The following is a 115,343-nucleotide window of genomic DNA, read 5'->3' on the forward strand; positions in this document are numbered from 1 at the left end:
GTGCCCGCTCAGCTTGGATCATAGGCATCGTATCCAGCGGCGGTGAGATAGTTGCGGCACTCGTTCGGCCGGAAGGCAGAGAAAGCCTCTCGAATGGCGATGGTCAGGTCGTCGGCGGTTCGCGCTGCGGCGGTCCGAAGGAGGGCTTTGACCTTGGCAAAGACTTGCTCGATGGGATTGAACTCGGGACTGTAGGGCGGGAGGTAGAGAACTCGTGCGCCGACCGCCTCGATGGCCTCGCGCACCCCAGCGACCTTGTGGGCGTTCAGGTTGTCGAGGATGACGGTATCGCCGGGCTTGAGCACCGGAGCCAGGGTGTCGGTGACGTAGGCCCGGAAGCGCATACCATTCGTGGCTCCATCGAAGACGGTTCTGGCGATCAGTCCCGTGGCGCGCAGGGCGGCGGTGATGGTAGTGGTCTTGTAGTGCCCGTGAGGCACGGCGATCCGGCAGCGTTCGCCGCGCGGAGCACGACCATAGCGGCGGGCCATCTTGGTCGTGGCGGCCGTCTCGTCGAGGAAGACCAAGCGATCCGGATCGAGATCGGGTTGGCGCTCGAACCAGTCCTCGCGTGCGGCCTTCACATCCGGCCGCTCCTGCTCGGCCGCGTGGACAGCCCCTTTTTACGGGTGATCCCATGCCGGGCGAAGAAGCGTGACAGGCTGCTCGTGCTTGCCCGGACGCCCCGTTCCGAGAGCCTGTCGCGCAGTTCCCGCAGGAAAGAGAGCGGGTGCTCTTCGTAGATCCGAAGGATCAGGGTCGCCTGCGCTTCCAGGCGCTGCGAGTTGCGGTCGCCGCCCATGGGCCTGGGCGCGATCCGCCCGTCCTGCCGAAAGCGCTCGTGCCAACGGATCGCGCTGGCTGCCCCGACCCCGAAGCGTTTGGCAGCCTGACGCCGCGATGCACCTGCGTCAATCGCGGCGACCACACGCTCGCGCAGATCGACCGACAGGGCTGACGGCATGGCAATCCTCCCTCATAAGCCCGTCCAGTGAATCACACGCCAGCCAGATCGCCTACCCCAAGCGATTCAACCCGCCAGGGCACGGCTCTAGGGACGGCATGGCAATCCTCCCTCATAAGCCCGTCCAGTGAATCACACGCCAGCCAGATCGCCTACCCCAAGCGATTCAACCCGCCAGGGCACGGCTCTAGTCGCGCGCGGTGGTCTCGCACGGTGCACACGGAGCCGGAAATGAAATGGGCCGCATCCAGTTAGGATGCGGCCCATTTTGGTTCGCTCGGCGTCGTCGGAGGTTGGATTATTCGCCTGTGAGCGCAGCCTTGGTCCGCGACCACCATCCGGCGCGCTTCGGACGATCGGGATCGATCGGCGTCAGCACCACCGCTACCGGCTCGGGAGCAGGAATTGGCGCCGGAGCCGGCTCAGGGGACAAGTCCGATGTAGACGTGTCGTGAAGGTTGTCCGGGGCCTCGCGAGTCGCCGCCTCGATGGGCTTGAGCGAGGGTTCGTCAGCAATAGGCAAGTCCACCGAAACAGGTGCGAGTGCCGCTTCCGATGCATCTGGCGGAAGATCGACCGAAACCGGAGCCCCCTCTTGGACGGGGTCTGAAACGTTCTGCTCCTCATCGGCATCGTCGCGCGGGCGGCTCTCGTTACGATCCCGACCGCGTCCACCCCTGCGTCCGCGGCGACGCCGGCGGCCAGCGCCTTCGTCTTCTGACAGTTCGGAGCGGGGCGTCGTCTCGCTGTCCGGAGCATCCCCAACGACGATCTCGTCGGCCGCATTCTCGCGAGCCGTATTGTCCTGGGCGTCGCCGGCCTGATCGCCTAGATCTTGACTCTCTCCATCGACGTCCTCGTCACCGGAATGATCATCGCCGCTAGCGGAGTGCTCACCCGTCGATTCGCCGGTCTCGTGACGACCACCCCGACGGCGCCGACGGCGGCGGCGGCCACCGGAGCGCCCCTCGCCATTGCCGTCACTCGAATTCTCACGCGAACCGTCAACCTCGGACGCCTCAGCCTCGGCGTCGACGACGGCCTCTTCTTCCTCGTCGCCGTCGAAATCGTCGTCGGTATCCACCTGGGGCGAAATCGCCACGGCGCGGATACCAGTTGCGGTCCCCTCGCTTCGGATCGCCGGCTCACCTCGATCGAGCTGGAACGCGGATGTCGCGGCCAAGCGCTCGTCTGCAGCAATGGTAACGCTGACGCCGAAGCGGATCTCCAGCTCGCGCAGATGCGCGCGCTTCTGGTTGAGGATGTAGAGCGCCACCTCGGTACGGGTACGCAGGATAAGGTTGTGCGTCGTGCTCTTGAGGAGCGATTCCTCAATGGCGCGCAGGATTTGCAGGGCAACCGATGCCGTAGCCCGGACGTAGCCCGAACCGCCGCAATGGACACATGGGAGCGACGAACTCTCGAGCATGCCGGTGCGAATGCGCTGGCGGCTCATTTCAAGCAGACCGAACGGCGAGATCCGACCGACTTGGATACGGGCGCGATCGTTTTTCAGACAATCGTTCAGCTTCTTCTCGACAGCGCGGTTGTTGCGCTTCTCCTCCATGTCGATGAAGTCGATGACGACGAGGCCAGCGAGGTCGCGCAGACGGAGTTGGCGGGCGACTTCCTCGGCCGCCTCCAGATTGGTGCGGAGCGCCGTATCCTCAATGTCGTGCTCGCGGGTCGAACGGCCCGAATTCACGTCGATGGAGACGAGCGCCTCCGTCGGATTGATGACGAGGTAGCCGCCGGATTTGAGTGTCACATGGGTCGAGAACATCGCGTCGAGCTGTTGCTCGACACCGTGGCGCGCAAAGATCGGCGTCGCGTCCCGGTAGGGCTGCACCACCTTGGACTGGCCCGGCATCAGCATGCGCATGAAGTCGCGTGCTTCGCGGTAGGCCTCGTCGCCAGCCACAAGGATATCGTCGATATCCTTGTTATAGAGGTCGCGGATCGCGCGTTTGATCAGTGAGCCTTCCTCATAGACCAGAGCCGGCGCGGATGAGGACAGCGTCAATTCGCGAACGCTCTCCCAAAGGCGCATCAGATACTCGAAATCGCGCTTGATCTCGGGCTTGGTCCGAGACGCACCGGCGGTGCGAAGGATTACGCCCATGCCCTCCGGCACTTCGAGATCCTGAGCGACTTCCTTGAGGCGCTTACGGTCCGCTGCCGAAGTGATCTTGCGGGATATGCCGCCACCACGACCGGTATTGGGCATCAGCACCGAGTACCGACCCGCCAGCGACAAGTACGTGGTGAGCGCCGCGCCTTTGGTGCCGCGCTCTTCCTTGACGACCTGAACCAGGATGATCTGGCGACGCTTGATGACCTCCTGGATCTTATAATGACGGCGATAGGTGCGCGGCCGCTCGGGGATCTCGGCCAACGCGTCGCCGTTGCCACCTACCTGGGCGATCTTGTGCTCGCCATCCTCGCCTTCATGCTCGTCGTCCGAATCTTCGTCATCGGAGTCGTCCTCGTCGTCCGAATCATCGTCTTCATCGGAATCGTCGTCCTCATCGGTCTCGTCTTCGGCAACCGAGGCATCCGGATGGGCTTCAGGCGACGGCTCTTCAACAGCATCCTCTGAGGGAGCCGTCCTCTCCAAGTTGAGGGCAGGGGCCTCGACGGGAGCAGCAGCCTCGCCTTCGAGGGATGCGGGTGGCAGGTCCGACGACGCGTCCGAACCGGGCTCGATGAAAGTGGCGTCAGGCGCGAAGGGATCGGCTGAAGTGGCCTCGTCCTTCACAGACTCGTCGACGGCATTCTCCGAGGACACGACAGAATCAGGCGTCCCGACAGCCTCGGGCACAATGGGATGTTCACCCGATTCGTTGTTCTGCGGTGTGTGATCCTGCTGCGTCGCGTCGTCGGAAGAACGCGCCGCGACGGCCTCGGACACGTCCTCGACGCTCACCGTATCGCTGGTCTTGGCGGATGCGGCTTCAGCGCGGCGACCGCGCGAGCGCCGGCGTGGCTTACGCTCCTCGCGCTCGCGATGCTCCTCGGCGTCCCGCGCCTCGTCTTCCAACAGTGCCTGACGATCCGCGAGGGGGATCTGGTAATAGTCGGGATGAATCTCACTGAAGGCGAGGAAGCCGTGGCGGTTACCGCCATATTCGATGAACGCAGCCTGGAGCGATGGCTCCACTCGGGTCACCTTCGCGAGGTAGATATTGCCCCGAAGCTGCCGGCGGTTCGCCGCCTCGAAGTCGAACTCCTCAACCCGGGAACCATGCACCGTGACGACCCGGGTCTCTTCCGGGTGCATCGCATCGATGAGCATCTTGTTGTTGTTGGCCATGACGAACTTTCATGGCGGTCGACGTCGTCCTTCTGCAGCCGAATTGTCCCGGCGAAGCGCTGCCCGATCCCGGCCCATCGGCCGTCGAGGGGAGAGCACGCTTAGGCCCACAGAAGCGGGCCAAGGGGGCTTTAGGGAAGGGATTGCCGTCAACCGCCGCTAGGCGCCGGTGATCGGCGCGACTGGGGTTGAACCTGGCCAAGGCCGACGGGGAACCGGCGCCACGCGAATCGCGTACGCTTTGAACACGAGCAACGGCAACCGATGCTGTGCGTCCGCCCATCCGCTCCCTGACCTCACGAATAATTTGAAGCCGAGCAATCGCCGGCCGCTGATTTCAAGAACGGCGCTTCGGCGAAACAATCGCCGCATGCACCGATACCCACCCGGATTGAAGTTACCGGCGAACTTGACGCGGAGAGCCGACTGCGAGGCGACGCGGCGAAAGGCCATGACGCACCCGCGGGCCACGGTGACGACCGCACGGCACCCGGGAAGGGACATTACCATTACAGATCGTCGCGGGCGCTTGGCAAGCAGCAACGCAGCCGCCGCCTCAACTTTGCCGCCGTGGTCGGGTGCGCGGCATCCGACTCGCACCTGTCGCCCCACGGCAGCATACTAGCCACTTTGCGAATCAGGGACGATAGGAACGGTTAACCATCCTGATCGTATCCCTTAACGAACGCTCGCGCTTCCGAAGGACCTTATGGTTCCAGGACAACGACTGCCGGACCGATGCCGCCTCTCGCTCGCCTGCTCCGTTCCGCATTTATTCTGTGTGTTGTCGCGACGACTGCTCCGGTCGTGGCCCAGGACGGTCTGCGAACCAATCCAGCGGCATCCAGCCAACAATCGGCGGTCGCCATTGCCGCTGACCTTTCCGTCGGTTCGAGCGGCTCGACGAAGCTGACACTGACATTGTCAAAACCCATCGAGGCACGCGTCTTCGTTATGGAGCGGCCGGACCGGGCGGTCATCGACCTCGCGGAAGTGAACTTTCAGCTTGGGCCAGAAACCGGCCGCCGCCGCGAAGGCTTGGTTTCCTCGTTCCGCTACGGCCTGTTTGCGCCCGGACGCTCCCGCATCGTCGTCGATCTCGCGCAACCAGCTACAGTCGGACGAATCGAGACGACGACACGTACGCGTGACGGCGCCATTCTGCTGACGGTCGATTTCCAGAAAGCAGACCGCGACGCCTTCCGCCGAGCCGCCGTTTCCAACGACCCATCTCCGCCAAGCCGGAAGGAAGCCGTGGCGGAGCCGACCGATTCCCGACCACTCATCATGATCGATGCTGGCCATGGCGGAATCGATCCGGGCGCTATCGCCGCCAGCGGTGTTTTTGAAAAGGACATCGTCTTCGGCTTCGCCCAGGCTCTGGTTGGGAAGCTCGAAGCCTCCGGCCGTTACCGCGTCCGGATGACCAGAGATCGTGACGTGTTCGTGCCGCTGTCAGAGCGCGTGCGGATCGCCCGCGAGGCGAGCGCCGACCTCTTCGTCTCGATTCACGCCGATTCCATTTCCTCCGCGCCGCAGGTGCGTGGCGCCACCATTTATACGGGCTCCGAGAAGGCCACTGACGCCGAATCGGCCAAGCTCGCTGAGCGTGAGAACAAAGCGGATTCGACCGCCGGCACGGATTCCAGCGAAGGCCCCGGCCACATCGCCGACATCCTCCAGGAACTGACCCTGCGGGAGACGCGGACCTTCTCGTCGGGCTTTGCCAAAGGGCTGATGTCCTATCTCAGCCCCGTGATGGAGCTGAGCAACAAGCCTCATCGTGAGGCCGGCTTCGTGGTCCTACGCTCGCCCGACGTGCCTTCGGTGCTGGTTGAGCTCGGCTACCTATCGAGCAAGCGCGACCTTGAGATGCTTCAATCCGAAGCTTGGCGCGCTGACGTCACCGGAGGCATGGCGAAGGCGATCGACGCGTTCTTCGCCAACCGCACTTCGCTGACCCGGCCTGTGCCGCCGCGCCGCTCTGCGGCAATCGCCCCAGTTTCACCATAGATACGGTGTGAAACCGGGGCTCACGGCGCCCCGGCCTCGGAACAGGCGTTCCACCGCCTCCGGTCGATCACGGGTCGTCGCGTCACTCTTGCCTTTCCGGGATAATCGAGGTCTCGGTCATCCTCGCCTCTCGGCCGGACCGGCAGCGGCAGATCATCGACGGACGGGACCCGGATGCGCTTCATCCTTCGTTTCTTCGGCTTCCTGTTCAGCATCGGTGCGATGCTGTTCGTACTGCTATCCGCAGCCGGGGCGTATTTTTACTACACCTACAGCCAGGACCTGCCCGACCACGCCGCGCTCGCCAATTACGAGCCGCCGGTGATGAGCCGCGTCCACGCGGCGGATGGCAGCCTGCTCGCCGAATATGCCAACGAGCGCCGTCTCTACCTACCGATCCAGGCGATGCCGAAGGTCGTGGTGGCGGCCTTCCTCTCGGCCGAGGACAAGAATTTCTATAAGCATGGCGGCATCGACCCCGAAGGTGTCGTTCGCGCAATTCTGACCAATGCCAAGAGCGGCAAAAAGCAGGGCGCCTCGACCATCACACAGCAGGTGGCGAAGAACTTCCTGCTCACCAACGAGCAGACCTTCGACCGCAAGATCAAGGAGGCGCTGATCGCGCTTCGGATCGAATCGACCTATTCGAAGGACAAGATCCTCGAACTCTATCTGAACGAAATCTTCCTCGGCACCATCGTGCCCGGTCGCAACCTACACGGGGTTGCCGCCGCGGCGCTCGATTATTTCGGCAAGTCCGTCCACGAGCTGACCATCAACGAGGCCGCTTATCTCGCCGCTTTGCCGAAGGGCCCGAACAACTACCACCCCTACCGTCAGACCCAGAAGGCCCTCGACCGCCGCAATGAGATCATCGGCCTGATGGCCCAGAACGGGTACATCACCAAGGAAGAAGGTGAGGCTGCCCGCAAGATGCCGCTGGGCGTGAACCCGCGCGTCGCCTTTGCCAACGCGGCGAACGCCAACTACTTCACCGAAGAGGTCCGGCGAGAGATCACCGAGCGCTACGGCGAGAAGAAGCTGTATGAGGGTGGCCTCTCCGTACGCGCGACCCTCGATCCAAAGATGCAGGCCTGGGCGCGCAAGGCACTGGTGGACGGCCTTATCCGATACGACCAGTCGCATGGCTGGCGCGGTGCGCAGGCCAAGGTCGATCTCGTCGGTCGTGATTGGGGCCTCGCCGTAGCGGAAGTTCCGGGCCTTGGCGACGTGCAGCCATGGCGGCTTGCCGTCGTCCTGAGCACCACGGGCGGCGTCGCCCAGATCGGTCTTCAGCCCCGCCGCGAAGCCTCTGGCCAAGTCTCGAAGGAGCGCGAGACCGGAACAATCGCCGCTGACGGTACTCGTTGGACCGGTCGCTCACCCTCGGCCGCGCTGAACGCCGGTGATGTCATTTATGTCGAAGCGATAGACGGCGGTCGCGGACAATATCGCCTCCGTCAGCGCCCCGAAATCTCTGGTGCCATCGTCGCGATGGACCCGTTCACCGGGCGCGTCCACGCCATGGTCGGCGGCTTCTCCTATGACGAGAGCCAGTTCAACCGAGCGACACAGGCCCAGCGCCAGCCGGGCTCTTCGTTCAAGCCGATCGTCTACTCGGCGGCCCTGGACAATGGTTACACCCCGTCCTCGATCGTGCAGGATTCACCGATCACCATCGAGGCTGGACCAGGCCAGGAAGCGTGGTCGCCCTCGAACTATGACGGCAAGTCGGGTGGTCCACACACGCTGCGCTACGGCATTGAGCATTCGAAGAACCTGATGACCGTTCGGCTGGCCAAGGATGTCGGCATGCCGCTCATCGCCGAATATGCCCGCCGCTTCGGCGTCTATGACGACATGCTCCCTGTCCTGCCAATGTCCCTTGGGGCCGGCGAGACCACGGTCATGCGTATGGTCACGGCCTATTCCATGCTGGCCAATGGTGGCCGCCGCATCCGTCCGACCTTGATCGACCGGATTCAGGACCGCGTCGGCGAGACCATCTATAAGCACGACAACCGTAAGTGCCTTGGCTGCGATGCCGAGAAGTGGTCCGGCCAGGATGAGCCCAAGCTCGTGGACGATTCAGAGCAGGTCCTCGATCCGCTGACGGCTTACCAGATGGTCTCGATCATGGAGGGTGTGGTCCAGCGCGGCACGGCGACGATCCTGAAACAGGTTGGGAAGCCCCTGGCCGGTAAGACCGGAACGACGAACGACGCCAAGGATGCGTGGTTCGTGGGCTTCTCGCCGGATCTCGCGGTCGGTGTCTATCTCGGCTTCGACAAGCCTCGCTCACTCGGCGACCGGGCCACCGGCGGCGGGTTGTCGGCGCCCATCGCGCTCGACTTCCTCAAGCAGGCTCTCAAGGACAAGCCACCGACCCCCTTCCGCGTGCCTCCGGGGATCAAGCTGATCCGCGTCAATGTCGCCTCCGGCATGCGCGCCGGCTCGGGCGAGGGTTCAGGTACGATCCTCGAAGCCTTCAAGCCGGGCACTGCCCCGCCGGACGCTTATGTGGCGGCACCTTCCGCGCCCGCTGCCGTACCTGCGGATGCAGACCGTGCGGCGCAGGCGGGCGGATTGTATTAGGCTGCCTCTCTCCCTTCCCGGACACCCGACGCTCGGGCGAGCGGTGGTCCGGGAAGTGTCGCCATAACGGCGCCGGTCGATCGAAGAAAAGTGCCGATATCAAACGCCCTTCTGCTGGCGTGAATAGGCGGCTTCATTCGACCTGCCGTCAAAACGAGGCGCGGATCCCCCCGAATACGCTGCGGCCGGTGCCGGGATAGAACGCGATCGGATTGCCGCCCATCGCGGCCGCGTCGTTCAACACCGAAATGTCAGAGACATATCGGATATCCCCCAGGTTTCTCGCATCCAGGAACAGCGAAACTCCGTTGGCAAAGTCAAAACCGGCCTGGACGTTGACGAGGGTGTAGCCGGGCACCTGAAGGGTGTTGGCATGATCCGCGAAAGCTCCGCGCGGTACCCAATCGACTGATGGGCTCAGGTGAAAACCGCTCGGATGGGTGTAGGTCACGACGCTCCGCAACACGTCCTGCGGGATTCCGGCGATGCGGTTGTCTCCGAATTGTGGGTCGCTTACGAAGCGAAAGTCGTTATGCGTCCAGATCTGCGAAGCCGAGATACGGTCGCCACTGCCGGTGACGTCGCGAACGAGGTCGAGGGTCATTGCCGCCTCGACACCCTGGTGGATCGTACGCGGTGAATTGAACGTAGCTGCCGGAATGTTCAGTCCCGGATTGACGCTGAAATTGACTAGCTCATCCCGAACTTCCGACCGATAGAGCGTCACGTCCCAGGCAATCCCATCGAGCCGGCCGCGCGTGCCTGCTTCGTAAGTCCAGGCGCGTTGAGCCTGAAGCGGCACGAACTGCGTCGTTACCCCGATGGTCTGGGTCAGATCAGTGAAGTCGGGCACATCGCGTGAACGTGTGATGTCGGCGAAGACCTGGACATCCGGCACAGGCTGCCAGATCACACCAAGTTTCGGGTTGACGCCCTGATAGGTCTGGTTGTCAAATTTGGCGCCGGAGTTCGAGCTGAAGCCGCCCTTGTCGCTATAAGTCCGGTTCGACGAGAAGGCCTTCGCGCCCGTCATCAGCGCGACATCAGGCAGGAACCAGAAGCGGTTCTCACCGTAAGCCTCGTAATTCGATGAACTTTGCAGCGCATTCAGAGTCAGCGCGCCCCGCTGACCGGCAAGATTGGTGAAGCGAAGCGACGAGTTCTGCCCGGCAAACGCGCGCAGACCCAGTATCGTGTCGTTGCGGTAGCCGGCGATGTCGAAGGTGCCGGCCCAGTGAGGTGAGATACCGTATGTCCAGCCATCCTCGTCGATGACCTGAAAGATCGGATGGTAGAGCGACTTGTGGATCGCCCAGGTATCGATATCGAGCTTGCCGACGTCGAGGGCAAACGAGGTTCGGTTGGCGACGCGCTCAGTCTCCACCTTCCGGGACTGATTGCCCGCGATGGCGCCAGGATTCGCGATGGTCGGATTTTTCAGACTGTTGAACAGGCTCAGGGTGCCGGGGAGCTTCTGGTCTGTAAGGTAAACTCCAACATAGAATCTCGTTTCGACACCGGGGGCTAGCTGATAGCCGAGATTGGCGTTGAAGTTCTGCGTCCGCTGGGCCTCGTGATCCCGAAACCCATCAGCATTGGTGATCGTACCACTGATGAGGAAATCGGCTGGTCCTGATAAACGCGAGAACTGGAAATGCTCGCGGATCGTACCAAAGCTGCCGCCATCGACGCGCACGACGTTTGGCGCAAGGGCGGTCTGCGCCGTCGGTGTCACGAAGTTGATCGCCCCGCCGAGCGTCGTGGCGCCGTAGGTCAAGGCGTTGCCGCCTTTGTAGACCTCGACGGCGCGCAGGGCGAGGGGATCGATCTGGTAGAAATCACCGCTTCCATCGGCGGCATTCACCGGAAATCCGTCCTGAAGCAGCTCGATGCCGCGGAGGTGAAAACCGCGCGAGATGCCCGATCCGCGCAGGGAAAGGCGCATTTCCTGACCATAACGCTGCTGCACAAAGACACCGGGCGTATCCTTGAGAACATCGCGTAGCGTATTGGCGTAGCGGTTCTGAAAGTCCTTGGCATCGACGAAGGCGACGGACCCGACGGTGGCATTCACCGTAGCGCGTTGCGCCGCGACGCTCGGCACCGTGAGGGACCCGGCCGAAGCGCCCTGAACGCTGAGTTCTGGCAGTTCGGCATTGGCCACTTCTTGGGCGAGGGCCGATGTCGAGGAAAAAAGTAGGAAGGCGAGCGCACTTCCGAAATAGGAGTTCTGCATGGAAGTAGGCTCCGGACCCCGCGCCCTGAATCACTCCGTGCAGTCGGCGCGGAGGAGCAGCGGATCCTGAAAGAGAAAGAGATGGGATCGGCCTTAGCCCAGGCGATCACGCGGCAGCGGAAAGCCTGGGATCAAATCCAGTATCGACGCTTCAGCACGTTTCCCCAGGGGAAACCCATTCGTCGACGTGATTGGTCAGTGCTGATGATGTCCGGCCGCGGGTTCGGTCGCAGCAGGCGCATTAGGGGCCTTGGCGCCGATGGGAGCGACGGCGAAGGTGACTCGCACCTCACCCGTGCGCTGAAAGCCCAGTGTTCCGGAAACCGGTTCACCGACCTTCGGCGACGCACTCAGCCCTTCGAACATCAAGTGGAAGCCGCCGGGCTTGAGCTCCACGGTTTCGCCGGGCTTGATGACGAGGCCGCCATCCACCGCGGCCATCTTCATCACCCCGCCATCCATGGTCATGGAATGGATTGAACCGGTGCTAGCCAACGGAATGGAGGCGGAAATCAGCGTGTCCGGGCGCGTTCCGGTATTCGTGATCCGGACGTAGCCGCCAGCAACCCTAGCGCCACCGGGAGTGGCACGCATCCACGGTGTATCGATGACGAGATCACCGGCCTGGATGGTGTTCGCAGGGGAGGACGCAGCGCTCGACGACGATTTAGTGCGCGCGGCAACGATGGTCACGCCGGGAGCGGGAGACTGCAACGAGTGAGCGTTCTGGCCCGGTGCGGGAATCTCGCTCCAGCGATACGCGCCCTTCACGCAATCCTGCTCCACAGGAAAATACACGGTCGCACCGGGGGCGAATGTATCCGTGACACGGGCGAGGAACGTAAACTCGTCGACTTGATCGTCGGGCAGTTCTCCTCCGCTCCAGGTTATGGTTTTCACGCCTTCTGAAATATCGCCGTGGTAATATGGATAGGCCTTGGCATAGGGAGCTTTTTCCAAGGACAGGGTCCAGCCGGGCTTCGGCATCGGTTTGGCACCGATGACGCCCTCTGGAATGGTCACGCTCACGCGTTTCGTCGGCGTGCCTTCGCAGCCATGGGTGATCTGAATGACGCCCCGATAAGTGGCGTTCGGGCTGGCCTCCTTCCGCTCGAGCGTGGCGTGAGAGAAAGCGACATTGGTCGAGACGGTGAGGAGAAGGGTCGCGGCAAGTTCTGCCCGCACTATCCGTTTCATGATGGCTGTCCGTGTCTGAAGGGATCGAGATTTCGGATCACTTCAGACGATAGGAGGACCACGCGGTTGAGGAATGGTGCCAGGGGGACCGCGCCCACCGGGTCGGGCCTCAGTAAGCCATGTCAGGCGGATGCCCGCCGGGAGCGGCCAGACCGTCGGGCTCGAGACGAGCCCAATCACTGTCGCCACTGCAACGGCGGACGCGGACGTACAGCAGAAGTCGTGTTTGCCGTGCCCGGACTTCGCCGGGCTCTGATCGGTATCCGTCCCATCGGTCAGACTCGAGCAGAGCGGACCGACATGGCCGAGGGAGGGCAACGGCATTAGGGTGCCAAGGAAGACCTGAAGAACCAACGCGTAGAGCGCGATCACAGCAGTGATCGCGCGCAAGCCGCCAGCCCCTGAATCCCGCGACATCATCCTTCAGCGCTTAGCGCAACGGACATAATCCCGCCATCTCTTTCACAATCGGACGAGCCGTCATGTTGCATGTGCGCTGCAGTACAGCACAGCCTGTGATTTATCGCGGCCGCGCCACAATCTAGCCCGGACGGCATGACTTCTTAACCGTGCCCCGACACGTTCGCGGCACAGGACTTTCGGTGGTCGGTATCCACCCCAACCATGCCCCGACGGCCTCGTGCCGCTTCACAGGTCAGATTAGAGTTTCCGTCCGATGCTGAAACAGGCTCCCATCGCCCGCTCGCTGGGCTTCGCGCTTCTCGCCAGCGCCGCCGCCTTCGCCCAAACGGCCACTGCGCGCGAAGCGGCCGGCTTCGCTCAGGCGGAGTGGGCCCAGGATTATGCCTCGCCTGCAACGATGCAGGTGCAGCGTTCCTCGACACCGATTCTTTCTCCGCAGACGATGGCGGCGACAGAGCAGATGGTCGAACGCTACAAGGACATCGTCGCACGCGGCGGTTGGCGCCCGGTCTCCGGCGCGGATCGCCTGCGCGTCGGCGCCAAGGGTCCAGCTGTGGCGGCTCTGCGCGCTCGTCTCGCCGTGACCGGCGACATCGACTCGGCCTCGGGCAGCTCGGGTGTCTACGATTCCTACGTCGCCGCCGCGGTGAAGCGCTTCCAGGCCCGTCACGGTCTGAGCCAGACCGGCTCCATGAGCATGGCCACCCAGCAGGCCATGAACGTCTCGGCCGATATCCGCCTGAAGCAGCTCGAGGTGAACGCCGTCCGCCTCCGCTCCTACGCGGGCAATCTCGGCAATCGCTTCGTCATCACCAACATTCCCGCCGCCCTGGTCCAGACGGTAGAGAATGGCCAAGTCGTGACCTTGCACGCCGCCGGCGTCGGCAAGATCGACCGTCAGTCGCCGATCATGAATACCAAGGCGACGCAGATCAATTTCAATCCCTTCTGGACGGTTCCGGCTTCCATCGTGAAGAAGGACCTCATCCCCAAGATGCAGAAGGATCCGAATTACCTCACCGAGAATAAGATCCGCATCTTCACTGGGGACACTGAGATTTCACCGGCCTCGGTAAACTGGAACTCGGATGAAGGTACGCGCTATCGCTACCGTCAGGACTCGGGCGCCGATTTCAACTCGATGGGAATCGTCCGCATCAATATCCCGAACCCGCACGGCGTGTTCATGCACGACACGAATTCGAAGGGTGTGTACGGAGACGATTTCCGATTCATCTCCTCCGGATGTGTTCGCGTGCAGAATGTGCGCGAGTACATCACCTGGCTTCTTAAGGACACGCCCGGTTGGGGCCGCGACCAAGTGGAACAGGCGATCGAGAGCGGCAAGCGCGTCGACGCGACTCTGAGCAGCCCGGTTCCGGTCTACTGGACCTACATCACGGCCTGGGCGACCCCAGACGGTCTCGTCCAGTTCCGCGACGACATCTACAAGCGCGACGGTGTCAATGTGCCTTCAACCTTGTCTGGGCCGACTCCGGTCGCCAGCGCTGAGCAAGTTCAGACCTTCGAACCGGGTGACGAAGAGAACTGATCACTTCACTTATGTGCGCGAAAGCCGGTGGCGGGATTCGAGAGCGAATCCCGCCTCTTTGGTTTTGATTTACGATCGCAGGTCTTGAAAAACAGATCGCCTCGAGAAAGCTTGGTTCGCCGCCATGGTATGACGCGGCTCCTGCTCACCCCTTAGTCGCGAGACGCCGACAGCTTTCGAGCGCGACACATGCATGCAAGCGTCGCGACATAGGGTCGCCAAACTCTCGATCGGCGCGGCCAGTATCCCGCGGATGTCATTGGCGCACCGACAAATACAGGATGCACCGAATTTTTTTTGCCCGGGGCTACAAATTAGCTGTGCTTGGCCTCGCCCCGCGGCACGTGTAGTAAATCACGCTTCGAGCGACCGCCCGCCCTACGCCAGCGGATAACGGACGCCCTCGCCCGTTCAACAATCGAGGCTTTCCATGAGCGCCGGTACTGCAAGCGACAAGCATTTTTCGAATTCCTTCTTCAGCGCATCCTTGGCCGACGCGGATCCGGAAGTCGCGAAGGCGGTGGGCCAGGAACTCGGTCGGCAGCAGCACGAGATCGAACTGATCGCGTCGGAGAACATCGTCTCCCGTGCGGTCCTGGAAGCCCAGGGCTCGGTCCTCACCAACAAGTATGCGGAAGGCTATCCCGGCCGTCGCTATTATGGTGGTTGCGAGTTCGTCGACATCGCTGAGAACCTTGCAATCGAGCGCGCTAAGCGCTTGTTCGATTGCGGATTCGCAAACGTTCAGCCGAATTCCGGGAGTCAGGCGAACCAAGGCGTGTTCATGGCTCTTATGCAGCCGGGTGACACCTTCCTGGGCCTCGACCTCGCTGCTGGCGGCCACTTGACCCACGGCGCCCCGCCGAATGTGTCCGGCAAATGGTTCAAGCCCGTCTCCTACACCGTGCGTCGCGACGACCAGCGCATCGACATGGAACAGGTTGAGCGTCTGGCCCATGAACATAAGCCCAAGGTCATCATCGCTGGCGGCTCGGGCTACCCGCGTCATTGGGACTTTGCCAAGTTCCGCGAGATCGCCGATGCGGTCGGAGCCTATTTCTTCGTGGACATGGCCCATTTCGCGGGTCTCGTCGCGGCCGGTGTCCACCCGTCGCCGTTCCCACACGCCCATGTCGCCACTACGACGACCCACAAGACACTCCGCGGCCCGCGCGGCGGAATGATCCTGACGAACGACGAGGCGCTCGCCAAGAAGTTCAATTCGGCGATCTTCCCCGGCCTGCAGGGCGGACCGCTCATGCACGTCATCGCCGGCAAGGCCGTGGCCTTCGGTGAGGCGCTAAAGCCCGAGTTCAAGATCTACGCCAAGCAGGTGATCGAGAACGCCAAGGCGCTCGCCGATACCCTCATTTCCGGCGGCTACGACATCACGTCCGGTGGGACCGACAACCACCTCATGCTGGTGGACCTTCAGAAGAAGGGCCTGACCGGCAAGGCGGCGGAAGCCGCACTCAGCCGCGCCCACATCACCTGCAACAAGAACGGCGTGCCCTTCGATCCGGCCAAGCCGACGATCACGTCGGGCATCCGCCTCGGCACACCTGCCGGCACCTCGCGCGGCTTCGGCGTCGCGGAGTTCAAGCAGATCGGTGCCCTCATCATTGAGGTACTCGACGGTCTGGTGGCCAAAGGTGAAGGCGGAGATCCGGCGATCGAGGCCGCGGTGAAGGACAAGGTCCACGCCCTCACGCACCGCTTCCCGATCTACGGCTGAAGCCTCCGTCTGCGGGTGCCCCCGCAGATGACGTCATGATAGAGACGGCCGCGGATCGCCATATCCGCGGCCGTTCTCATTTTTTCACCAACCATGCAGGTATCCGCCCGATGCGGTGTCCCTATTGCGGCGGTCCCGACACCCAGGTGAAGGATTCGCGTCCCAGCGATGATTCAGCGGCAATCCGCCGGCGGCGGGTCTGCCCGGACTGCGGCGGCCGCTTCACCACTTTCGAGCGGGTGCAGCTGCGGGAACTGACGGTGCTCAAGCGCTCGGGTAAGCGCGTACCGTTTGATCGCGATAAGCTTCAACGTTCTATCGACGTGGCCGTCCGCAAACGGCCGGTGGATCCGGAACGGATCGAACGTCTGGTCAGTGGCATCACCCGCCAACTCGAAAGCGGCGGCGAGGCTGAGATTGCCAGCGAGGCCATCGGTGAATTGGTGATGGAGGGGCTGAAGGGCCTAGACGACGTAGCCTATGTCCGCTTCGCCTCGGTTTACAAGAACTTCCGTGAGGCGAGCGACTTCAAGGCGCTGCTCGGAACCCTCGGTGATACTCCCGATATCGCAAGGCTACGAGACGATGGAATGAGCGACCAACACGCTCTCCATGAAGTCATGTCAAGTGGTAGCCCGCCGGCCAAACCACCTGCGAAGCGCCAGACGCGGGGGCGGTCATGAACGACTATCAGACAGCCAGCACGGATGATCGCCGCTTCATGCGCCTGGCTCTGGCGATCGGCAGGCGCAATCTCGGGCGGACCTGGCCTAATCCGTCCGTCGGCGCGGTGGTGGTCGCGGGTGAGAGGGGCAAGGAGCGCATCGTCGGGCAGGGCGTAACGGCACCGGGAGGACGTCCCCATGCAGAGCCTCTTGCTCTCGCAATGGCCGGAGAGCGCGCGCGCGGCGCGACTCTCTACGTCACACTCGAGCCCTGCTCTCACCACGGGGCCACCCCCCCTTGTGTCGACGCTATCATCGCTTCGGGAATCACTCGAGTCGTCACTGCGATCGCAGACCCGGATCCGCGCGTGGCGGGGAGGGGCCATGCCCGCCTCGCCCAGGCCGGTATCGCCGTGACACAGGATGTACTCTGCGACGAGGCCGCGAGGGATCATCGCGGACACGTCACGCGCGTGACGAAGAAACGTCCCAGCCTACATCTCAAGCTTGCCCGTACCCTTGACGGATTTGCGGCTGGCGCGCCGGATGAGCGCCTTCGCATCACGGGCCCCATTGCCGATGGCGCGGTCCATCTCTGGCGCGCTCATGCCGACGCAATTCTCGTAGGGATTGGAACGGCGCGGGCTGACGACCCGTCGCTGACGGTGCGATTACCTGGTCTCTCACAACGATCGCCGCTGCGCATCATCCTCGATTCGACACTTCGTCTCTCGCCGGCCTCTCACCTCGTGCGAAGCGCACGGGACATCCCGACTCTTGTGGTGACGACACGATCGGCTCCCATTCACGCCAAGCGGATGCTCGTCTCTTTTGGGGTCGAAACGATCCAGGTCGAGGCCTGCTCACATGGTCGGATCGACCTGTGTGCCGCGCTCTCACAACTGGCCGAGCGTGGAGTGACGCGGATCTGCTGCGAAGGTGGTCCCCACCTCGCCGATTCTCTCGCAGCCGCAGATCTGGTGGATGTCTGCACACTCGTGACTGGCCCCCGTGCCATCGGCGGGGGAGGCCTTCCGGCAGTCGGCGATGCGTTGACGGCGCGCCTCCAAGAGCCCGAATTCAGCATTACCGAAACTCGCGCTTTCGGACCGGACCAGTGTGTTACCTACGAACGGAGCATCTAGATGTTCACTGGCTTGGTAAGCGATGTGGGATCGGTCCTCAGTGTCGAGGGTGATGAGCGTCTGCGCCGAATCCGCATCCGGTCCTCCTACAATCCCGCAACTATCGCCCTCGGTGCATCCATCGCGTGTTCCGGTCCCTGCCTCACCGTGGTGGCGATCGAGCGCGAGGCCAAGGGCTGTATCTTTGCCATTGACGCCGCGGCCGAAACTTTAGCGCGGACCACCGTTGGCGGCTGGGCTGAAGGTACGCGCCTCAACCTCGAACGTTCGTTGAAGATCGGGGATGAACTCGGCGGCCATCTTGTGACCGGGCATGTGGACGGCGTCACCGAGATCGTCGCTCGCGAGAGCGTGACGGGTGGGACCGGCGATCCGCAATGGGCACCAAGCGACCGATTCGTGTTGCGTGCGCCATCATCCGTATCGCGCTTCATTGCAGAGAAGGGTTCGATCTGCCTCGACGGAACGTCACTCACGGTCAACTCTGTGGATGGCGACCTCTTCTCGGTCCTGCTCATTCCGCACACCCTGGCGGTTACGACCTGGGGTGACCGGCGAACCGGCCACAAGCTCAATCTAGAGGTCGACCTGATCGCTCGCTATGCTGCCCGCCTATTCGAGAATCGTGCCTCCTGACGCGCTATCTTGTGATACGCCACCCTTCAGTCTATCGCTCGCCCACCGCGAACGACACGTCGCCGGTCCGCGTCTCAGGCGTCATCGGTCGCAAGATTTCGAACCGGGTCGACCCGGTCATACTGGGTGGCGACGCCGACGATCCGCGCTAACGGCTCATTCGTCACATCCGTGCCGATCTTGCCCTTCGCCACTACAGACAAGGCCTACGATGGTTTCGCCCTCACCCGCCGCCCGGCCGGCAACGCCTACGAACGTGAAGGGCGCGCGCGTCCTCGTGGTAGAAGCGCGATATTACGACGACATTTCCGATGAGCTTCTTGCCGGAGCACAGGGTGCCCTCGACGCAGCGGAGGCCGAGGGCATCGTGGTGACGGTGCCAGGTGCCCTCGAGATCCCAGCCGCCATTGCCATTCTGGTGGAGGAGGCCGCCCGTGCAGGTCAGCCCTATGACGCTGCCGTTGCCTTGGGCTGCGTCATCCGTGGCGAGACCGGCCATTACGACATCGTAGCGACTGAGAGCGCGCGGGCTCTCATGGACTTGTCCGTGGTGGGTCGCCTTCCCCTCGGAAACGGCATTCTGACGGTGGAAACGATGGAGCAGGCGCTTGCCCGCGCCCGCGTTTCCGACCTGAACAAGGGTGCGGGTGCCGCGGAGGCAGCCCTGGCCGTCCTGGCGCTCAAACGTGCCGCGGCTGCCGCGCCCGTGGGAGAGGATTGAGAACCCCATGGCCAAGACGATCGAGCGCAGCGGCGCACGCCTCACCGTGGTTCAAGCGCTGTATGAGATGGAAATCTCCGACAAGGGCGTCATCGAAGCGCTTGCCGAGTTCGAGGCGTATTGGATCGGCCGCGACGTCGACGGCGTCGAACAGCCCCCCGCCGAAATCTCATTCTTCCGCGATCTCTTGCGTGGTGTCGTCGAGGAGCAGCGTGCGATCGATCCGCAATTGGACAAGGCATTGTCGAGCGGCTGGCCGCTGAAGCGCATCGAAGCAGTTTTGCGCGCTATCCTGCGCGCTGGGGCCTACGAACTCATGTTCCGCAAGGATGTGCCAGCTCGCGCTGCGATCTCGGAGTATGTCGACGTCGCCCATAGCTTTTATGCCGGCGACGAGCCTGGCATGGTCAACGCGGTCCTCGATAAGGTCGCCCGTGAGGTTCGCGGATCGGAATTCGCCGGGCTCCCCGGCTCCGGGCGCGCTTGACGATCACGCCCCCCACCGTTCGTTCCGATGAGAACGGGCTGATCGCGCGCTACTTTGCGCCCTGGGCTGGCTATGGCGCGGATAGGCTGCGGGATGATGCCGCCACCCTCGTGCCAAGTCCAGGCTGCGATCTGGTGTTGACTGCAGACGCTATCGTGGCGGGCGTCCACTACCTGGCCGGCGACCCTCCCGCATCCATCGGGCGCAAAGCGCTCGGGGTGAACCTGTCCGATATCGCCGCTAAGGGGGCGATGCCGCGTGGGTTCCTCCTGACGCTCGCCCTGCCTGACGACTGGACGGAAGCGTGGCTTGCCGGCTTCGCCGACGGCCTCAGGGAAGCAGCGACTGCTTTCGATTGCCCGCTTCTAGGAGGCGATACCGTCCGCGCGGCGGGTCCCGCCCTCATTGGCGTGACCGCCCTCGGGGAAGTGCCGCGCGGCAGCATGGTTCGGCGGATGAGTGCGGAGATCGGTGACGTCCTCTGCGTCAGCGGCACGATCGGCGACGCGGCCCTCGGCTTACTGGCCCTGAATGGGGTGATGCCGGAATGGGCCGAGCGCTTGGGGAGGGAGGGTCGAGATGTCCTGATCGACCGCTATCGCCATCCGCGCCCGCGTAGCGCGCTCGCACCGCTTCTCCGCCGCCATGCGCGGGCCGCTATGGACGTCTCCGATGGGCTTGCCGGCGATCTGACGAAGATGCTGATGGGTGCCGGCCGGACCGCCGAGATCACGCTTTCCGATGTGCCGCTTTCCAATGCCGCCCGTGCTGCACTTGCTCTCGACCCGGCGCTGATCAGCCCGATTGTAACCGGTGGCGACGATTACGAGATCCTTTGCGCGGTGGCACCGGACCGGGTTGAGGCGTTCATCGCTGAAGCCCTCTCGTTGGGGGTTCCGCTGGCGCGGATAGGATCGGTCGTCGAAGGCGACCGCCCGCCTGCGTTCCGCCGGCCGGACGGCAGTGAGTACGCCTTCGCCACGCGCTCCTTCAGCCACTTCTGAATCACCGGGCAACTTCCCGCAGCGGTGAGAAGCGTGAGTTGCCGACGTTGCACGTCTCCAGCCTGATCGCGGATGCGCCATTCTTGTAGCGGGTCCCGCGGTAGCCGAGACGCGAAATCGTCCTTCGCCGTCGACGAGGGACCGCAAAATGCCTGCGTCGTCGCGCCGACCTTGCCAGCATGCGGGAAAGAACGCCACACTCTCTCCCAATGCCGCCGCCAGGCTGCACCCACGTGCCACCGCGATCCTGACCATCGGCCGCGCGGCAAACCGGGATCGAACGCATGACTTCAGGCTCCACGCCGGCGACGGCCACCTCTCTCGACGACGGCATCGTTGCCACCGCGGAGGCGTGTCTCGGCCAGGTGGGACAGGCCCGCGACGCGATCCACAAGGTCATCTTCGGCCAGGAAAAAGTGGTCGACCTCGCCCTCATCACCATTCTGGCGGGTGGCCACGGCCTGCTCGTCGGACTGCCCGGTCTGGCAAAGACCAAGCTCGTCGAGACGCTCGGCACCGTGCTCGGGCTCGATGCCCGGCGCGTTCAATTCACCCCCGACCTGATGCCTTCCGACATCCTCGGCACCGAGATCCTCGACGAGGACCAAGACCGCCGCCGCTCGTTCCGTTTCGTGCGCGGCCCTGTCTTCACGCAATTGCTGATGGCGGACGAGATCAACCGGGCCAGCCCGCGCACCCAATCCGCTCTGCTGCAGGCGATGCAGGAGAATTTCGTCTCGGTGGCCGGTGAGCGGCACGACCTTCCGCGCCCGTTCCATGTGCTGGCGACGCAGAACCCGATCGAGCAGGAGGGTACTTACCCGCTCCCCGAGGCGCAGCTCGACCGTTTCCTGCTCGAGATCGATGTCGGCTATCCTGACCGCGCGGCTGAGCGTCGGATCCTCATCGAGACGACGGGAATCGGGGACCATAGCCCGCAGGCGGTGATGTCCACGGAGGCGCTTCTCACGGCGCAGCGCCTCGTGCGTCGCCTGCCAGTCGGCGACGCCGTGGTGGACGCGATCCTCGACCTTGTCCGCTCCGCAAGACCGGAAGGGGGCGATCCTTCTCTGAAGGGAAAGCTCCTATGGGGGCCTGGTCCCCGCGCCAGTCAGGCATTGACGCTGGCGGTGCGCGCTCGCGCCTTGATCGAAGGCCGCGTCGCACCCTCGGTCGCCGATGTGAAGGCGCTCGCGGAGCCCGTGCTCAAGCACCGCATGGCGCTGAGCTTTGCGGCGCGCGCCGACGGTGAGACCGTGCCGGGGATCATCGCCCAGCTGGCTGCGAAGCTTTAGCCGGATGATCGCGACCCGGGTTCTCGACGCGGCCCAGCGCGCTCCTGGGCGACACGAGACCGAAGGCGCGCTCTCTCTCGCCGAGCGGATGCCGCGTTTGATCCTTGAATCGCGCCGTGTCTCCTCGACGCTCGCGCATGGCCTGCATGGCAGACGCCGGGCGGGGCAGGGGGAAAGCTTCTGGCAGTTCAGACCCTTCGTGGCTGGCGAAGCGGCGGCGCGGGTGGATTGGCGCCGCTCCGCCCGCGACGACCGGCTCTACGTGCGCGAGCGCGAATGGGAGGCGACCCACAATATCTGGTTCTGGATCGACCGTTCCGCCTCCATGGGGTTCTCGTCGAGCCTCGGACAGGGGCCGAAGGTCGAGCGCGCCCTCGTGCTCGGCCTTGCCGTCGCCGATGCCTTGGTCGAGGGGGGTGAGCGGGCGGGGCTTCTCGGTCTCACCAGAGCCACGGCCTCACGCCGCATTGTCGAGACGATGGCGCACGCCCTGGTGGCCGACAAAGCAGGTCTTACGCAGGACATGCCGCCGCGCGCCACACCGGGCCGCTTCGACGAGGCGATCCTAATCAGCGATTTTCTCTCGCCTCTGGAACAGGTTAGAGAGTCTGTGGGCTCGCTGGCGGGCTCCGGCACGAGAGGCCATCTCGTCATGGTGGTCGACCCGGTGGAGGAGACCTTTCCCTTCGCGGGGCAAGCCGTGCTGCACGATCCTGAGACCAAGATGAGCCTCGATATCGGTGACGCGGTGTCGTGGGGGGCGGCCTATCGCACCCGCATCGCCGCGCATCGGGAGGGTCTCGCCGAGATCGCCCGAGCCCAGGGCTGGACCCTGACGATCCATCGTACCGACCGGCCGGCTAGCGAGGCGGCCCTGCGTCTCCTCACGCTGGTCGCCGCCGCGCGCGGGACGGGGTGAGGAGCAGCGCATGTTCGGATTGCCCCTGACCTTCGCCGCGCCGCTGGCGCTCGCGGCGCTTATCGTATTGCCGGCATTGTGGTATTTGCTCCGGGTGACCCCGCCGCGGCCGCAGCGGATCGAGTTTCCGCCCTTGCGGATCATGGCCGACCTCCTGGCCAAGCGCGAGACTCCGGCGCGGACCCCGCCCTGGCTGCTGATCCTCCGGATGATCGCCGCCGCCTGCCTGATCCTCGCCGTGTCGGGGCCGGTCTGGAACCCGTCGGGCACCGGCGCGACTTCGGGGCGGACGCCTCTTATCGTCATGATCGATAACGGGTTTTCAGCCGCACATGATTGGCGCGAGCGCATGCGGGCCGCCACCGACGAAATCGAGGCGGCCTCGCGGGACGGTCGCCCTGTGGCCGTGATCGCGCTTGCCGACGCCCCGGCGGCTATAGAGGCGAAGACGCCCGCCGCCGCCCTGGACCGTCTCCGGGCCGTCGCGCCGCGCTCGCATCTACCGCAACGCGACGTCCATTTGACCGCCATCGGAGCCTTCCTCGACCGCCATCCGGCGGTCGCTGTGGTCTGGATCACCGATGGCGTAGCGGGTGCCGCATCCGACGCGTTCGGCAAGGGTTTGTCCGACGCGTTGAACAAAGCCGGCGCCCGTCTCACCATCCTGCGCGCGGAAAATCCACCGGCTCTGGCCCTCGCCGCGGCCGAGAGCGGCGGCAAGCTGACCGCCCATGTGCTGCGCGCTTCGGCCAATGGCCGCGATGCCGGCGCGGTCCGTGCCCTGGATCAGAAGGGCCTGCCCCTGGCCGAGCACGATTTCCGCTTCGCCGACGGGGCCACCGAAACCGAGGTTCAGTTCGAGCTTCCGGTGGAGCTCCGCAACGGCATCAGCCGGCTCGAGATCGCCGCCGAGCGCTCGGCCGGCGCGGTGACGCTGATGGATGAGCGTGGCAAGCGCCGCCGCGTCGGGTTGGTCTTCGGCGGCACCAACGATCAGGCCCAGCCACTCCTGGCCCCGACCTACTATCTCTCCCGTGCACTGACCCCGTTCGCGGATGTGCAGGAAGCACGCGGGGCCAAGGGCGTGGCCGAATCAGTCGGGCAGCTCCTCGACAATCAGGTCTCGGTGCTGGTGCTAGCCGATGTGGGCGCCCTCGACGAGGCGACCATGCGCCGGGTGGCGAGTTTCGTGGACGACGGTGGCCTGCTGCTGCGCTTCGCCGGGCCGCGCTTGGCGGCCGGCAACGACACCTTGGTGCCCGTGCGCCTGCGCCGGGGAGGCAGGACCTTGGGCGGCACCCTGTCCTGGGACAGCCCCAAGACGCTCGCGACCTTTGCCCCGGAAAGTCCGTTTGCCGGGCTGGTCCCCCCGGCGGATATCGGGGTGCGCCGCCAGATCCTGGCCGAACCGGATGGCGACTTGCCGGGCCGCACCTGGGCCTCGCTGCAGGATGGCACGCCCATCGTCACCGCCGAGAAGCGCGGCAAGGGGCAGATCGTTCTGTTCCACGTCACTGCCGACACGACCTGGTCGAACCTGCCGCTCTCCGGCCTGTTCATCGACATGCTGCGCCGCGTGGTCGCCCTGTCGGGCAGCGCTGCGCCGAACGGAGGGGAGGGGTCGACCCGGCCCGCCGCCGCCGTCCTGGCGCCTCGCCTCACCCTCGACGGTTTCGGGGCACTCGGCAGCCCACCCGCCGGCGCCACGGCGGTGCCGGACGATTACGGCGAGCGGGCCAGCCTCGAACACCCGGCCGGATTCTATGGCCCGGCCGACGGCGGCGTCGCCGTGAACGCGCTCAGGCCCGACGACCGCCTGAAACCCCTCGACCTTTCGGCCTTCACCGACGCACGCACCGGTTCGCTCACCGGCGGAGACACTCTCGACTTGCGCGCCACGCTGTTTACCCTGGCGCTGATGCTCCTCATCCTCGACACCCTCGCCGGCCTCTGGCTTGGCGGCCTCTTCAACCGTTCGCGCGGGGGGCTGTTCGGACGCTTCGCCGGACGGGCGGCGGCTGTGCTCATCGTGGCCGGCATCGGCGTCGCCGGCCTGTCGAGCGGCACCCATGCGCAGGAGGGGGCGCGGCCGAACACGTTCGACTCGGCCCTCGCCACTCGTCTGGCCTACGTCGTCACCGGCGACGAGGCGACGGATACGGCCAGCCGCGCCGGGCTCAACGGCCTGACGCAGATGCTGGCCAGCCGGACCGCCCTGGAGCCGGGCGACCCGATCGGCATCGATCCGGGCAAGGACGAGCTCGCCTTCTATCCGATCATCTACTGGCCCATCGTCGCCAGCCGTCCGCAGCCGAGCGAAGCTGCGATCCGCCGGATCGACGCCTTCATGCGCAATGGCGGGACTGTCCTGTTCGACACCCGCGACGCGCTCACGGCTCGGCCGGGCGGCCCGCCGACACCGGAGGGGGCCTATCTGCGCAAGATGCTCTCCACGCTGGAAGTGCCCGAACTGGAGCCGGTTCCGGCGGACCATGTGCTCACCAAGGCCTTCTACCTCGTGGACGATTTTCCCGGCCGCTACGCCACCGGCCAGACCTGGGTCGAGACCCTGCCGCCCGCCGGAGACGGGGCCGAACGCCGCCCCGCGCGGGCCGGCGACGGCGTCTCCCCCATCGTCATCACGGGCAACGACCTGGCTTCCGCCTGGGCGGTGGGCAAGCGCGGCGAGGCGCTCTACCCCATTGTCGGCGGCGACCAGCGCCAGCGCGAGATGTCGTTTCGCGGCGGCATCAACCTCGTGATCTACACGCTCACCGGCAACTACAAGGCGGATCAGGTCCACGTCCCGGCCCTGCTGGAGCGGTTGGGACAGTGATGAGCCACATGATGCGCGGCGTACTCCCCTTTGTCCCAGGGCAATCGCAAGTGACACGACTCCGTCATTCTGGGGCGCCGCAGGCGAGCCCAGAATCCAGATCCGCTGATGGTGCAAAGTCCACCACCACCTGTGTTTCTGGATCCCGGGCTCCGCTGCGCGGCCCCGGGATGACTGCCTGCTACGATTGGGTTGTCGGCGTTTGCAATCGCTTGGCCTCCGACCTCATCCGGAGACCCGCTTTGCGGGCACCTCAGGATGAGGTGGTCTGGCGGGAAAGTGCGGGAACCCGAACCACAGAGGCCGCTAGCCCATGCTGAGCCTCAGCTTCCCCCCCCTCATCCCGTGGCCAGTCATTGCCGGGTTCGGCGTTCTGGTGGCGATCTTCGTCGTCCTCGCCTTCGTGGCGCGGGGGCGCACGGCGATCCTGCGGGCGCTGGCCCTCGGGCTCGTGCTGCTGGCCATCGCCAACCCGTCGCTGGTGCGCGAGGACCGCGAGCCGGTGAAGGACATCGCGGCCATCGTGGTCGACCGGTCGGGGTCGCAAAGTCTCGGTGACCGTCCGGCCATGACCGATACGGTGCGGGCCGAGTTGCAGAGGCGCTTCGGATCGCTCAGCAACATCGAGCCCCGCTTCATCGATGTGCCCGACGCCAAGGACGGCGATGACGGCACCAAGCTGTTCACGGCCCTGTCCCAGGGGCTTGCCGACGTTCCGCCGGATCGGCTCGCCGGGGTGGTGATGCTGACGGACGGCGTGGTCCACGACATCCCGGCCAATGTCGCGGCGCTCGGCATCAAGGCGCCCCTCCATGTCCTCGTCACCGGCCATCCCGACGAGCGCGACCGGCAGATCAAGCTGATCGAGGCGCCGCGATTCGGCATCGTCGGGCGCGATCTCACCATTCGCGCCGAGGTGATGGAGCGGGGCGGCACCGGCAACGCCACCGTCACCGTGCGCCGCGACGGCGAGGAGATCGGACGCCGCACCTTCCCCACCGGCCAGCCCTTCTCGCTGACGACCAAGATCGAGCATGGCGGCCCCAACGTCGTGGAGATCGAGGTCGAGCCGCTGCCCGGTGAGTTGACCACAATCAACAACCGCGCGGTCCTGCCCATCGAGGGCATCCGCGAGAAGCTGCGCGTGCTCCTCGTCTCGGGCGAGCCGCACCAGGGTGAGCGGACCTGGCGCAACCTGCTGAAATCGGACGCGAACGTCGATCTCGTCCACTTCACCATCCTGCGGCCACCGGAGAAGCAGGATGGCACGCCGATCTCCGAACTGTCGCTCATCGCCTTCCCGACGCGCGAATTGTTCGTCCAGAAGATCAAGGATTTCGACCTCATCATCTTCGACCGCTACGCCAACCAGAGCGTGCTGCCCTCGGCCTATTTCGACAACATCGTCCGCTATGTCCGCGATGGCGGCGCGCTGCTCATCGCGGCAGGGCCGGAATTCGCCTCCTCGTCGAGCCTCGCCCGTACCCGGCTCTCCCAGATCCTGCCGGGCGAGCCCAATGGTCGGGTGGTGGAGCAGCCCTACAAGGCGGCGCTGACGGGCACCGGCACCCGCCACCCCGTCACCCGCGCCCTGCCGGGCTCGGAAGCCTCTCCCCCGGCCTGGGGTGACTGGCTGCGCATCGTCTCGGCCCAGACCAAGCCCGGCATCCAGCCGATCCTGCAGGGGCCGAACGCCTTGCCGCTCCTCGCTCTCTCGCGGGAGGACAAGGGTCGGGTCGCCCTGCTCCTCTCCGACCATGCCTGGCTCTGGGCGCGGGGATACCAGGAGGGCGGCCCCTATCTCGACCTGCTGCGCCGCCTCGGCCATTGGCTGATGAAGGAGCCGGCCCTCGAAGAGGAGGCCCTGCGGGCGCAGACGACGGGGCATGGCCGCGAAGTCCGCGTCGAGCGCCAGACCATGGCCGAGACCACCGACCCCGTCACCGTGAAGGGACCGACCGGACCGGAGCGGACACTGACCCTCACGGCCGGGGAGCCCGGCCTGTTCAGCACGACCTTCGAAGCGACGGAACTCGGGCTCCATACCCTGCGCTCCGGCTCGCTCATCGCCTTCGTCAGCGTCGGGCCGCCGAACCCGCGCGAACTCACCGACGTGTTCAGCGATACCGAGCGTCTGAAGGCCCTGGCCGAAGGGACCGGCGGCTCGATCCGCCGCGTCGCCGATGCGGGCGGGACCACCGTGGTGCCGCGCCTTCAGGCCGTGCGCAGCGGGCGTCTGGCCGGCGCCGACTGGATCGGCTTCCGCCCCAGCGACGGCGCCGTCATTCGCGGCGTCGAGGTCTATCCCCTGGCGCTCGGTCTGTGGGCGCTGGTGGCTTTGGCCGGTGCGGTGCTGGCGATGTGGCTGGTGGAGGGCCGGCGCGGCCGGGTGGCGTAGAGGTTGTCGACCCTCCCCCCTCTGCGGGGGAGGGTGGTCGCGGAGCGACCGGGAGAGGGGGCGACCTCTCCGATGATGGCGCTCCCCTCATCCGACTTGGCTGCGGGCCACCTTCTCCCGCAGAGGGGAGAAGGAGTGGCGTGCGTCTCACCCTCTGGGGAGGGTCAGCCTCGCGTCTCGCCGCCCAAGATTGCGAGCGGACGAACGGGCCTGACGGTCCCCGATACCGTCTCCAAGGCGCCGGGACGGAGTTCGAGCCAGAGGAAGCGCGCGGGGTCGACCGGTCCCGGCGGCAGCAGGCGGCCCGGCGGCACGGGCGCGAAGCCGAAGCGGCGGTAGTAGGGCGCGTCTCCCACCAGAATGACGAGCCCGTGGCCGCCGGCCCGCGCGGCGTCGAGGCTCGCCTGCATCAACGATCCGCCGATGCCGCGCTTACCGAAACTCGGATCCACCGTGAGCGGCCCCAGCACCAAAAGCGGCCCTCCCGCCTCCGCCGGAGCGACACGGACCGAGCCGACGAGATACGTGCCGACGAGCGCGGTGAAGCAGAGATCCGCCATGGGCCGGGCGCCTTCGCGCAGGCGATAGGCGGTGCGGGCGAAACGTCCCGGCCCGAAGGCGCGGGCGTGGAGGCGTTCGATGGAATCGGCGTCGCCCGGCCGCTCGGGCCGGATGACGAGGGGCAGGCTGGTCATGTCGCCCGCGCCGAGAAATCGATGCGCGGATCGATCCAGGTGTAGATCAAGTCGGAGAGCAGGTTCACCGCCAGACCCATCAGCGAGAAGATGTAGAGCGTGGCGAAGACGATCGGGTAATCGCGCCCGACGATGGCGGTAAAGGACAGGAGGCCGAGCCCGTCGAGGGAGAAGATCGTCTCGATGAGCAGGGAGCCGGCGAAAAAGGCCGAGATGAACGCGCCGGGAAAGCCCGCCACCACGATCAGCATGGCGTTGCGGAACACGTGTCCGTAGAGCACACGCCGCTCGGTGAGGCCCTTCATCCGCGCCGTCATCACGTATTGCTTACGGATCTCGTCGAGGAACGAGTTTTTGGTAAGGAGCGTCGAGGTGGCGAAGGCGCCGAGCACCAGGGCGGTGAGGGGCAGCGTCATGTGCCAGGCGTAATCGACGATCTTGCCCCAGAGGGTGAAGTTCTCCCAGCCCTCGCTGGTGAGGCCCCGGATCGGGAAGACCTGCAGGAACGAGCCGCCGGCGAACAGGATGATGAGGGCGATGCCGAACAGGAAGCTCGGGATCGCGTAGCCGACGATGACGATGCTGGAGGTCCACAGGTCGAAGCGCGAGCCGTCCTTCACCGCCTTGCGGATGCCCAGCGGAATCGAGATTGCGTAGGACAGCAGAGTCATCCACAGGCCGAGGGAGATCGAGACCGGCAACCGCTCGCGGATCAGCTGCAGCACCGAGACGTCGCGAAAATAGCTCTTACCGAAATCGAAGGTGGCGTAGTCCCACAGCATCTTGGCGAAGCGCTCGGGTGCCGGCTTGTCGAAGCCGAATTGCTGTTCGAGCTTCTTGATGAAGGCCGGGTCGAGCCCCTGTGCGCCGCGATAGCGCGAGCTCGTCTCCGAGCCGCCGCCGGCCGAGCGCCCGCCGCCGCCGAGATCGCCGGCCCCGCCGGTGACGCGGGACAGGCTGCCCTCGTTCTGGCCCTGAAGCTGCGCCAGCACGCGCTCCACCGGCCCGCCGGGGGCGAACTGGACGATGACGAAGGTGATGAGCATGATCCCGAAGATCGTCGGTACCATGAGGGCGATGCGGCGCAGGATGTAGGCGAGCACGTCTGGTCCTCAATTCCTGCCGATTCGCCGGGCCTTGTCGGCATCGTGCCACCAGATCGCCGGCGCGCCGAGATCGTAGGCCGGTCCGGGGGAGGGGTGGCCGTAGACGTCCCAGAGGGCAAGGCGGTGATCGGCCTTGTACCACATCGGAATCCAGTAGCGGCCCGAGCGCAGCACCCGGTCGAGGGCGCGGGCGGCGACGGTGAGATCGGCGCGGGTGGACGCATCGAGCACCCGGCCGATCAGGGCGTCCACCGTGGCGTTGGAGATCCCGGCGAGGTTGTCCGAGCCCGGCGTGGCGGCGCTGGCCGAGCCGTAGACCTGCCTCAGTTCCGGCCCGGGCGTCGGGCCGTTGCTATAGCGGCGCGAGGTGATGTCGAAGTCGAAATCCTTCAGGCGGGACTGATACTGGGAGGTGTCCACCCGCCGGATGGTGGCCTTGATCCCGATCAGGCCGAGATTACGGATGAAGGATTGGGTGTGCGGCTCGAGGGCCGGATCCGCGTCGAGGAACTCGATCTCCAGGGGCTTGCCTCCCGGCAGCGCGATGGTGCCGCCCTCCCGCGTGCAGCCCGCCTCGCGCAAGAGCGCCACGGCGCGGCTGAGCAGTGCCCGGTCCTGGCCGGAGCCGTCGGACTGCGCCGGCTGCCAGGCTTCGCCGAAGACCTCGTCCGGTAGTCCGGCGCGCATGGGGTCGAGCAGCGCGAGCTCCTCGGCCGAGGGCTTTCCGGTGGCCTTGAGGTCGGAATTCTCGAAGAAGGAGGCCGTGCGGATATAGGCGCCGAACATCAGGTTCTTGTTCGCCCAGGGGAAGTCGAAACACAGGCCGATCGCCTCGCGGACCCGGCGATCCTTGAAGGCTTCGCGCCGCGTATTGATCCACCAGCCCTGCGTGCCGGAAGGGCGCGCATCGGGCACGACCTCCTTGCGCACGCGGCCCTCGCGGAAGGCGGGGAAATCGTAGCCCGTCGCCCAGACGCGGGCGGTGAACTCCTCGCGGAAGGTGAAGATGCCGCTCTTGAACGCCTCGAACGCCACCTGACGATCGCGGAAATACTCGTAGCGGATCTGCTCGAAATTGTTCTGGCCCACCATCACCGGCAGGTCGGCGGCCCAGTAATCGGCCACCCGCTCCAGCTCGATGAAGCGGCCGGCTTCCAGGCGCCCGACCTTGTAGGGGCCGGACCCCATCGGCGGCTCCAGGGTGGAGGCTTCGAAGTCGCGGCCCGCGTAATAGGCCTTCGAGAAGATCGGCAGGGTGGCGACGAAGAGCGGCAGATCGCGGCTGCGGCCCTTCTCGAATCGCACGACCAACATCTCGTCGCTCTCGGCCACGGCATCCGCCATGTCGCGGATCACCTGCGAAATCTCGGGGTGGCCCTTCTCCTTCAGTAGATTCAGGGAGAAGGCGACATCGGCGGCGGTGAGGCGCGTGCCATCGTGGAACCGCGCCTGGGGGCGAAGGGTGAAGCGGTAGGTGAGGCCGTCCTCGCTCGCTTCCACGCTGCGGGCGACGAGGCCATAGAGCGAATCGGGCTCGTCCAGCGCCCGCACCATCAGCGTATCGAAGGTGAGGTTCATGCCGGCGGCGCCGTCGCCGCGCAGGACGTAGATGTTGAGGGTGTTGAACGTGTCGCCGGCCTGGTTGCCGAGGGTCGCCGAGAGCTGCGCCGAGAACCGGCCGCCGCGTGGCGCGGCCGGGTTCACATAGGCGAAATGCGGGAAGTCGGCCGGGTATTTCAGTTCCCCGAAACTCGACATGCCGTGTCTCGCCCCGGTGAGGGCGGCCCCCGCCGGCTTCGTCAGGGCGGTGGCGATGCCGAGGGCGCCGGCCCCGGCGACGAAGTCCCGGCGGGTCGGCGCGAACCTCACCGCGGCGCCCCGGTCTTGGCGGCGAGCGCCTCGTCGTACCACCACGTGGTCGGGAAGCCGGACGAACCGTAGAGCGGGAGGGTCGCCGGGTGCGCGAACCGGTTCCAGCGCAGGGTCCGCCACACGTTCGAGGCCCATTGCGGCACGACGAAGTTGTGGGCGAGGAGCACCCGGTCGAGGGCGTGGGTGGCGGCAAGCACGCCCGGGCGGTCCTTGGCGAAGATCACACGCTCGATCAGCGTATCGATGGCCGGGTCCTTGATGCCGATCAGGTTGCGCGATCCCTGCTTGTCGGCCGCGGCCGAGCCCCAATATTCGCGCTGCTCGTTACCGGGCGAAAGCGACTGGCCCCAGGAACTCGTGGTCACGTCGAAGTCGAAGCCGCGCAGCCGGTTCTGGTATTGCGCCTGGTCGATGACGCGCAGCGAGGTCTGGATGCCGATGAGCTTCAACTGAGCCGAGAAGGGCAGGATCACCCGCTCGAACACGCTCTGGAACTCCAGGAACTCGACCGTGAGCGGTTCACCGGTCTTCACGTTGGTCATGCGCCCGTCGCGAAGCTCGTAGCCGGCCTCCTTGAGGAGGCGCACCGCCTCGCGCAGGTTGGCGCGCACGGCATCGGGCGTGCCGTTGACCGGGTTCGCGTAAGGGGTCGTGAAGACGGAGGCCGGGACTTTGTCCTTCACCGCCTCGAGGATCGCCAGTTCCTCACCCTGGGGGAGCCCCGACGAGGCGAGTTCCGAGCCGAAGTAGTAGGAGTCGATCCGCTTGTAGAGGCCGTAGAACAGCGAGCGGTTCATCTCCTCGAAATTCATGGCGAGGTTGAAGGCGCGCCTCACCCGCTCGTCGGCGAATTTCGCCTTGCGGGTGTTGAAGACGAAGGCCTGCATGGTGCCGTTCCCGCGATCGGGGAACTCCTCCTTGATCAGGCGCCCCTCCTTCACGGCGGGGAAATCGTCATAGGCCGTGGCCCAGTTGCGGGCGACGTTCTCGGCCCGGAAGTCGAACAGGTCGCCCTTCAGCGCCTCGATCAGCACGGTGGAATCGCGAAAATACTCGTTGCGCATCGTGCCGAAATTGTTGCGTCCGGCATTCACCGGCATGTCGGCGCCCCAGTAATCGGCCACGCGCTCATAGGTGGCGCTGCGGCCCGGCTCGAACTTGGCGAGGCGGTAGGGGCCGGAGCCCAGCGGCATCTCGAGGGTGGTCTGGGTAACGTCGCGCTGGCGCCCTTCCGCGTCCTTGCCCGTCCACCAGTGCTTGGGCAGCACGCGGAGCTGGCCGAGCACCTGCGGTAATTCGCGGTTGCCCTTCTCGGCGAAGGTGAAGGTGACCTCGCGCGGGCCGGTGACTTCGCCCTTCGCCACCGTCTGGTAATAGGCGGCGTAGAACGGGCTGTTGGCCTTCAGGGTCTCGTAGGACCAGACCACATCCTCCGGCGTGATCGGCTTGCCGTCGTGCCAGCGGGCGTTCTCGCGCAGGCGGTAGGTCACGGAGGAGAGGTCGTCGGCGAGTTTCGCCCCCTCGGCCAGCAGGCCGTAGGAGGTGAAGGGCTCGTCGAGCGATTCCGTCATGAGGGTATCGTAGATCTGGCCGATCCCGCTCTCGAGATCGCCCTTCAGCCCGGAGACGACGAGATTGAAATTGTCGAACCCGCCCTGGGCCCCGAGGCGGACGAGGCCGCCCTTGGGGGCCTTCGGGTCCGCGTAATCGAAATGCTTGAAATCGGCCGGATATTTCGGCTCGCCCATCAGCGTGAGGGCATGGGCCCACCCGCTTTCCTGCGTGGCGGCGCGCGCACTCTCCGCGAAGCTCGCCACGGCGAGGGAGACTGCCAAGGTAGCGGCGAGTAGGCGTCCGATCAGGGCTGTTCGCTTCACGAGGCGGCTGTCTCCCGAATTCCATGGCCGAAGCCGTAGAGGGCTCAGGCGGCATGTCCTTCTAGGACGCCGGGGCGGGGCACGCCAAGCGGGCAAGTCCCAGGCGCGTCGGTTGAACGCGTGGGAGGACCGTCCTCCGAAGGACGTCGGAGTGCTTGACGCAACTCTAGATCAGGGTCGATTTTCCCGCGACGTACCACACCGTAGCGGGAGCGGGAGCGGGAGTTTCGTGAGAGAGGGGAAGAACCTGTTTAGGCTGTTTTCCCAAGGGCTTACCTCATCCTGAGGTGCCGCGCAGCGGCCTCGAAGGAGGCCTCCAGAACCCATAGAGCAGACTGGAGGGCTCCTTCGAGGCCCTTTGCTCAGGCAAAGGGCACCTCAGGATGAGGTGGTCTGATTGGATAATCGACTGCTACGGATGATCCGCTCACGCCTGATCATCCGTAGGACAAATCCGATCGACCGGACGTCAGACGATCTGAACGCTCTTGGGCGTGATCTCGGCGATCTTGGTGGCGCCGACCTGGCGCATGATCGTCTCGAACTCGCGCTGCATCAGGGTGAGCACCATCTCGACGCCCGGCTGGCCGAAGGCGGCGAGGCCCCAGATGTAGGGACGACCGACGCAGACGGCGGTGGCGCCGAGCGCCAGGGCCTTGAGCACGTCGGTGCCGCGGCGGAACCCGCCATCGATGAGGACCGGCACCTTGCCGTTCACGGCAGCGACCACCTCGGGCAGCGCGCCGATGGTCGATTGCAGGCTCTCCTCGGCGCGGCCGCCGTGGTTGGAGACGATGATCGCGTCGACGCCGTGGGTAAGGGCGATCTTGGCATCTTCCTGGGTCATGATGCCCTTGAGGACGAGCTTGCCCTTCACGATGCCGCGCAGGCGCTTCACGTAATCCCAGGTCATGCCGGTGCCGTAGAGGTTGGTGACCTTCGACACGTCGATCTCGTCGAACATCGGCTTGCGGCTGACTTCGTTCTTGAAGCCGGGCGTGTGGCAATCGGTACAGGTGCGGGTGTCGGCGCGGCGCTCGCGGAACAGCGTCTCGGTGTTGCGGCCGCCCTGGCGATCCACGGTGAGCACGATGGCCGGCGCGCCGGCCGCCTCGGCCCGTTTCACCAGCTTCTCGGTCACAGCCCAATCGTCGGTCGGGTAGAGCATGTACCAGACGGGCGCGCCGCGCTCCTTGATGACATCCTCGATCGAGGTGCTGCCCACCGTGGACAGGATCATCTGATGACCCTTGACCTTGCAGGCGCGGGCGGCGGCGGACTCCGCCTCGGGGTGGAACGCGCCTACGCTGCTGACGGGCGCCAGGGCGATGGGGCTGGCCCAGGTCTCGCCGAAGATCTTCACGGTGGTGTCGATCTTGCGCACGTCGATCAGGCGACGGGCACGGACGTGGATCCTGTCGAAATCGTCACGGTTGGCCTTCAGCGTCTTGTCGGCGTCGACGCCGCTGGCAAGGTAGCCGTAATGCGCCGGCGGCAATTCCTTCTTCGCCACGGGCTCGAAATCGAACACGTTGAGGGCCTGCGCCGGGGAGGCGATGAGGTCGCCGTTCATCACGGGAGCGGCGCGGAGCACGTCGTAGCTCTGGGCCACGGCTTCGGTGGTTCCGAAAGCGGCGATGCCGGCCAGGGCGCGGGCAGCGCTCGGTGCGAAAAGCGGGCTGGTCGAGAAATACGTCAGCAGCTTGCGACGGTGGATCGATGCATGCTCGCTCATAACACTCTGCCCTTCAAATCCGTTCGACCTATGCGCCGTTTCCACGGCCCAGATTACGGGGCTTTCCTGCATCATTTTTATTGTGCAATGCAATAACTGATATAATTCTAACTCAATGTGGTGGTGTCCCACTCCCCCGTCCTACCGGGAAATCCTTCCACAAAGTCGACAGGGAGACTGTTTTTCGACTCACAGCGCAGGATTATCGTGCTTAATTTGCTGTCATCACGATCATGCGATCCGCACCGCCTCAGTCACCGGGTGAGCCGGCTTTCACATTATTTTGCTGCAGTGCGGGATGCTGTCGGCCCGGGTGATTCCCTCGTTGGAAACGCGGCGCATGTCCTGGAACGCAAAAGGCCGGGACAAGCCCGGCCTTTCCGATCGTTCATCGATGCGGGAACTTCCCCCAGTCGCGTAGCCTACTGCGCGGGCTTCTCTTCCGGCGCTTTCTGATCGGCAGGCTTGTCGCCAGCCGGGCTGTCTGCAGCCGCGGCCTTCTCCACGGCGGGGAGCGGAGCCGGCGTATCGGCGAGCGAGCGCAGGTAAGCGATCACATCGGCGCGCTCCTGCGGAGCCTGGATCCCGGCGAAGGCCATCTTGGTGCCGGGCACGTAGGTCTTCGGATTGGCGAGGAAGTGGTCGAGCTCGTTGTAGGTCCAGGTGCCGCCCTTTTCCTTCAGGGCAGCGGAATACTCGAACCCGCCTTCATGCGCGCGCTGACGATCGACCACGCCCCAGAGATGCGGGCCGACCTTGTTGGGGCCGCCCTTCTCGAAACTGTGGCAGGCGGCGCACTTCTTGGCGGCGCCGGTGCCTTTCTCGACGCTAGCGCTGGCGAGGCGAACCGGAAGCGGCTCGACCTTGGCAGCGGCGGCCGCACCACCGCCCGCCGCCTCGGGCTGAGGCTCGGGGAGGGCGTAGCCCGCGCTGCCGGCGGGCTTCGGAGAATAAATCAACTCGGCGACAAACCCGGAGCCCATGGCGAGAAGAAGAGTGCCGAGAACGGCGCCCGCGACCTTGTTCAGCTCGAAAGAGTCCATTCTCGACAACTCCGGGGGCGTCCGCCGGTTGCGGCGGCATGCGAGGCCCGGTGAGCGGATGCCCCGGACTCTGGAAATGTTCGAGGGTGAATAGCGGTACTCGACCGATCTTGACAATGCCGGAGTCACGGGCCGCGTAGTCGCAGAGGCGAAGCTGTCACCCGTGCGCCGCCCCGGCGACGATGACAACCCGCATCGCCCCTGCTAATCCGCCCCCTCACTGGAGAGATCCGCCGGTCGATGTCAGATCCCCTCGTCCTGATCCCCGCCCGCATGGCGGCCACGCGGCTGCCCGACAAGCCCATGGCCGACATCGCCGGCGAGCCGATGATCGTGCATGTCTGGCGCCGGGCCGTGGAGGCCGGCATCGGCCCCGTGGTGGTGGCGACTGATGCCGTCGAGATCGTCGATGCCATCGAGCGGGTCGGAGGCCTCGCGACCCTCACCCGGGCCGATCATCCCTCCGGATCGGACCGGCTGGCCGAGGCCCTCGAGATCATCGATCCGCAGGGCAACCACGACGTCATCGTCAACGTGCAGGGCGACCTGCCGACGATCGACCCGGCGGCCATCGCGGCCGCGATCCTGCCACTCGCGGATCGGGCTGTGGATATCGCCACCCTCTGCGCCCTCATCACCCGCGACGAGGAGCGGCACGATCCCAACGTGGTGAAACTCGTGGGCCATCACGTGACGCCGAACCGCTTGCGCGCCCTCTATTTCACCAGGGCGCAGGCGCCCTGGGGGGAGGGGCCGCTGTTCCACCATATCGGCCTTTACGCCTATCGCCGCCGTGCGCTCACCCGCTTCATGGCCCTGCCGCCCGGGGAGCTCGAGACCCGCGAGAAGCTGGAACAGCTGCGGGCGCTGGAGGCGGGCATGCGCATCGACGCCACCATCGTCGACGACCTGCCGCTGGGCGTCGACACCCCCGCCGACCTCGAGCGCGCGCGGGCCGTGCTCAATGCCCGGCGCCTCAACTGACGAACCGAGTCATCACCTCAATGTCCCAGACGACCGAGCCCCGCACGTCCGAATCCCGCACGTCCGAATCCCGTAAGACGATCTCCTACCAGGGTGAGCCCGGCGCGAACTCGCACATCATCTGCGCCCAGGCCTATCCGGACTGGACCCCGCTGCCCTGCGCCTCGTTCGAAGAAGCCTTCGCGGCGGTGAATGACGGCCGCGCGGCGCTGGCGATGATCCCGATCGAGAACTCCATCGCCGGCCGTGTCGCCGACATCCATCATCTCATCCCCACATCCGGCCTGCACATCGTGGCCGAGCATTTCCTGCCGATCCATTTCCAGTTGATGGCGCTTCCCGGCACGCCGATCGAGGCGATCAGGACGGTGCACAGCCATGTCCACGCCCTCGGCCAGTGCCGCAAGATCATCCGGCGGCTGGGGCTGAAGGCCATCGTGGCCGGCGACACGGCGGGCGCGGCGCGCGAAGTCGCCGAGGCCGGGGATCCCAGTCGCGGCGCGCTGGCGCCGGCCATGGCGGCAGGCGTCTACGGGCTCGATATCCTCGCCCGTGACGTGGAGGACGAGAGCCACAACACCACGCGCTTCGTGGTGTTCTCGCCCGAGGCTGTGGAGGTACCGGCCAATACCGGACCGACGGTGACGAGCTTCATCTTCCGCGTCCGCAACATCCCGGCCGCGCTCTACAAGGCGCTCGGGGGCTTTGCCACCAACGGCGTCAACATGTCGAAGCTCGAAAGCTACATGGTCGAAGGCCAGTTCTCGGCGACGCAGTTCTATGCGGAGGTCGACGGCCATCCGGAGGATCCGGGTCTCGCCCGCGCGCTGGACGAACTCGCGTATTTCTCGCGCGAATTACGCATCATCGGCACCTACCCGGCCCATCCGTTCCGCGAGACGACGCGGCTGGCGGCGGAGTAGGCGCGGGAGGCGGACCTATTCCCGCTTGATCACCCGGTCGACCACGAAGTCGGACCAGAAGCCGGGGCGGAAATCGCGCTTCAAGGCCTCGGGGTCGTAGACCGCCTCGACCCAGGTCAGGAAATCCAGACCCTTCGCCTCGCCGTCGCGCAGGTAGAGGTCGAAGAAGGCGTCGAGAATCCCGGTCTTGGCGAAGCGGAAATGGCCGTACCGGGCCGAGAGCTGCTGCATCGCCTCCGAGACCGGCACGCCTTCGTGCAGGATGAGGAACAGGGCAGCGCCGAGGCCGGCCCGGTCCGCTCCCGACTTGCAATGCATCACGGCGGGATACTGGACGCCGTCGAAAAACGCCTTCGCGGCGAGGATCGTCTCCTTCGAGGGCGCTTCGCGGGAGCGCAGCACGAATTCGACGAGGTTCAGCCCCTGATGGGCGCAGGCCTCGCGCTGGAGCGGCCAGGAGCCGTGCTCGCGGCCGCCACGCAGGGAGATCACCGTGCGCACGCCCTGCCGCCGGAACCAGGCGAGCTGGTGGGGTGTGGGCTGGGCCGAGCGCCAGATCTTGCCGGTCCCGATCTTGTGACGGTTCAGATAGGCGAGACGGAACACGCCGTGGTCGACGAGCAGCATGTTGGCCCAGGCCCGCACGCGTGCGCTCCGACCGGAGATCGGCTGCTCGAAGCGGGCGATCCGCGCCATGCGCCGGGCATAGCGGATCTCGGGCTTGATGAATCTGTTGAACACGGGTGGCTGCTGGAACCGGTCGGGAGGACAGTGCTGCGGCTCTAACAGCCGGTAGAGGATCGGGCAAACGCGTGTCGCGGAAGGGCGCCATCGGGCATCGATATTCCCGGCCACGAGAATTCGGCATCCGGCTTGCCTTCATCATGCCCGTATCGTGGATTTCGATGCGACGTCGTTCCCGTTTCCACCGAGCGTAGGGACAGTCATGAAGACGAGCACCACCAGCATCCGCCGCGCCCGTTCGGGAGACGCCGACCGGCTGAGCGACGTCTTCGACGAAACCTGGCGGGAGGCCTATCGCGGCATCATCCCCGGCATTTCCCTGGAGCGGATGATCTCCCAGCGCTCGTCGCAATGGTGGGTCGGCGCGGCCCAGCGCAACCGCCCCCTGGTCGTGGTCGAGATCGGCGACGAGATCGTCGGATACGCCATCTACGGGCAGGCGAGGGGGAGCGCGCTCAAGGCAGCGGGCGAGATCGACGAGCTCTACATCCTGCCGGCCTATCAGGGCCTGGGGCTCGGCCGCCGCCTGTTCCGCGCGATCCGCAACGACCTGATCGACCACGGCCTGACACGGATCGGGGTCTGGACGCTGACGGGCAACGAGCGCGCCTGCGCGTTCTACGCCGGTCTCGGCGGCAAGAGGGTGGCCGAGGCCGTCGACCGCATGGCCGGCGCCGTCCTCGACAAGGCGGCCTACCGCTTCGAATGACATCCGGCCGCCGGGCCGGTCAGAAGTCCCCGTCACGGAACCCTAAGCACGGCATGGATCGTTGATCCTGCGCTGAAGCCGGACCGCTCCCACATGTCGGGGGCCGGCCCGGACTTCCCTGCGCCGGAACAAGGACCACAATGACCACCAGTCAGCAGGACGTGTCGCGCCGCGATTGCACGGCGCAGGATTGGGACGACCGCGTCACCCGCCTCACCGAGAAGCTGCCGGACACTTTGCGCAAGGCCATCGAGTGGCTTCGCGAACCCCATCGCCGCTGGATCAGGATCGGCGCGGCGCTGCTGTTCATCCTCGGCGGAATCTTCTCCATCCTGCCCGTGCTCGGGCTTTGGATGCTGCCGGTGGGACTGGCTCTCCTCAGCCAGGACATCCCGGCACTCAAGGTCCCGCTCGAACGCTCGGCCCGTTGGATCGAGGGCGTCTGGCAGCGCTGGTTCGGCTCGCGCAAGAACAAGCCCTGATCGACGACGTGGACGTCGTGGCGATCAACCGGAAGCGGGCTCGATGGACGCTTCACCGGGCGAGCATCGCTGCACCCTGAGGTAACGATTCGGGGCAAAAGCCCCGCGCAACGGGCGAAGGCCGATTTCTTTTAACCGGGAAGGGATTTAAGAGACGCGTCAAACAGCGCCCCAGGTTGCTGCAGGTTAGAGAGAGGACCCCATGATCATCGATTCCATCTCGATCGGTAAGAATCCGCCAGACGACGTCAACGTCATTATCGAGGTTCCGATCGGCGGTGATCCGATCAAGTACGAGATGGACAAGGAATCCGGTGCTCTGGTGGTCGACCGGTTTCTTTACACCGCGATGCATTACCCGGGGAATTACGGCTTCATCCCGCACACGCTCTCGGGTGACGGTGATCCGTGCGACGTTCTCGTGGCCAATACGCGCGCCATCGCTCCCGGCGCGGTCATCAGCGTTCGGCCGGTGGGCGTCCTCGTGATGGAGGACAATGCCGGCGAGGACGAGAAGATCATCGCCGTGCCGTCCCGCCACCTGACGATGCGCTACGACCGGATCGAGAACTACACCGACCTGCCGGACATCACGATCCAGCAGATCCAGCACTTCTTCGAGCATTACAAGGATCTGGAACCCGGCAAGTGGGTCAAGATCAAGCGCTGGGGCGACAAGGCCGAGGCCCAGCGCCTCATCAACGAGGGTATCGAGCGCGCCAAGGCCGAGAAGGCCTGAGAGCCTTTTTGGATCGGATCTCTCAGCGGCGGCCGATGCCAAAGGCGATCATCCAAGCCGACCACCTCATCCTGAGGCGCCCTTTGCTTCAGCAAAGGGCCTCGAAGGAGCTTCCAGTCATCGCTCGATCCCTGGAGGTCTCCTTCGAGGCCGCTACGCGGCGCCTCAGGATGAGGTAAAGCCTTGGAAAGAGAACCTAAAGAGGCCGCGTAATCGCCTCACAAAGCCTCACCCCGCATCAGCCGGGGCGAGGCAGCCCGCGAGGCCGAGGCCTCGCCGATGAACAGCGACTTCAGGCCGGGGAGCCTGTCGACGAGGCCGAGCCCGAGATCGCGCACGAGGCGAACCGGCAGGACATCGTTGGAAAACAGCCGGTTCAGTCCATCCGTGGCCGCCGCCATGGCGAAGGTGTCGAAGCGCCGGCTGCGCTCGTAGCGTTGCAGCACATCCTTCGCCCCCGGGTCGAGGCCGAGACGCAGGGCCTCCGTGATCTCCTCCGCCAGCGAAGCGGCATCCGCGAGGCCGAGATTCAATCCCTGCCCGGCGATGGGGTGGATCACGTGGGCCGCGTCGCCGAGCAAGGCAAGTCGCTCGCCCCGGAAGCTCCGCGCCATGCCGAGGGACAGCGGGTGGGCGCTCGGCCCGTCCTCGAGGACGAGACGACCGAGATTGAGCCCGAAGCGCCGTTCGATTTCCGCAAGCGTTTCTTCCCGGCTGCCGCCGATCAGCGCCTCCACATCCGAGGTCCGCTCGGTCCAGACGATGGAGGAGCGATGACCCAGCGCGCCGCCATCCACCAGCGGCAGGATGGCGAAGGGGCCGCTCGGCAGAAAATGTTCGAAGGCGCGGCCACCATGCGGACGCTCATGCCCGATCGTCGCGACGATGCCCATCTGCGGATAGGAGCGTCCGACCCAACCGATCCCCGCGGCCTCGCGCAATCTCGAACGCGATCCATCGGCGGCCACCAGCAGGGAGGCAACGGCCCCGCGCCCGTCGGACAGGGCGACGGCGATGCCGGCACCCCGCGCCTGCGCATGGCGGATGCCGACCCGTTCCAGGACAACGCCGCAGGCTCTCGATGCCGAGAGCAGGGATTCCACCAGGAACTGCGCTTCGACCATGTGTGCGAAGGGCTCGCCGGCCTCCGCTCCGTCATCGGCGCCATGTCCGCCAAAGGTGAGAAAGATGGGCCGGACCGGGTCCGTCAGCCGACTGTCGCTGATCGCCATGTCGAGGATCGGTTCGGCCGCATGGGCGATGTCGTCCCAGACCCCCAGCCTCGTCAGCATGCGCCGGCCGCCGGCGGCTACCGCGAAGGCACGTCCCCGATGGCGTAAAGCCGCACGATCCAGCCCCGGATCGAAGACGGCCACATCCAACGATTCGCCATGGGCCTGGCGCAGAGCCAGCGCGAGGCTGAGGCCGGGAATACCGCCGCCCGCGACGATCACCTTGCGAGGTGCGCGACCGTCCATCGATCCGCCCATGCTCTTCACCTCGTCCCCCTCCGCGCCGGCTGCGATCCGACGGGCCTGCACTGGCACCGCGTTTCATCCGAGGCAACGTTTCTTGCCCGAGGCCATGCGCTTTGCCGGAGCCAACGCGCGAAGGCGAGGCTTGGTGCATTGGCGAGGCTCGATACGTGGGCGAGACGTCCGATGCGTGGCTTTCACCCGCGAGCCTTGCATTCCGTGCCCGGTGTGGCGATGCCAATGCCCAATAATACGCGTTGCACGACACCCTCGGTGTCACTGTCCTGCAAAGGCCCGCATGACCGGATCCGTCGACGAACTCCTCGCCTGCCTCGACCTTGAACCGCTCGCTGACAACCTGTTCCGCGGCCAGAGCATCCAGACCGGCTGGTTCCGCGTCTTCGGCGGCCAGGTGCTCGGGCAGGCCCTGGTGGCCGCGTCGCGCACCGTGGAGGCCAGCCGCCCGGCCCATTCCCTCCACGCCTATTTCATCCTCGGCGGCGATCCCGCCGCCCCGATCGATTACGCGGTGGAGCGGATTCGCGATGGGCGCAGCTTCGCTACGCGGCGGGTCTTGGCCCACCAGCATGGCCGTGCGATCTTCACCCTCTCGGCCTCGTTCCACATCGAGGAGGACGGTGCTCTCCATCAGGCCGGCATGCCGGACGTGCCGCCCCCCGAGGCGCTGCTCGACGCCCCCGCTCTCGCCGCGGCGGCGGGGCCGGCGATCCCCGCGACCATGCGGGCCTATCTCGGACGGGCCACCCCGATCGAGTTGAGGCCGGTGGAGGTCGAACGCTATCTGTCGCGCGATCCGCGCGAGCCTCGGTTCCACGTCTGGATGCGGGCGCGAGAGCGGCTACCGGACGAGCCGGCGCTACACAGGGCCGTACTCGCCTATGCTTCCGACTTGATGCTTCTCGACGCCACCCTGATTCCGCATGGCAAGACGGTGTTCGACGCGTCGATCCAATCCGCCAGCCTAGATCACGCGCTCTGGTTCCACCGATCGTTCCGCGCCGATGATTGGCTGCTCTATGTCCATGACAGCCCGTCCGCCTCCGGCGCGCGCGGTTTCGCCAGAGGATCGCTCTTCACTCGACGTGGCGAGCTGGTGGCGTCGGTCGCTCAGGAAGGCCTGATACGCCCGACCGGCGATGGATCCTGAACCTCTGCAACCTTTGCTTTACTGGCTGCCACTCTGCTCACGATATCGTCTGAATGAGTATTCTTTAGGCGATTGACGCAGAAATTTCGCCCGATCCCGCGTCAGTGATCGGTCACTTTGTGTGCAGATGGCAAAATGGGGAAAAGTTCCCTTTGGCATAATCCTTGAATGATGGGCGCCGATCGCTTGGCCATTCTGGCTGGTGCGAAAATGCCGGATCGCCGGGCCGCGACGTAGATCGCGCCGGTGACCGGGGGCATCCAGAACAAAGGGGGCGCCGCCCATGAAGATCGTGATGGCTATCATCAAGCCGTTCAAGCTCGAGGAGGTCAGGGATGCGCTGACCGGGATCGGCGTGCACGGCCTCACGGTGACCGAGGTCAAGGGTTACGGCCGCCAGAAGGGCCATACCGAGATTTATCGCGGCGCCGAATACGCGGTGAGCTTCCTGCCGAAGCTGAAGATCGAGGTCGCCGTCGCGTCAGACCTCACCAGCAGCGTCATCGACGCCATCGCCGCTGCCGCCCGCACCGGCCAGATCGGCGACGGTAAGATCTTCGTCGTGCCGCTCGAGAAGGCCGTCCGCATCCGCACGGGCGAGACCGACGTCGACGCGCTCTGATCCAAAGGCCCGGCTGGACGACGCTCCGGCCTGCCTTCCCCTGCTTTCCCCACATCACCATCGCACCGCGACCGGGAGTTCCGTTTCCATGAAACTTCGCAATGCCCTTGCGCTCGGGATGGGAGGCGCCGCGCTGGCCCTCCTGTTCGTCGAGCCATCCCTCGCACAGTCGCCGACGCCAGAAGTCGTCTCGGCCCCGGCTGCCGCCGCACCCGTTCCGAACAAGGGCGACACCGCCTGGGTGATGATCTCGGCGGTCCTGGTGCTGCTGATGACGGTGCCCGGCCTGGCGCTGTTCTACGGCGGCCTCGTGCGCACCAAGAACATGCTCTCGATCCTGACGCAGGTCTTCGCCATCGCGGCGGTCGTCAGCCTTCTGTGGGTCGCCTTCGGCTACAGCATGGCCTTCACCAATGGCGGCGGTCTCAACGACTTCGTCGGCGGCTTCTCCAAGGTCTTCCTGAAGGGGGTCGATCCGTCCACCACCGTGGCGACCTTCTCCAACGGCGTCGTGATCCCCGAATACGTCTACATCTGCTTCCAGATGACGTTCGCGATGATCACGCCCGGCCTCATCGTCGGTGCCTTCGCCGAGCGGATGAAGTTCTCGGCCCTGCTCGTGTTCTCCATCCTGTGGGTCACGCTGATCTACTTCCCGATGGCTCACATGGTCTGGTACTGGGGTGGTCCGGACGTCGTCGGCGATGCGGCCAAGGCTCTTGCGGCCGCGACCGACGATGCCTCGAAGGCAACCGCTCAGGCTGCCCTGGACGCCGTCAACGCCGATGCCGGAATGCTCTTCAAGTGGGGCGCCCTCGACTTCGCCGGCGGCACCGTCGTGCACATCAATGCGGGCATCGCCGGCTTCGTCGGCTGCCTGATGCTCGGCAAGCGTATCGGCTACGGCCGTGACCTGCTCGCCCCGCATTCGCTGACCATGACCACGATCGGCGCTTCGCTGCTCTGGGTCGGCTGGTTCGGCTTCAACGTCGGTTCCAACCTCGAAGCCAACGGCTCGGCCGGTCTGGCCATGATCAACACCTTCGTCGCCACCGCCGCCGCCGCCGTCTCCTGGCTGTTCGTCGAGTGGATGCTGAAGGGCAAGCCCTCTCTCCTGGGCATGCTCTCGGGCGCCATTGCCGGCCTCGTCGCCGTCACGCCCGCTGCCGGCTTCGCCGGCCCGATGGGATCGATCGTCCTCGGCTTCGTCGCCGGCGGCGCCTGCTTCATCATGTGCTCCACCGTCAAGAACGCCCTCGGCTACGACGATTCGCTCGACGTCTTCGGCGTCCACTGCATCGGCGGCATCCTCGGCGCCCTGGCCACCGGTATCCTTGTGAGCCCGGACCTCGGCGGCGTCGGCATCCCCGACTACACCAGCAAGCCCGGCGAACTGGTTGTGGGCGCCTACGATATGGCGGCCCAGCTCCTCGCCCAAGGTAAGGCCGTCGGCTTCACCATCCTGTGGTCCGCCATCGGCTCCGCCATCCTGTACAAGCTCGTCGACCTGACCATCGGTCTGCGCGTGACCCAGGACGAAGAGCGCGAAGGCCTCGACATCGCCGATCACGGCGAGCGCGCCTACAACTACTGATCCTGCTCTAGCGCGATCTCACCGCACCGAGAGGCCCCGGTCGCCATGCGACCGGGGCCTTTTTCATGGCCGTGAAGGCCCGCGAAGAGGCATCGACCGCCCCTCGGTATACGGGCAGGGCCGGCTCACCCCGCCGGACTGGGGCGAGAATGTGATGCAAATGCAACATCCCGATGGCAAGTCCCGCCAGAAGCCGTATTTGCCTATTTGCTGGGCAATTGCATCAAAGTTAGTTTTGCGAAGATCGGCGGGATTGGGCAACTTGGCTCTCACAGAATAACTGGGGCTGAACTCTAATGACACTGAAGCTGACTTCACTGGGGACTGCCGCTTCCCTCGCCGCGTTCCTGAGCGTTGGCAGCGTCAACGCCGCCGACCTTGCCGCTCCGAAGGTCATGCCGGTCGAGGCGAAGGTCGCCGACCCGCTGATCGGCTTCTCGTTCGGCTCGCGCTACCAGACGGACTACAACTTCCGCGGTGTGTCGCAGTCGAACCGCCAGGGCAGCTACCAGTCCTTCTTCGAGGCCCAGTATTTCGGCGGCTTCGCCTATACCGGCCTCGCCACCTACCAGACCCGCCTGCCCACGCAGCCGGACATGGAGTTCGATCTCGCCGCCGGTATCCGTCCGACCTTCGACAAGTTCACCCTCGATCTCGGCGTGCTCTACTACTTCTACCCGAACGAGAAGCGCCTGCTCGGCCCCGGCGGCGCGTTCCTGACCACCGCCAACACCGACTTCATGGAATATGCCGCCAAGGGCACCTGGGCAGCGTCGGATGCGCTGACCCTCGGCCTCAACGTGTTCTTCTCGCCGAACTTCCTCGGCCAGCACGCCAACGGCACCTACACCTCGGGTACCGCCGCCTACACCCTGCCGGCGAACTGGTTCTCGTTCCTTCCCGAGGCCTATTCGGGCGGCTTCTCGCTCTCGTCCGAGCTGGGCTACTACTTCCTGACCGCTGCCAAGACCTCGGCCACCGGCCAGACCGCGTTCAACCTGCCGAGCTACCTCTACGGCAACGTCGGCCTGTCCTACACCTACAAGAACATCGTCCTCGACGTTCGCTACCACAACACCAACCTGAGCAAGACCGACTGCTTCAACTTCACCGGCGACTACCGCGGCTTCAACAACGGCGGAACCTCCAAGTGGTGTGGCGATGCCGTCATCGGCTCGATCACCTTCCAGACGTCGACTGCAGCTCCTGGCATCTATGCCGAGCCGGGCGGCCTCCTGAACCTCTTCCGCTAAGCCCCAAGCTCAGCGACGGACAAAGAAGGCCCCGGAGCGATCCGGGGCCTTTCTTCGTTGGCGGCGCGGATGAATTCCGGCAAGGCGCGTCGTGACAGTGCATGAAAGCACGGACATCTGTACGCACCGCGCTAACGATCTCTAAGCCTTAAACAGCCGTTAACTCGGTCGCCATAGCGTTACCGGATCGTTTCTCCCTGCGTCTGGTCCCGTATGCGCTCGCTCCGCCGTTCCGCATCGCCTTACGACACCTTCGTCGACAGCTTTCGGCCATTTTTGGCCAAGCGGATGACGGAGATGGGCGGTCTCATCCTCTTTGCCGGCGCGACCGCGCTCACGGTCGCTCTGGCGACCTGGTCCATCGACGATCCGAGCATCAACCACGCCACCGATCATGCCGCGCACAACGTGCTCGGCACCGGCGGTGCGGTGGTGTCGGACCTCGCGATGCAGCTCCTCGGTCTGGGCTCTCTCGCTTTCGCCCTGCCGCCCGCCTTCTGGGGCGTGCAGCTGATGCGATCGCGCGAATTACCCCGGGGCGGGCTGCGGCTCACCCTCTGGATCATCGGATTCTTTGCCGCGAGCGCGGTGGCGAGCGCTCTACCGCCCACCGCCCGCTGGCCTCTTCCCACCGGTCTCGGCGGGGTGGCGGGCGATGCCCTGATCCATACCGCGCGACTCATCGTCGGCGCCATCGCGTCGCCGGCGGCTGCCCTCGTGGGCTTCGCCTTCGCGGCCGTAGCGATCCTCTGCCTCACGGGTGCCTGCCGCGCCGGAGCGGAGCCGGAGGAGGAGCCCTACGATCAGCCCCTTCCGTCCGCGTCCAACCAGCGTCCGCCATCCTCGGCACGGCATGACGGCCGCTATGAGGAGGACGAGCCGAGCCTCGGCATCGTCTCCCTCGGCACCCTGGCGCATCTCCTCATGGGCGGCCGGACCGCCCTCGCCAGGCGCATCGCCGAATGGCGTGCCGAAAGGGCGGCGGCGGCCACGGACCTCGCCTATGCGGGCGCCTCGCCGGCTCTGGCCGCGCGCCGCGCGTTCTCGGATGGAGACGACGCGCCCTGGTCGACCCACGCACCGCAGGAGATGGGAAACCCGGCGAGAGGCGATGCCGCCTCGGCGCGTCGCGAGCCGGTCTTCGAGCCGCAGCCCGTGGCGGAGCCCCGGCCGGTGACACGCCGGCCCCTCCCGGAGCCGATCCTGCACGACGACGAGCCGGATGATGGCGGCGAGGAGTTCTATGCGTCCGAGGAACCGGCCGCGTCTGTGCCGCCCCCGCGCTCCCGCGTCGCCCCTGTGGCACCGTCTCCCGCTCCGGCGCCGATCCGGCGCGCGCCCGTCGCCCAGAACTATGGCGCGGAGAGCTACGCCCATCCGGCTCTCGAATTGCTCGCCGAAGCACCGAGCCTGTCCCTGGCGAGCCAGGTCTCGACGGAAGCCCTGGAGCAGAACGCGACCCTGCTCGAGGCGACGCTCAGCGATTTCGGCGTGCGCGGCGACATCCTCGCCGTCCGCCCCGGCCCGGTGGTCACGCTCTACGAACTAGAGCCGGCCCCCGGCACCAAGTCGAGCCGCGTGATCTCGCTCTCGGACGACATCGCCCGCTCCATGTCGGCGGTCTCGGCTCGCGTGGCGGTCGTTCCCGGCCGCAACGCCATCGGCATCGAACTGCCCAATGCCAGGCGCGAGACCGTGTATCTGCGCGAGCTTCTCGCTTCGGCGGATTTCGTCGAGACGAAGCAGAGCCTCGCTTTGTGCCTCGGCAAGAATATCGGCGGTGAGCCGATCATCGCCGATCTCGCCAAGATGCCCCACCTGCTCGTCGCCGGCACCACCGGCTCCGGCAAGTCGGTGGCCATCAACACGATGATCCTGTCGCTCCTCTACCGGATGAAGCCGGAAGAGTGCCGCCTGATCATGGTCGACCCGAAGATGCTGGAACTCTCCGTCTATGACGGCATCCCGCACCTGCTCTCCCCCGTCGTCACCGACCCGAAGAAGGCGGTCATCGCCCTCAAATGGGCCGTGCGCGAGATGGAAGAGCGCTANCTATGACGGCATCCCGCACCTGCTCTCCCCCGTCGTCACCGACCCGAAGAAGGCGGTCATCGCCCTCAAATGGGCCGTGCGCGAGATGGAAGAGCGCTACAAAAAGATGTCGAAGGTCGGTGTGCGCAACATCGACGGGTTCAACGCGCGCCTCGCCGAGGCCCGTGGGCGCGGCGAGGTCCTGACCCGTACGGTCCAGACCGGGTTCGACCGCGAGACGGGTGAGGCGGTCTACGAGACCGAGGAGATGGACCTCAATCCGCTCCCCTACATCGTCATCGTGGTCGACGAGATGGCCGACCTGATGATGGTGGCGGGCAAGGACATCGAAGGCGCGATCCAGCGCCTGGCTCAGATGGCGCGCGCAGCCGGCATCCACCTCATCATGGCGACGCAGCGCCCGTCGGTGGACGTCATCACCGGCACGATCAAGGCGAACTTCCCGACCCGGATCTCCTTCCAGGTCACGTCCAAGATCGACAGCCGCACGATCCTCGGCGAGATGGGCGCCGAGCAGCTGCTGGGCCAGGGTGACATGCTGTTCATGGCCGGTGGTGGCCGCACCACCCGTGTCCACGGCCCGTTCTGCTCGGATTCGGAAGTCGAGAGCGTCGTTGCCCACCTGAAACGCCAGGGACGGCCGTCCTATCTCGAAGCTGTCACCGCCGACGATGGCGAGGACGACGACAAGGGGACCAAAGGCGGAAAATCGGCCAAGGGCTCGATCGACGAGATCGAGGTCGACGGCGCGGTCTTCGACCAGGGCAGCTTCGGCGAGAGCGGCGGCGATCTCTACGCCCAGGCGGTGCAGGTGGTGATGCGGGACAAGAAAGCCTCCACCAGCTACATCCAGCGCCGCCTGCAGATCGGCTACAACCGCGCCGCCTCGCTCATGGAGCGGATGGAGGTTGAGGGGATCGTCGGTTCGGCCAACCACGCGGGCAAACGCGAGATCCTGGTCGAGCCCGATCCGCACGAGATGTGATGCGCGCCGTCAGGCGCGCGGCGCGAACAGGATGATCCCGGTGCCGACGAGGCAGATCGCGGCACCGGTCATATCCCACCGGTCCGGCCTCTGGCTCTCGGCGAGCCACAGCCACAGGATGGAGGCGGCGATGTAGACGCCGCCATAGGCGGCATAGGCCCGGCCCGCCGCGTCGCTCTCCACCCTGGTGAGCAGCACGGCGAAGAGGACGAGGGACGCCACGCCCGGCAGGGTCCACCAGGCCGACCGGCCGAGTCGCAGCCAGGCCCAGAAGGCGAAGCACCCGGCGATCTCGGCCAAAGCGGCGCCGGTATAGACGAGGGCGGTAATCAGGGGTTCGCTCCATCACGAAAGGGGGGCCGCGCGCCGCGTTCCCATGCCGGTCATTCTCTCAGCGGGATGACGGCCCGCGAGGGCCGGGCCTCCGCCTCCCGCCCGACACTCCGGCCCAGAATGGATCCGAGTGCCGAATCCAGCCGGGCATGCCGGAAGGCGAACCCGCTGGCGAGCGCTTTCTCGGGCAGCACCCTCTGCCCGCCCAGGAGCATCTCCTCGGCGAAGTCGCCGCCCAGCCAGCGCAGGAGCCGCGCCGGAAGCGGGAAGATTGCCGGGCGGTGGAGCTGCCGCGCCAGGGATGCGGCGAAATCGGCATTGCGGACCGGCTCCGGCGCGGTGGCGTTCACCGGTCCCGCCATGGTCGGCGTCGCGATGGCGTGGCAGATCAGGCGGACGAGGTCGTCGCGGGAAATCCACGACATCCATTGCCGCCCGGAGCCGATCCGTCCCCCGAGGCCGAACTCGAACGGCATGAGAAGTCGCGCGAGGAGGCCGCCCTCGATTCCGAGCACCAGCCCGGTGCGCAGGAGGACGACCCGTGGGCCGAGGGCCGCGATTGCCATCGCCTCCCGCTCCCAGGCCGCGCACACCCTTTGGGTGAAGGCCGAAGCCGCCGGGCTCGATTCGGTGAGGCTGTCATCGCCGCGCAGGCCGTACCATCCGACGGCCGAGCCGCTGACGACGACGGAAGGTGCCCTGTCGAGGCGGGCCACCAGTTTGGCGAGCCTCCGAGTCATCCTCAGGCGCGACGCGAGGATCGCGCGGCGCTTGGCGGGCGTCCACAGCCCGTCGGCGATCGGTTCGCCCGCGAGATTCACGATGGCATCGAGCCGCGCGCCGTCCGGCAGTTGGTCGAGGGAGGTGACGATCCGCAACGGCGCGGGCAGTGCCGCGGCTTTCGCCCCGTCACGGGTCAGGACCGTCACCTCGTGGCCGGCCGCCACGAGGCTCGCCACGAGGCGCTGGCCGACGAAGCCGGTGGCGCCCGTTACCAGGATCGACCGCGCCGGAGCGAGCACGTCCGCGAGCCCGGCCGGCGCGGGCAGGCCCAGGCGCTCGGACCGCCCGGCGGCGAACCAGTCGCGCAGGCCGAAGATCGCGACGGAGAGCGAGGCGGCGAGGGCGAGGGCGCTCCAGGCTCCGTGGCTCACCCAGGCGATGCCCGTGGCCTCCCTGGCCCAGCCGAGCAGCACCGGCAGAATGAGGACGAGGATCGCACCGTAATTCAGCGCCAGGAGGGTGTGGTTCACCCGTTCGGTGGCCGGTAGGCGCCGACTCAGATCCTCCTCGACAAAGTCCATCAGCGTGATGACGACCTCGACGATGAGCACGCCCATGATGGCCCAGGCGAGCAGTCCCTTGGGTTCGGCGAAACCGAGGGTGAGGAAGAGCAGGGCATAGAGCCAGTTGCGCACGGCATGGAGACGCAACTCGCCGCGCTGGGACGGTCGCCAGGCGAGGCGCTCGGTTAGTTCGTGGTGGTAGAGGGTGTCGAAGGCCCCCATGGCGATCTGCACGGCGATCAGCCACCACAGCAAGGTCGAGGTCATGATGTCGGGTCTCCCCCGTGATGGATCAGGCGTCGACGACGTCGCGGAACTCCGCCTCCTGGCGGATCAGCGTGCCGAACCAGGGATGACGAACGATGAGGATGAAGGCGAAGCGGTTCGTCCCGGTCTCGCCGTGGGTCACCGTGAGGGTGCCCGGCGTCAGGAAACCGGGAAGCGGCAGACGCCATCCGCCCAGCCGGAGGAAGTAGCGGCGGCTCGAAAAGACCAGCCTGCCTTCGACGACGGAGACATCGAGGCTCATGCCGAGACCGCCGCCCACATGCTCTTCGAGGCCGGTGGGCCCGGCGAAGCGCTTGGCCGAATTGACGGTCTGGGGAAATCCGTCCGGCCGCGCGTAGAGCCGCGTCCAGACCTGCCCGCCCCCCGACCGGTCCTCCGTCACGGAGACGACGCTGGCGAGGCCCTTGGCCCGTGAGGTAGGGAGCGGGCCGCCGATGAGGCGGGCAGCTTGTGCCACGACCCAGCCGAGACGGCTCATCCGCGTCTCGACCACGGTGCCCACATAGACGGAGCCGGTGCCGGGTTGGAGACGCTTGGTGAAGCGCCGGCGGATCGCAGGCGACAGAGTGGTCCAGTCCTCGTCCGCGATCAGGCTGCGAAAGCGCAGGTCGCGGAGGTCGGCCTCGTGCGCACGGGCCATCACCGGACTATCGCCGAGGGGAGGCGGCGTCCGGCCCATGGAAGGCCCTCTCATCGCCGTCAGGGTCATGATCGCAGTCCCCGGTTCAGCCTTCGGGCTTGGAGGGCAGGAAGCGCACGATCCGGCTGCCGAGGCGGATCAGCTTGGCGAGGGTCGCGTGCGGAACGCCGAGCATCTGGCTGTGCCAGCGATCCATGGTCTCGGTGAATTCGAGCATCGCCTTGAGGCGGCGGGATGCGACGGCGCCGATGGTCGGATCGCCCTCGGCCTGCGCCACGCAGGTGCGCAGGGCCGCGATCGCCGGATCGATCTCGCGCTCCTTGCGGCCGGCGGCGATGCGCGTGACCATCTCCCACAGGTCGGTCTCGGCGACGAAGTGATCGCGGCGCTCGCCCAGCACGGGGACGCGCCGGATCAGGTTCCAGCCCGACAGCTCCTTGAGCGACGTCGAGACGTTGGAGCGCGCGATGCCGAGGGTCGCCGCGATCTCCTCCGCTGCCAGGGGCCTGTCCGACAGGTAGAGCAGGGCGTGAATCTGGGCGACGGAACGGTTGACGCCCCATTGCCCGCCGAGATCGCCCCAGTGGAGGATGAAGCGCTCCACCGCCACGGGGAGCTTTTCTGGGATGTCTGTAATTTCTGTCATGACAGAAATTACAGACACAAAAGAACCCAAGTCAAGCGACCGCCGCTTAGGGCGATGACGGGCGGTGCGTCAGCCCGCGCTGAAACGATAGGTCGTCGTCACGGTGAAGACCTCGCCAGGGCGGAGCGTCGTGGAGGGAAACTCCGCCCGGTTCGGCGCGTCGGGAAACCCCTGCGCCTCGAAACAGACCGCATCGCCGGCTCGGTACAGCCGCCCGCCGGACCCGATCACCGTGCCGTCGAGCATGTTGGCGGTGTAGAGTTGCAGGCCCGGCTGGGTGGTGGCGACGTCGAGCCGTCTCCCGCTCGCAGGATCGACGGCGGACGTCACATGCCGGAGGGAGCCGGGTTCGCGCAACACGAAGGTGTGGTCGTAGCCGTGGGCCAGAGCGAGTTGCGAATCCCCGTCGCGGATGCGCGAGCCCAGGGCTTCGGGCTCGCGGAAATCGAAGGCGGTGCCCGCCACGGGTCTGATCTCGCCCGTGGGGATCTGGTCGGCATCGGTGGGGAGGTAATGGTCCGCCGCGATGGCGACCCGATGCTGCATCACGTCACCGGAGCCCTCGCCGGAGAGGTTGAAATAGCTGTGGTTGGTGAGGTTGAGGATGGTCGGCCGGTCGGTCCAGGCCCTGTAGTCGATCCGCAGGGTCTGGTCGTCGCTGAGGGAGTAAGCGACTTCCACATCGAGATTGCCGGGGAAACCCTCTTCGCCGTCGATTGAGCGATAGCCGAGAACCACGGTCGTCTCGTCCGCCTGGATCACCCGCCAGACGCGACGGTCGAACCCATTCGTCCCGCCATGCATGGTGTTGCCACCGACATTGCGCGGCAATTGGTATTCGTGTCCGTCGAGGCTGAAGCGCCCTCCGGCGATGCGGTTGGCGTAGCGTCCGATGATGGCGCCGAAATGCGCGTCGCTGGCCTCGTAGCCCGCGACGTCACGCGCACCGAGGACGACATTGGTCCAGGCTCCCTCGCTGTCGGGCGTATCGATCCGGCTGACCACGCCGCCATAATCGAGGATGTCGACACGCAGGCGAGACCGGGCGAGCCTGTATCGAGTGACGGGGCTCCCATCCTTCGTTCGTCCGAAGGCCTGTCCTGCCATGCCGGCATCCGTTTCACGCGCGAGGATTCGTGACGCTTCAACGCGCGGAATGCGGATCAGGGGGCGGCGGGCTCTTCCGCATCTCCGGATAATTGCATGCGATGCAGACGGGCATAGCCACCCTGCGAGGCCATCAGGGCGTCATGCGTCCCCGTCTCGATGATGCGGCCGGCCTCCATCACCACGATCATGTCGGCATCGCGCACGGTGGAGAGGCGGTGCGCGATGACGAGGGTGGTCCGCCCCTGCATCAGGTGCAGCAGCGCGCCCTGGACCAGCCGCTCGGATTCGGAATCGAGGGCGCTCGTCGCCTCATCCAGAAGCAGGATCGGCGCGTCCTTGAGGAAGGCGCGGGCCAGGGAGATGCGCTGGCGTTCGCCACCGGACAGCCGCCCGCCGGAGGGGCCGACGCGGAACTCGTAGCCCTCCGTCAGCCGGGTGATGAATCCATGCGCTGCGGCGGCCTCCGCAGCGGCCTCGATCCCGGCGCGGGTCGCACCGGGGCGGCCGAACCCGATATTGGCCGCGATGGTATCGTCGAACAGCACCACGTCCTGGGAGACCACTGCCACGGCCGCGCGCAGGGATGGGATCGTCACGTCGCGCAGATCCGCGCCGTCGATGAGAACGCGGCCCCCCGTCACGTCGTAGAGACGCGGAACGAGGTTCAGCAGAGACGACTTGCCGGAGCCGGAACGGCCGACCAGGGCGACGGTGGCGCCTGCGGGAACGGTGAGGTCGATGCCCTCCAGCGCCGGCGCATCCTCGCGATATCGGAAGCGGACCTCCTCGAAGCGGATCTCGCCGCCGGTGATGACCAGCGGCACGGCATCGGGCTTTTCACGAATGCGCGGTGCTTCGTCCATCAGGGCGAAGTAGCGATGGAGCGCCGCCCCGGCTTCCTGAAGGATGGCGTTGAGGGTGCCCAAAGCGCGGGCGGGCTGCGCGGCCAGGAGCAGGGCCGCCACGTAGCCGGTGAAATCGCCCACCGTGCGGTCACCGGACATGACGCGCTGGCCCACCAGGACCAGCACCGCCGCCACGGCGAAGCCCCCGCCGATCTCCATCAACGGGTCGAGGCGTCCCCGGGCATTGGCCGCCTTCATCTTCAAGCGGCGGACGGTATCGAACGCGCCCGATGCACGGCCCTTCAGGTAGGATTCCAGCGCGTAGGTCTTGGCGATGCGCGCGCCCTGCAGGCTCTCTGTGATGAGGCTGGCGGTGAGGCCCATCTGCTCCTGCGTGGTGGTGGAGACCCGCCTCAGCTTCTTGCCGATGCGGCCGATGGGGCCGGCGACGAAGGGCACGACCACGCCGGCCACGAGGGTGAGCACCGGGTCCATCCAGAGCAGCGCGACGACAAGGGCGATCAGCATGGCGAGATCGCGCAGCAGCACCGTGGAGATGCGGGTCAGCGCCTCTTTGATGAAGGCGAAATCCGTGGTGAAGCGCTGGGTGAACGCCGCCGGGCTCTCGCGGCCGAGCTGGGCGAGGTCGGAATCGATGAGGTGGCCGTAGAGCGCCGCCTGCATGTCGGCTTCGACCCGCGTGACGACCCGATTGGTCAGCACCGTCTGCCCGAACAGGGCGAAGCCCCGGATCGAGGTAATGGCGATGACGATGAGCGGTCCGTAGGTGAGGGCCGACGGGTCCTTGTGGTCGAACGCATCGAACGCCCCCTTGATCAGGGCGGGATACAAGCCTGTCGCCGCTCCGATGATGGCGATGAGCACCAGCACCACGGCGAGGGTGCCCCGATGCGGCCGCAGCCATTCGCGCCAGACCCGGCCGAGGAGGGGGAGGGTCTCACCCCTCAGAAGCGGCCGACGGGCCATGCTCATCCGTTGTCTGTCGCGCGGGGGGGCTCCCGGCTCTCGGTCGGGGGTTTGCCGGTCGGAGACCGGAAGATCAAGCGAGGCCATCGGGCTTGGCAATGTGATAGTGTTACATTACACGGCGCGACGGATCATCTGGTCTGCCCGTTTCCGGGAGCCGATGCGAAGGACGACGGGTATGCGATCGAGACGTCACGCCATGAAGACGGGCCTTACGGCGTGGGTCGGTATCGCCCTCGCTCTCACGGCCTTCGGCGGGAATGCGGATGCCGCCGAGCCGCTGAAGGCGGTGGCGACCTTCTCGATCCTCGGCGACCTGGTGAAGCAGGTGGGTGGCGACCGCGTCGAGGTCTCGACCCTCGTCGGCCCCGATGCCGACGCACATGGCTACAACCCGGCCCCCGGGGACGCGCGCAAACTCACGGCCGCCAATCTCGTCGTGGTCAACGGCCTCGGCCTGGAAGGCTGGCTCGACAGGCTGATCAAGGCCTCCGGGACGAAGGCGCCCGTCATCGTCGCGACCAAGGGTGTGAAGCCCATCGAGGGTGACGACGACCATGGCGGAGGGCATGCGGGGCACGCGCATCATGACGATCCCCATGCCTGGCAGAGCATCGCCAATGTGCGGATCTACATCGGCAACATCAGCGACGGGCTCTCGACCATCGATCCCGAACACGCCGCCGACTACGCAGCCAACGCGAAGGCCTATCTGACGACCCTGGCGGGTTTGGAGACCGACATCCGCGCGGCCATCGCGGCGATTCCCCCCGAACATCGCAAGATCATCACCACGCACGATGCGTTCGGCTATTTCACCGCCGCCTACGGCCTCGACTTCATCGCGCCGCAGGGCGTCTCCACCGACAGCGAGGCGAGCCCGAAGGATGTGGCTCGCATCATCCGGCAGATCCGGCGCGACAAGATCCCGGCCGTCTTCCTCGAGAACGTGGCCGATCCCCGCCTGATGCAGCAGATTTCGCGGGAGAGCGGAGCCATTGTGGGCGGCAAGGTCTATTCCGACGCCCTGTCGGGTCCCGATGGTCCGGCGGCCACCTACGTGGCCATGATGCGCAGCAATATCGCCGCCTTCAGCGCGGCTCTCGGCAAGAAGTGAGTGCCCGGCGGGGTTTTGGGCTGGAGCCACTCACCCCGCCGTCTCGCCGATGACTTTCTGCAGACAGATCGTCCGGGTGTCCCGGTAGCCGAGATGTTCGTAGAAGTGGCGGATCGCTTCGTTCTCTTCGCGCACGAGAAGCTGAACCTTCCAGACGCCACGCGCGGACAGCCACCGCTCGGCTGCTTCCATGATCGCCCTGCCCAGGCCGAGGTCGCGATACCGCGGGTCGACGGCGACGTAATAGAGCCATCCCCGGTGACCGTCCTCGCCCACCATGGCGGTGGCGGCGACGGCCCCCTCGCGCTCGACGACCAGGATGGTCGAGTGCGGATCGCGGCGGGCGAAGGCGATGTCCTTGCCCGCATCGTTCCACGGCCGAGAGATTCCGGCTGCGAGCCATAGGGCCGCGACGCCATCGAAATCGGCGTCCTGGAATTCACGGATCACGGGCGTCATCGCGTGAGGGTCTCCTCGCAGACGATTTGAGGCGGCTCAGCCGCCCGTCATCGGCGGGAAGAACGCGATCTCGGTGGCCCCGGCGATGGGCGCATCCGGCTTGGCATGGACGCGGTCGATGGCCGCCCGCACGATGCCGGCATTCTCGAACGCGTAGGCGTATTCCTCGCCCCTTCCACTCAGCCAGGCCACGAGGTCGGCGACCGTCTCGGTACCGGCCGGCGGGGTCACAACCTCTTCGGCCTTGCCGATGCGTTCGCGCACCCAGGCGAAATAGACGAGCTTCATGGTCTGCCCTTCCGGCTGTGGCATCGGCGGGTCAGCGCGGATCGTCCATCACGTGCCGGATGCCGGCTCTCATATAATCGTAGCCCGTGTAGAGCGTCAGGGCCGCGGCGATCCAGAGCAGGGCCTCTCCGGCGATGACGGTATGGGGGAGGATCGTCTCCCCCGCCTTTCCGGCCACGAGGAAGCCGATCGCCACGAGTTGAAGGGTGGTCTTCCATTTGGCGACGCGGCTGACCGGCACGCTGACCTTCAACTCCGCCAGATATTCGCGCAGGCCCGAGACGAGGATCTCGCGGCACAGGATGACGATGGCCGCCCACAGGCTCCAGTCATGGATCGTCTTGTCGGCCACCAGCATCAGCAGACAGGCGGCGACCAGGAGCTTGTCGGCGATCGGATCGAGCATGCGTCCCAGGGCCGAGCTCTGATCGTAGGTCCGGGCGACGTAGCCGTCGAGATAATCGGTGATGGCGGCCGCGATGAAGACGCCGAGAGCCGCGAACCGTGCCGCATGCTCGTCCGGCCAGTACATCAGCGCCACGACGACGGGGACGGCGACGAGCCGCCCGTAGGTCAGGCAATTCGCCAGCGTCCAGGCCGGTGACCGGCGTCGGAGAGGAAGGACAGTCATCGACGCGGTGAAACCATGGGCGGGGGGGAGGGGTCAACCACGATGATGCAAACGGACAAGCTGCTTCGATAGCACCTAGGCCGTCGCGCTGGGCCCATCGCAACCGAATGTGGCGAGCCGGATTTTGTGCTACCAATGCGCTGAGGGAATAGAGTGCTCACGCATGTCGTCCGCAGACACGATCAGCATCACCATGACGCCCGATCTCCAACAGGCGGTACGTGAAAGCATCGAGGCAGGTGAGTATTCATCGACCAACGAGGTCATGCGTGATGCGCTGCGACTGTGGCAGCGGCAACGGCTCGAAGAAGCGGAGCGCTTGACCGAGATACGGGCTCGTGTTCGCCGCTCACTTGGTGACGCCCGGCAGGATCTGACGGCGATGGAAGCGGACCTTCACCTCGCACGCCTGTTCGCCGGCGAGGGCGCCAAGCCCTCGGGTGCGTAGACTCCCGGTCTCCTTCCGGCCGGATGCGTTGGACGACCTTGGCGACATTTTTCGCTTCGTTCGCGAAGCGAGTGGAAGCGTCTCGGTCGCCGCGTCGTTCGTACGACGCATCAAGTTCCGATGTGATCGGATCGGAGATGCGCCTCCTGCCGGTCGACCACGCGACGACCTCGTATCCGGCCTTCGCACAGTGCCATTCGAGCGTTCCGCCGTGATCGCTTATCTGGTCGAGGACGACAGGGTCCGGATCACCAACATCTTCTATGGCGGGAAGGATTACGAGGCTCTGTATCGCCGGTCAGACGACGACCCCGGCACCGAACCCACCTGACCCAGGCGTTTATGAGCCTCAGCCTCCGGCATGGAAGAAATCATACACTGCACGTGCCGTGGCTGCGTTGACGCCGGGCGTGGTCGCCAGATCCTCCAGGGAGGCCCGCTGGATCGCCTTCACCGTCCCGAAATGGTGAAGCAGGGCGCGCTTGCGGGTCGGGCCGATGCCGGCGATCTCGTCGAGGGGGTTCTTGATCATCTCGCGCTTGCGCTTGGCCCTATGCGTGCCGATGGCGAAGCGATGGGCCTCGTCCCGCAGGCGCTGGACGAAGTAGAGGGTCGGATCGCGCGGCGGTAGCTTGAACGGGGCCTTTCCGGGCACGAAGAAGGTCTCGCGTCCGGCATCGCGATCGCGACCCTTGGCGATGCCCACGAGGGCGACATCGGTGACTCCGAGTTCCTCCAGCGCCGTGCGGGCGGCTTCGAGCTGGCCCTTGCCACCGTCGATGAGGACGAGATCCGGCCAAGCCGGCATGGTCTCGCTGTCCGATTCGGGAACCGGCTCGGCCGCACCGCCTTCGCTCGCTGAGATCGCCGCCTCGTTGGCGGTACGGGGGTTTTCCTTCACGAGACGCTTGAAGCGGCGCTGGAGCACCTCCTTCATCATCCCGAAATCGTCGCCCGGCGTCAGCTCCTCCGACTTGATGTTGAAGGTGCGGTAATGCGTCTTCGCAAAACCCGACGGGCCGGCGACGATCATGCCCCCGACCGCGTTCGTGCCCATGATGTGAGAGTTGTCGTAAACCTCGATGCGGCGGGGTGGGGCGGGCAATCCGAACGATTGCCCGAGCGCCACCAGTAGTTTGCCCTGCGAGGCGGTGTCCGCGAGCCTGCGCGCCAGGGCCTCCTTGGCGTTGCGCTGGGCATATTCCACCAGGGCCTTGCGCTCGCCGCGCTGGGGCTGGTGAACCTCAACCCTGTTCTCGGCGCGGCTCGACAGGGCGGCTGCCATCAGCTCCGCATCCTCGATCGCATGGGAGACGAGGACGATCCGGGGGGCCGGCTTGTCGTCGTAGAACTGGCTGATGAAGGAGGCGAGCACCTCGTCCGGCGTCATGCTGCGATCGGCCTTCGGGAAATAGGCGCGGTTGCCCCAGTTCTGGAAGTTCCGGAAGAAGAACACCTCGATGCAGAACTGGCCGGCCTGTTCGTCGAGGGCGAACACATCCGCCTCCTCGATGCCCTGGGTGTTGACGCCCTGGGTCCCCTGGATCGCCGAGAGCGCGCTGATCCTGTCCCGGAAGCGGGCGGCACGCTCGAATTCGAGCTTCTCGGAGGCGTCCTGCATCTCCTCGCGCATACGGTCCTTCACCGCGTTGGACTTGCCCGCGAGGAAGCTCTTCGCATTCTCGGCGAGCGCCTGATATTCCGGCAGGCCGATCTCCCCGGTGCAGGGTCCCGAGCAGCGCTTGATCTGGTAGAGCAGGCAGGGCCGCGTGCGGTTCTCGTAATAGCTGTCGGTGCAGGTGCGCAGCAGGAAGGCGCGCTGGAGCGCGTTGACCGTGCGGTTCACAGCCCAGACGGTGGCGAACGGGCCGTAATAGCTGCCCTTGCGCCGCCGTGCGCCGCGGTGCTTGACGATCTGCGGCGCCTCGGAATCGGCCGTGACCAGGATGTAGGGAAACGATTTGTCGTCCCGCATCAGCACGTTGAAGCGCGGCTTCAACTGCTTGATGAGGTTGGCCTCGAGCAGCAGCGCCTCGGTCTCGGTGGCCGTGGTGACGAACTCCATCGCCGCCGTCTGTGAGATCATCCGGGCGATGCGATTGGAATGGGCTTGGCCCCTCGCATAGGAGCCGACTCGGGCCTTCAGGTTCTTTGCCTTGCCGACGTAGAGGACATCACCCTTCTCGTCGAACATGCGGTAGACGCCCGGTCCCGACGGCAGCGTCGTCCAGAACCGGCGGATGATCTCCGTGCCGGCTTTGACAGCGCCTTCCTCGAAATCGAAATCGATCTCCGGTCCGTCGTCGATACGTTCCGGGGTCTCGTCCGCGTCCTCACGCTCGTCGAACGAATCCGGCGGCAGGTCTCGTTGGGAAGACAGGTCTTTCGCGGGCTGGCGGCTCATGCCCGAGACTTAAGCGCCGGGGATTCGAGAGGGAAGGGGCTCCCGGTCTCGCCGACCCGGGAAGGTCGGCGCATGCGCGTCTTAATCGAACAGCGCGTCGATATCGCCCTGGTCCACATGTCCCGGATCGCTGTCGAGCTTGGGTCCGTTGAGGAGTGAGCTCTCGTCGTCGATGCTGGGGCCCTGCGGCACGACGCCGAGGATCTCGCTGAACGAATTGAGGCCGCCCCAGGCCTCGATCATGCGGTCGAGATGTTCCTCGATGAACTTGAGCACACCCACGATCTTGTTGATGCGCTGGCCGGTCAGGTCCTGGAAGTTGCAGGCCTCGTAGGCGACGATCACCCGCTCGAGGATCATGTCGATGTTTTCGCCGCCGGCGGCCTGCCGCATGGCCCGCAACGCGCTGGCATTCGTCTCGATCTCTTCCAGGGCGCCGAGGATCGTGCTCGTCGCCAGTTCGGTGGATTCCACCACCGCGTCGAGTTCTCCCGCGACCCGCTTCATTCCCTTCCCGGTATTCTCCGAGTGGTAGAGCGTCGCGATCTCCTTCTTCGTCCGGGTGATCGCATCTTTCATCACGTCGAGTTCGGAGCGCATCGCGAAGGCCTCGTTGAGCTCCTTCCGGCAGGCTTCGATGGTCTCGACCGTGCTCGTCTGCGTGACACGGCGAAGCTCCTGGATCGCCGAGAGGATCTCATCGAGCTTCACGTCGTCGGAGCCGGAACGCTCCTTGGCGTGCGCGACCTCCACGACGGGTCGCACGCTTGCCAAACCGAGGCTGTCTTCGATGCGGTAGCGCTTCATGTTCATCGGGGATGATCAGCCGGCAGGAGTAACTGGGTCAGCGACAGGGCAGCATGGACCGGGGGCCGTCATCCTGGTGAACGACGCGAATCCCGATACGAGAAGCCTTCGAGCCACCATGCGACAAAGTCGTTGCCATTTCTTCAACACAGAGAACGGCCGATGCACTTTTACAAACAATTCATGCTGTTCTTTGAAGCTAGCAGTAGAGCAGCGGTGACCTGAATGATTCACCACGTTCTTTCACCCGATTCTCGTCCCGTCCGGCCAGCTTGAGCGCGAGGTTCGTGTTGGTTCGGAGTACCGCGCGTGTTGAAGCGTCTCGAATTGTGCGTCGCTATGGCCTGCCTGTCCGCCACGGTGGTGGGAGGGGCCGCACAAGCCCAGGTTCCCTCCGGCCAATACGGCGGGGGCTTCATCGAATTCCTGGTGACGGGTCATGGAACGCCGCCGCGCGCCCGGCGTCCCGGCCTCGCGGATGACGGCGTGCTTCCACGACATCCGGCGGCCCAGGGTTACGGTGGCGAGCCGATGCCGCGCGTGCTCCATTCGGGCGATCGCATCCCCGATCCCGATCTCTACCAGGCCCCCGTTCGCACGCGGCTCGCTGCCTTGCCGTCACAAGCTCTGCCGGCTCAAGCCGATCCCGAAAGACAAATCGCGGGAATCGAGCGCGCGCCCGACGCGCGCTTTGCCCGACAGGTCGTCTCGTTCGATGGCCGGCAGAAGCCCGGCTCCATCGTCATCGATACCCAGACGAAGTTTCTCTATCTCGTCCAGCCAGGCGGTCAGGCCATCCGATACGGTATCGGCGTCGGTCGGCCGGGTTTTGCCTGGTCGGGAATGAAGACGATCAGCCAGAAGCGCGAATGGCCGGATTGGACGCCCCCGGCGGAGATGCTCCAGCGTCGCCCCGACCTGCCGCGCCACATGGCCGGCGGCCCGGCCAACCCTCTGGGTGCGCGGGCGCTCTATCTCGGCTCGTCCCTCTATCGCATCCACGGCACCAACGAGCCGCACACGATCGGGCAATCCGTCTCGTCGGGCTGCATCCGGATGATGAACGAGGATGTCATCGACCTGTATGAACGGACCCCCGTGGGAACACGGGTCGAAGTCCTCTAACGGCCGCCGGGCCGCTCATGAGAAAGGCCCGGCGCGTCTCCACGCACCGGGCCTTTCTTGTCAGGGAGCCATCACGTGCGGTGATGGATGTGGCTTTCGCTCACACCCAGTCGTCGTCACCGCCGCCACCCAGGTCGCCGCCGAAATCCCCGCCCGGATCGCTGTCGAACGACGCGTCTTGGAAGTCGTTGCCGCCGCCGAGGGCCGAACCGAGATCTTCGTTACCGGCTGCCGCGCCCGCAGAGGGAAGTCCCGCCGCCGCCGCGCTGCCGAGAGCCGAATGACCGCCCGCGAAGGCGTTGGACAAGGCGCTGCCGAGCAGCATGCCGCCGGCCGCGCCGGCCGCCATCGGAAGGGCCGTCGCCATGAAGCCGCCGCCGCGAGCGGGTGCCGCCTGCTGGCCGGCCCATGGGCCACCCTGCTGCGGTCCGCCATAACCCGGCTGCTGGCCGTAACCGGGCTGCTGCCCATAGCCCGGCTGCTGACCATATCCTTGCTGAGGTCCGCCCTGGCCACCCCACGGTTGACCGGACGGGCGCTGGGGCTCCGGCTGGCGAGACCCGCCGCCGAAGATGCTCGACAGGAAGCCGCCGCCGCCGCCCTGCGGCTGCTGTGCCGCCTGACGCGCCTGCTCGAGCTGCTCGTTCAAGCTTTTGATCGCCTCTTCCTGGACATAGATCAGCTGCGCCATCGCGTACGGCGCGTAGGGCTGAGCGCGGAGCTTGTCCGCGATGAAGCGCTCGGCATCGGCGTCGCGGGGCTGGCTCGCGGCCTGCTCCAGACGCTGGAAAATGCCGCCGATGACCTCGCGTTCTTCGCTATTCATGGGGTCGTCCTCCTGAGAGAAGCCTGCGGGCCATGCCGCCCCGGCGCCTCCGAGATGGGGTGGCGCCACTGGCTTTGTCAGGGGGTCAACGCGAACTTCGCCGTTGCGGATGCACGGGAGCTCCGGTTCGGAGCATGAAATTTCGGAAAGGTGACGGAGCCGGAGGCTACGCATCTTCGCCACGCAACAAAAAGAGCCCGGCCTTTCGGCCGGGCTCCTTCTGAGAGACCTCGTGCTCCGCCATGAGGCGGAGCGTTGGTTCTGTAAGGCCTAGTACGAGCCGAACTTGTAGTTCAGGCCGGCGCGGACCACGGCGAACTCGGCTTCGCGAGCCGAAGGGCTGAGCGAAAGCACGTTCGTGGTGGGGTTGTAGACGGAGCGGTTGCCGCGGCCGTCCTGCTCGAGGTTCACGTACAGGCCTTCGACCTTCAGCGTCACAGCGGACGACTTGAAGAAGTTGAAGAAAGAGTCCGTGGGGAGAGCGTACTCGATACCACCACCAGCGGTGTAGCCGGTGCGGAAATCGTCGGAGCCGGTGCCGCCGTCGCCGTAAGCAAAGCCGCCGGTGCCGTACACGAGGGTGCGGTCGAAGGCGTAACCGATGCGGCCGCGGACGGTACCGAAGAAGTTCATCTCGTTGCCGGGGAGGCGAACGGCGGTGGTGCCGTTGAGGCCGCCGACGACCGGGCTGAACGTGCCGTTCACGGTGCGGGTCTTGTTGCCGAAATCGGTGTACTGGGCGTCAGCTTCGATACCGACGACCACGCCCGAACCCGGGGTGAACTGGTAGTTGTAGCCGACCTGACCACCGCCGACGAAGCCTTCGAGGTCGTTGCTGCTGTTCGCGTTGAACACCCGGTTGACCGGGCCGCCGTTCAGCACGGAGCCGGCCGGCAGGTTGTAACGGTCGCTGTTGCTGCCAGCGTCGAAGCCGTAACCGGCGTTGATACCGAAGTAGGCGCCCGTCCAGGTGAAGACCGGCACGGGAACGAAGACCGGCGGAGCGGCGCGGCGCGGCAGATCGGCAGCGAAAGCGGAGCCGGCGATGACGATGCCGGCAAGGGCGGTGGTGCCGCGAAGGAAGGATTTCATGGACTGGTCCTCTACTCGTTAGCGCGGCCGCTTTTTTCGGAGCGGTCCTGCGCAGTTCCCCGTCTATATCTCAGCATCCCTCAGGAAGCTGTTGCATCGCAACCACGCCGCGTGTGTTGAACACGGCCCCTTTGTGGCAGCGACCACCTCGCTGGAGGTCGTGCACTCCGAAAACTCAGATGAACGGCCAAGGTTCAACTACGGCCACGCTTTTTTCGCCTAGAGATCATGACAAGATGTCGCACCGAGGGAACGTATGACGGTGGCCGCTATGCAGCGAGGCTGATCGCGGAGATCAGGCGGCCGTAATCTGCCTCGCCCCGATGGGTAGTACGGCGATAGCTATAGAAGCGCTCCGCGTCCGCGTAGGTGCAGAGGCCCAGGACCGATGCCTTCTCCATACCGGCCTCACCCAGGCGACGGGCGATGAAGCCCGGCAGATCGAACTGGGCATGCCCCTCGCGCGCGCCTTCCGAGAAGTGGACATCGGAACCCGGAACCTCCGCGGAAAAGCGGCTGCGGAAATCGTCCCCGACTTCATAGGCGGATTGAGAGATCGTCGGGCCGAGCACGGCGACGATGTCGCTCCGCTCCGATCCGAGGCGCACCATGGCATCGACGGTGGCGGCGATCACGCCGGTCAGCGCCCCTTTCCATCCCGCATGGGCGGCGCCGACGACACGACCGACCGGATCGGCGAAGAGGATCGGGCCGCAATCGGCCGTGGCGATGCCGAGGGCCAAGTTCGGCACCCGCGTCACCATGGCGTCGGCGCGGGGACGTTCGGCGAAGGCCATCGGGCCTTCGATCACGGCGACCTCGGCCGAATGGACCTGATACAGGCTGACGAGGTGGCTCGCCGGGACCCCGAGATGCTCGGCCATGCGACGGCGGTTCTCGACGACAAGGGACGGCTCGTCATGGGAGCCGAGGCCGCCATTGAGGCTGGCATAGAATCCGTCCGAGACGCCGCCAAGACGGGTGAAGAAGGCGTGCCTGATCCCGGGTTGGCCCGCGAGGCTGGGGGCTTCGATATGCATGCGCCGTGTCCGTCCTTCGGAGAATGTCGGCCACCCTATAGCACCGGCTCCCGCCGGAGAGGGGAGTGGCTTGGCGGCACTGGCGGATTGCGCCCGGTCAGTGCCAGTCGCCGGAGGCCCGATGACGCAGGTTCCATCCCGGGCGATCCACGCCGTGCAAAGACGACGCGGGGATGTCCGTCTCGATGCGAGGGCCTCGGATTTTCCGCGTTTCGGGACAGCTAATTTTCTTTAACTTTTACGGTTCGTTAAGCATGGTTTGATCCAATGCTCCTCACACATGAGGACGCGAGCGATGTCGGAACCAGCCCGTCACAACCAGGCACAGGAAGTAAATGGGCGTCCGGCACCCGGACCCCTGCGGGATTGGCTGGCGGCCATGAAGGCCGCCACCACCGCACAGGAACAGGCGGCGGTCGCGTCGCAGCATGCCGAGCCGCACAGGCCGGCGGCTGACAAGGTCGCGCTGTTCGAGAGGCCGGCCGCGGTCGAGAAGCCCGAGCCGCAGGCTCAGTCCTGGTCGCCCCGGGTCGTCCCGCCGCCCGCTCAAGCCGAACCGGCAGAGGACGACCTCTCGGAACTCATGGCCGAGAATCTCATGCTCAAGGCCAAGCTCCAGGTCGAGGGCGACCGGTACGACCAGCTCCAAGGGGTTCTCGCCCAGGAACTACGCCGCCTGCGCTCCCATGTGGAGAAGGAGATGGCCGAACTTCATGAGTTGCGCGCCGAGCGCGACCGTCTCAGCGAATTGCAGGCCCTTCTGATCGAGGAACTCGACGAGGCGCGCATGCGCTCCGAGAGAGAGGCCGCCGAACTCGCCGAGGCCTGCTCGGACCGCGATCTCTGGATGGCCCGTGCGGAGGCGCTCGCGCAGCCTCTCTTCCAGAAGCGCTGAACGCTCCAACCGCCAACACCCAAACGACGAAGGGCCGCCCCATGAGGGCGGCCCTTCCATTGCCGAACCACTTATCCGTTCGGCCGAACCCGATGAGGGGTCCTCTGACGTGCTAGGCGTGCGCGCCGGAGGCGACGTTCCAGGTCCGGTTAGCCGAGGTAAGCGGCTGATTTAGGCAATGAGACACTGGATCACCTCCTTTCGTTCGTTGCGAGAACCCCAAGGTAGTCACGCATCCGCGGCTTGAAAAGCCCCGATGCGGTGGGCGCGGCGCCTCGCCGCTGGGGGGCTTCGGACCGCCCGCGCATGCTCCGTGAGAGGAACCCTCGAGGGATGCGGCGGATGCCCGCGCGGCGCGATGCCGTTGATGCTAGCGGTTCGAATCACACCGATTGTGATCGCGTCACGATGGAGCCTTTTTACGACACGATTTCCATGGTGGTGAAGGCTTCGTTGCTGGCCATGGGCTTTCGGGCAATGACGTCCATCGACGGCAAAATGGCGAAGGGATCCGGTTTCACGTCGGGCTTCGATTATCTGCGTATCGGCCTGTTGCTCTCCGTGCTCCTCTGGACACTCCTATTCCGTGGCGAATGTCGACGAGCCGGTCGAGATGTTCTGGAGCGGTCCCGCCCGCGCACTTCCCGCTGCCATCCGGAGTTCCACGCGTACTCCCTCAATATCGTCGACTTATCCACGAAACTCTGCCGAGGGGCATCGGCGGCAATCGGCAGAATTGATCTCCTTCTGAACTCGCATTCAGCAATGCGAGCGCCCAATGCTCAGTCTTCCAGACTAGGCTAGAACATCGACCGTACCGCCTTTCAAAGGCATCAGAGAGGCATCGAATTTCAACGTATCTAAAGACTGCGGCATAGTTCGCAGCTTCTCGAGGACGGTGTCTTTTTCCCGGTTCTGGTCGGATCCACTAAAATTCCGGATAAGCGCGTCGCTTGAAGAGAGAGTTTCCTCGTTCCAACCGAGCGCTTCGCGAACAGTGGCGCTAAGCGCCGGATAGAGGGCCCTGACAGCCATAGCCGATGCGCGCGGATTCCCCTCGAAAGGCGCCAAGGTAGCCCACATGCGTCCAGCCAATTCTGCTTTCGCTGTCAGGCTTTCATCATCGCTGAAGCCACCACCTGCTGATACGGCGGCCAGTTCTTCGTCATTCAGAGACGATACGTCGAGGTGGCGGCCGCCATGCGCGGTATCCGCGACAATGTTTGTTCCTTGCGTTACTGCCTTGTCATAATCCGCATCAAGTTTGGCGCGAGCAGATTGCGCGGTCGTCTGAGTTGGCGAGACTGTGCCGACCGACTGATTCGAGCCCTCCGCTTGACTGCTGCGGGCTTGAGGCGACGTCACGGCGGCCTGTTTCGGGTCGGCCACGGCAAAGCCCGTCCGCGTTGCGGAAGAAGAGCTGTATATTGTCGATCCGATCATCGCAGCTTCTCAATAGGGATCACCGGACTACATAAGTGAAATGATGGAGATTAAAAAATTGTTAAAACGATGGAGCGATCATAACAAATGACCGTTATTTAGTTGCGCTACATTTAATTTTGCCAGCGGCGGTTTCCTGCATGTCCACATCCCGCGACAGCTCCTTCAGGAATTGATGGCTCGTCGCTTCCCTGTGCCGAAGACCGGCACGAGGAGCGGGCTAGATCTCCGTCGGCGAGCGGGACGGCGCACAATTCCGATCATGTGGGGACCACGGTCCCGGCTGGCCTTTTCCGCTTATGGTCACCGCCGCCACCGAAGCGTAAGACGGGGCGCTCTTCGCCACGCATCGGCCTATATCCGAACGGATCGGGCGTCGCCGGAGGCGAGACCGATACAGGACAATCGCAGCCCGTCATGCTCTCATCCCTGCCGACCCAGGCAAAGGCCGATACGGCGACGCATTCGGCGACCGACGACGCGGCCCTCGACCCGGACGCCATGCGCCAGCCGCTGCCCGACGCCTTCTACTGCGTCGGCCGCTCCGACACGCTGAAAGCCGGCACCTTGCGGGCGGTCGAACTCAACGGCGAGCAGATCGTGCTCGGCCGCGACAAGGCTGGAGCCGCCTTCGCCATGCGCGACCGCTGCCCGCACCGGGGCATGGCCCTGTCGAAGGGACGCTTCGATGGCGACGCCGTGACCTGCCCGTTCCATGGCTGGCGCTTCGGCACGGACGGACGCTGCCGCGACGTACCGACCCTCTCCTCCGCCGATGCGGCGGATTTTACGCGGATCACGGTCCAGCGCTTCCCCATTCGCGAGAGCGCCGGCTTCGTCTGGGTGAATCCCTTCCTGGGTGCGCCGGGCGGTGACCTGCCGCCCCTGCCGGAGCTCGGCTTCGAGGCGGCGGGCTCCCTCGTGGTCGAACTCGTGGTCGAGGCCTCGTTCGACCTCACCACATTGAGCCTCGTCGACCCCGGCCACGTGGCCTTCGTCCACGATTCCTGGTGGTTCCGGCCGTCGAAGGAATTACGGGAGAAGGTGAAGACGTTCACGCCGACGCCGCACGGCTTCACCATGTCGAGCCATTCCACGACGACGAGTTCGCCGGTCTACAAGTTGCTGGGCGGTGTACCCGAGGTCGAGATCGAGTTTCGCCTGCCGGGCGTGCGGCTGGAGCGGATCGAGGCCGGAGCCAAGCGGGTGGCCAACTACACCTTCGCGACGCCGCTCACGCACAATCGCACCCTGCTGACGAACGCCCTCTATTGGAACATGCCGCTCCTCAACCTGCTGAAGCCGCTTGCGCGGCCGCTCATGCGGCAGTTCCTGACGCAGGACCAGCAGGTGCTCCAGCACGCCCAGGCCGGCCTCGACCGGAAGCCGACCATGGTGCTGTTCGGCCAGAGCGATCTCCCGTCGCAATGGTACTTCCGTCTCAAGCGGGAAGCCCTTCAGGCGGCGCGCGAGACGCGGCCCTTCCGCAACCCGCTGGTTCAGCAGGAATTGCGCTGGCGGTCCTGAAACTTTTCCGTCAGCCGCCCCGTAGCTGCTCCTTTCAGGCCGATGCCTTCTGGAAGGGACGGAACCGTTGCCGCATTACGTCGTTCGCCGCAGCCGCATGGGACGATTCAATTTCACGCTCATCGGCGCGCATGGGCGGATCACCGGCGTGGTCGCCATTCCCACCGAGAACAAGACCCGCGAGGAGGTCGAGGTCGAGGCTCATCGCAAGATCCGCGCGCTCGCCGGTGAACTGGTCGCCGTGATGCCGAAGGAGTGCGAAGCCTGACGAACGCGTCTTGATTGCCCGGCGGCCACCGCCATCTCGGAACGATGAAACGGCAAAGCCTTCTCGCGACCCTGTCCGCGGTCACCGTCATGACGCTAGGCGGCGTCGGCTACGCGGCGCACCGGCGCAGCAAGGGCCGAAACCCCTATTACAACGGCCCCGTCACCGATAATTTCGACGGGCTTCAATTCCACGGCGTCGATCAGCCGCCCGACAAGGTGCTGGGTGACATCCTGCGCTGGAAGCGGGAGCGGGCCGGGATCGCCTGGCCGACGTCGTTTCCGAGCCCCTTCAGCGATACGCCGCCCGAGCGCGTCGACGGGTTGCGCGTCTCGTTCATCGGCCATGCGAGCTACCTGTTTCAGGTCGCGCGCCGCAACATCCTCGTCGATCCGGTTTTCGCCCCCCGCGCCAGCCCGTTTTCCCTGGCGGGTCCGAAGCGGGTCAATCCTCCGGGCATCGCCTTCGACGCTCTTCCGCCCATCGACGTCGTGCTCATCACTCACAACCATTACGACCATCTCGACGGGCCGACCGTGGCGCGGCTCTGGCAAAGCTATCAGCCCCTGATCGTCGCGCCCCTGGGCAATGACAGCATCCTTCGGTCCTACGACGATACGATGCATGTGGAGACGCGTGACTGGGGTCAGTCCATCGATCTCGGCGGCGACCTGAGCGTGCATATGACACCGGCCAACCATTGGTCGGCGCGAGGGCTGAACGACAAGCGCATGGCGCTGTGGTGCTCCTACGTCCTGACCAGCCCGTCCGGTGTCGTCTATCATTCCGGCGATACCGGTCTCGCCGATGGCGCGATCTTCCGCGATGCCCGCGAGCGCTTCGGTCCTCCCCGCCTCGCGACCCTGCCGATCGGGGCTTACGAGCCACGGTGGTTCATGAAAGCCCAGCACATGAACCCGGCCGACGCCGTCGTCGCGGCCGGGTTGCTCGGGGCGGACCAGGTACTCGGGCACCATTGGGGCACGTTCCGCCTCACCGATGAGGGCATCGAACAACCGGTGGAGGCTTTGGCGGCGGCATGCGCGGCGGGCGGAATTCCGCCGGAGCGGTTCGTTGCCCTGCGTCCGGGACAAGTCTGGGAACCTCGGTGAGACGGATAGCGGTTCGGCGCCCGGCAATTCCATAGGGGCGACTATTAACAGCACAATTCATCTCCTTATCTGCCGCGGATCGAGTAGAAATCAGAAATATAATTGTAGATGAAAACTTAGACTGCTTTGTCAAATCAACATAAAGCATTAATAGGCCGATAAACTTATTGTGCTTCAATACAAGCCTCGATCATATTTCTATATTTGGATTGCGGCATGATGGTGTACCTCCGATCATTGACCGGAAAAGTGATACTCCTCACGGCGGCAATGATAATTCTAGTCTCCATGATACTTCTCATGGTCACCAACTGGGAGATCGACCATCAACTCAAGGAAAAGCACGCTGCGGATGGGAACCTTCATCTGCGAACACTGAGTTTAGTGTACCGAGATGCGGTCCCCGGGGCGGAGATCGAATTCGATGGGGATCGGGTAACCTTGGCCAGATCGCCGGACCTCGGCGCATTAGACGATCAATCCATCGTCGACCGCACCGTCGCCTATGTCGGGGGAACCGCCACGGTTTTCACCTACGACCCCGCGGGCGACCGTTTCGTGCGGCGCGTCACGACGGTGAAGAAGGAGAATGGCGAACGAGCCGTGGGCACCGCCCTCGCCGCCGATCACCCGGCGCAGTCACTCATTCGAAGCGGCAAGGCATATTTCGGGCCTGCAACTCTTTTCGGCCGCCGGTATCTCACAGTCTATCAACCGATGCAGGATGCGAAGGGTAGGATCAACGGCATCCTGTTCGTGGGCGTACCCCTCGAAACCTATGACGCCGTCCAGGCGCAGACCCTCTCGACCCTGCGCTGGACGATCCTGTCCGTGGCCGTTCTGGCCTGTCTCGTCCTGGGCTTTGCAGCGTTCCGCATGTTTCGTCCCATTCGCGTGCTCGCGGAGCGGACCTCTCACCTCGTGGCAGGGGATCTCGAGGGTGCGATTCCCTATCGCGACGCACGGGACGAAGTCGGTGCCGTGGCCCGTGCGCTCGAGGCGTTGCGCGAAACCAGCCTGAAGGCGCGTGAACTGCAAGCCGAGCGGATGGCGAGTGCCAAAGACATTGAAGAGCGCCGTGCGGTCATCGATGCGGAGATCGCCCGTTTCCGAGCCCAGGTCGCAAAATCTGTCCGCCTGGTCGGTGCGCAGACGGGCGAGCTTCGGACCCGCGCCGCCGCCATGTCGGACGCGTCTTCGGATGCCACCCGTGCGGTGGAAGGCGCCTCGGCCGGCTCGCGCGAGGCTTCCGCCAACGTGCAGACCGTCGCAAGCGCCGCCGAAGAACTCTCCGCTTCGATCGTGGAGATCGGCGCCCGCCTCGATGTCGCCAAGGGCGAGATCGACGCAGCCTTTAGCGAAGCGTCCGCCACCAACCAGCAGATGGGGCAGCTCGCCGATACCGCGCAACGCATCGGCACCGTCGTGGGTCTCATCCGGGCCATCGCGGAACAGACCAACCTCCTCGCCCTGAACGCCACCATCGAGGCCGCGCGGGCCGGCGAGTCCGGCCGTGGTTTCGCGGTCGTGGCGGCGGAGGTGAAAGCCCTGGCGAGCCAGACCGCGAAGGCGACGGACGAGATCGCCAGTCAGGTCGCATCCGTCCAGACTTCGACGGATCAGGCCGCCCATGCCATCGGTCGCGTGACGGATCGGATGGGTGCGATCAGCGCGATGACCACCGAGCTCGCGACAGCCGTCGCCGCACAAGGCGCGGCGACCGGCGAGATCTCACGCAATGCCGGGAACACCGCCGCCACCTCAGTGGAGATCGCACGCGATCTCGGCACCGTCACGGGGGCAGCCCGCAGCACGGCCACGATGGCCGAAAGTGTCCAGGGCAGCGCCGCCCAGGTGGAAAACGTCGCGGCCGAACTCGAAGCCGAGATCGGACGCTTCCTCACGGCCGTGGCGGCCTGAATCCTCGCCGGGACGAGAACTACAGGATGAACCGGCTGAGATCGGCGTTCGCGGCGAGGCTTTCGACACGCTCGCGAACATAGGCGGCGTCGATCGCCACGGTCTCCCCGGACCGGTCGGTGGCGGTGAAGGAGATGTCGTCGATCACCCGTTCCAGCACGGTCTGGAGCCGGCGCGCGCCGATATTCTCCACCGAATTGTTTACCTCCACGGCGACCCGTGCGAGCGCGTCCACGGCATCGTCCGTGAAATCCAGGGTCACGCCTTCCGTGGCCATCAGCGCCACGGTCTGCTTCAGCAGGCTCGCCTCCGTGGTGGTGAGGATCTGCTTGAAATCCTCTACCGTCAGAGGCTGCAGCTCGACGCGGATCGGCAGGCGCCCCTGTAGCTCGGGCAGAAGATCGGACGGCTTGGAGACGTGGAAAGCGCCGCTGGCGATGAACAGCACGTGGTCGGTCTTCACCGGACCGTGCTTCGTCGCCACCGTGGTTCCCTCGATCAGCGGCAGCAGGTCGCGCTGTACGCCTTCCCGCGAAACATCTGCCGATGAGCGGCCTTCCTTCGCGCAGATCTTGTCGATCTCGTCGAGGAACACGATGCCGTTGTTCTCGACTTCGCGGATCGCCTCCTGCGTCAGCGATTCCGAATCGACCAGCTTGTCGGATTCCTCGGCGAGCAGGGGAGCGTAGGCCTCGCGCACGGTCATACGCCTCGGCTTGCCCTTCTGGCCGCCGAGCGCCTTGCCGAGCATGTCGCCGATATTGACTGCCCCCATGGAGGCTCCGGGCATTCCGGGAATCTCGAACATCGGCAAACCGGTTGGCGATCCGCCCGACAATTCGATCTCGACCTCCTTGTCGTCGAGCTCGCTGGCCCTCAGCTTCTTACGGAAGCTCTCGCGGGTGGCCTGGCCCGATGTCGGTCCGACCAGGGCATCGAGGATGCGCGATTCCGCCGCCGCCTCGGCCTTCGCCTTGACCGAACGACGCTTCTCCTCGCGCTTGAGGCCGATACCGACCTCCACGAGGTCGCGCACGATCTGCTCGACGTCGCGGCCGACATAGCCGACCTCGGTGAATTTCGTCGCCTCGATCTTGAGGAACGGCGCTCCGGCGAGCTTGGCCAGTCGACGGGCGATCTCGGTCTTGCCGCAGCCAGTGGGGCCGATCATCAGGATGTTCTTCGGCGCGACTTCCTCGCGCAATGGCCCCACGAGCTGCTGACGGCGCCAGCGGTTCCGCAAGGCAATAGCGACCGCACGCTTGGCGTCATGCTGGCCGACGATGAACCGGTCGAGTTCCGAGACGATTTCGCGGGGAGAGAAAGTTGTCATCACGCTCCGGTCGAATGCGGCAGTTGAGCTGCCCGAGATGAGGGGAGGGCGCCGAGCCGATCCGTCAGCGAATGATACCTGACGCGGCCTGCAGCGGGCGAGCACCGGGACAGGCCAGCGATGAGACGACACGCCGACCTGTCGGAAGTGCCAGCCCATTCATGCAGGAACGCCGCCGGCCCGGCCAGATGCGGCCAGATGCGGCGAGCCTGCGGCGGGATCGTTGCGGTGGGTCAGGAGAAGCACGCGGTCTTGCACGACCCCGATCTAAGCGTCGGCACCCGCCCTTTCCAGATGGTCGGGCAAGACGGTTCAGGCTGCGCGGATGCCGCCGACGAAATCCTCGACCTCGTTGCCCAGGCTGTTGGATTGCTGCGTCAATTGCTCGGCGGCGGCCAGAACCTGGGACGCGCCGGCCCCGGTCTGAACGGCGGCCAGCTGCACGTCCGCGATCGTTTCGGTGACGGCCTGGGTTCCGCGCGCGGCATCGTTGACGCTCCGGGCGATCTCCTGCGTGGCCACTTGCTGCTGCTCCACCGCCGCCGCGACACCCATCGCGATCGTATGGACGGTGCCGATGGTGGAGCCGATCTCCTCGATGGCGCCCACCGTGTCGCGGGTCGCCTCCTGGATCGTGGCGATCTGAACCGTGATCTCGTCCGTCGCCTTCGCAGTCTGGGCGGCGAGCCCTTTCACCTCGGCTGCGACCACGGCGAAGCCGCGACCGGCCTCACCGGCGCGAGCAGCCTCGATGGTGGCGTTCAGGGCGAGCAGGTTGGTCTGGCTGGCGATGTTGGAGATCAAGGCGACCACGTCGCCGATGCGGGACGCGCTGTCGGCGAGGACGCGGACACGCTCCGAAGTTCGGCGCGCGCTCTCCACCGCGCCGGCGGCGGCGGCAGACGTCTGGGACACTTGCGCGCCGATCTCGTTGGCCGTCGCCGCGAGTTCCTCGGTCGCCGCCGCGACGGCCTGAACGTTCATGGCGGTCTCGTTTGCCGCGTTCATCACGGCGGTGGATTGCCGGTTGGTCTGGTCGGCGGTGGCGGCCATGGTGCGGGCGGTGAGTTCCATCTCGGCGGCCGAGCCGGCCAGGGTGCCCACCATCTGGCCGACGCTTCCCTGGAAGCGATCCGCCAGGGCGCCCATCTCGGCATGGCGACGTCGGCCCGCGATACCGTCGGCCTCGTTCTGTTGGATCCGCAGCGCCGCTGCCTCTTTCATCGTTGCCGAGAAGACCCGCATGCTGGTCCAGATCTCGCCGATCTCGTCGCGTCGGGCCTTCGTCTCGGGAAGGGTGAGATCACCCTCGGACAGGCGGCGGATCGCGGCGGAGACGCCGGCCAGGGGCCGGGCGATCGCCCGCGCTCCGACGAAGCCGCCGATGAGAAGACTGCCCAGGGTTCCGCCGATCGCCAAGGCCAGGAGCAGGTTCAGGCGCTCGGCGTAGAGCGTGTCCGTCCAGCGGTCGATAGCCTCGACCTCGGCCGAGCTATGCGCCACGAGCGTCTCGATACTGTCCTGGAAAGCCTGACGGTTGGCGCGGTTGGCCTCGTTGAAGCCCTGTTCGGCGGCGGCCTTCGGCGAAACCTGCGTGCCGAGACGTGCGGTTTCCGTACGCAGAGTGGTGAAGCCGGCGGCTTCGGCGGTGATCTTCTCGAAGAGCGCCCGCTCGCTCACGGGCACTTTCGGAGCCCATGCGGTCAGGAGAGCGTTCATCGCCTCGAGGTTCTTCTTCAGCCGGGCCGCGTATTTCTCGGCATCCTGCGTATCCTTGGCCGCGTAGATGCCGCGCGACTCGACCACGACGCTGGTGACGAGCCGGTTCATGTTCGCGGCATCGAGGGCCCGCTGGGAGGCGAGTTTCGCATCCGTGAGCGCAGTGTTGAAGGTCTGGAGCGACATGATGCTAATCGTGGCGACGACGAGCGTCACCATCGAGCAGAGACCGACGAAACCTAGAATTTTAGCTTTGATGCGCATCGCCGTCGGCCAGCTTTCCAGAAAAGACAGCCGATAGCGCTAGGGGAACATCCGCAAGTTTACGTTAATCGGAGCTGCAATCTGGCACTAAGATGCAGAAAACTCCAGTTGCTCGATGACGAGATTGCCGTTCGTGTAGACGCAGATTTCCGCCGCGATGCCGAGTGCTCGCCGGACGATCGCCTCTGCATCGTGCTCGCCATCTTCCAGGGCGCGGGCAGCGGCGAGGGCATAATTTCCCCCCGATCCGATCGCCATGACGCCGCCTTCCGGCTCGAGCACGTCGCCCGCGCCCGACAGAAGCAGGCTCACATCCTTGTCCGCCACCAACATCATCGCTTCGAGACGACGCAGGTAGCGGTCGGTGCGCCAATCCTTCGTGAGTTCGACGCAGGCGCGGGTCAGTTGACCGGGATACTGATCGAGCTTGGCTTCGAGCCGCTCGAACAGGGTGAAGGCATCGGCCGTTGCCCCGGCGAATCCGCCGATGACGGAGCCTTTGGCGAGGCGGCGCACCTTGCGGGCATTGCCCTTCACGATGGTCTGGCCGAGGCTGACCTGCCCGTCGCCGCCGATCACCACCTTGCCGCCCTTGCGGACCATCAGGATCGTGGTGGCGTGCATTTGCGGCGGGCCGCCGGATGCGGAATGGGACAAGGCTGACTCCGGTCTGGTTCTGACCGGTGTCAGGTAGTCTTTCGGAACGCGGACTCCAACCTCCGCCGGAGCGTTACCGCGCTATTCCGGGTAGCGTTGGAAGGCCGGCAGGGTCTCGAACCGAGCGAACCACGAGGCGGCCTCGGCGATCTGAATCCTGACCTGGGGCGGCAGCGCCTCGGGATCGTCCAGGGTCGCGGTATGGATGTCGATCTGGCCAGGAAAGACCGCCTCGTTACGATAGAACAGCCCCGTGCCGCAGGTGCCGCAGAACTGCCGGATAACGCCGGGCGAGGATTCGTAATCGGTCGGGTGACCCGCGATCGTCACCCGCTCGGCCGGGAACAGGGCAAAGGCCACCACCGGAGCACCGGACGAGCGCCGGCAATCGGCGCAATGACACAGGGCGCTATGGCTCGGCTCGCCCTCGGCGCTGTAATGGATCGCTCCGCAGCGGCACCGTCCCGTCAAGACCATGTGAGTTCCCCCTTCGTTCTCGCCGTTGTCTCAGAGGACGATGACGCGGGCAAGACGGCATCGCCCTCGCTCACACAACCACGGTGATGGCGCGGGCGGCACGGGTCAGCCCGGTATAGAGCCAGCGGGCCCGGTGCTCACGGAAGGCGAAGGATTCGTCGAACAGGACGACGTTGTCCCATTGCGAGCCCTGAGCCTTATGCACGGTGAGGGCGTAGCCATAAGTGAACTCGTCGGTCTCGCGCTTGAGGAAGGCCGGGATCTCCTCCTCGGAGCCCGACATCACCGCCCGCAGGACCTTGATGTCGATGGGCCGGCGGCGCAGGGCCGGGTCGTCGTCGGGCACGACATCGAGGCGGATCGTGTCGGCGCGTGGCGCGGCCCGGAGGGCATGGACCGTCCAGGTCGAGCCGTTGAGCAGGCCCTTGGTGCGGTCGTTACGCAGGCAGACCAGTTTCTCGCCCACCGCCGGCATCGGATCGGTATGGCCCGCGAGTTCCCGCAGGCGGTTGTTGTAGAGCCGCCGCGTCTTGTTCATCCCGACGAGGACCTGGTCGCATTCGAGCACGCTCGACGGGTCGAGGGAGCGGCGCGAGACGACGCGGCTCTCGCCATACTCGCCAATGCTGAGCCGGCCGCCCTCACGGATCGTCATGGCCATACGCACGATCGGGTCGTCGGCGGCCTGCCGGTGGACGTCGGTCAACATCACGTCGGGCTCGGCCTCGGTGAAGAAGCCGCCGCCGCGCACAGGCGGCAATTGGGCGGGGTCGCCGAGAACCAGGACCGGCCTGTCGAAGGAGAGCAGGTCGTTGCCGAGATCCGAATCGACCATGGAGCATTCGTCGATGACGACGAGCTCCGCCTTCGAGACCGGCCCGGTGCGGTTGAGGGTGAAGGCCGGTCCTCCCTCCTCGGTCTCCTTGCTGCGATAGATCAGGCTGTGGATCGTCGCGGCGTCGTGGCAGCCCTTGGACCGCATCACAGAGGCGGCCTTGCCCGTGAAGGCGCCGAAGACGACATTGCCCTCGACATCGTCGGCGATCCGACGCGCCAGGGTGGTCTTGCCGGTGCCGGCATAGCCGAACAGGCGGAACACCTGCGGACCGCCGGCCTTGCGCCACTCGGCGATGGCTTTGAGCGCCGCGTCCTGCTGGGGCGCGAACCGGGTCGGAAGGTCGTCGCTCACGGCCAGCGCACGGTGGGCGGCAGCGAGGACAGGATCGAGGCGACGTTGCCGCCCGTTTTCAGGCCGAAGATGGTGCCCCGGTCGTAGAGCAGGTTGAATTCCACGTAGCGCCCGCGCCGCACCTGCTGCTCCAACCGGTCTTCCTCCGTCCACGGCGTCGAGAGGTTCGCGCGCACAATCGCCGGATAGGCATCGAGGAAGGCGAGGCCGACATCCTTGGTGAAGGCGAGATCGGCCTTCGGATCGCCGGTCCAGTGGTAGTCGTAGAAGATTCCACCGATCCCGCGCGGCTCGTTGCGGTGCTTGAGGAAGAAGTATTCCTCGCACCACGCCTTGTAGCGGTCGTAATCCGCCGCCGGCGCATGGGCGTCGCACGCCGCCTTCATCGCCGCGTGGAACCGCAGCGTATCCGGATCGTCCTGCGTCCGGCGCCGGTCGAGGACGGGGGTCAGGTCGGCCCCGCCGCCGAACCACGTCTTCGTCGTGGAGACGAAGCGGGTGTTCATGTGAACCGTCGGAACATGCGGGTTCCAGGGATGGACGATGAGCGAGATGCCTGTGGCGTAGAAGCGCGGGTCTTCCGATGCGCCCGGCATCTGAGCGCGAAATTCCGGCGCGAACTCGCCGAAGACCTGCGAGACGTGGACACCGGCCTTCTCGAACACGCGCCCGTGCAGCATCGACATGGTGCCGCCGCCGCCGGGCGTGCCGCTATGGTCCGTGCGCTTCCAGGGGGTCTTCACGAAGCGTCCGGCCTCGGCCGGGGCATCGGGATGGAACGGCCCTACGGCCTCCGCCTCGATCGCTTCTAGCTCCGCCAGGATCCGGTCGCGCAGGCTCGCGAACCACGTGGTCACCTCGTCCTTGAGGAGCGCGAGTTCGGCCTCGGGGGGCGGTGGCGGAGTCGTGTCGGACATCGTCATGGGGGAGGGATGTCCCATCCCTCCCGCCCATCGTCAATCGAGGTCCGGTCAATCTTTACCCACCGACATCAGCAGACGCTCGGTCTTGGCGTCCTCGATCCGGTTGACCATGCGGCGACCCTCATGGACGTCGCGAATCGTCTTCGTGGCGGTGATGCAGGACTGGACCAGCATGATCGTTCCCATGGCGAGGTAGCCCTTGATCCAGATGTCCATGGGCATGAACAGGATGCCGAGGGCGACCATCGCGGCCGAGCCGATGAAGGAGGCGTAGGTGAAGGTGACCCAGGCGCCGGAATGCTGAGTGGTCTCGTTGTTCATGGTCATGGTCGTGGTCCTTGATGGGAGAGAGCTGAGTTGCGTGAGTTCTGTTCAAGTCATCGGCGATATTTTCGAATGTCGATCGCCCCGGATTTGGTGGTTCTGAAGGTTATTCCTCACCTCGACCTCATCCTGAGGTGCTGCGAAGCAGCCTCGAAGGAGGCCTCCAGTTAGAGCGAGCTTGCTGGAGGGCTCCTTCGAGGCCTCCGCTGCGCTCCGGCGCCTCAGGATGAGGTGGCGGGTGGGAGAATGGTGTTTCCCATGTCTTGATGCTCCGATGACCTGCCCAGACCCATCGAGTCCGCGTCGCATCAACTTTCATGCAGCACGCGCCTCGACCTTGCGCCGCAGGCGGTCGAGGACGGCGCCGCCGCTCGGGCGGGTGCTGGCGCCGAAGCCTTCGCGCTCGAGCCGTTCGGCGATGGAGAGTCCGGGCTCGGTCTCGGCGAGCGCCGCTTCCGTGTCGGCGGCCTCGGTCTGGAGAGCACGCAGCCGGTTCAGGGTCGCCTCCGCCTCCTTCAGCGTCGCCCGATCATTGGGGTTGGCCTGAACGCCGAGGCGTCGTGCCGCCTCCGCCGCGGCGGCGATGCGGCGTCCACGCTCCAACTCGCTCTGACGACGGGTCGCGTCGGCGACGACGGAGCGGATGCGGGCGACTTCGCGGGCAAATCTCAGACGCGCCTCACCGATGGCGTCCCGTTCGGCTTCGAGCTCGGCGATGGCCTCAGCCGCCTCAGACGCCAGTTCCTCGCGTCCCGCCGTCAGCGCCGCCAGGGCACGCTCTTCGAGATCCGCCGCGCGGGCTTCGACCTCGGCGAAGCGCCGTTCTTCCGCCTTGTCACCCGCCATTGCGGCGGCGAGGGCCTGACGGCTGCGCTCCAGTGAGACTCGCGTCTCCCGGATCTGCTGGTCGAGGATGAGCAAGGCGTGGCGATCGATCACCGCTTCCTCAGCCTGGGCGGCTGCGCCGCGGGCGAGGAGCCGAAACAACTTGAGCATGGTGTGCCTCCGGCGTTTGAACGATGTTCACACTCATGGTCTCGACGATATTTGAACGGCGTTCAAGTGCTGAACTGCACACCGTTCAAAATCATGTCACGCGCTCGACCCGATCTGTCTCAGCCCCTCGCCGAGGATCATCGCCGCCGCCACGGCGATGTTGAGTGAGCGCATTCCCTCGCGGATGGGAATGACGATCCGGGCATCGGCCACCTCGTGGACGGATGCGGGGACACCCGCAGATTCCCGTCCGAGCAGGATGCAGTCACCGGGGAGGAAGCCAAAGGCGGTGTAGGGAAGGGCGCCGGCGGTGGTGGCGAGGACGAGCCGTGTTCCGGTCTCTTCCCGCCACTGCGAGAAGGCGGCCCAGGAGCGATGCCTCGTGATCGCCACATGGTCGAGATAATCGAGTCCTGAGCGGCGCAGGTGCCGGTCGGACACATCGAATCCCGCCGGCTCGATGATGTCGACGGCCACGTCGAGGCACGCTGCCATCCGCAGGATCGTCCCCGTATTCTGGGGAATGTCGGGCTGGTAGAGGGCGAGACGGAGCATCGGACCGGGCGGCTGCATTGCGTCTGCGGCATCGCCTCGCGGTTGGCACGTCGTCAAGGCCCACTACCTCAGGCAAGTCTCCAACACCGGACCAGATTATGTTTCTCGATTGGCTCGAGCGCCGCATCGACCCGTTCGCGTCTTTCGAAGACGGGCGGATGCCGCCCAAGACGGTGACGGGCTTCGCCGCTTTCTATCTCAGGCCGATGCGGACCGCCTTGGTGATGCTGTTCCTCGTGGCAGTGGCTGCCGGGACGGTTGAGGCATCGCTCTACCTGCTCATGGGCTGGTTCATCGACCTCTTGAACAATGCCGACCGGGTCACGATCCTGCAGGACCACGGATGGAAGCTCGGCCTCGCGGCAATGCTGCTCCTCGTGGTTCGTCCCTTCACGATCTGGCTGCACGAGGTGATGTCCAACCAGCTGCTCGTGCCGCAGGCGACCAACCAGGTCCGCTGGCGTACGCATCTCTATACGCTCGGCCACTCGCTCTCGTATTTCCAGGCCGATTTCGCCGGACGGCTCGCCAACCGGGTCGTGCAGGTCGGACCGGCCGTGCGCGAACTGGCCGTGGTTTTCATCGATACGCTTCTTTACGTGGCGATCTACGCGGTGACGGCGGTGGGACTATTCGGCTCCATCTCGTTATGGATGGCCCTGCCGGTCATCGTCTGGGTGGCGGCCTATTCGGTGCTGACCTGGTGGTTCGTGCCCCGTGCCCGAGCGCGCTCCCTCGTGACGGCCGACACGCGGTCGATTCTCATCGGGCGGATCGTCGACAGCTACACCAACATCCTCACCGTGAAGCTCTTCGCCCGCGACCGGGAAGAACGCGCGGCCGTGCGCGACGCCATCGACGTCCACACCACGGCGCATCTCCACCAGTTCCGGCTCGTGACGACCACGACGACGCTGCTCGGCATCCTCAACAGCGCGCTCATCGTCGCCACCGCCACCGCCTGTCTCCTGCTCTGGCGCAGCGGTGGAATGACCACCGGCGAGGCGGCGGCGGGTCTCGCCCTCGTGCTGCGGCTGATGGCGATGTCCGGTTGGGTCATGCAGACGGTGCGCGGCATCTTCGAGAATGTCGGCGTGATCCAGGAGAGCATGCAGACGATCTCGCGCCCGCACGGGATCGTGGATGTTCCGAACGCGCGGACGCTCGTGGTCGACGGGGGCGACATCCGCTTCGACAGGGTCGGCTTCCGCTACGGCGACGGCACGCCGTCGGTCATCCAGGATTTCAGCCTCCATATCCGTCCGGGCGAGAAGGTCGGTCTCGTTGGCGTCAGCGGCGCGGGCAAGACCACCCTGACCGCGCTCTTGCTTCGGCTGCACGACATTCAGAACGGCCGGATCCTCATCGACGGTCAGGACATCGCGGGCGTCACGCAGGATTCCTTGCGCGAGGCGATCGCCATGGTCACCCAGGACACCTCGCTCTTGCACCGCTCGATCCGTGACAACATCGCCTATGGCAGGCCGGACGCGACGCTGGAGGAGATCCAGCGGGCGGCGCAACTCGCGGAGGCCGACGGATTCATCGCCGGTCTCGTCGATAACAGGGGCCGGACAGGCTACGACGCCCAGGTCGGCGAGCGGGGCGTGAAGCTCTCCGGCGGCCAACGCCAGCGCATCGCCATCGCGCGCGTCATCCTGAAGAACGCGCCGATCCTGATCCTCGACGAAGCGACATCCGCCCTCGACAGCCAGGTCGAGGCGGCGATCCAGGACAGTCTCGACACCCTCATGCAGGGCAAGACGGTGCTCGCCATCGCGCACCGGCTTTCCACCATCGCTGCTCTCGACCGGCTGATCGTGATCGATGCCGGCCGCATCGTGGAGGAGGGGACCCATGCGGAGCTGATCCGCACCGGCGGGCTCTATGCACGCCTGTGGGAGCGCCAGTCCGGCGGCTTTCTCGGTGACGTCTCGCCAACCGTCTACGAGGACGCGGCGGAATGATCGCCCTCGACGTTTCGGCTGGGGCGAGCGAGAGGCGGCGTCCCTCACGCGGTCCGTGGCTCACCGAACTGCGGGCGACGCTGGTGCTCGCCGCGCCTCTGATCCTGACCAATCTCGCTCAGCACGGATTGGTCACGGCCGATGTGGTTCTGCTCGGGCGTCTCGGGGCGGAGCCGCTCGCCGCCGGGGCCCTGGCGACGAGCCTCTACTTCATCCTGTTCATCTGCGGGATCGGCCTCGCCTCGGCGGTCTCTCCCCTGATCGCGGGCGCGCTCGGCCGGGGCGATTCGGCCGAGCACGACGTGCGCCGTATCGTCGGCGCCGGGCTTTGGGCCGTCACCATCGCGATCGTCCCGGTGATGCTGGCGCTCTGGCACACCGAGTCGCTGTTGCTCGCCATGGGGCAGCAACCGAAGCTCGCGGAGGATGCCGGGCTCTACATGCGCGCCCTGCAATGGTCGATGTGGCCGGCACTCGCCTTCATGGCGTTGCGCGCCAGTCTGTCCGCCCTGGAACGACCGGGCTGGCCCCTCGCCATCAGCATCGCGGCGCTGCCGGTGAATGTTGGCCTGGCGATCTGGCTCGCCTTCGAGGGGCCGGGGCTGCTCGGCCTCGGCATGGTCGGTGTCGGCCTCGCCACGACGCTCGCCGCGTTTCTGTCCTTGGCCGCCCTCGTCGGCGTGATGATGCTGGCGCCGTCCCTTCGCCGGCGACGGCTCTTCCTCGGTGTCTGGCGTCCCAATGCCGCGCGTCTCTCCACCATGTTCCGCCTCGGCCTGCCCATGGCGGCGACGGGTCTGGCCGAGGCGAGCCTGTTCGAGGCGGCCGTTCTGGGGATGGGCCTGTTCGGTACGGCCCCGCTTGCGGCCCATGCGGTGACGATCCAGATCGCCGCGATCTGCTTCATGGTGCCCAACGGCATCGGCCAGGCGGCCACGGTGAGGGTCGGCCGGGCCTTCGGGGCCGGGGACCGCATGGCCATGCGCCGGGCCGGCGCCATCGCGATCCTCCTCGGATTCGGCTTCATGAGCGCATGCGCGCTCGTCCAGGTGACGCTGCCGCGACCGCTCATCGGCCTCTTTCTCGACCTCGACGCGCCGGGAAATGTCGACGTCATCCCCTACGCCGTCACCTTCATCAGCTTTGCCGCGCTCTTCGCCATGGCGGACGGCATCCAATCGGTCGCCCTCGGCGCGCTGCGCGGCATGCAGGATACACGCGTGCCCATGGCCATCGCCCTGTTCGGCTACTGGATCGTCGGAATCCCGTCCGGCATCCTCGCCGCCTGGGGCCTGGGCTTCGGCGGATCAGGGATCTGGATGGGGTTCTGCGCCGGTCTGGCGGTGGTCGCCGTGATGCTGGTGCGGCGCTGGCTATGGCTCAGCGGCAGCGTCATTTCGCGCTCGTGACGAATACTGTTTCCCGTCACGGGCCTACTCTGGACAGGTTCGCATCTGGCGTGCCAGAGAAACCTGCCTCAGAAGGCTCGTCTCGGGTGACGCCCGGTCGCATTGCACAGATTTGTGCAATCGTGTCTGCGTCTGCCCTACGCGCTTCTTTCGAGCGCCTCTAAATCTCGGCGAACGGAAGCGGCGCGCCCTCACTCTGCGGGTCGCCGAACCGGAGCCATCCTGTACCGGAGTGTCGATCTTGGCGAACACCCCTCCCTCATCAGGTCACGACGGGTCCCGCCGCGACTTCCTGTTCCTGGCGACCGGTGCCGGTCTCGCCGTGGGCGCCGGTGCCCTGGCCTGGCCTTTCGTGGCGTCCATGGCCCCGGATGCGGAGGTGATCGCCGCCGGTGCGCCCCTCGAGGTCGACCTGTCGCCGATCCAGGAAGGCCAGATCGTCAACGTGTTCTGGCGCGGCAAGCTGATCTTCGTGCGCAACCGCTCCGAGAAGGAAATCAAGGAATCGGAGGACACGAAGCTCAGCGAGCTCATGGATCCGCAGCCCGATTCCGCCCGCGTGAAGGAAGGCCACGCCAAGTGGCTCGTGGTCTACGGCAACTGCACCCATCTCGGCTGCGTGCCGATCGGGCACCAGGGCCAGTATGAAGGCTGGTCGTGCCCTTGCCACGGCTCGCTCTACGACACGTCCGGGCGCGTGCGCCGTGGACCGGCACCGACCAACCTGCCGATCCCGCCCTACGCATTCCTGAACGACACCAAGATCCGGATCGGTGAAGACGGCGGCAAGGCCGTCGCCTGACTTCGGCAGCATCGCTTACGAGCGATGAGGGAGGGGGTCCGGCAGCGACGGACCTGAGCGAAACAGACTTCGAAGCGGGTAACCTCATGAGCGGTCACGCCACCTACGTCCCCAAGAGTCGGATCGCCAAGTGGTTCGAATCGCGGCTGCCCATCGTCGGGCTGGTCCATTCGTCGTTCGTCTCGTTCCCCGTCCCGCGCAACCTGAACTATTTCTGGACCTTCGGCGCGATCCTGATCGCCATGCTGATGGCGCAGATCGTCACCGGCATCTGGTTGGCGATGCATTACGACCCCTCGGCCGGCAACGCCTTCAACTCCGTCGAGCACATCATGCGCGACGTGAATTACGGCTGGCTGCTGCGCTACATGCACGCCAACGGCGCCTCGATGTTCTTCGTGGCGGTCTACATCCACATTTTCCGCGCGCTCTATTACGGGTCGTACAAGGCCCCGCGCGAGGTGCTCTACATCCTGGGCGTGATCATCTACCTCCTGATGATGGCCACCGCCTTCCTCGGCTACACCCTGCCGTGGGGCCAGATGAGCTTCTGGGGCGCCACCGTCATCACCAACATCCTGGCCGCGATCCCGGTCGTGGGCGACACCATCCAGAGCCTGCTCTGGGGCGGCTATTCCGTCGGTAACCCGACGATCAATCGGTTCTTCTCGCTGCACTACCTGATGCCCTTCATGATCCTCGGCGTCGTGGTTCTTCACGTCTGGGCGCTTCATGTGACCGGCCAGAACAACCCGACCGGTATTCCGATCAAGACCGGCAAGGACGCGGTGCCGTTCACGCCCTACGCGACGATCAAGGACGTGTTCGCCACCGTCGTGTTCTTCGTCTTCTTCGCCTACTGGATCTTCTACCAGCCGAACTACCTTGGCCACGCGGACAACTACATTCCCGCCAACGCCTCGGTGACGCCGGCCCACATCGTGCCGGAATGGTACTTCCTGCCCTTCTACGCGATCCTTCGCGCGGTTCCGGACAAGCTCGGCGGCGTCATCCTGATGTTCAGCGCCGTGATCATCCTCGCCTTCGCGCCCTGGCTCGACACGTCCCGTGTCCGCTCGTCCAACTACCGTCCGATCTACCGCCAGTTCTTCTGGCTGTTCGTGGCGGTATGCGTGGTGCTCGGCTGGCTCGGCGCCAAGCCGCCCGAGGGTGGCTACGTCCTCGCGTCGCGGATCTGCACTGCCTACTACTTCGCGCATTTCCTCATCGTGATGCCGCTGGTGGGGCTGTTCGAAACGCCGAAGGCGATGCCGGGATCGATCCTGGAAAGCGTGACCGGACCACATCCGCAATATGGCGGTTCGGGCATGCCAGCCGGTGCGGCCGCCGCACCATCGTCGAAGGGTTGAGGTGCGGATCGTGAAAAGCATGAACACATCGCGCATCCTCGCCGTCACGCTCGTCGCGACCCTTCTCGGCTCTGCCTCGGTCAGCGCCGAGGACGGTCACTCCACGCCCAACCCGCCGCGGGAGAAGTGGAGCTTCGCCGGAATCTTCGGCAAGTTCGACGAGGCCCAGCTGCAGCGCGGCTTCCAGGTCTATCGTGAGGTCTGCTCGAACTGCCACAGCATGAGCCTCGTGAAGTTCCGCAACCTCGCCGAGAAGGGCGGGCCGGGTTTCACGGCCGGTCAGGTCAAGGCTCTGGCAGCCGAGTACAAGATCAAGGACGGCCCCAACGACGCGGGTGACATGTTCGAGCGGCCCGGCCGCCCGGCCGACGCCTTCCCGTCTCCCTTCCCGAACGATAAGGCGGCGGCGGCCGCCAATGGCGGCAAGGCCCCGCCCGATTTCTCGGTGCTGGCCAAGGCTCGCACCTACGAGCGCGGTTTCCCCTACTTCATCTTCGATGCGATGCCCTTCATCGGCTATTCGGAACAGGGCGTGGACTACATCCACGCGCTCCTGAACGGCTACGAGGACGCGCCGAAGGGAATGGATGTCCCGGCGGGAACGAACTACAACAAGTACTATCCCGGCCACCTCATCGCGATGGCAAAGCCCCTGAGCGACGGCCAGGTGACCTACGCCAAGGGTGCAGAGGGCAACCCCGTCGTTCCCGAAACGGTCGAGCAATATTCGCACGACGTAGCGGCGTTCATGTCCTGGGCGGCCGAGCCGCATATGGAAGCCCGCAAGGCCCTCGGCTTCCGTGTGATCCTGTTCCTGCTCATTTTGTCGGGCCTTCTCTACTACGTGAAGAAGAAGGTCTGGGCGGATGTGGGCGGCGAGGTCCACGGCCTGCAGCCTGAGCTTCACAAGACGAGCTGAGCCCCTTAAAGGCGGTTCACGACCGACGGGCTCGCTGTGGCGGGCCCGTTTTCGTTTCCACCCTGCGGGCACGCCCGGCGCGCCCTCGATGACGAACACAGGAGATTCGGCATGACCGCAGCAGCGCTCGGCGTGATAGGCGGATCCGGTGTCTACGATCTGCCCGGTCTCGAAGACATCCGTGAGGAAGCCATCGTCTCGCCCTGGGGCGAACCCTCCGATTCGCTGCGGATCGGTCGGATCGGCGCGACCAAGGTGGTCTTTCTCGCCCGTCACGGACGGGGCCATCGCCTCTCCCCCTCCGGCATCAATTACCGCGCCAATATCGATGTGATGAAACGCGCCGGCGTCACCGACATCGTCTCGGTCTCGGCCTGCGGCTCGTTCAAGAGCGAGCTTCATCCCGGCCTGTTCGTCCTCGTCGACCAGTTCGTCGACCGGACTCACGGCCGGGAATCGTCGTTCTTCGGCAATGGCTGCGTGGCGCACGTGCCCTTCGCCCATCCGGTAGGGCCGGCCCTTCAGGCGCGCATCGCGGCAGCCGCCGCTGCCGAGGAGCTGCCTGTCCATCGCGGCGGGACTTATGTCTGCATGGAAGGCCCACAATTCTCGTCCTTCGCCGAATCCCGGACCTACAAGGGCCTGGGCTACGATGTAATCGGCATGACCAACATGCCGGAGGCCAAGCTCGCCCGCGAGGCGGAGATCACCTTCGCCACCATCGCCATGGTGACGGATTTCGATTGCTGGCATCCGGGCCATGCCGATGTCGACGTCGCCTCGGTCGTCGCGGTCGCGCGCGCGAATGCGGACAAGGCGGCCCGCCTCATCTCGCGGATCGCCCGCGACTTCCCGGCCGAGCGCGAGGAATGCCCGGCGGGCTCCCACCGTGCCCTGGACGGCGCAATCATGACCGCACCGTCCCACCGCGATCCGGAGCTCCTGGCCAAGCTCGATGCCGTGGCGGGACGCGTACTCGACGCCTGACCCGGCAGCATTAGACAGTAAGGCCTTTCCAGAGGAAGGCATTTGCCTCTAGAGCGTCGGTCCCGATAGCGATCCGGATCGACGGTCCGGAGTTCTCGTTCGGCATAGGCTCGTGGGCGATGTCCCCCATGAGCCGATGCTCTTGAAGGCGGCCCTGTCCGTGACGGTCAAACCATGAGCGAACCCTCAGCGATGCGCTCCGCAAGCATCAGCCGCCGGACGGCGGAGACCGACGTCAGCGTGTCCATCGGACTCGATGGAACCGGCCGATCGACGATCTCGACGGGAGTCGGCTTCTTCGACCACATGCTCGAACTCTTCGCCCGGCACGGGCTGTTCGACGTGGAGGCCAAGGTCACCGGCGATCTCCATGTGGACCACCACCACACCGTCGAGGATACCGGCATCGCTCTGGGGCAGGCCTTTGCGCGGGCGTTGGGCGACAAGCGTGGAATTGCGCGCTACGCCGATATCCACATGCCCATGGACGAGGCACTGACGCGGGTCGCCATCGACATTTCCGGGCGACCTTTCCTCGTGTTCCGCACCACGTTCAAGGTGGAGAAGATCGGGCAGTTCGACACCGAGCTGGTGCGTGAGTGGTTCCAGGCTTTCGCCATGAATGCAGGGATCACCCTGCATGTGGAGACTTTGTACGGCGACAACGCGCACCATATCGCGGAGAGCTGCTTCAAGGGCTTGGCCCGTGCCTTGCGGAAAGCGGTTGCGGTCGATCCCCGCGAAGACGGTCGGATTCCCTCGACGAAGGGTTCTCTGTAGGGCCTTCACGGGCGGGAAGAGGCGGACAGACGCATGCGCACCTACACCATTCATCTGCCGTCGGATGCCGTCGCGGGCGAATCTCACGGTCTCGACCGGGCGGTCCTGGTCCCCGACGGGTTCTCGCTCCAGGCCTTCGTCTTCGGTCCGCTCTGGTTCTTTTTTCACCGACTCTGGCTGGCCGGTCTCGGTGTGCTGGCCCTCCTCGTGGCAGCCGGTTTCGCCGGCCGTTTCCTGGGGCTCGGCACCTTCGCGGGCTTCCTCATCACGATTCTCCTGCTCCTTCTAGTGGGGATGGAGGCATCCAGCCTGCGCCGTTGGACCTATGCCAGGCGCGGTCGTCCCGCCCGTGACGCCGTGGTCGCCCATTCCGCTGAAGAGGCCGAGATGAAGGCCGTGAACCGCTGGCTGACGGCTCCCCCCGTGGTCCGTCCGGGTCCGAGCGCCTATCCCGCCGCATCGGCGCGACCGGTCGATACGGCCATCGGCATGTTCCCCTTCGCCGAGCCGCGTCGTTCGTGATGTCCGAGACCGTCGCCATCATCGATTACGGATCGGGCAACCTGCATTCGGCCGCCAAGGCGTTCGAGCGCGCCGCCCGGGAGGCTGGACTAAGCGCGACCCGCATCGTCGTCACCAGCGATCCCGACGTGGTGTCGTCCGCCGACCGCGTCGTGCTGCCCGGCGTCGGCGCCTATGCCGATTGCCGCAAGGGCCTCGATTCCGTCTCCGGCATGGTCGAGGCGATGACGCATGCTGCCCACGAACGCGGCCGCCCATTTATCGGGATCTGCGTCGGCATGCAGCTCCTCGCCAGCCGGGGCCTCGAATACGAGGTCACGCCGGGGCTCGGCTGGATCGCCGGCGATGTCAGCCCGATCCGCCCGTCCGACCCCGACCTGAAGGTTCCCCATATGGGTTGGAACACCCTTCGGCTCGAGCGTCCGCATGCGCTTCTCGATGGCATCGCCACGGGCGAGAACGGGCTGCATGCCTATTTCGTCCATAGCTATGCCCTCGATCCGGTCGACCGGCGCGATGTCGTGGCCGATAGCGAGTATGGCGGTCCGGTCACCGCCCTCGTTGCGCGCGACAACGTCGCCGGAACCCAGTTCCACCCCGAGAAGAGCCAGCATCTCGGTCTGGCGCTGATCGCGAACTTCCTGCGTTGGCGTCCGTAGACGCCCCACCGCTCATCGACATTCAGAAAGCGACATTCACCGTGATCCTGTTTCCGGCGATCGATCTGAAGGAAGGGCGTTGCGTTCGCCTCGTCCAGGGTGACATGGCGCAGGCCATCGTCTTCAGCGACGATCCGGCCGCGCAGGCGAGCGTGTTCGAGGAGCAGGGCTTCTCCTGGCTTCACGTCGTCGACCTCGACGGCGCCTTCGCGGGCGCGCCGATGAATGCGTCGGCGGTGGACGCCATCCTCGCCCGCACCAACCTTCCGGTTCAGCTCGGCGGCGGCATCCGCGAGATGCGTACGGTCGAAGCCTGGATCGAGAAGGGCGTCAGCCGGGTCATCATCGGCACGGCCGCCGTACGCGACCCGGCCTTCGTACGCGAAGCAGCCCGCCTGTATCCGGGCAAGATCGCCGTCGGCGTCGATGCCAAGGACGGTCGCGTGGCGGTGGAAGGCTGGGCGAAGACCTCGAGCACCACGGCCGAGGAACTGGGGCGCCGGTTCGAGGATGCGGGCGTCGCCGCCATCATCTACACCGACATCGCACGCGACGGCATCCTCAAGGGCCTGAACATCGAGATGACCCTCGCCCTCGCGCAGGCCGTGACGATCCCCGTGATCGCGTCTGGCGGCCTGGCCTCGATCGACGACGTCCATCGCCTGCTCGAACCCGATTGCGCCATGCTCGCCGGGGCGATCACCGGGCGTGCGCTCTATGACGGCCGCATCGATCCGCGCGAAGCGCTCGCCGCCATCGCCCGGAAAGCGGCGTAACACCCGGCCTTGGTGAGGGCCCCTCATGGGGCGGGCTCACCGGGACTTCGTATAGGACGTCATCGCGCCACAGTCAGAATCGACATGAAAAAGCCGCGCGCCCATGGGGCGCGCGGCTTTTTCGTTTCCCTAGGAAACGGGGTTACAGGCCGTTCTTGGCCCCGGGCACAATGCTAGCGCCCGAGCCGCTACCGAAGGGCTCGTAGCGGGTGAGGCCGCGGAACAACTGGCCGAGGAAGGCACGATCGGCGCCGCTCGTGGGCGTGGTGCGCTCGATGAAGTCGAACACCTTGCCGTCCTGGAGGCCGTAGAGAGCGATGCGCTCCACTTTGAAGCCGGCGTTGAAATAGACGGTGGTGACCTTCTGGTCCTCCACCTGTTCCCCGAGGAACAGCACCGTGCGGCGCGAGTTCTGGGTGATGTAGTACCAAGTCTTGTTGCCGACGGTGGATACCGTGGAGGGCGTACCGAGGATCTGGAGCACCTGCTCCGCGCTCATGCCAGGCTTCACCGTGGCGAGAGCGGCTTGATCGATCTGGTATCCGTGCCGGAGATCCTCACCGATGCAGCCGGAGATTCCCACTCCGACAAGGCCGATGACGGCGAGACGGCTGATCGACGAGACGAAACGGCGCGACATCAGCCACCCTTGATCCGTTGAGACAACACGACGTTTGAACGTCATAGCTCGGTGCAGATCTCCACCTGGACGTTCCGGTGGAGCTTGCGCCCCGGCTGTCGGTTGCCGTACCGCGAGGTTATGGTTTTGACAAGGCAAGCTCGGCCACACCCCTCGCGCCTCCGGTGGACGGCATGATTTCGCGCTTCTTCAAGCGAAGCTCCGCGCGCGCCAGCGTCGTCGAGGCGTTGCATCTGCGGATCAACGAAGCCTCGCGGGCGCCGGGGCTCTATACCCATCTCGGCGTCCCCGACACCGTGGAGGGCCGTTTCGAATGCCTGACGCTCCACGTCATCATGGTTCTGCGACGGATGAACCAATTGCCGGCTCCCGCGGCGGACATCGCCCAGGACCTGGTCAACGCGGTCTTCCTCCAGCTCGATTCCTCGCTGCGCGAACTCGGTGTCGGCGATTTCGGCGTGCCGAAGCGCATGAAGAAACTGGGTGCGGCCTTCTACGGTCGCGCGGCGGGTTACGACGGCGCGCTGGATGCGAGGGACGAGGACGGCCTCAAGGCTGCCCTGGCCCGCAACGTCATCGGCACCGAGACACCGGAGGCGGCCGCGGGCCTCGCGCGCTACGTGCTGATAAGCGTCGATCTTCTCGATGCGCGCGACCTCGACCAAATCGTCTCGCACGGGCCGGGCTTTCCCTCCCCGCTCACCCTCAGCCAATCAGGAGACATCTGACATGACGGCAAAGTCGACGGCCGGGCCATTGTCGCGGCCATTCCGGGTCGACCGCCTGCCCAGGGACAGGGCAGGGATCGTCATCGATGCGACCCCCGAGGAAGAAGCGGCGCTGGCGGCGGATTTCCGGATTCCGGCCATCCGCGATCTCGTGGGCCGGCTACACTGGAGCGGAACGTCCGCCCGCCTCGTCATCACCGGCACGGTCTCGGCCTTCGTCACGCAGGTCTGCACAATCAGCCTCGAACCGTTCGAGGCGGAAATCTCCGAACCGGTCGAGATCGTGTTCAGTGATCACGAGCCGGAAAAGGACGCCGGAGACGAGGAGGCCGATATCCCGGACCCGATCGTCAACGGTACGATCGACCTCGGACAGGTCACCGCCGAATTCCTGGCGCTTGGCCTCGATCCGTATCCGCGTAAGCCCGGCATCGACTTCGAGCCCGTCACCGACGCGACGGAATCGCCGCTGGCCATCCTCAAGACGTTGAAGCGCGACGAGGCCTGACGCTCGGCCCGAGCGACGGATTTTCAGGGTTCCGGCGCCGAAGTCGCGATACGGATTCCGGAAAAGCTGAGATTTCGTTTGCCCGCCGGGCTCGAACCGCTATTTTCCGCCGCGCCGAGGAGGGGCCCGCCCATGCGGGTCCATGCCTCTCGACCATCCCTTCTCGCCGAAGGGCGTCTCATCGACCCTTTTGCAAGAGGGGTCTGTCCGTCCTGAAAGAGGCCTCCGGCCGAACCACATGTCTCAAAGAGTGTGCATCTCGCTCGACGCCATGGGCGGCGATCACGGTCCTACGACCGTGGTCCCCGGCGCCGCCATCGCGCGCGAGCGCCATCCCGAGATGACGTTCCTGATGTTCGGGGACGAGGCCATCCTCGCCCCGCTGGTGGCGGCCGAACCGCGCCTGAAGGGCGCCGTGGAGATCCGCCATACCACCGTGGCGATCTCCATGGACGAGAAGCCGAGCCAAGCCGTGCGTTCGGGCCGAGGCAAGTCCTCGATGTGGCGCGCGATCCAGGCCGTGAAGGACGGGGAGGCCGACGCGGCCGTCTCCGCCGGCAATACCGGTGCGCTCATGGCAATGTCGAAAATCTGCCTGAAGACCTTGGCCGGTATCGAGCGCCCCGCCATCGCCTGCCTCTGGCCCACCGTGCGCGGGGAGAGCGTCGTCCTCGATGTCGGCGCCACCATCGGTACCGACGCGGAGCATCTGGTGGAGATGGCCCTGATGGGCGCCGCCATGGCCCGGATCGTCTTCGATCTCGACAAGCCTACCGTGGGCCTGCTCAATGTCGGGACCGAGGAGATGAAGGGCAACGAGGCGGTGAAGGAAGCCGCCCGGCGCCTCCGTGAAAGCGATCTGCCGAACCTGACCTATCACGGCTTCGTGGAGGGCAACGACCTCGGCAAGGGCACCGTGGACGTGGTGGTCACCGAAGGCTTCACCGGCAATATCGCGCTGAAGACCGCGGAGGGCACGGCCAAGCAGATCGGCAGCTACCTGCGCGCGGCCATGAGCCGGACCCTCTCGGCCAAGATCGGATACTTTTTCGCCCGGCAGGCTTTCAAGGCACTCCGCGACAAGATGAACCCGAGCCGGGCAAACGGTGGCGTCTTCCTCGGTCTGGAGGGTATCGTCATCAAGAGCCACGGCTCGGAAGATGCCCATGGTTTCGCAGCCGCCGTCGATCTTGCGCACGATATGGCGCGTCACGACCTGATGCGGACCATTCGCGACATGCTCGAACTCACGCCCATGGCCGCCTCCGCATGAGGTGGTCGATGCCGGATCGGATCTGACATGGCGGTTATACGCTCCGTAGTGGCGGGAACGGGCTCGGCCCTTCCCGCACGCCTGGTGACGAACGACGAGTTGACGAAGACCGTCGACACTTCCGACGAATGGATCGTCCAGCGCACGGGCATCCGTCAGCGCTACTTGGCCGATGCCGGTGAGACCACATCGACCCTGGGCATCAAGGCCGCTGCCGCTGCCCTGGAAGACGCCGGGCTCGGTCCGGAGGATATCGACCTCGTCATCTGCGCCACGTCCACGCCGGACCATACCTTTCCGTCCGTGGCGACCCAGATCCAGGCGGGGCTGGGGATACGGTCGGGTTTCGCCTTCGACCTCCAGGCAGTCTGCGCCGGGTTCGTCTACGGCGTCGCCACCGCCGACAAGTTCATTGCCTCCGGGAGCGTGAAACGCGCGCTCGTGGTCGGCGCCGAGACCTTTTCGCGAATCCTCGATTGGGAAGACCGCACGACCTGCGTGCTGTTCGGCGATGGGGCAGGGGCGATCGTGCTCGAAGCCCAGGACGGCGAAGGGACGAGTGACGATCGTGGCGTACTCACCAGCCACCTGCGGTCCGATGGACGGCACCGGGAGAAGCTCTACGTCGATGGCGGCCCCGGCTCCACCGGCACGACCGGCCACCTGCGGATGGAAGGCAAGGAGGTCTTCCGCTTCGCGGTAGGCTCGGTGACGGATGTCATCGCCGACGCGTTCGCCGCCACGGGGACGAGCGCGGACGACCTGACATGGTTCGTGCCGCATCAAGCCAACCGGCGCATCATCGAAGCCTCCGCCGACAAGCTCGGCATCGACCGGAGCAAGGTCGTCCTCACTGTCGACCAGCACGGCAACACCTCGGCGGCCTCCATCCCGCTCGCCCTCGATGCGGCCCGCAAGGACGGTCGGATCAAGCGCCGCGATCTCGTGATGATCGAAGCCATCGGCGGTGGTTTCACCTGGGGCGCCTCACTCATCCGTTGGTAGGGCGCGCCACGCTTCCATGGCATGGCCAAGCTTTGGATCGGACGCGCGGTTGACCGCGGGGCAAACGAAGATTAGCGTGTCCGATCATAGAGATACGTTAGAAAATACGATTCGTTTGGGGAATGACGCATGGCAGGGAAGACGGTCACACGCGCCGATCTGAGCGAGGCCGTCTATCAGCAGGTCGGCCTGTCGCGGACGGAATCCGCGGCTCTCGTCGAGACCGTGTTGTCGGAAATCTGCAGCTGCCTCGCATCCGGTGAAACGGTGAAGCTGTCCTCGTTCGGTTCCTTCGTCGTTCGCGGCAAAGGCCGGCGCGTCGGCCGCAACCCCAAGACCGGCGTCGAGGTTGCCATCGAGCCGCGCCAGGTGATGGTGTTCAAACCTTCCAACGTGCTCAAGGCCCGGATCAACGGCGTGAACGGCGTCGCGGAACAGGACGACGATTGAGGTCCATCATGCCGCTGGCAGCCAAGGTTCCGACCGATCCGACCTCCGGCAGGGATGGCTCCTTCGAGGCGAGCATCCCCGGCCTGATGGATCACCGCGACACCGTGGAGAAGCGCCCCGGCGCCTTCCGCACCATCAGCGAAGTCGCCGACGATATCGACGTTCCGCAGCACGTCCTTCGGTTCTGGGAAACCAAGTTCACCCAGGTCAGGCCGGTCAAGCGTGCCGGTGGTCGGCGCTACTATCGGCCCGAAGACGTCGACCTGATCAAGGGCATCCGCCGCCTGCTTCACGACCAGGGCTACACGATCCGTGGTGCCCAGCGTGTCCTGAAGGAGAATGGCATCCGCTTCGTGCAATCGGTCGGCCGAGGCGAAGCGGAGGTGGCGGCGCCGAGCCAGCGCGATCTGGACGCCGGGGATTCTGAGGCAGAGGACGAAGCGGTCAGCCATCTCGCCGGCGACGAGCGCCAGAGCCTCGATCGACAGGCTCTGAGGGCAGTGCTGGACGACCTTTACGCGTGCCGGGATGCTCTACGGCATCTCCGCGACCCGTCGGATCCTTCGGCTCACTCCTGAGACGTCCATCGGGGTCGGCGCGAGGGACGTTTTGCACCTGATGGATCGTTTGTGTCCGGGAGCGTGCGGAATCCTGCTCGCGAAGGAAACGTTCCGGTGCCCTCGACGGCGGGCAGGCGCCTTCCCACATGCATCCGGCCACGGCGGTCGCACTTTTTTCGTCCCATAAGGTCGCCAGGCATCACCGGAGACCGCCCGATGTACGCCGTCAAATCGAAGACCTCTCTCGCAGCAGGCCTGTTTCTCGCCCTGGCCAGCGTCCCGGCTATCGCCCAGGACACCGCGACCCGCTCTGAGACCGCGGCACCCGGCAAGAGCGTCCGCATTCTCATCGCCTCGAACCTGAAGGACGATTGCAAGCCGGGCTCGATGCCCGAGATCCGCATCAGCACGTCGCCCAAGAACGGATCGCTCATCACCAAGACCGGCAGCGTCACGACCCCGTCGAGCCACAAATGCCCGAACAAGAAGACCGCCGCGACGGGTGTCTTCTACCAGAGCAAGGACGGGTTCACCGGAACCGACGAAGTCGTGGTCGAGGTGAAGAAGGCCGATGGGAAGACCACGACCCAGACGATCAACATCACCGTCGGCGGTTCGGCCACAAAGGGCGGTGACGAGAGCAAGAAGGGCGCCACCGACCTGTGAGCCTAGCCTGAGACCATTCAGGCATGACGCGTCCGGCGGCCTGTATCCACGCCGCCGGACTCCGCACTGTGGCAAGCTTCCCACGCTCAATTGCCGTCGCGACCGCACTGCGACAAAACTGGGCCTGTCAGTTGCATCCTAGCCGAGACAGGATGAAGCTACGTCAGTCGTGAAGGGATCGGGATGCCAATGCCATCGACGAACGACCTGTTCCAGAGCTTTACCCGGGGTTACGAAGCACGCCGCGACACGGAGATGAGCCTCTCCGAATTTCTCGAGGCCTGCCGCGACGAACCCCTGATGTATGCGACAGCGGCCGAACGCATCCTCGATGCGATCGGCAAACCGGAATTCGTCGATACGTCCAAGGATGCCCGCCTCGGCCGGGTGTTCATGAACCGGACGATCCGGATCTACCCTGCCTTCTCTGAATTCTACGGCATGGAGGAGACGATCGAGCGGATCGTCTCGTTCTTCCGGCACGCCGCGCAAGGTTTGGAGGAGCGCAAGCAGATCCTCTACCTGCTCGGCCCGGTGGGTGGCGGCAAGTCGTCTTTGGCCGAGCGGCTGAAGGCGCTGATGGAGGTCCACCCCATTTATGTGCTCAAGGCCGGTAACGAGGTCTCGCCCGTCTTCGAAAGCCCCCTCGGCCTCTTCGACCCCGAAGTGCTGGGGGCCGAGATCCAGGAGCGCTACGGCATTCCCCGCCGCCGTCTCACCGGGCTGATGAGCCCCTGGGCTCTGAAGCGCCTCGACGAGTTCAACGGCGATATCTCGCAGTTCAAGGTCATCAAGGTCCGGCCCTCACGCCTGCGCCAGATCGGCATCGCCAAGACCGAGCCCGGCGACGAGAACAATCAGGACATCTCGAGCCTGGTCGGCAAGGTGGATATCCGCCGCCTGGAGACGCTGTCCCAGGCCGACCCCGATGCCTATTCCTACTCGGGCGGCCTCAACCGGGCGAACCAGGGCGTTCTCGAATTCGTCGAGATGTTCAAGGCGCCCATCAAGATGCTGCACCCGCTGCTCACGGCGACGCAGGAGGGCAATTACGTCGGGACCGAAAATATCGGCGCGATCCCCTTCACCGGGATCATCCTGGCGCACTCGAACGAGTCCGAGTGGCAGACCTTCAAGACCAACAAGAACAACGAAGCCTTCATCGACCGCATCTACGTGATCAAGGTGCCGTACTGCCTGCGGGTGACGGAAGAGCAGCGGATCTACGAGAAGCTGGTCTCGGGCTCCGAACTGGCGGACGCGGCCTGCGCTCCCGGCACGCTGGAGATGCTGGCGCGTTTCTCCGTGCTCTCGCGCCTGCGCGAACACGCGAATTCCAACGCCTTCTCGAAGATGCGCGTCTATGACGGCGAATCCCTGCGCGAGGTCGATCCCCGTGCCCGTTCCATGCAGGAATACAAGGATTCGGCGGGCGTCGACGAGGGCATGGACGGCATCTCCACGCGCTTCGCCTTTAAGGTGATGGCGGCGACGTTCAACCACGACACCACCGAAGTTTCCGCCGATCCCGTGCACCTCATGTACGTGCTCGAACAGGCCTTGCGCCGCGAGCAATTGCCGCCGGAGACGGAGAAGCGCTACCTCGAATTCATCAAGACCGAGCTAGCGCCGCGTTATGCCGAGTTCATCGGCCACGAGATCCAGAAAGCCTATCTCGAATCCTACCATGATTACGGCCAGAACCTGTTCGACCGTTACATCGACTACGCCGATGCGTGGATCGAGGACCAGGACTTCAAGGATTCCGAGACGGGGCAGCTCCTCAATCGTGAACTCCTGAACCAGGAGCTCACCAAGATCGAGAAGCCGGCCGGCATCGCGAATCCCAAGGATTTCCGCAACGAGGTGGTGAAGTTCGCCCTTCGCTCGCGGGCACAGCATGGCGGCCGCAACCCGTCATGGACCTCCTACGAGAAGCTGCGGGAGGTGATCGAGCGCCGGATGTTCAGCCAGGTGGAGGAACTGCTTCCGGTGATCTCCTTTGGTTCGAAGAAGGACGGCGACACCGAGAAGAAGCATGGCGAGTTCGTCGACCGCATGGTGGCGCGCGGCTACACCGAAAGGCAGGTCCGACGGCTGGTCGAATGGTACATGAGGGTGAAACAGGCGGGCTAGCTTTCCGAGCGCGTCCCGTCGCGACGGACAGACGGGCGGGCATCATCGATGTCCGCCCGCCACGACCAGCGAACTGCCAGAGTCTTGAAGGCGAGGGCGAAAACACCGGATGCACATCGTCGACCGTCGATTGAATCCAGGAGGCAAGAGCCTCGCGAACCGTCAGCGCTTCCTGCGCCGGGTCAAAGACATGGCCCAACGTGCCGTGCGAGAATCGGCCCGCGAGAAGGACATCAAAGATCTCGGCAAGGATGGCCGCGTCACGGTTCCGGGCGACGGCGTTCGCGAACCGAGATTCAGCCGGCAATCCGGCACCGGATTTCAGGACTACATTCTTCCCGGCAACAAGACCTACGTGGAGGGAGACCGGATCGAGCGTCCACCCGGCGGCGGCGGTGGAAAGGGTTCGGGGGAGGGCGGTGAGGGCTCCGAGAACAGCGAGGACGCCTTCAACTTCGTGCTGACGCGGGATGAGTTCCTCGAACTCTTCCTCGAAGACCTGGAACTCCCCGACCTTGCCAAGCGCCGCCTCTCCGTGGTGGAAACCGAGGGACTGCGTCGGGCGGGCTATACGGTGTCCGGCTCGCCCGCCAACCTCGCCCTGACGCGCACCCTGCGCAATTCCATGTCGCGCCGCATCGCTCTGAAGCGGCCGAAGCCGAACGAGATCGCGGAACTCGAGGCGCGGATCGCCGACGCCCACGGGACCGATCCGCTTCTTCCGGACATGAAGCTCGCCCTCGAAGCCCTGCGCGAGCGCACCCGGCGCATTCCCTATGTCGACCCGATCGATCTTCGTTACCGCCGCTTCGAGCCTTATCCGCGCCCCATCGCGCAGGCGGTCATGTTCTGCCTAATGGATGTGTCCGGTTCGATGACCGAGCACATGAAGGATCTGGCCAAGCGCTTCTACATCCTGCTGCACATCTTCCTCACGCGGCGCTACCGCCACGTCGAGATCGTCTTCATCCGCCATACCGACAAGGCGACGGAGGTGGACGAGGAAACGTTCTTCGGATCCCGCGAGACCGGCGGGACGCTGGTCTCTTCGGCCCTGGTGGAGATGAAGCGGGTCATCACCGAGCGCTACAGCCCGGATGATTGGAATATCTACGCCGCGCAGGCCTCTGATGGCGACAACGTCTCCAGCGACGGGCCGACTGCCACCGAATTGCTGCGGGCGCATATCCTGCCCGCCTGTCAGCACTTCGCCTATCTCGAAGTCGGCGACGAGAACGGTCCTCGCGCCGGCTTCGTGGAGCACCGCACCACCCTTTGGCGCACCTATGAGGGGCTCGCCAAATCGGGCGGCGCCATCGCCATGCGCAAGGTCAACCACCGCCGCGACATCTACCCCGTCTTCCGCGACCTGTTCGGGCGAAAGGACGCCCGGGCGGAGGCGGAGGGGTGAGCGGCGCTCTCGCGCGCGACCCTCGTCCCGCTACGGAGGAGGGAAGACCTGTTCCGGCCTCTCGGTCTTCAGCGATGAGGCGGGCGGACTATACCGACGCATAGATCGGGACCACGCATGACACTCACGCTTCCCCAAACGATCTCGGGCCGCCAGACACCCCTGTTCAGCGGGAACGACTGGGATTTCGACACCATCCGCCGCATTCATGACGCGTGCGAGGCCGAGGCGCGGGAACTCGGCCTGTCCTGGTACCCGAACCAGATCGAGATCATCACCGCCGAGCAGATGCTCGACGCCTATGCCTCCATCGGCATGCCGCTCTTCTACAAGCACTGGTCCTTCGGCAAGCATTTCGCCCAGCACGAGGCCGGTTACCGGCGGGGGATGATGGGGCTCGCCTACGAGATCGTCATCAATTCCGATCCGTGCATCTCCTACATCATGGAGGAGAACACGGCGACGATGCAGACGCTGGTGATCGCGCATGCCGCCTTCGGCCATAACCACTTCTTCAAGAACAATTACCTGTTCAAGCAATGGACCGATGCCGAGGGTATCCTCGATTACCTCGACTTCGCGAAGGGCTTCATCTCCCGATGCGAGGAGCGCTACGGCCACCATGCCGTGGAGCAGGTGCTGGACGCCGCGCATGCGCTGATGAGCCAGGGCATCCATCGCTATCCCCGCAAGAAACGGCCCGACCTCGCCTCCGAGCAACGTCGCGAGCGGGAGCGGGCTGAGCATGGCGAACAGATCTACAACGATCTCTGGCGAACCCTCCCGCAAAAGACCGCCGGCGCCAGGCCGGATGCGGCCCTGGAGCGCCGCAAGGCGCTGCTGGAGCTACCGCAGGAGAACCTGCTCTATTTCCTCGAGAAGGCCGCCCCCAGGCTCCGGCCCTGGCAGCGCGAGATCCTGCGCATCGTCCGTCTCGTGGCGCAGTATTTCTATCCCCAGCGCCAGACCAAGGTGATGAACGAGGGCTGCGCCACCTACTGCCACTATCGGATCATGACCTCGCTGTCGGAGAAGGGGCTCATCAACGAAGCCGCCTATCTCGAATTCCTGCAGTCGCACACCAACGTCATCCGCCAGCCGAACTACAACGAGCGCGGCTATGGCGGGCACAATCCCTACGCCATCGGCTTCGCGATGATGCAGGACATCGCCCGCATCGTGGAGCAGCCGACGGAGGAAGACCGGCATTGGTTCCCCGAGATCGCCGGCACGGGCGACGCGATGGCGACCCTGCGCGACATCTGGGCGAATTATCGGGACGAGAGCTTCATCGTGCAGTTCCTCAGCCCAAAGCTCATGCGCGACATGCGCCTGTTCCACGTCGTCGACGATCCCGACGAAGCCGAACTGCGCGTCGAGGCGATCCATGACGAGCGCGGTTACCGCAAGCTACGCCGATCCTTCGCACGACAATACGACGTCGCCTGGCTCGATCCCGATATCGAGGTGGTGGATGTCGACCTGGAGGGCGACCGCCGCCTCATCGTCCATCACAAGGCGCTGAACCGCATCACGCTCCAGGCCGACGATGCCAGACGCGTCCTGCAGCATCTGGCGGATCTCTGGGGCTACGACGCGGTGCTGAAAGAAATCGACCCGGCGACGGGCGCGATCCTCGCCGAACATCACGCGGCGGCGCGGCCGATCTTCTTCTGACGGGCCGGAACACACGGGATTGAGCCGCGATGCATCGTATTTGATCCATCGCGCTCGCCTTTCCTTCGCAGGCGCTCACCCATCCTCGAAGGCGCAAATGGCGAGGTTTGTATGAGAGAGCGTCGGATCGATGAGCGGCTCCGCAAGGACGAGGCTGGCCTGATCGCCATAGACGAACACACGACGATCCCCTGCATCGTCTACGACATATCCGCCTCCGGTGTGCGCCTCACCCTCCCGGAAGCCATCCAGGTCCCTGACACGTTCATCCTGTACTCCTCCTGTGTCGCGGGGATGGAAGTTTGCCGCGTGGTATGGCGCGGCGAGGAGACCATCGGTGCGACCTTCAGCAGGGTGACGGCCTGAGGCTCGGTACACCGGACCTCGCCGTCGGCGCAGCCGTCCCCGCAGCCCGATCGGCGTCTGATATCGATTCGGCCGTATCGCGATGCATCCGGAGTCGATGCCGAAATCCGGAATTCTCAGGCAAACGAAAAAGGCCGGGGCTGCGCACCCCGGCCTTTCCGTCAGGACGGACGACATAAGCTCGAAGGCCAATGTCACCGCGTTTTAATGGTCGGAGTAGCAGGACTTGAACCTGCGACCCCCTGTCCCCCAGACAGGTGCGCTACCGGGCTGCGCTATACTCCGTCAAGAACCGTCCTGACTACCGATCGACTGCGAAAAACACCGATCCAGTCCTTGGTCCGAGGACCAACGCGCTGACTGGGCTGCGCTCCGCTTCGACGCCCTGTAACGGGCTGAGGGGTCTTAGCTTCACGGTCCTTCCCGTGCAACCCCTTTTCCGCGAGTCCGGCGCAGAGCTTCATGCGCCGGACCTTGTCGTCTTCACGCGTGCGACGGCGTCGCGTGGGGATCGTGCTTGTCGGGGGTGGTGTCGTGCGGATCCTTGCCACGCTTCTTGGCGAACCAGATCAGTATGTTGCGGATCGCCACATAGAAGACCGGGGTCAGGAACAGCCCGAAGAACGTCGCGCCGATCATACCGAAACAGACGGCGGTTCCGAGAGCTTGACGCATCTCCGCGCCGGGACCGGTGGCGATAACGAGGGGGACCGTACCGAGGATGAAGGCGAAGGCCGTCATCAGGATCGGGCGCAGGCGCAGGCGGCAGGCTTCCACCGCAGCGGCAACCGGCCCCTTCTTCTCCGTCTCCTCGAGCTGGTGAGCGAATTCCACGATCAGGATTGCGTTCTTCGCCGCCAGACCGATGAGCACGATCAGCCCGATCTGGGTCAGGATGTTGTTGTCCTGCCCCCTGAACTGGACCGCGCCCAAGGCCGAGAGCACACCTGTCGGCACGACGAGGATGATCGCCAGCGGCAGCGCCCAGGATTCGTACTGCGCCGCGAGCACCAGGAAGACGAGGAGCACGCCGAGACCGAAGACGTAGATCGCGGTGTTGCCCGTCGCCTTCTGCTGGAAGGCGATCTCGGTCCAGTCGTAGGCGTAGCCTTCCGGCAGGGACTGAGCGATCTTCTCCATCGCTGCGAGCGCCTGGCCGGTCGACACGCCGGGCTTGGCATCGCCCTGGATCGGCACCGAGTAGAACAGGTTGAACCGCTGGACGATCTGCGGCCCGCTGATCTCGCGGATCGAAGCGAGGGTTCCCATCGGCACCAGGGCGCCGGTGGAGGAACGCACCTTCAGCCGCTCGATATCGCCCTTCTCCAGGCGGAAGGCCGCGTCGGCCTGGGCACGTACCTGATAGATACGGCCGAACGTGTTGAAGTCGTTGACGTAGGCACCGCCGAGATTGGTCTGCAGCGTGGCGAAGACCGAGGCGAGCGGCACGTTCAGCATCCGCGCCATCGTGCGATCGATGTCGATGAAGAGCTGAGGTGTGTCGTTGCCGAAGGTGGTGAACACGCGCTGGACGTCGTTGCTCTGGTTCGCCTGACCGAGAATCTCGTTCGTGGCGGCCAGCAGCGGAGCGATGGCCGAGTTCTGGCGGCTCTCGATCTGCATCTTGAAGCCACCGCCGGTACCGAGGCCTCGGACGGGCGGCGGCGGAATGAACAGGACGCGGGCCTCTTGGATCGAGGCCGTGGCCTTGAACACGTCGCCGGTGATGGCCGCCGCCGTCCTACCCGTCGTGGCACGCTCCTTTGCCCCCTTCAGGACCAGGAACATCACGGCGCCGTTGGTGGTGTTGGTGAAGGTCGCCCCGTCGAAGCCCGAGATGATGACGGCATCGGCGACGCCGTCGACCTTCAGGGCCATGTCGGCGGCCCGCCGCACCACGGCGGTAGTGCGCTCCAGAGCCGAGCCCGCCGGCAGCTGGACGACGCCGATGAGGTAGCCCTGGTCCTGTTGCGGGATGAAGCCGGTGGGCGTCGTGGTGGCCACATGCAGCGTTCCGGCGATGATCGCGGCATACACCACCATCATACCGAGCAAGCCGATCATGCGTCCGGTCAGGAAGCCGATCGTCGCCGCATACCAATGCGAGAGCTTGTCGAAGCCCCGATTGAACAAGTCAGCGAGCCAGCCGAAGAACCGCGTCAGGAAGAATTTCGGCTTGGCATGTTCGTGGTGGGGCTTCAGCAGCAGCTTGCAGAGCGCCGGTGACAGCGTCAGCGAGTTGAACATCGAGATAATGGTCGAAGCCGCGATGGTCAACGCGAACTGCTTGTAGAACTGGCCGGAAATGCCCGGGATGAACGCCGTCGGGATGAACACCGCCGACAGGACGAGGGCGATGGCGAGCACCGCACCTCCCACTTCGTCCATGGTCTTGTGCGCGGCGTCTCCGGGGGAGAGCCCCTCGGCCATGTTGCGCTCGACATTCTCCACCACGACGATCGCGTCGTCGACGACGATGCCGATGGCGAGAACGAGCCCGAACAGGGTCAGGTTGTTGATGGAGAAGCCGAAGGCCTGCATGGCGGCGAAGGTGCCGATGAGCGAGACCGGGATCGCGATCACGGGGATCAGCGCCGTGCGCCAGCTCTGCAGGAAGACGATGACCACGACGACCACGAGGGCCACGGCTTCGAACAGGGTCTTGTAGACCTCGTGGACCGATTCTTCGATGAACTCCGTGGGGTTGTAGGCGATACGGTACTCGACCCCCGGCGGGAAGCTCTTCTTGATCGTCTCCATCGTCGCCCGCACCTGCGAGGCGGCTTCGAGTGCGTTCGTCCCCGGACGCTGGAACACGCCGACGCCGACGGCGGGGGTCCCGTTCAGGAAGGACTGCGTGGTGTAGTCCTTCTGGCCCATCTCGGTGCGGGCAATGTCCTTCACGCGCACGAGGCGGCCGTCGCTGGCCTTGACGATGACCTCGGTGAACTCCTCCGGGGTCTGGAAGCGGCCCTGGGACTGGACGACGAGCTGGAAGGCGTTGTCCTTCGGTGCGGGCGGGGCGCCGAGGGCGCCGGAAGCGACCTGGACGTTCTGCTCCTGCAGAGCCGAGATGACATCGGTGGTCGAGAGCCCGTAGGCGGAGAGCTTGTTCGGATCGAGCCAGATGCGGAGCGCGTATTCGCTGCCGCCGAACACGGTGATGTCGCCGACGCCATCGAGGCGCAGGAGCTCGTCGCGGATTCGCAGGTAGATGTAGTTCGAGAGGTAGTTCTGGTCGTAGGTGTTGTCTGGTGAAAGCAGATGCACGACCATCATCAGATCGGGCGACGACTTGCGGACGGTGACGCCGAGGTTGCGCACGTCCGGCGGCAGGCGTGGTTGCGCCACCGAGAGGCGGTTCTGAACCAGCACGTTGGCGATATCGAGGTTGGTGCCGACCTTGAAGGTGACGGTCAGCTGCATGTTGCCGTCATTGGTCGACAACGACGTCATGTAGAGCATGTTGTCGACGCCGTTCACCTCCTGCTCGATCGGCGTCGCGATCGTCGCCGCCACCGTCTCGGCATTGGCGCCCGGATACGAGGCGCGCACGACGACGGTCGGCGGAACGATCTCGGGATATTGCGCGACGGGCAGCGACTCGTAGGAGACGTAGCCGAGGATCAGGAAGATGATCGACGTCACCGACGCGAAGATCGGCCGATCGACGAAGAAGTGGGCAAAGCGCATCGGTCAAACCTCTCGCCGCATAGGAACCCTGGGCCACCTCTGCGGGAATGTTTCTTCGTTCGCCGTCACGGACCCGCCAGATGTCACGCCCCTGAAACGGAAGGCGGAAACGAGCGGGCCCGGTCTAGAATGGGGTCGCGTCAGCTGCGGCTCGGCGGCAGCGTGCTCGCCTCTGCCGTCACCTTGGCGCCGGGGCGGACGCGGGACAGGCCGTTGACGACGATGTTCTCGTCGCCCTTCAGGCCTTCGCGGATCACGCGGTATCCATCGACCTTCGGCCCGAGCTTCACGTCGCGGGTGCTCACCGAGCCATCATCGGCCACGATGTAGACGATGCGCTTGTCCTGGTTCGCCGAGATGGCCTCGTCGGGGAGCAGGATACCCTGGAACGGCTTCGTCGCCGGCAGCGAAACGATGCCGAACAGGCCCGGCTTGATGAAGCCGTCCGGGTTCTCGACCGTGGCGCGCAGCAGCACCGTACCGGTGGCGTTGTCGACCCGGTTATCCACGAAGTCGAGCGTGCCCTTGCGGGTGGGCTTTGTCTCGTTCGTCAGGGCGATCAGGATCGGAACGCCCTTGCCCTTCTGGGTCTGGCCCATGCCGATGCCGAGGCTGCCCTGGTATTTCAGGAACGAGCGCTCATCGACGGTGAAGCCGAAATAGATCGGGTCCAGGGAGACGATGGTCGTCAGCTGGGTCTGATCGGTGATGACAATGTTGCCCTCGGTGACGAGGCGCTGACTGATCCGGCCAGAGATCGGGGCGCGGACTTCGGTGAAGTCGTAATTGAGCTGAGCCTGTCGAAGCTGGGCGTCGGCGCTATCGACATTGGCTTGTGCCGTCTGCGACGCCTGACGGCGCTGATCCGTCACCTGCTCTGAGATGTTGCCCGAGCGGCTCAGGGTCTGAGCGCGTTCGAGGTCGGTCTGGGAGAAGGTCAGCCCGGCCTGCGCGGAGGTGAGGGCGGCCTTGGCCTGGTCGAGGGCGGCCTTGTAGGGGCGGCGGTCGATGACGAAGAGCAGGTCGCCCTTCTTCACCGTCGCGCCATCCACGAAGTTGACCTTCTCGAGATAGCCGGTGACCCGCGCCCGCACGTCGACGATCTCTACCGGATCGAACCGCCCGGTATACATGTCGGTTTCGACGATCTCACGCACCACCGGCTTGGCCGTGGTGACTTTGGGAGGCGGCCCGCCGGGCGCCTGCGCGGAGACCGGAGATGCGAAGGCTAGAAATGCTGCGGACAGGAGGATCGCGGACGACCATCCGGAGAGCGGACGCTTGATCATGTTGCTTTTCCCTGCGCCCAGCGAGCTAAAGGCACCGTTCCCGCGATGTCGTGCGCTGCCGCACATAGCCCGTGGAGCGATGGGATTGAGGCGTGGAATAATCGCCGAACCGCCGACCGGCCGGACTTCGGACACCGGATGTTCAGGACTCGACCGTTTCGCCGGCACGATACCAGTCCTTGAACCCACCGACATAATGCTCCTCCACCGGGATCCCGGCGGATTGCGCGGCGGCCAAGGCATGAACCGAACGGACACCGGCCGCGCACGAAAAGACCGGGCGGCGCCCGTCCTCGGAGATGAGGGTGGACAACGCTTGCGTGTCGAAGGTCGATAGAGGGTGGGTGACCGAACCCGGAATATGCCCGGCCGAATATTCGTGCGGCTCCCGCACATCGATGAGCAGGATCGATCCGTCGTCGAGCCCGCGTTTGACCATTTCCCGATCGAGATCGACAACCTTCATGCGCTTGGCCCTCGCTTCATCGCCCGGTGTGGCGAATGTTCTTATGCGTCAGGCGTCATCTCGGCAAATCCTCAGCCGGACGAGGGCTAGCGCCAATGTTCGGCAATCCGGGCCGGAGGAGGTTCGGCTCGATAGAGCGAAGCTGTTCGAGTGGCACGGATAGGCGCGATGACCGCCAATTCCCGCCGCATCTGTTCGAAGTCTTCGAGAGATCCTGGGTAGGTGCAGGACCTGCGCGACCGCATCGCCCGTGCCCCGAGCGTCGTCGCAGACCGCCGAGATCGTAGTTAGGACGGGGTGAAACCGCTGAGAACGGGCAGTCTTGGACCGGCGATTCCAATGGCCTGGAACAGGCTGCCCATGCCTCGTTTTCCCGATGCTGTGAGCCGATGGAACGCGGTATCGACCGCGTCGGCCTGCGCACGGCTCGCCCCGACTTTCAGGCGATCGGCGCGTTGGCGTAGTCCCAGGTTCAGGAGGAACGCTCCCTGGTCCAGCGGACCGTCGATACGGGCGCCTTCACCCCTGGCCGCTCGGCCGAGGGCGGCGAAATCGACATGGGTCGTCAGATCCGCCTCACCGGGAAACAGTAGGGGATCGGCGAAGCGGTGAGCCGATACCGCTTGGAACGTATCGCCGAATCCGGGTCGCACATGCCCGTAATCGATGGCCAGCAGCGCGCCGCCCTGGGCGACGATCCGGCGGCTGAGATTTCGCGAGATGCCGAGGGCCGGTGCTGGAACGGTCATCAGCACGCCGACCGGCGCCTGTGCGCTGATCTCGCGATCGGGCTCGGCGGCCAGACCGAACGTGAGACGACCGCCATCCGGCGAAAGGCCGACGAGACGCTCACACCAGCCGCGTTCCGTACGCTGGAACTGGCGAACGGGAAGCGCATCGAAGAATTCGTTTGCAACGACGATCATCGGCCCTTCGGGCAGGGTCTCGATCCCATCGTGCCAGGTCGGAGACACGGCTCCGAGGCGGGAGGCCTGTGCCGCCCGAAGCAGGGGGCTCGTCTCTACGAGATGGACGGCGGGCTGGAAATCCGGCGCCGCCCGGCCCAGCGCCCGCAGGGCATCGGCCATCAACGTACCGCGCCCGGGGCCGAGTTCAGTCAGGACGAGATCGCTCGGCCCTCCCATGGAGGCCCAGGTCACGGCGATCCAGATCCCGATCAACTCGCCGAACATCTGACTGATCTCGGGGGCCGTCACGAAATCGCCGCGTGCGCCGAGGGGATCGCGGGTGCGGTAATAGCCATGGATCGGGTGGCCGAGGCAGAGGGCCATGTAGCGGGCGAGGCTCATCGGCCCCGCCTCGACGATCTCGTCGCGAATCTCGACGAAGAGCGGCGTGGTCATGCCGTATCAGCCCGCACCGTCTCCTCGACGGGCCGGCGCGGCCGCGTCACGCCGCGGAGCGCGAGGGCGATGTAGGTGAGGCCGATCAGCGCCATGGGCACGCAGAGCAGCATCCCCATGGTGATGCCGCCATAGCGCCAGTCCCCCGTCCCAAACAGGTATCCGAGTTGCCGGTCGGGTTCGCGAAAGAATTCGCAGAACGTGCGGGCGAGGGCGTAGCCGAGGACGAAGATCCCGCCGAGGAGACCTGGCTTACGGAAACCGAAGCGACGGACGGCCAACGCCATCACCACGAAGAGGAGGGCGCCTTCCGTGGCCGCCTCGTAGAGCTGGCTGGGATGCCGCGCCAGCGGGCCGCCGGAGGGAAACACGACCGCGTAGGCAAAATCCGGCGCGATCCGCCCCCACAATTCGCCATTCACGAAATTGGCGATGCGGCCGAAGAACAGGCCGATGGGAACGACGACGGCGGCGAGATCGAGAAGGGTATAGGGCGACAGTTTTCGCGATCGGGCGAACAGCACCATCGCCAGCACCGCGCCGAGAAAGCCGCCGTGGAACGACATGCCGCCGTTGCGGATCGCCAGGATCTCGAGGGGATCGTCGAGATAAAGCGGCAAATTGTAGAACAGGACGTAGCCGATGCGGCCGCCGAGGACGACGCCGAGGGCGACCCAGACAATGAGGTCGTCGATGTCGTTGAGGCTCGGCCGCCGCACGACACCCCAGAACCGGTCCGCCGCCACCAGCCGGCGGGCATAGAACCAGCCGCCGACGAGGCCGGCAATGTAGGACAGGGCGTACCACTTGATCGTGATCGGGCCGATCGCCACCGCCACCGGATCGATGGCGGGAAAGGGCAGGGCGAGCAACGGCGGCATCGGCTGGCCTCCAGGAATGGGGCCGGCTGTGGACGTTCCGGGCCTCCCGCGTCAACCCTCGGTCGACGCGGGAGGCCCATGATGGGTCAGGCGGCCCGCACCGTCGCGAGGAATTGACCGACTTCCGAACGCAGGCTGTCGGACTGTGTCGACAGGTCTTCCGAGGCCACCAGGACCCGGCCGGCGGAGGTGCCGGCCTCGGCCGCCGAGCGGGCGACCTCCTCGATATCCGTGGTCATCGCGCCGGTCCCGGCAGAAGCCTGCCCCATGTTGCGGACGATCTCCTGGGTGGTGAGGCTCTGCTCCTCGACCGCCGCAGCGATGCTGCTGGTCACCATGCTCATGCTTTCGATCCGCGAGACGATGCCCTGGATCGCGCCCGATGCGCCGTTGGTCGCGCCCTGGATCGCCTCCACCTGCTGGTGGATCTCGGCCGTGGCACGGGAGGTCTGCTCGGCGAGGCTCTTCACCTCGGCCGCCACGACGGCGAACCCGCGTCCGGCTTCGCCCGCACGCGCGGCTTCGATGGTCGCGTTGAGGGCCAACAGGTTGGTCTGCGAAGCGATCTGCTGGACCATGCCGACCACGTCACCGATGCGCGTCGCGGCAACCGACAGCGTGCGCATGGTCTCCGCGGTACGGCTCGCCTCCTCGACGGCGGAGCGCGACATATCGGCGGCCTGCTCGACCTGACGGCCGATCTCCTGGACCGTGGCGCCGAGTTCCTCGGCGGCCGCGGCCACCGCGTTGACGTTGCCGGCAGTCTGGTGGGCGGTAGCAGCGACAGAGGTCGAACGGCTGACCGTGCCGTCAACGGTCATGGTCATGCTGTTCGACGCATCATGCAGGCTCGCCGAGGCGGACGACACGCCATCCACGATGCGGCCGACGGAGCGCTCGAAATTGTCGGCGAGTTCGTTGAGCAGGGCGCGGCGCTCGATCTCGGCGCGCATGCGGGAGGCCTCGGTGGTTTGAAGCTGCTGGGCAGCGTCTTCCAGAGAAATGTCGCGAATGGTGACGACGGCGCGGGCGATCTCGCCGATCTCGTCGGCACGACGGCTGCCGGGGACCTCGTCGAGGGTCTCGCGGCGGGCCAAGGCCTGGAGGGCACGGGCGAGGGCGCCGAGGGGCCGGACGATGCTGCGGGCGAAGAGCAGGCCGAGAAGAGCCGTGGCGGCGAGAACCGCGAGAGCCGACATGAGCAGCGATTTCGTCAGGCTGTTCACGGAATGCAGCGCCTCGCTCTGGGCCTGCTCGGCGACGATCGTCCAGGGCGAACCCAGCATCGAGATCGAGGCGGTGGCGGCCAGGCGGGCTTTGTTGCCGCTGCCGTAGACGAAGGGCTTGCCGGATTTCAGGCTCTCGGCGTCAAGCCCGGCCATCGTGACGGGCATGCCCGCCTTCACGGCAGAGTTCAGGGGTGGGTTACCACGCAGCAGCCCATCGGAACCGACTGCCATGACCTGTCCCGTATCGCCCAGGCCGTTCCGTTCGGACAGCGAAGCGTCGAAGAGGGCGGGCGTCACGCGCAGCACGAGGAAGCCGATCCGCGAGGCGGCCTGGCCGGTTCCCATGGCGACGTTGGCGCGACGGTAGATGCCACGTCCCAGGAAGGCGGAGGGACCGGAATCGGTGGGATAGGCGGCGAAGTCCTGCGAGAGAACACTGTCGGGCTCGGCGGTCTTCAGGCGCTCGATCAGCTTGGCAAGACCGGATTTCTGCAGGTCCGGCTCCGAGAGGCTATGGGTGAAATCCGCGCCCTTCGTCGTGGTGTAGACAATGCGCCCCTCCTCATCGACGAAGAGAAGGTCGGCATAGCCGGGACGCTCCAGGAGTTTGCGGGCGACTTCCTGAACCTTGGCGTGGCGTCGGCCATACATCGTGCCCGTACCCTCGACGGCCATGCGTTCCTGCACGGTCGCCGGGCTGGTGAAGGCCTGAACGAGGCCGGCATAATCGGCCTTATTGGGATCGAGGGCTTCGACCAGATCGCCGACATTGCTGGAGACCTGATTATTGCCGGCGGTAGCGATCAGATCGCCGCGGGCGCGGTCGGCGATCAGTTCCAGCCCGGTCTTACGAGCCGTAGCGGCGAATTCCAGTCGCTCTTGCACGGCGGATGTCAATCCGGACCTAGCCGAATACCAGCTCAGGCTGCCCATGAGGGCAGTACTGACCATTGCCAGACCGACGATCATCACGGGAAGGCGGACGTTGAGACTGCTGGCTATGGACATAAGGAAGTAGGCCCCTGGGAAAACTAGGGCGCAAATTATCCTATGACAAATTTAGAAAGTGTTCCTTAGAGTGGGGACTGCGTAATTTTCACGGCCGAGGAATGCTGTTTCGGCATGCCCTTGGCTTACGTGGAAGGACGCCAAGGCAAACATCAAAAAAATGTTTCATCCGAGGCCTCGACGCCTTTCCCTCATTGAAGCGTGCCCGCGCGACCGCGCTTCAACCGAAACTTGCAGCGCCTTCATTAGCCAGAAGTACGACCGGAAACTTCGAGCTCCGACCGGGCAATCTCTCCCGTTGCCAGGAACAGGCGGTAGGCGAGATTGTCCGTTTCATCCACATACGGGTATCCGAGATCGTCCAGGGCGGTATCGAAGCGCTGGCGCTCTTCTCGGGGAACGCTGATTCCAGCGAGCACCCGGCCGTAATCGGCGCCGTGGTTACGATAGTGGAACAGGGTGATGTTGAACCCGTCCGCCAAACCGTCGAGGAACCGCAGGAGGGCACCCGGACGCTCCGGGAACTGGAAGCGGTAGATGCGCTCGTCGGTGAGTTCGGTCGAGCGACCGCCGACCATGTAGCGGATATGCACTTTGGCCATCTCGTTGTCGCTGAGATCGACCACGCTGTAGCCGTCGGCCCTGAGGCCGGCGATGAGGTCACGCTTCTCCGGGATTCCGCCGGGCAAGTTGATGCCCACGAAGATCTGCGCCTCGGCGGAGGACGCGTAGCGGTAGTTGAACTCGGTGATCGCACGCGGGCCGAGATGGCGGATGAAGGCGCGATAGGAACCCGCCTCTTCGGGGATCGTCACGCCGAGGAGCGCCTCGCGCTGTTCGCCGATCTCGGCACGCTCGGCGATGTGCCGCAGACGATCGAAGTTGAGGTTGGCCCCGGAGGAGATCGCCACCAGCGTCCCCGCCGAGCCGCCCTCTCGCGCCGCATAGACCTTGGCACCGGCCAGAGCCAGGGCGCCGGACGGCTCGGAGACGGCGCGGGTATCGTCGAAGATGTCCTTGACTGCCGCGCACATGGCGTCGGTATCGACGGTGATGACCCCGTCGAGATGCTCGCGGCAGAGACGGAAGGTTTCCTCGCCGGCCTGGCGCACGGCGACACCGTCGGCGAACAATCCCACGGTCGGCAGAACGACACGCTCATCGGCGGCCAGGGCCGCCGCCATGCAGGCGGCATCGTCCGGCTCGACACCGATGACCTTCGTCTCCGGCCGCAAGTACTTCACGAAAGTCGCGATGCCGGCGGCGAGACCGCCGCCGCCGACCGGCACGAAGATCGCCTCGATCGGCCCGGAATGCTGGGTCAGGATCTCCATGCCGATGGTGCCCTGTCCGGCGATCACATCGGGATCGTCGAACGGGTGAAGGAACGTGAGACCCTGCTCGCCTTCCAATTGGCGGGCATGGCCGAGCGCCTCGTCGAACGTATCGCCGAACAGCACGACCTCGGCTCCGCGCGCGCGGCAGGCATCGACCTTGATGGCGGGGGTCGTGCGCGGCATCACGATGACGGCGCGCACGGTGAGACGGGCCGCCGCCAGGGCGACGCCCTGCGCGTGGTTTCCGGCCGAAGCGCAGACGACCCCGCGCGCCAGGACTTCGGAGGAGAGGCCGGACA

The 115,343-nt window shown here is 65.5% G+C and carries 98 protein-coding genes, 1 tRNA gene and 3 pseudogenes (1 of these 102 running past the window's edge); 56 read left to right on the plus strand and 46 right to left on the minus strand.

All coding sequences use genetic code 11. The features are described 5' to 3' along the window. Positions 1 to 8: 8 nt before the first annotated feature. Both ASF32_RS24645 and ASF32_RS14725 read right to left on the minus strand, forming a co-directional pair. Positions 9 to 964 (minus strand): IS630 family transposase gene (locus ASF32_RS24645; RefSeq protein ID WP_156467839.1). Its coding sequence is split into 2 segments (ribosomal slippage): positions 9 to 613 and positions 613 to 964, totalling 957 coding nucleotides; the frame shifts between segments, so codons are not numbered across the junction. A 298-nt stretch (positions 965 to 1,262) separates the two neighbouring features. After that, positions 1,263 to 4,277 carry a ribonuclease E/G gene (locus ASF32_RS14725; protein WP_056429726.1) on the minus strand — a complete coding sequence of 1,005 codons (3,015 nt, stop codon included), beginning with the start codon at positions 4,275 to 4,277 and terminating at the stop codon, positions 1,263 to 1,265. Between the two features lie 738 nt (positions 4,278 to 5,015). Between ASF32_RS14725 and ASF32_RS14730 the strand changes: the two genes are divergently transcribed. Together ASF32_RS14730 and ASF32_RS14735 are read left to right on the plus strand one after the other, a co-directional pair. Continuing rightward, positions 5,016 to 6,290 carry an N-acetylmuramoyl-L-alanine amidase gene (locus ASF32_RS14730; protein ID WP_056429727.1) on the plus strand — a complete coding sequence of 425 codons (1,275 nt, stop codon included), beginning with the start codon at positions 5,016 to 5,018 and terminating at the stop codon, positions 6,288 to 6,290. 174 nt (positions 6,291 to 6,464) lie between these two features. Next, positions 6,465 to 8,885, plus strand: a complete 2,421-nt coding sequence (locus ASF32_RS14735) for a penicillin-binding protein 1A (RefSeq protein WP_056429729.1) — start codon at positions 6,465 to 6,467, stop codon at positions 8,883 to 8,885. A gap of 148 nt (positions 8,886 to 9,033) precedes the next feature. Here ASF32_RS14735 and ASF32_RS14740 read toward each other — a convergent pair whose 3' ends face one another. The 3 genes from ASF32_RS14740 to ASF32_RS26970 all read right to left on the minus strand — a co-directional run bounded on the left by ASF32_RS14740 (position 9,034) and on the right by ASF32_RS26970 (position 12,738). Continuing rightward, on the minus strand, positions 9,034 to 11,121 hold the full coding sequence (locus tag ASF32_RS14740) for a TonB-dependent receptor (RefSeq protein ID WP_056429731.1): 2,088 nt from the start codon (positions 11,119 to 11,121) through the stop codon (positions 9,034 to 9,036). A gap of 195 nt (positions 11,122 to 11,316) precedes the next feature. Then, complete coding sequence (locus ASF32_RS14745) at positions 11,317 to 12,318, minus strand: DUF1775 domain-containing protein (protein ID WP_056429734.1); 1,002 nt, start codon at positions 12,316 to 12,318, stop codon at positions 11,317 to 11,319. A 42-nt stretch (positions 12,319 to 12,360) separates the two neighbouring features. After that, positions 12,361 to 12,738 (minus strand): DUF2946 family protein, encoded by a 378-nt coding sequence (locus tag ASF32_RS26970; protein WP_348271044.1) that lies wholly within the window; start codon positions 12,736 to 12,738, stop codon positions 12,361 to 12,363. Positions 12,739 to 12,994: 256 nt separating this feature from the next. On the opposite strand from ASF32_RS26970, the gene ASF32_RS14750 reads away from it, so the two are divergent. From ASF32_RS14750 to ASF32_RS14805, 12 genes are all read left to right on the plus strand, one after another. Beyond that, positions 12,995 to 14,293, plus strand: coding sequence for a L,D-transpeptidase family protein (locus tag ASF32_RS14750; RefSeq protein ID WP_056429736.1), 1,299 nt, complete (start codon positions 12,995 to 12,997; stop codon positions 14,291 to 14,293). A 430-nt stretch (positions 14,294 to 14,723) separates the two neighbouring features. Continuing rightward, positions 14,724 to 16,028, plus strand: coding sequence for a serine hydroxymethyltransferase (gene glyA, locus ASF32_RS14755; RefSeq protein WP_056429738.1), 1,305 nt, complete (start codon positions 14,724 to 14,726; stop codon positions 16,026 to 16,028). Positions 16,029 to 16,138: 110 nt separating this feature from the next. Continuing rightward, positions 16,139 to 16,711, plus strand: a complete 573-nt coding sequence (gene nrdR / locus ASF32_RS14760; protein WP_056430453.1) for a transcriptional regulator NrdR — start codon at positions 16,139 to 16,141, stop codon at positions 16,709 to 16,711. A gap of 38 nt (positions 16,712 to 16,749) precedes the next feature. After that, positions 16,750 to 17,838, plus strand: a complete 1,089-nt coding sequence (ribD, locus tag ASF32_RS14765) for a bifunctional diaminohydroxyphosphoribosylaminopyrimidine deaminase/5-amino-6-(5-phosphoribosylamino)uracil reductase RibD (protein ID WP_200919151.1) — start codon at positions 16,750 to 16,752, stop codon at positions 17,836 to 17,838. Beyond that, positions 17,839 to 18,474, plus strand: coding sequence for a riboflavin synthase (locus ASF32_RS14770; protein WP_056429741.1), 636 nt, complete (start codon positions 17,839 to 17,841; stop codon positions 18,472 to 18,474). 211 nt (positions 18,475 to 18,685) lie between these two features. Beyond that, the gene (gene ribH / locus ASF32_RS14775; RefSeq protein WP_056429743.1) at positions 18,686 to 19,195 is read left to right on the plus strand and encodes a 6,7-dimethyl-8-ribityllumazine synthase; all 510 of its coding nucleotides are present in this window, start codon (positions 18,686 to 18,688) and stop codon (positions 19,193 to 19,195) included. A gap of 7 nt (positions 19,196 to 19,202) precedes the next feature. Continuing rightward, positions 19,203 to 19,682, plus strand: coding sequence for a transcription antitermination factor NusB (gene nusB / locus ASF32_RS14780; RefSeq protein ID WP_056429745.1), 480 nt, complete (start codon positions 19,203 to 19,205; stop codon positions 19,680 to 19,682). Positions 19,683 to 19,684: 2 nt separating this feature from the next. Then, on the plus strand, positions 19,685 to 20,686 hold the full coding sequence (thiL, locus tag ASF32_RS14785; RefSeq protein WP_056430456.1) for a thiamine-phosphate kinase: 1,002 nt from the start codon (positions 19,685 to 19,687) through the stop codon (positions 20,684 to 20,686). Between the two features lie 284 nt (positions 20,687 to 20,970). Continuing rightward, the gene (locus ASF32_RS14790; protein WP_056429747.1) at positions 20,971 to 21,981 is read left to right on the plus strand and encodes a MoxR family ATPase; all 1,011 of its coding nucleotides are present in this window, start codon (positions 20,971 to 20,973) and stop codon (positions 21,979 to 21,981) included. Positions 21,982 to 21,985: 4 nt separating this feature from the next. Continuing rightward, complete coding sequence (locus ASF32_RS14795; protein ID WP_056429751.1) at positions 21,986 to 22,900, plus strand: DUF58 domain-containing protein; 915 nt, start codon at positions 21,986 to 21,988, stop codon at positions 22,898 to 22,900. 10 nt (positions 22,901 to 22,910) lie between these two features. Continuing rightward, positions 22,911 to 25,736 (plus strand): DUF4159 domain-containing protein, encoded by a 2,826-nt coding sequence (locus tag ASF32_RS14800; RefSeq protein ID WP_056429753.1) that lies wholly within the window; start codon positions 22,911 to 22,913, stop codon positions 25,734 to 25,736. Positions 25,737 to 26,049: 313 nt separating this feature from the next. Further along, on the plus strand, positions 26,050 to 28,134 hold the full coding sequence (locus ASF32_RS14805) for a hypothetical protein (protein ID WP_056429754.1): 2,085 nt from the start codon (positions 26,050 to 26,052) through the stop codon (positions 28,132 to 28,134). A gap of 164 nt (positions 28,135 to 28,298) precedes the next feature. Here ASF32_RS14805 and ASF32_RS14810 read toward each other — a convergent pair whose 3' ends face one another. The 6 genes and pseudogenes from ASF32_RS14810 to ASF32_RS14835 form a co-directional block, all read right to left on the minus strand. Then, positions 28,299 to 28,829: an N-acetyltransferase gene (locus tag ASF32_RS14810; RefSeq protein ID WP_056429758.1), complete on the minus strand. Its 531-nt coding sequence runs from the start codon at positions 28,827 to 28,829 to the stop codon at positions 28,299 to 28,301. Next, positions 28,826 to 29,932 carry a microcin C ABC transporter permease YejB gene (locus tag ASF32_RS14815; RefSeq protein WP_056429760.1) on the minus strand — a complete coding sequence of 369 codons (1,107 nt, stop codon included), beginning with the start codon at positions 29,930 to 29,932 and terminating at the stop codon, positions 28,826 to 28,828. The genes ASF32_RS14810 and ASF32_RS14815 overlap by 4 nt, the downstream gene beginning before the upstream one ends. A 9-nt stretch (positions 29,933 to 29,941) precedes the next feature. After that, the gene (locus tag ASF32_RS14820; RefSeq protein ID WP_056429762.1) at positions 29,942 to 31,804 is read right to left on the minus strand and encodes an extracellular solute-binding protein; all 1,863 of its coding nucleotides are present in this window, start codon (positions 31,802 to 31,804) and stop codon (positions 29,942 to 29,944) included. Further along, positions 31,801 to 33,624, minus strand: coding sequence for an extracellular solute-binding protein (locus ASF32_RS14825; protein WP_244483668.1), 1,824 nt, complete (start codon positions 33,622 to 33,624; stop codon positions 31,801 to 31,803). The genes ASF32_RS14820 and ASF32_RS14825 overlap by 4 nt, the downstream gene beginning before the upstream one ends. A gap of 529 nt (positions 33,625 to 34,153) precedes the next feature. Then, entirely contained in the window at positions 34,154 to 35,419 is a 1,266-nt protein-coding gene (locus tag ASF32_RS14830; protein ID WP_056429766.1) for an alpha-hydroxy acid oxidase, read from the minus strand. Positions 35,420 to 35,850: 431 nt separating this feature from the next. After that, positions 35,851 to 36,462, minus strand: a pseudogene (locus ASF32_RS14835) (cytochrome c family protein); the annotation flags it as partial. 240 nt (positions 36,463 to 36,702) lie between these two features. On the opposite strand from ASF32_RS14835, the gene ASF32_RS14840 reads away from it, so the two are divergent. Then, a complete protein-coding gene (locus ASF32_RS14840) occupies positions 36,703 to 37,446 on the plus strand; it encodes a 3-deoxy-manno-octulosonate cytidylyltransferase (protein WP_056429770.1) in 744 nt (247 codons plus the stop codon). 20 nt (positions 37,447 to 37,466) lie between these two features. Then, positions 37,467 to 38,369: a prephenate dehydratase gene (locus ASF32_RS14845; RefSeq protein WP_056429772.1), complete on the plus strand. Its 903-nt coding sequence runs from the start codon at positions 37,467 to 37,469 to the stop codon at positions 38,367 to 38,369. Positions 38,370 to 38,384: 15 nt separating this feature from the next. Here ASF32_RS14845 and ASF32_RS14850 read toward each other — a convergent pair whose 3' ends face one another. Continuing rightward, the gene (locus ASF32_RS14850; RefSeq protein ID WP_056429774.1) at positions 38,385 to 39,110 is read right to left on the minus strand and encodes a tyrosine-protein phosphatase; all 726 of its coding nucleotides are present in this window, start codon (positions 39,108 to 39,110) and stop codon (positions 38,385 to 38,387) included. 205 nt (positions 39,111 to 39,315) lie between these two features. On the opposite strand from ASF32_RS14850, the gene ASF32_RS14855 reads away from it, so the two are divergent. From ASF32_RS14855 to ppa, 3 genes are all read left to right on the plus strand, one after another. Further along, positions 39,316 to 39,822 carry a GNAT family N-acetyltransferase gene (locus ASF32_RS14855; protein WP_056429776.1) on the plus strand — a complete coding sequence of 169 codons (507 nt, stop codon included), beginning with the start codon at positions 39,316 to 39,318 and terminating at the stop codon, positions 39,820 to 39,822. A 140-nt stretch (positions 39,823 to 39,962) separates the two neighbouring features. Next, positions 39,963 to 40,304, plus strand: a complete 342-nt coding sequence (locus ASF32_RS14860) for a hypothetical protein (protein ID WP_056429778.1) — start codon at positions 39,963 to 39,965, stop codon at positions 40,302 to 40,304. Positions 40,305 to 40,506: 202 nt separating this feature from the next. Then, positions 40,507 to 41,043 carry an inorganic diphosphatase gene (gene ppa, locus ASF32_RS14865; RefSeq protein WP_018044679.1) on the plus strand — a complete coding sequence of 179 codons (537 nt, stop codon included), beginning with the start codon at positions 40,507 to 40,509 and terminating at the stop codon, positions 41,041 to 41,043. Positions 41,044 to 41,261: 218 nt separating this feature from the next. On the opposite strand, the gene ASF32_RS14870 is transcribed toward ppa, so the two are convergent. Beyond that, positions 41,262 to 42,533, minus strand: a complete 1,272-nt coding sequence (locus ASF32_RS14870; protein WP_200919153.1) for an FAD-dependent monooxygenase — start codon at positions 42,531 to 42,533, stop codon at positions 41,262 to 41,264. A 283-nt stretch (positions 42,534 to 42,816) separates the two neighbouring features. Here ASF32_RS14870 and tesB point away from each other — a divergent pair, with 283 nt between their 5' ends. The 6 genes and pseudogenes from tesB to ASF32_RS26585 form a co-directional block, all read left to right on the plus strand. Then, on the plus strand, positions 42,817 to 43,686 hold the full coding sequence (tesB, locus tag ASF32_RS14875; RefSeq protein ID WP_056429779.1) for an acyl-CoA thioesterase II: 870 nt from the start codon (positions 42,817 to 42,819) through the stop codon (positions 43,684 to 43,686). A 283-nt stretch (positions 43,687 to 43,969) separates the two neighbouring features. Beyond that, entirely contained in the window at positions 43,970 to 44,308 is a 339-nt protein-coding gene (locus ASF32_RS14880; protein ID WP_018044676.1) for a P-II family nitrogen regulator, read from the plus strand. Between the two features lie 88 nt (positions 44,309 to 44,396). After that, the gene (locus tag ASF32_RS14885) at positions 44,397 to 45,902 is read left to right on the plus strand and encodes an ammonium transporter (protein WP_056429781.1); all 1,506 of its coding nucleotides are present in this window, start codon (positions 44,397 to 44,399) and stop codon (positions 45,900 to 45,902) included. A 296-nt stretch (positions 45,903 to 46,198) separates the two neighbouring features. After that, positions 46,199 to 47,155, plus strand: a complete 957-nt coding sequence (locus ASF32_RS14890) for a TorF family putative porin (RefSeq protein ID WP_244478085.1) — start codon at positions 46,199 to 46,201, stop codon at positions 47,153 to 47,155. A gap of 213 nt (positions 47,156 to 47,368) precedes the next feature. Next, positions 47,369 to 49,108: pseudogene (locus tag ASF32_RS14895) on the plus strand (DNA translocase FtsK 4TM domain-containing protein); the annotation flags it as partial. 99 nt (positions 49,109 to 49,207) lie between these two features. Beyond that, positions 49,208 to 50,192: pseudogene (locus ASF32_RS26585) on the plus strand (FtsK/SpoIIIE domain-containing protein); the annotation flags it as partial. A 9-nt stretch (positions 50,193 to 50,201) separates the two neighbouring features. Here the strand turns inward: ASF32_RS26585 and ASF32_RS14900 are convergent. From ASF32_RS14900 to ASF32_RS14925, 6 genes are all read right to left on the minus strand, one after another. After that, positions 50,202 to 50,525, minus strand: a complete 324-nt coding sequence (locus ASF32_RS14900) for a YnfA family protein (RefSeq protein ID WP_082470370.1) — start codon at positions 50,523 to 50,525, stop codon at positions 50,202 to 50,204. A gap of 50 nt (positions 50,526 to 50,575) precedes the next feature. Beyond that, positions 50,576 to 52,078: a TIGR01777 family oxidoreductase gene (locus tag ASF32_RS14905; protein ID WP_056429786.1), complete on the minus strand. Its 1,503-nt coding sequence runs from the start codon at positions 52,076 to 52,078 to the stop codon at positions 50,576 to 50,578. 25 nt (positions 52,079 to 52,103) lie between these two features. Then, positions 52,104 to 52,739: a DUF4166 domain-containing protein gene (locus tag ASF32_RS14910; protein WP_056430465.1), complete on the minus strand. Its 636-nt coding sequence runs from the start codon at positions 52,737 to 52,739 to the stop codon at positions 52,104 to 52,106. Between the two features lie 85 nt (positions 52,740 to 52,824). Continuing rightward, positions 52,825 to 53,385 (minus strand): MarR family transcriptional regulator, encoded by a 561-nt coding sequence (locus ASF32_RS14915; protein WP_056429788.1) that lies wholly within the window; start codon positions 53,383 to 53,385, stop codon positions 52,825 to 52,827. Positions 53,386 to 53,454: 69 nt separating this feature from the next. Beyond that, the gene (locus ASF32_RS14920) at positions 53,455 to 54,492 is read right to left on the minus strand and encodes an aldose epimerase family protein (RefSeq protein WP_056429790.1); all 1,038 of its coding nucleotides are present in this window, start codon (positions 54,490 to 54,492) and stop codon (positions 53,455 to 53,457) included. A 56-nt stretch (positions 54,493 to 54,548) separates the two neighbouring features. Then, positions 54,549 to 56,327: an ABC transporter transmembrane domain-containing protein gene (locus ASF32_RS14925; RefSeq protein WP_056430468.1), complete on the minus strand. Its 1,779-nt coding sequence runs from the start codon at positions 56,325 to 56,327 to the stop codon at positions 54,549 to 54,551. Between the two features lie 199 nt (positions 56,328 to 56,526). On the opposite strand from ASF32_RS14925, the gene ASF32_RS14930 reads away from it, so the two are divergent. After that, entirely contained in the window at positions 56,527 to 57,444 is a 918-nt protein-coding gene (locus ASF32_RS14930) for a zinc ABC transporter substrate-binding protein (protein WP_244478087.1), read from the plus strand. A gap of 30 nt (positions 57,445 to 57,474) precedes the next feature. Here ASF32_RS14930 and ASF32_RS14935 read toward each other — a convergent pair whose 3' ends face one another. The 3 genes from ASF32_RS14935 to pgsA are packed head-to-tail and all read right to left on the minus strand — an operon-like array spanning position 57,475 to position 58,822. Then, positions 57,475 to 57,903 carry a GNAT family acetyltransferase gene (locus ASF32_RS14935; protein ID WP_056429793.1) on the minus strand — a complete coding sequence of 143 codons (429 nt, stop codon included), beginning with the start codon at positions 57,901 to 57,903 and terminating at the stop codon, positions 57,475 to 57,477. Between the two features lie 36 nt (positions 57,904 to 57,939). Next, positions 57,940 to 58,191 (minus strand): molybdopterin converting factor subunit 1, encoded by a 252-nt coding sequence (gene moaD, locus ASF32_RS14940; RefSeq protein ID WP_056430470.1) that lies wholly within the window; start codon positions 58,189 to 58,191, stop codon positions 57,940 to 57,942. 31 nt (positions 58,192 to 58,222) lie between these two features. Next, positions 58,223 to 58,822 (minus strand): CDP-diacylglycerol--glycerol-3-phosphate 3-phosphatidyltransferase, encoded by a 600-nt coding sequence (gene pgsA / locus ASF32_RS14945; RefSeq protein ID WP_056429799.1) that lies wholly within the window; start codon positions 58,820 to 58,822, stop codon positions 58,223 to 58,225. Positions 58,823 to 58,985: 163 nt separating this feature from the next. Here pgsA and ASF32_RS14950 point away from each other — a divergent pair, with 163 nt between their 5' ends. Both ASF32_RS14950 and ASF32_RS14955 read left to right on the plus strand, forming a co-directional pair. Further along, on the plus strand, positions 58,986 to 59,270 hold the full coding sequence (locus ASF32_RS14950) for a type II toxin-antitoxin system ParD family antitoxin (RefSeq protein WP_056429800.1): 285 nt from the start codon (positions 58,986 to 58,988) through the stop codon (positions 59,268 to 59,270). Beyond that, positions 59,263 to 59,601: a type II toxin-antitoxin system RelE/ParE family toxin gene (locus tag ASF32_RS14955; protein ID WP_056429801.1), complete on the plus strand. Its 339-nt coding sequence runs from the start codon at positions 59,263 to 59,265 to the stop codon at positions 59,599 to 59,601. Before ASF32_RS14950 ends, ASF32_RS14955 begins: the two co-directional genes overlap by 8 nt. 18 nt (positions 59,602 to 59,619) lie before the next feature. Here ASF32_RS14955 and uvrC read toward each other — a convergent pair whose 3' ends face one another. Together uvrC and ASF32_RS14965 are read right to left on the minus strand one after the other, a co-directional pair. Further along, positions 59,620 to 61,674: an excinuclease ABC subunit UvrC gene (gene uvrC, locus ASF32_RS14960; RefSeq protein WP_056429803.1), complete on the minus strand. Its 2,055-nt coding sequence runs from the start codon at positions 61,672 to 61,674 to the stop codon at positions 59,620 to 59,622. An 81-nt stretch (positions 61,675 to 61,755) separates the two neighbouring features. Beyond that, positions 61,756 to 62,487 (minus strand): chemotaxis protein, encoded by a 732-nt coding sequence (locus tag ASF32_RS14965; protein ID WP_056429805.1) that lies wholly within the window; start codon positions 62,485 to 62,487, stop codon positions 61,756 to 61,758. Positions 62,488 to 62,820: 333 nt separating this feature from the next. Here ASF32_RS14965 and ASF32_RS14970 point away from each other — a divergent pair, with 333 nt between their 5' ends. Continuing rightward, a complete protein-coding gene (locus ASF32_RS14970) occupies positions 62,821 to 63,606 on the plus strand; it encodes a L,D-transpeptidase (RefSeq protein WP_056429807.1) in 786 nt (261 codons plus the stop codon). A 100-nt stretch (positions 63,607 to 63,706) separates the two neighbouring features. Here ASF32_RS14970 and ASF32_RS14975 read toward each other — a convergent pair whose 3' ends face one another. The 3 genes from ASF32_RS14975 to pgeF form a co-directional block, all read right to left on the minus strand. Next, positions 63,707 to 64,432 carry a DUF2076 domain-containing protein gene (locus ASF32_RS14975; RefSeq protein ID WP_056429810.1) on the minus strand — a complete coding sequence of 242 codons (726 nt, stop codon included), beginning with the start codon at positions 64,430 to 64,432 and terminating at the stop codon, positions 63,707 to 63,709. Between the two features lie 270 nt (positions 64,433 to 64,702). Next, positions 64,703 to 65,524 carry a porin family protein gene (locus tag ASF32_RS14980; protein WP_056429813.1) on the minus strand — a complete coding sequence of 274 codons (822 nt, stop codon included), beginning with the start codon at positions 65,522 to 65,524 and terminating at the stop codon, positions 64,703 to 64,705. 269 nt (positions 65,525 to 65,793) lie between these two features. Beyond that, entirely contained in the window at positions 65,794 to 66,564 is a 771-nt protein-coding gene (pgeF, locus tag ASF32_RS14985) for a peptidoglycan editing factor PgeF (RefSeq protein WP_056429816.1), read from the minus strand. A 295-nt stretch (positions 66,565 to 66,859) separates the two neighbouring features. Between pgeF and ASF32_RS14990 the strand changes: the two genes are divergently transcribed. Beyond that, positions 66,860 to 67,459 carry a hypothetical protein gene (locus tag ASF32_RS14990; RefSeq protein ID WP_244478089.1) on the plus strand — a complete coding sequence of 200 codons (600 nt, stop codon included), beginning with the start codon at positions 66,860 to 66,862 and terminating at the stop codon, positions 67,457 to 67,459. 342 nt (positions 67,460 to 67,801) lie between these two features. Next, positions 67,802 to 68,263: a hypothetical protein gene (locus ASF32_RS25440; RefSeq protein ID WP_156467840.1), complete on the plus strand. Its 462-nt coding sequence runs from the start codon at positions 67,802 to 67,804 to the stop codon at positions 68,261 to 68,263. Here the strand turns inward: ASF32_RS25440 and ASF32_RS25445 are convergent. Further along, positions 68,255 to 68,902 (minus strand): hypothetical protein, encoded by a 648-nt coding sequence (locus ASF32_RS25445; RefSeq protein ID WP_156467841.1) that lies wholly within the window; start codon positions 68,900 to 68,902, stop codon positions 68,255 to 68,257. The two genes, ASF32_RS25440 and ASF32_RS25445, sit on opposite strands and share 9 nt — an antisense overlap. Positions 68,903 to 69,319: 417 nt before the next feature. Between ASF32_RS25445 and ASF32_RS15000 the strand changes: the two genes are divergently transcribed. From ASF32_RS15000 to ASF32_RS15010, 4 genes are all read left to right on the plus strand, one after another. Beyond that, positions 69,320 to 70,429, plus strand: coding sequence for an aromatic ring-hydroxylating dioxygenase subunit alpha (locus ASF32_RS15000; RefSeq protein ID WP_082470373.1), 1,110 nt, complete (start codon positions 69,320 to 69,322; stop codon positions 70,427 to 70,429). 97 nt (positions 70,430 to 70,526) lie between these two features. Next, a complete protein-coding gene (locus ASF32_RS25970) occupies positions 70,527 to 70,697 on the plus strand; it encodes a hypothetical protein (RefSeq protein WP_200919138.1) in 171 nt (56 codons plus the stop codon). A gap of 44 nt (positions 70,698 to 70,741) precedes the next feature. Continuing rightward, complete coding sequence (locus ASF32_RS15005) at positions 70,742 to 71,809, plus strand: MBL fold metallo-hydrolase (RefSeq protein ID WP_056430476.1); 1,068 nt, start codon at positions 70,742 to 70,744, stop codon at positions 71,807 to 71,809. A 441-nt stretch (positions 71,810 to 72,250) separates the two neighbouring features. Next, entirely contained in the window at positions 72,251 to 73,729 is a 1,479-nt protein-coding gene (locus ASF32_RS15010) for a methyl-accepting chemotaxis protein (RefSeq protein WP_244478090.1), read from the plus strand. Between the two features lie 19 nt (positions 73,730 to 73,748). Here ASF32_RS15010 and hslU read toward each other — a convergent pair whose 3' ends face one another. The 9 genes from hslU to ASF32_RS15055 form a co-directional block, all read right to left on the minus strand. Next, on the minus strand, positions 73,749 to 75,062 hold the full coding sequence (hslU, locus tag ASF32_RS15015; protein ID WP_056429829.1) for an ATP-dependent protease ATPase subunit HslU: 1,314 nt from the start codon (positions 75,060 to 75,062) through the stop codon (positions 73,749 to 73,751). A 312-nt stretch (positions 75,063 to 75,374) separates the two neighbouring features. After that, on the minus strand, positions 75,375 to 77,045 hold the full coding sequence (locus ASF32_RS15020; RefSeq protein WP_056429834.1) for a HAMP domain-containing methyl-accepting chemotaxis protein: 1,671 nt from the start codon (positions 77,043 to 77,045) through the stop codon (positions 75,375 to 75,377). A gap of 87 nt (positions 77,046 to 77,132) precedes the next feature. Next, positions 77,133 to 77,669: an ATP-dependent protease subunit HslV gene (gene hslV, locus ASF32_RS15025; RefSeq protein WP_056429836.1), complete on the minus strand. Its 537-nt coding sequence runs from the start codon at positions 77,667 to 77,669 to the stop codon at positions 77,133 to 77,135. Between the two features lie 114 nt (positions 77,670 to 77,783). Then, on the minus strand, positions 77,784 to 78,179 hold the full coding sequence (locus ASF32_RS15030) for a GFA family protein (protein ID WP_056429839.1): 396 nt from the start codon (positions 78,177 to 78,179) through the stop codon (positions 77,784 to 77,786). A gap of 70 nt (positions 78,180 to 78,249) precedes the next feature. After that, positions 78,250 to 79,368 (minus strand): AAA family ATPase, encoded by a 1,119-nt coding sequence (locus tag ASF32_RS15035; RefSeq protein ID WP_056429842.1) that lies wholly within the window; start codon positions 79,366 to 79,368, stop codon positions 78,250 to 78,252. After that, entirely contained in the window at positions 79,365 to 80,285 is a 921-nt protein-coding gene (hemF, locus tag ASF32_RS15040; RefSeq protein ID WP_200919154.1) for an oxygen-dependent coproporphyrinogen oxidase, read from the minus strand. Before hemF ends, ASF32_RS15035 begins: the two co-directional genes overlap by 4 nt. Before the next feature lie 54 nt (positions 80,286 to 80,339). After that, entirely contained in the window at positions 80,340 to 80,612 is a 273-nt protein-coding gene (locus ASF32_RS15045) for a YiaA/YiaB family inner membrane protein (protein ID WP_027172548.1), read from the minus strand. A gap of 318 nt (positions 80,613 to 80,930) precedes the next feature. Next, a complete protein-coding gene (locus tag ASF32_RS15050; protein WP_056429854.1) occupies positions 80,931 to 81,611 on the minus strand; it encodes a PspA/IM30 family protein in 681 nt (226 codons plus the stop codon). 96 nt (positions 81,612 to 81,707) lie between these two features. Continuing rightward, a complete protein-coding gene (locus ASF32_RS15055) occupies positions 81,708 to 82,166 on the minus strand; it encodes a tRNA (cytidine(34)-2'-O)-methyltransferase (protein WP_056430478.1) in 459 nt (152 codons plus the stop codon). Between the two features lie 98 nt (positions 82,167 to 82,264). Here ASF32_RS15055 and ASF32_RS15060 point away from each other — a divergent pair, with 98 nt between their 5' ends. From ASF32_RS15060 to hisA, 10 genes are all read left to right on the plus strand, one after another. Next, positions 82,265 to 84,133, plus strand: coding sequence for an ABC transporter ATP-binding protein (locus ASF32_RS15060; protein WP_056429857.1), 1,869 nt, complete (start codon positions 82,265 to 82,267; stop codon positions 84,131 to 84,133). Beyond that, the gene (locus ASF32_RS15065; RefSeq protein WP_056429860.1) at positions 84,130 to 85,542 is read left to right on the plus strand and encodes an MATE family efflux transporter; all 1,413 of its coding nucleotides are present in this window, start codon (positions 84,130 to 84,132) and stop codon (positions 85,540 to 85,542) included. Before ASF32_RS15060 ends, ASF32_RS15065 begins: the two co-directional genes overlap by 4 nt. 241 nt (positions 85,543 to 85,783) lie before the next feature. Beyond that, positions 85,784 to 86,344, plus strand: a complete 561-nt coding sequence (gene petA, locus ASF32_RS15070; RefSeq protein ID WP_056430481.1) for a ubiquinol-cytochrome c reductase iron-sulfur subunit — start codon at positions 85,784 to 85,786, stop codon at positions 86,342 to 86,344. Positions 86,345 to 86,430: 86 nt separating this feature from the next. Next, positions 86,431 to 87,714, plus strand: a complete 1,284-nt coding sequence (locus tag ASF32_RS15075) for a cytochrome b N-terminal domain-containing protein (RefSeq protein ID WP_056429863.1) — start codon at positions 86,431 to 86,433, stop codon at positions 87,712 to 87,714. Between the two features lie 19 nt (positions 87,715 to 87,733). Then, positions 87,734 to 88,633 carry a cytochrome c1 gene (locus ASF32_RS15080; protein WP_056430485.1) on the plus strand — a complete coding sequence of 300 codons (900 nt, stop codon included), beginning with the start codon at positions 87,734 to 87,736 and terminating at the stop codon, positions 88,631 to 88,633. Between the two features lie 111 nt (positions 88,634 to 88,744). Continuing rightward, positions 88,745 to 89,620 carry an S-methyl-5'-thioadenosine phosphorylase gene (locus tag ASF32_RS15085; RefSeq protein WP_056429864.1) on the plus strand — a complete coding sequence of 292 codons (876 nt, stop codon included), beginning with the start codon at positions 88,745 to 88,747 and terminating at the stop codon, positions 89,618 to 89,620. Between the two features lie 192 nt (positions 89,621 to 89,812). After that, positions 89,813 to 90,400, plus strand: a complete 588-nt coding sequence (hisB, locus tag ASF32_RS15090) for an imidazoleglycerol-phosphate dehydratase HisB (protein WP_056429869.1) — start codon at positions 89,813 to 89,815, stop codon at positions 90,398 to 90,400. Between the two features lie 33 nt (positions 90,401 to 90,433). Further along, complete coding sequence (locus ASF32_RS15095) at positions 90,434 to 90,922, plus strand: DUF2628 domain-containing protein (RefSeq protein ID WP_056429873.1); 489 nt, start codon at positions 90,434 to 90,436, stop codon at positions 90,920 to 90,922. Then, positions 90,922 to 91,581, plus strand: a complete 660-nt coding sequence (gene hisH / locus ASF32_RS15100) for an imidazole glycerol phosphate synthase subunit HisH (protein ID WP_056429876.1) — start codon at positions 90,922 to 90,924, stop codon at positions 91,579 to 91,581. The genes ASF32_RS15095 and hisH overlap by 1 nt, the downstream gene beginning before the upstream one ends. A gap of 41 nt (positions 91,582 to 91,622) precedes the next feature. After that, complete coding sequence (hisA, locus tag ASF32_RS15105) at positions 91,623 to 92,357, plus strand: 1-(5-phosphoribosyl)-5-[(5-phosphoribosylamino)methylideneamino]imidazole-4-carboxamide isomerase (protein ID WP_056430488.1); 735 nt, start codon at positions 91,623 to 91,625, stop codon at positions 92,355 to 92,357. A 142-nt stretch (positions 92,358 to 92,499) separates the two neighbouring features. Here the strand turns inward: hisA and ASF32_RS15110 are convergent, their stop codons facing one another. Further along, on the minus strand, positions 92,500 to 92,997 hold the full coding sequence (locus ASF32_RS15110) for an outer membrane protein assembly factor BamE (RefSeq protein WP_056429879.1): 498 nt from the start codon (positions 92,995 to 92,997) through the stop codon (positions 92,500 to 92,502). A gap of 173 nt (positions 92,998 to 93,170) precedes the next feature. Between ASF32_RS15110 and ASF32_RS15115 the strand changes: the two genes are divergently transcribed. The 11 genes from ASF32_RS15115 to ASF32_RS15165 all read left to right on the plus strand — a co-directional run bounded on the left by ASF32_RS15115 (position 93,171) and on the right by ASF32_RS15165 (position 103,777). Next, positions 93,171 to 93,725 (plus strand): ubiquinol-cytochrome C chaperone family protein, encoded by a 555-nt coding sequence (locus ASF32_RS15115; protein WP_056430490.1) that lies wholly within the window; start codon positions 93,171 to 93,173, stop codon positions 93,723 to 93,725. Between the two features lies 1 nt (position 93,726). Then, positions 93,727 to 94,233, plus strand: coding sequence for a DUF177 domain-containing protein (locus ASF32_RS15120; protein WP_056429883.1), 507 nt, complete (start codon positions 93,727 to 93,729; stop codon positions 94,231 to 94,233). A gap of 238 nt (positions 94,234 to 94,471) precedes the next feature. Further along, complete coding sequence (gene plsX / locus ASF32_RS15125) at positions 94,472 to 95,506, plus strand: phosphate acyltransferase PlsX (protein WP_056255658.1); 1,035 nt, start codon at positions 94,472 to 94,474, stop codon at positions 95,504 to 95,506. A 27-nt stretch (positions 95,507 to 95,533) separates the two neighbouring features. Then, complete coding sequence (locus ASF32_RS15130) at positions 95,534 to 96,511, plus strand: beta-ketoacyl-ACP synthase III (RefSeq protein WP_056429888.1); 978 nt, start codon at positions 95,534 to 95,536, stop codon at positions 96,509 to 96,511. A 129-nt stretch (positions 96,512 to 96,640) separates the two neighbouring features. Next, on the plus strand, positions 96,641 to 96,961 hold the full coding sequence (locus ASF32_RS15135) for an integration host factor subunit alpha (protein ID WP_056429891.1): 321 nt from the start codon (positions 96,641 to 96,643) through the stop codon (positions 96,959 to 96,961). A gap of 8 nt (positions 96,962 to 96,969) precedes the next feature. Then, positions 96,970 to 97,539, plus strand: coding sequence for a MerR family transcriptional regulator (locus ASF32_RS15140; RefSeq protein ID WP_082470377.1), 570 nt, complete (start codon positions 96,970 to 96,972; stop codon positions 97,537 to 97,539). A gap of 198 nt (positions 97,540 to 97,737) precedes the next feature. Next, the gene (locus ASF32_RS15145; RefSeq protein ID WP_056429894.1) at positions 97,738 to 98,187 is read left to right on the plus strand and encodes a hypothetical protein; all 450 of its coding nucleotides are present in this window, start codon (positions 97,738 to 97,740) and stop codon (positions 98,185 to 98,187) included. Positions 98,188 to 98,370: 183 nt separating this feature from the next. Further along, on the plus strand, positions 98,371 to 100,323 hold the full coding sequence (locus tag ASF32_RS15150; RefSeq protein WP_056429897.1) for a PrkA family serine protein kinase: 1,953 nt from the start codon (positions 98,371 to 98,373) through the stop codon (positions 100,321 to 100,323). 109 nt (positions 100,324 to 100,432) lie between these two features. Further along, entirely contained in the window at positions 100,433 to 101,734 is a 1,302-nt protein-coding gene (locus ASF32_RS15155) for a YeaH/YhbH family protein (protein WP_056429901.1), read from the plus strand. A 117-nt stretch (positions 101,735 to 101,851) separates the two neighbouring features. Then, complete coding sequence (locus ASF32_RS15160; RefSeq protein ID WP_056429904.1) at positions 101,852 to 103,411, plus strand: SpoVR family protein; 1,560 nt, start codon at positions 101,852 to 101,854, stop codon at positions 103,409 to 103,411. Between the two features lie 111 nt (positions 103,412 to 103,522). Next, the gene (locus ASF32_RS15165) at positions 103,523 to 103,777 is read left to right on the plus strand and encodes a hypothetical protein (protein WP_056429907.1); all 255 of its coding nucleotides are present in this window, start codon (positions 103,523 to 103,525) and stop codon (positions 103,775 to 103,777) included. Between the two features lie 208 nt (positions 103,778 to 103,985). Here ASF32_RS15165 and ASF32_RS15170 read toward each other — a convergent pair. From ASF32_RS15170 to ilvA, 8 genes are all read right to left on the minus strand, one after another. Then, a tRNA-Pro gene (locus tag ASF32_RS15170) sits at positions 103,986 to 104,062 on the minus strand. 198 nt (positions 104,063 to 104,260) lie between these two features. Next, the gene (locus tag ASF32_RS15175) at positions 104,261 to 107,470 is read right to left on the minus strand and encodes a multidrug efflux RND transporter permease subunit (RefSeq protein ID WP_056429910.1); all 3,210 of its coding nucleotides are present in this window, start codon (positions 107,468 to 107,470) and stop codon (positions 104,261 to 104,263) included. Positions 107,471 to 107,610: 140 nt separating this feature from the next. Next, entirely contained in the window at positions 107,611 to 108,759 is a 1,149-nt protein-coding gene (locus ASF32_RS15180) for an efflux RND transporter periplasmic adaptor subunit (RefSeq protein WP_056429913.1), read from the minus strand. Positions 108,760 to 108,901: 142 nt separating this feature from the next. Then, entirely contained in the window at positions 108,902 to 109,225 is a 324-nt protein-coding gene (locus tag ASF32_RS15185) for a rhodanese-like domain-containing protein (protein WP_056429916.1), read from the minus strand. 287 nt (positions 109,226 to 109,512) lie between these two features. Further along, positions 109,513 to 110,589 carry an SAM-dependent methyltransferase gene (locus tag ASF32_RS15190; RefSeq protein ID WP_056429919.1) on the minus strand — a complete coding sequence of 359 codons (1,077 nt, stop codon included), beginning with the start codon at positions 110,587 to 110,589 and terminating at the stop codon, positions 109,513 to 109,515. Continuing rightward, the gene (gene lgt / locus ASF32_RS15195) at positions 110,586 to 111,470 is read right to left on the minus strand and encodes a prolipoprotein diacylglyceryl transferase (RefSeq protein ID WP_056429922.1); all 885 of its coding nucleotides are present in this window, start codon (positions 111,468 to 111,470) and stop codon (positions 110,586 to 110,588) included. The genes ASF32_RS15190 and lgt overlap by 4 nt, the downstream gene beginning before the upstream one ends. Before the next feature lie 86 nt (positions 111,471 to 111,556). Then, positions 111,557 to 113,707 carry a methyl-accepting chemotaxis protein gene (locus ASF32_RS15200; RefSeq protein WP_056429925.1) on the minus strand — a complete coding sequence of 717 codons (2,151 nt, stop codon included), beginning with the start codon at positions 113,705 to 113,707 and terminating at the stop codon, positions 111,557 to 111,559. A 245-nt stretch (positions 113,708 to 113,952) separates the two neighbouring features. Further along, positions 113,953 to 115,343, minus strand: the 3' portion of a protein-coding gene (ilvA, locus tag ASF32_RS15205) for a threonine ammonia-lyase, biosynthetic (RefSeq protein ID WP_056429928.1). The gene runs 172 nt beyond the window's last position; 1,391 of the gene's 1,563 nt are visible here — the last part of the coding sequence; its start codon lies beyond the right edge, outside the window; its stop codon occupies positions 113,953 to 113,955.

This window comes from Methylobacterium sp. Leaf91, assembly GCF_001422815.1.
Classification (GTDB): Bacteria; Pseudomonadota; Alphaproteobacteria; order Rhizobiales; family Beijerinckiaceae; genus Methylobacterium.

Coding starts and splice junctions, on each gene's coding strand:
- ASF32_RS15030 (WP_056429839.1), bottom strand. CDS start 78,179: ATGGTCTTGACGGGACGGTGCCGCTGCGGAGCGATCCATTACAGCGCC.
- moaD (WP_056430470.1), bottom strand. CDS start 58,191: ATGAAGCTCGTCTATTTCGCCTGGGTGCGCGAACGCATCGGCAAGGCC.
- ASF32_RS15180 (WP_056429913.1), bottom strand. CDS start 108,759: ATGATCAAGCGTCCGCTCTCCGGATGGTCGTCCGCGATCCTCCTGTCC.
- ASF32_RS15050 (WP_056429854.1), bottom strand. CDS start 81,611: ATGCTCAAGTTGTTTCGGCTCCTCGCCCGCGGCGCAGCCGCCCAGGCT.
- ASF32_RS14970 (WP_056429807.1), top strand. CDS start 62,821: ATGGCCTGCCTGTCCGCCACGGTGGTGGGAGGGGCCGCACAAGCCCAG.
- hemF (WP_200919154.1), bottom strand. CDS start 80,285: ATGTCCGACACGACTCCGCCACCGCCCCCCGAGGCCGAACTCGCGCTC.
- ASF32_RS14795 (WP_056429751.1), top strand. CDS start 21,986: ATGATCGCGACCCGGGTTCTCGACGCGGCCCAGCGCGCTCCTGGGCGA.
- ASF32_RS14965 (WP_056429805.1), bottom strand. CDS start 62,487: ATGAACATGAAGCGCTACCGCATCGAAGACAGCCTCGGTTTGGCAAGC.
- ASF32_RS15185 (WP_056429916.1), bottom strand. CDS start 109,225: ATGAAGGTTGTCGATCTCGATCGGGAAATGGTCAAACGCGGGCTCGAC.
- ASF32_RS15165 (WP_056429907.1), top strand. CDS start 103,523: ATGAGAGAGCGTCGGATCGATGAGCGGCTCCGCAAGGACGAGGCTGGC.
- ASF32_RS15200 (WP_056429925.1), bottom strand. CDS start 113,707: ATGTCCATAGCCAGCAGTCTCAACGTCCGCCTTCCCGTGATGATCGTC.
- ASF32_RS14860 (WP_056429778.1), top strand. CDS start 39,963: ATGACCACCAGTCAGCAGGACGTGTCGCGCCGCGATTGCACGGCGCAG.
- ASF32_RS15085 (WP_056429864.1), top strand. CDS start 88,745: ATGACCGCAGCAGCGCTCGGCGTGATAGGCGGATCCGGTGTCTACGAT.
- ASF32_RS14830 (WP_056429766.1), bottom strand. CDS start 35,419: ATGAGCGAGCATGCATCGATCCACCGTCGCAAGCTGCTGACGTATTTC.
- ASF32_RS14725 (WP_056429726.1), bottom strand. CDS start 4,277: ATGGCCAACAACAACAAGATGCTCATCGATGCGATGCACCCGGAAGAG.
- ASF32_RS15000 (WP_082470373.1), top strand. CDS start 69,320: ATGCTCTCATCCCTGCCGACCCAGGCAAAGGCCGATACGGCGACGCAT.
- ASF32_RS14910 (WP_056430465.1), bottom strand. CDS start 52,739: ATGGCCCGTGCGCACGAGGCCGACCTCCGCGACCTGCGCTTTCGCAGC.
- ASF32_RS14840 (WP_056429770.1), top strand. CDS start 36,703: ATGTCAGATCCCCTCGTCCTGATCCCCGCCCGCATGGCGGCCACGCGG.
- ribD (WP_200919151.1), top strand. CDS start 16,750: ATGCGCCTGGCTCTGGCGATCGGCAGGCGCAATCTCGGGCGGACCTGG.
- ASF32_RS14975 (WP_056429810.1), bottom strand. CDS start 64,432: ATGAATAGCGAAGAACGCGAGGTCATCGGCGGCATTTTCCAGCGTCTG.
- nusB (WP_056429745.1), top strand. CDS start 19,203: ATGGCCAAGACGATCGAGCGCAGCGGCGCACGCCTCACCGTGGTTCAA.
- ASF32_RS25440 (WP_156467840.1), top strand. CDS start 67,802: ATGCCCGCGCGGCGCGATGCCGTTGATGCTAGCGGTTCGAATCACACC.
- ASF32_RS14735 (WP_056429729.1), top strand. CDS start 6,465: ATGCGCTTCATCCTTCGTTTCTTCGGCTTCCTGTTCAGCATCGGTGCG.
- hslV (WP_056429836.1), bottom strand. CDS start 77,669: ATGCACGCCACCACGATCCTGATGGTCCGCAAGGGCGGCAAGGTGGTG.
- ASF32_RS15095 (WP_056429873.1), top strand. CDS start 90,434: ATGCGCACCTACACCATTCATCTGCCGTCGGATGCCGTCGCGGGCGAA.
- ASF32_RS14745 (WP_056429734.1), bottom strand. CDS start 12,318: ATGAAACGGATAGTGCGGGCAGAACTTGCCGCGACCCTTCTCCTCACC.
- ASF32_RS14950 (WP_056429800.1), top strand. CDS start 58,986: ATGTCGTCCGCAGACACGATCAGCATCACCATGACGCCCGATCTCCAA.
- ASF32_RS15055 (WP_056430478.1), bottom strand. CDS start 82,166: ATGCTCCGTCTCGCCCTCTACCAGCCCGACATTCCCCAGAATACGGGG.
- ASF32_RS15045 (WP_027172548.1), bottom strand. CDS start 80,612: ATGAACAACGAGACCACTCAGCATTCCGGCGCCTGGGTCACCTTCACC.
- ASF32_RS14770 (WP_056429741.1), top strand. CDS start 17,839: ATGTTCACTGGCTTGGTAAGCGATGTGGGATCGGTCCTCAGTGTCGAG.
- ASF32_RS14800 (WP_056429753.1), top strand. CDS start 22,911: ATGTTCGGATTGCCCCTGACCTTCGCCGCGCCGCTGGCGCTCGCGGCG.
- ASF32_RS14980 (WP_056429813.1), bottom strand. CDS start 65,524: ATGAAATCCTTCCTTCGCGGCACCACCGCCCTTGCCGGCATCGTCATC.
- ASF32_RS14730 (WP_056429727.1), top strand. CDS start 5,016: ATGCCGCCTCTCGCTCGCCTGCTCCGTTCCGCATTTATTCTGTGTGTT.
- ASF32_RS15120 (WP_056429883.1), top strand. CDS start 93,727: ATGACGGCAAAGTCGACGGCCGGGCCATTGTCGCGGCCATTCCGGGTC.
- hslU (WP_056429829.1), bottom strand. CDS start 75,062: ATGACAACTTTCTCTCCCCGCGAAATCGTCTCGGAACTCGACCGGTTC.
- ASF32_RS15110 (WP_056429879.1), bottom strand. CDS start 92,997: ATGTCGCGCCGTTTCGTCTCGTCGATCAGCCGTCTCGCCGTCATCGGC.
- ppa (WP_018044679.1), top strand. CDS start 40,507: ATGATCATCGATTCCATCTCGATCGGTAAGAATCCGCCAGACGACGTC.
- ASF32_RS14845 (WP_056429772.1), top strand. CDS start 37,467: ATGTCCCAGACGACCGAGCCCCGCACGTCCGAATCCCGCACGTCCGAA.
- lgt (WP_056429922.1), bottom strand. CDS start 111,470: ATGCCGCCGTTGCTCGCCCTGCCCTTTCCCGCCATCGATCCGGTGGCG.
- ASF32_RS15140 (WP_082470377.1), top strand. CDS start 96,970: ATGCCGCTGGCAGCCAAGGTTCCGACCGATCCGACCTCCGGCAGGGAT.
- ASF32_RS15075 (WP_056429863.1), top strand. CDS start 86,431: ATGAGCGGTCACGCCACCTACGTCCCCAAGAGTCGGATCGCCAAGTGG.
- ASF32_RS26970 (WP_348271044.1), bottom strand. CDS start 12,738: ATGATGTCGCGGGATTCAGGGGCTGGCGGCTTGCGCGCGATCACTGCT.
- ASF32_RS14990 (WP_244478089.1), top strand. CDS start 66,860: ATGTCGGAACCAGCCCGTCACAACCAGGCACAGGAAGTAAATGGGCGT.
- ASF32_RS15065 (WP_056429860.1), top strand. CDS start 84,130: ATGATCGCCCTCGACGTTTCGGCTGGGGCGAGCGAGAGGCGGCGTCCC.
- ASF32_RS15175 (WP_056429910.1), bottom strand. CDS start 107,470: ATGCGCTTTGCCCACTTCTTCGTCGATCGGCCGATCTTCGCGTCGGTG.
- ASF32_RS15005 (WP_056430476.1), top strand. CDS start 70,742: ATGAAACGGCAAAGCCTTCTCGCGACCCTGTCCGCGGTCACCGTCATG.
- ASF32_RS14870 (WP_200919153.1), bottom strand. CDS start 42,533: ATGGGCGGATCGATGGACGGTCGCGCACCTCGCAAGGTGATCGTCGCG.
- ASF32_RS14930 (WP_244478087.1), top strand. CDS start 56,527: ATGAAGACGGGCCTTACGGCGTGGGTCGGTATCGCCCTCGCTCTCACG.
- pgsA (WP_056429799.1), bottom strand. CDS start 58,822: ATGACTGTCCTTCCTCTCCGACGCCGGTCACCGGCCTGGACGCTGGCG.
- pgeF (WP_056429816.1), bottom strand. CDS start 66,564: ATGCATATCGAAGCCCCCAGCCTCGCGGGCCAACCCGGGATCAGGCAC.
- ASF32_RS15160 (WP_056429904.1), top strand. CDS start 101,852: ATGACACTCACGCTTCCCCAAACGATCTCGGGCCGCCAGACACCCCTG.
- ASF32_RS15145 (WP_056429894.1), top strand. CDS start 97,738: ATGTACGCCGTCAAATCGAAGACCTCTCTCGCAGCAGGCCTGTTTCTC.
- ASF32_RS14915 (WP_056429788.1), bottom strand. CDS start 53,385: ATGACAGAAATTACAGACATCCCAGAAAAGCTCCCCGTGGCGGTGGAG.
- ASF32_RS14855 (WP_056429776.1), top strand. CDS start 39,316: ATGAAGACGAGCACCACCAGCATCCGCCGCGCCCGTTCGGGAGACGCC.
- ASF32_RS14920 (WP_056429790.1), bottom strand. CDS start 54,492: ATGGCAGGACAGGCCTTCGGACGAACGAAGGATGGGAGCCCCGTCACT.
- ASF32_RS14750 (WP_056429736.1), top strand. CDS start 12,995: ATGCTGAAACAGGCTCCCATCGCCCGCTCGCTGGGCTTCGCGCTTCTC.
- ASF32_RS15060 (WP_056429857.1), top strand. CDS start 82,265: ATGTTTCTCGATTGGCTCGAGCGCCGCATCGACCCGTTCGCGTCTTTC.
- ASF32_RS14925 (WP_056430468.1), bottom strand. CDS start 56,327: ATGGCCCGTCGGCCGCTTCTGAGGGGTGAGACCCTCCCCCTCCTCGGC.
- ASF32_RS15150 (WP_056429897.1), top strand. CDS start 98,371: ATGCCAATGCCATCGACGAACGACCTGTTCCAGAGCTTTACCCGGGGT.
- tesB (WP_056429779.1), top strand. CDS start 42,817: ATGACCGGATCCGTCGACGAACTCCTCGCCTGCCTCGACCTTGAACCG.
- glyA (WP_056429738.1), top strand. CDS start 14,724: ATGAGCGCCGGTACTGCAAGCGACAAGCATTTTTCGAATTCCTTCTTC.
- nrdR (WP_056430453.1), top strand. CDS start 16,139: ATGCGGTGTCCCTATTGCGGCGGTCCCGACACCCAGGTGAAGGATTCG.
- ASF32_RS25445 (WP_156467841.1), bottom strand. CDS start 68,902: ATGATCGGATCGACAATATACAGCTCTTCTTCCGCAACGCGGACGGGC.
- ASF32_RS15190 (WP_056429919.1), bottom strand. CDS start 110,589: ATGACCACGCCGCTCTTCGTCGAGATTCGCGACGAGATCGTCGAGGCG.
- hisB (WP_056429869.1), top strand. CDS start 89,813: ATGCGCTCCGCAAGCATCAGCCGCCGGACGGCGGAGACCGACGTCAGC.
- ASF32_RS15130 (WP_056429888.1), top strand. CDS start 95,534: ATGGCGGTTATACGCTCCGTAGTGGCGGGAACGGGCTCGGCCCTTCCC.
- ASF32_RS14805 (WP_056429754.1), top strand. CDS start 26,050: ATGCTGAGCCTCAGCTTCCCCCCCCTCATCCCGTGGCCAGTCATTGCC.
- hisH (WP_056429876.1), top strand. CDS start 90,922: ATGTCCGAGACCGTCGCCATCATCGATTACGGATCGGGCAACCTGCAT.
- ASF32_RS14880 (WP_018044676.1), top strand. CDS start 43,970: ATGAAGATCGTGATGGCTATCATCAAGCCGTTCAAGCTCGAGGAGGTC.
- plsX (WP_056255658.1), top strand. CDS start 94,472: ATGTCTCAAAGAGTGTGCATCTCGCTCGACGCCATGGGCGGCGATCAC.
- ASF32_RS14935 (WP_056429793.1), bottom strand. CDS start 57,903: ATGACGCCCGTGATCCGTGAATTCCAGGACGCCGATTTCGATGGCGTC.
- ASF32_RS14810 (WP_056429758.1), bottom strand. CDS start 28,829: ATGACCAGCCTGCCCCTCGTCATCCGGCCCGAGCGGCCGGGCGACGCC.
- ASF32_RS14740 (WP_056429731.1), bottom strand. CDS start 11,121: ATGCAGAACTCCTATTTCGGAAGTGCGCTCGCCTTCCTACTTTTTTCC.
- ASF32_RS15020 (WP_056429834.1), bottom strand. CDS start 77,045: ATGCGCATCAAAGCTAAAATTCTAGGTTTCGTCGGTCTCTGCTCGATG.
- ASF32_RS25970 (WP_200919138.1), top strand. CDS start 70,527: ATGGGACGATTCAATTTCACGCTCATCGGCGCGCATGGGCGGATCACC.
- uvrC (WP_056429803.1), bottom strand. CDS start 61,674: ATGAGCCGCCAGCCCGCGAAAGACCTGTCTTCCCAACGAGACCTGCCG.
- ASF32_RS14790 (WP_056429747.1), top strand. CDS start 20,971: ATGACTTCAGGCTCCACGCCGGCGACGGCCACCTCTCTCGACGACGGC.
- ASF32_RS15155 (WP_056429901.1), top strand. CDS start 100,433: ATGCACATCGTCGACCGTCGATTGAATCCAGGAGGCAAGAGCCTCGCG.
- ASF32_RS14890 (WP_244478085.1), top strand. CDS start 46,199: ATGACACTGAAGCTGACTTCACTGGGGACTGCCGCTTCCCTCGCCGCG.
- ASF32_RS14885 (WP_056429781.1), top strand. CDS start 44,397: ATGAAACTTCGCAATGCCCTTGCGCTCGGGATGGGAGGCGCCGCGCTG.
- ASF32_RS14905 (WP_056429786.1), bottom strand. CDS start 52,078: ATGACCTCGACCTTGCTGTGGTGGCTGATCGCCGTGCAGATCGCCATG.
- ASF32_RS15115 (WP_056430490.1), top strand. CDS start 93,171: ATGATTTCGCGCTTCTTCAAGCGAAGCTCCGCGCGCGCCAGCGTCGTC.
- ASF32_RS15080 (WP_056430485.1), top strand. CDS start 87,734: ATGAACACATCGCGCATCCTCGCCGTCACGCTCGTCGCGACCCTTCTC.
- ribH (WP_056429743.1), top strand. CDS start 18,686: ATGGTTTCGCCCTCACCCGCCGCCCGGCCGGCAACGCCTACGAACGTG.
- ASF32_RS15135 (WP_056429891.1), top strand. CDS start 96,641: ATGGCAGGGAAGACGGTCACACGCGCCGATCTGAGCGAGGCCGTCTAT.